Source organism: Modestobacter versicolor, from assembly GCF_041028285.1.
GTDB lineage: Bacteria > Actinomycetota > Actinomycetes > Mycobacteriales > Geodermatophilaceae > Modestobacter > Modestobacter versicolor_A.
Map to the genome: position 1 here is coordinate 56,718 of NZ_JABGDB010000001.1, position 111,291 is coordinate 168,008.

A 111,291-nucleotide genomic window follows, 5' to 3' on the forward strand; every position below is an offset into this window, starting at 1 on the left:
CTACACCGCGCCGACCCTGGTCCTCGTCGCCGGGCTCGGCAGCTTCCTGCTCCCGCACTTCGTCTCGCTGCGCCCGGCCGGCCCGGCCGCGGGGCTCCGGGCCGCCGACCGGGCCGCCGCCGGGCTCGCCCTGGCCGTCGGTGCGGTCGGCGTGCTGGCCCTGCTCGCGCTGCCGTGGCTGGGGCCGGTGCTCACCGGCGGCGGCTACGCCGTGCCGGCCGCCGCGGTCGCCGGCTGGTCGGTCTACGCGGTCGCCAGCGCGGTGCTGCTGCCCTACTCGAGCCTGGCCTCCGTGCACGGCGGCCAGCGCCGGGTGCTGGCGCTGCGCAGCTTCGAGTTCGTCTCGCTCGCCGCGGTCGCCCTGCTGCTCCTCGTCGTCGACGGCGGGGTGCCCTGGACGCCGCTGGCGCTCACGCTCGGCCCGGTGCTCGCCGCCGTCGCCGTCCGCCGGGCCGTGCTGCTGCCGCTGGTGCGGAGCACCGCGGACCGCCCCGCCCTGGAGCCGGCCGCCGCATGACCCACGTGCTCACCGACCCCGCCCCCACCGGACCCGCGGACGCCGGCCTCCGGCGCCGCAGCTCGCCGGTGCTCCAGGTGGCCGCGCTGCTGATGGTGCTCGGCGCGGTCGACTGGCGGCGGGGCGCCTACTTCTCCGGCTCGCTGGACCCGGTGGTGCTCGCCAAGGCGCTGGTCGCCGGGCTGGGGCTGGCGCTGGCCGTCGGGCTGGCGTCCGCCGGCCGGCGGCACCGCCTGGGCACCCTGTCGGTCTGGGGGCTGGGCGTCGTGCTGGGCAGCTCCGTGTGGGGCGCGCTCACCCACGGTCAGCTGCTCGGCGGCGGCGTCATGGCGGTCCGGGTCGCAGTCCTCGGCGGCACCGTGTTCTTCCTGCTCCGCGCCGCACCCGCGCTGGAGGTGCTCCGCCGCACGGCCTGGGCAGCCGGCGCGATCGCGGTGGTCGCCTCGCTGACCGGCCTGCCCGGGATGACCGAGGGCCGGCTGGCCGGCGGGCTGCCGGCCATGGACCCCAACGCGCTGGCCCTGCTCGCCGGCATCCCGCTGCTCGTGCTCGCCTGGCGGGTGGTCATGGGGGAGGCCGGCTGGGGCATCGCCGTCGGCAGCGGGTACTTCCTGGCGGTCCTGTGGTCCACCGGCTCCCGGACGGCGCTGCTCATGCTGCTGCTGGGCGTCGCCGTCATGGCCCTGCACGTCCGGCGGCCGCGGGTGGGCCTGGTCGTCGGCGCCCTCGTGGTCGGGGCCCTGGGCGTGGTGGGCGCGGTCAGCACCGGCTTCCTCGCCGGCTTCGCGGAGCGCGGCGGCGACGGCACCAGCACGCTGGACTCCCGGTTCATCGCCTGGCGGGCCGCGGCCGGCTGGGCCGAGTCCGGGTGGCAGGCGGTCTTCGGCGGCGGGCTGAACATCAAGATCATCCCGGTGACCGGCCAGTACTGGAAGACCCAGCCGCTGGACAGCAGCTGGGCCTCGCTGCTCGTGCAGACCGGCCTGCTGGGCCTGTTCGTGGCGCTGGCCTGGGTGCTGTGGGTGGCCCGCGGCGCGCTGCGCGCCCCGTACCCGCACCGGGTGCTCTTCGTCGGCCTGTGGGTGTTCCTGGTCGGCCGCAGCCTGCTGGAGAGCGGGCTGTTCGACGCCAGCCCGGCGTTCCTGCTGTTCCTCGCCGTCTCGCTGCTGTCGGAGTCGGCGTCCCGGGAGCGGCTGCGCACCGAGGCCGCCGCCGGGCGGCCCCCGGTCACCCCGCCCCGCAGCTGACGCCTCAGGCCCCGCGGTCGCCGTCGCGCAGCGAGCGGACCATCTTCTGCAGGGCGCGGAACGCGTCCGCCTGCTCGGTCTCGCTCAGGCCGGCCAGCATCCGCAGCTCGACGCCCCGGACCGCCGCGGTCGCCTCCGCGAGGCGCTGCCGGCCACGAGGCGTCAGCCGCGTGGGCAGCACCTTCCCCACGGGTGGCTCCGCGGGCCTGGTCACCTGGCCCTCCCGCTCGAGCGCCTGGAGCAGCACGTTCATCGACTGGCGGGTGACGAACGCACCGCGCGCGAGCTCGGAGTTCGACAGACCCGGACGCTGGGCCAGCAGCTCGAGGCCGGGCCGCCGCACGCCGTCGTCTTCGAGACGACGCCCATCGCGTTCGCCCTCCGCGACGTCGTGCCCGGCACCGACCTCGACGCGGTCGCCCAGCCCGGCATCGGCGCCGCGATCTGGCTGAACGCCACCGACGTCCAGGCCGTGCACGACGCCCTGGTCGCCGACGGCCACCGGATCGTCGCCGCGCCGGTCGACGGCCCGTTCGGGCGCACCTTCACCTTCGCCGACCCGGACGGCTACCAGGTCACCCTGCACGACCGCGCCTGAGCCGCCGGCGCCGATGTGCGGAGATCGTCGTCTCCCGATGCGGGACACGACGATCTCTGCACGACGACGGGACCCGGCCGGGGAGCCGGCCGGGTCGACGGGTCAGCGGCGGCCGGCGGGGACGGCGCCCCGGGCGGCGGGGGCCTTCGGCTCGACCGGCCGGGCCGGTGCCGGCACGGCAGCAGCGGCCGGCGTCGTCCGCGGCTCGGTCGTGGCCGGCACGGCCGGGGACCGCCGGCCGGGTCGCCGCTCGGGCACCGGGACGACCACCGCGAGCACCGGCACGCCGGCGGCGTCCAGTATCGAGCGCAGCTCGGCCAGGTCGGCCCGGTCCACCCGGCCGGGCTCCACGACCAGGACGACGCCGGCGTGCTCGGCGGTCGCCCGGCGCCACTCGCGCGGGGAGGACTGCGGGGACCCCAGCCGGAGCTGGACGCCGGGCCGGTCACCGGCCGGTGCGTCGGCGTCGAGCACCGGCACCTCCCAGGCGGTCAGCTCGGCGGCGACCTCGTCGACGACCGCCTGGGCGGCCTCCGTCCGGTCGGGCGCCGGCGACATGACCAGCACCCGGACCGGCGCGTGCTCCGCCATCGGCTCGAGCTGCCGGGCCAGCGACGTCGTCGGCCGGTGGGCCGACCGCGACCGGCGGAGGTGCCCGCCCGGCGCCGCGTGCACGACCAGCTGCTCGGCGCCGGGGCCCCAGGCGGCCCGGACGTCGTCCGGCCCGTGCAGGCGGGTGTCCAGCCGGCTCCGGACGACGGCGGCGGCCGCCCCGAGCGCCAGCCCGACGACCAGGCCGAGGGGCAGCAACAGGGTCGGCACCGGGGAGATGGGGGAGGCCGGCACGGTGGCCGGGTTGGTGACGGTCAGGCTGACCGGCGAGGCGCCGACGCCCGGCTGCTCCAGCTCCTCCACCGCGGTGCCGAAGCGCTCGGCGACCGCGTTGGCGATCTGCGCGGCGCGGCCGGCGTCGCCGTCGGTGACCACGATCTCGATCTGCGAGGTGTCGACGGGGTTGGTCGCGCTGACCCGCTTGCGCAGGTCGGCGAAGGACTCGGTGAGGTCGAGGTCGTCCATCACCGGCGCCAGGACGGTGCGGCTGTCGGCGACCTGCGGGTAGCTGGTCACCCGCTGGTTGACGAACTGCGAGCCGCTCGTGCCGCCGTCGACGCTGGCGACGAACACCTGCGCGGTGGCCTGGTACGTCGGCGGCGTGACCAGCACGACGACCAGGGCGAGCAGCAGGCCGGTGAGGGCGACGCCGAGCCACGTGGTCCAGTACCGGCGCAGGGCCGTCCCGTAGTCGCGCAGTTCCATGTCGCCGTCTCCCTGTCCACGCCCGCCGGGCGCCGGGAGCGCGCTCGGCGCGCGCCCGGTGCTCCTGGTCCTCGTCCGAGGCTACGGCGCTGACCAGGCCGGATGCGGTCGTCGGCGGGGGGTCTCACCCGATGGGGAGGTGCCCCGGCCGGCCCGCGGACCACGGCGTGCAGCGGCGCTGGGGAGGGCGCCCACCGATCAGGTCGTCCCGCCCGCCCCAACGGGTGAATTCAACGTGTACACCTCACGCTGGGTCACCGCATCTCCCTAACGTGACCTCACGAGCTCCAGCAGGGCCGGGGACACCCGGTCCGGCAGTCACGGAGCGTGTCGGAAGTCAGGGAGTGTGCTCGTGTCCAGTTCCACCAGCGGCGGTTCCCCCCGCCCGGTCGTCGGCTACGCCCCGGGCGCCTACGACCTGTTCCACATCGGGCACCTGAACATCCTCAAGCACGCTGCCGAGCACTGCGACCTGCTGGTCGCCGGCGTCGTCTCCGACGAGGTCCTGCTGCAGACCAAGGGCCGGCTGCCGGTGGTCCCGCTGGCCGAGCGGATGGAGATCGTGCGCAACCTGCGCTTCGTGGCCGCGGTGCACGCCGAGGTCGTCCCGGACAAGGTCGACACCTGGCGCGAGGTCGGCTTCGACGTGATCTTCAAGGGCGACGACTGGCGGGGCACCCCCAAGGGCGACAAGCTCGAGCGCGACTTCGCCGCGGTCGGCGTCCAGGTGCACTACTTCCCGTACACGATGCACACCTCCAGCACGATGCTGCGCAAGGCGCTGGCCACCATGACCGGCGACCAGCCCGCGGCCCGGGTGCACGCGCTCAGCTCCTGACCCGGCCTGCCCGTCGGCCAGGCCGCAGGGGCCCGCTGCGAGCCCGCGAGGAGTGGGGGGCAGTGGCGTCCTGCGTCTAACCTGGGCGTGGGCCCCCGCGTGCACCCGGCGCGCTGCGTGCGGCCCCCGGAACCAGGAGTGACCTCCGTGAGCTTGCGCGGCGTGCTCGACGTCGTCCTGACCGACCCCGGCATGGCGCAGGTGGTCGCGCAGGCCGGGACGGCCGAGCTGGCGGTCACCGCACCGCCGCCGGTCCAGCCGCTGGTCGCCGCCGCGCTGGCCGCCCGCGCGCCGGGCGCCGGCGTGCCCGTGCTGGTCGTGACGGCCGGCGAGCGGGACGCCGACGCGCTGGTCTCGCTGCTGCGCTGCTTCGTCCCCGACCAGCGGGTCGAGGTGTTCCCGGCCTGGGAGACGCTGCCGCACGAGCGGCTCAGCCCCCGGGCGGACACCGTCGGCCGCCGGCTGGCCGTGCTCCGCGACCTGGCCCACCCCGGCCCGGGCGCGCAGGTCGACGTGCTGGTCGCGCCGGTGCGCAGCGTGCTGCAGCCGCTGTCGCCGGGGCTCGGTGACCTGGTGCCGGTCGAGCTGGTCCCCGGGCAGTCCGCCGACCTCGACGCGGTGGCGCAGGCGCTGTCCGACGCCGCCTACAGCCGGGTCGAGCTGGTGGAGAAGCGCGGCGAGTTCGCCGTCCGCGGTGGGCTGCTCGACGTCTTCCCGCCCACCGAGCCGCACCCGGTGCGGGTGGAGTTCTGGGGCGACGAGGTCGACGAGCTGCGGTACTTCTCCGCCGCCGACCAGCGCTCGCTGGACGAGCGGCCGGAGCGGCTGTGGGCCCCGCCCTGCCGGGAGCTGCTGCTCACCGGGGAGGTGCGCGCGCGGGCCGCCCAGCTGGCGCTCGACCACCCCGAGCTGGCCGAGGTCGCCGGCAAGCTGGCCGAGGGCATCGCCGTGGAGGGCATGGAGTCGCTGATCCCGGCGCTGATCGGCGGCGCGCAGATGCAGCTGCTCACCGACCTGGTGGCCCCGGGCACGCACGTGCTGGTCTGCGACCCGGAGCGGGTGCGCAGCCGGGCCGCGGACCTGGTGCGCACCGCCGAAGAGTTCCTCGCCGCCTCCTGGCAGACCGCCGCCGAGGCCGGGCAGGCGCCGATCGACCTCGGGGCGTCGTCCTTCCAGGACCTCGCCGACGTCGAGGACGCCGCCCGCCGCCGCGGGCTGCCCTGGTGGACGACCGGGGTCTTCACGCTCAGCCCGGACGACGACGAGGCGCACGTGACGCTGGACGCCACCGGCGTCGAGCGGTTCCACGGCGACCAGGACCGCGCGTTCGACGCCCTGCGCGGCTGGGGCCGGGACGGCTGGCGGGTGGTGCTGACCTTCGCCGGCCCGGGCCCCGCCCAGCGCGCCGCCGACCAGCTCACCGAGGCCGACCTGGGTGCCCGGCTCGTGCCCGGCATCGAGGCCGCCCCGCAGCCGGGCCCGACGCTGATCACCCAGGGCAACCTGGAGTCCGGGTTCGCCTTCCCCTCCGTCGGGCTGGCGCTGGTGACCGAGGGCGACCTGACCGGCCAGCGCGGCACCTCGATGAAGGACGCCACCAAGATGCCGGCCCGGCGGCGCAACGCCGTCGACCTGGTGCAGCTGCAGCCCGGCGACCTGGTCGTGCACGAGCAGCACGGCATCGGCCGCTACGTGGAGATGGTCAGCCGCACCGTGCACGGCGGGCAGCGCGACTACCTGATCGTCGAGTACGCCCCCGGCAAGCGGAACCAGCCGCCGGACCGGCTGTTCGTGCCCACCGACTCCCTCGACCAGCTCACCCGCTACGTCGGCGGCGAGGCCCCGGCGCTGTCCAAGCTGGGCGGCGCGGACTGGCAGAAGACCAAGGCGTCGGCGCGCAAGGCGGTCAAGCAGATCGCCGCGGAGCTCATCCGGCTGTACTCGGCCCGGATGGCGACGAAGGGCCACGCGTTCGGCCCGGACACCGTCTGGCAGCGCGAGCTCGAGGACGCCTTCCCGTTCCAGGAGACGCCCGACCAGCTGGCCGCCATCGACGAGGTCAAGGCGGACATGGCCCAGCCGGTGCCGATGGACCGGATCATCTGCGGCGACGTGGGCTACGGCAAGACCGAGATCGCGGTCCGCGCGGCGTTCAAGGCGGTGCAGGACGGCAAGCAGGTGGCCGTCCTGGTGCCGACGACGCTGCTGGCCAACCAGCACTTCAAGACCTTCTCCGAGCGGTTCGCCCAGTTCCCGGTGACCGTCGCCGTGCTGTCCCGGTTCCAGTCGGCGAGCGAGAGCACCGAGACGCTGCGGAAGCTGGCCGCCGGGGAGATCGACGTCCTGGTCGGCACCCACCGGCTGCTGCAGCCGACCACCCGGTTCAAGGACCTCGGCCTGGTCATCGTGGACGAGGAGCAGCGCTTCGGCGTCGAGCACAAGGAGTACCTGAAGAGCGTCCGGACGGCGGTCGACGTGCTGTCGATGTCGGCGACCCCGATCCCGCGCACCCTGGAGATGAGCCTCACCGGCATCCGCGAGATGTCGACGATCCTCACCCCGCCCGAGGAGCGGCACCCGGTGCTCACCTACGTCGGGGCCTGGGACGACAAGCAGATGGCCGCGGCGATCCGGCGCGAGCTGCTCCGCGACGGCCAGGTGTTCGTCATCCACAACCGGGTGCAGTCCATCGACAAGGCGGCGGCCAAGATCCGGAACCTGGTGCCCGAGGCGCGGGTCGCGGTCGGCCACGGCCAGATGAAGGAGCACCAGCTCGAGGAGATCATGGTCGGCTTCTGGGAGAAGGAGTACGACGTCCTGGTCGCCACCACGATCGTCGAGTCCGGGCTGGACATCCCCAACGCCAACACCCTGATCGTCGACCGGGCCGACACCTTCGGGCTCTCCCAGCTGCACCAGATCCGCGGCCGGGTCGGCCGTGGCCGGGAGCGGGCCTACGCCTACTTCACCTACGACCCGTCCCGCCCGCTGACCGAGACCTCGGTCGACCGGCTGACCACGATCGCGCACAACACCGACCTCGGCGCCGGCATGGCGGTGGCGATGAAGGACCTGGAGATCCGCGGCTCGGGCAACCTGCTGGGCGGCGAGCAGTCCGGGCACATCGCCGGCGTCGGCTTCGACCTCTACGTCCGGCTCGTCGGCGAGGCGGTCAGCGACTACCGGGCGCAGGCGACGGGGGAGTCCCCGGCGGTGGAGCCGGCCGAGGTGCGGGTCGACCTGCCCGTCGACGCGCACCTGCCGCACGACTACGTCCCCGGCGAGCGGCTGCGGATGGAGGCCTACCGCAAGGTGGCCTCGGTGCAGGACGACGACCAGGCCCAGGCCGTGCTCGACGAGCTCACCGACCGGTACGGGGCGGCGCCGGCACCGGTGCTCAACCTGCTGGCGGTCGCCCGGTTCCGCGCCGCGATGCGCGGGCTGGGGGTCACCGAGGTGTCGATGCAGGGCAAGTCGATCCGGGTCAGCCCGGTGGAGCTGCGCGAGTCCCAGGTGATGAAGCTGGCCCGGCTGGCCGACGGCGCCACCTACAAGGAGGCCGTGCGCACCGTGTCGATCAAGGTGCCGGTGGCGCCGGACCGGCGGACGCCGCTGCGGGACGTCGCCCTGCTGGAGAAGCTGCACGCGCTGCTGTCCGCCGTCCTCGAGCAGCAGGTCGCCGTCGCCTCCTGACCCCTGGGCGCGGCGGGGTGCGGCCTGGGTCACAGCCGATGTGGCACGCTCGGCCGCGTGCAGCGCCGCAGACTCCTCGCCGTCCTGCTCGTCGGTGCCGCCGGCCTCGGGGGGCTGGCCGGCTGCCGCACCTCGCCGAACGTCGCCGCCTACGTCGGCGACGAGCAGGTGACGGTCGCCGAACTGGACGACGCGGTGGCCGAGCGGCTCGCCGACCCCGGCATCGCCGCCTACGCCGCGGACGACGAGGTGGGCTTCACCCGCCAGGTGCTCAGCCTGCGGGTGGGTGAGGAGGTGTACGCCGCGGTCGCGCGCCGCTACGACGTCGAGGTGTCCGACGCCGACGTCCGGGCGCGGCTGGCCGAGCTGCTCGGCGACAACGACCCGGCCGAGGTGTACGCCCAGGTCGCCCAGCAGCAGGGCGCCAACGCCGAGGACGTCTTCGAGAACGTGCGCCAGCAGCTGGTCCGTGAGCGGGTGGCCGAGGCCGAGGGGGACGCGGACCTCTCCGACGCCGGCCTGCAGGCGCGGTACGACGAGTCCGCCGGCGAGCTGGACCAGACGGTGCTCGGCATCATCACCGTGCCCGACCAGGCCACCGCCGACGCCGTGCTGGCGCAGCTGACCGCCGACCCGGCCAGCTACCCGGCGGTCGCGGCCCAGCACCCCGGCGACAACACCCTGCCCGAGGTCCAGTCGTTCGCGGCCGCCGACCTGCCCGAGGTGCTGGCCGAGCCGATCGCCGCCACCGCGGCGGGGCAGGGCTTCACCCGGTCGGTGCCCCAGGCCGGTGGCGTGGTGGTCGGCTTCGTGAGCGCGGTCACCGCGCCCACGTTCGACGACGTCCGCGACCAGCTGGCCGAGCAGGCCGCCGGCGAGGCGCAGCAGGCCGGCCTCGCCCGGGTCGCCGCCGTGCGGGACGACCTGGACCTCGACGTCAACCCGCGCTACGGCGTGCTGGAGGACGAGCAGGTCGTGGCCGGCGACGGCGGCGTGGTGCGGCTGCTCGACGAGGCCGGGTCGGCGGGGGCGCCGGACGCCGCTCCGGGGCCTGCCGCAGACTGACCGGGTGCCCGTCACGCTCGTCGTCACCGTCAGCCCCCGCCTCCCCGGGCTCCTCGCGGCCGCCGGCTGGCGCGCCGTGGGCGCCGCCCCGCTGGTGCTCGCGCTGCCCGGCGCCGCCGCGACCGCCGCCGCCCTGCGCGCCGAGGGGTGCCCGGTCACCGACGTCACCGACGTCAGCGGCACCGAGGGCGACACCGTCCTGCTCGCGACCGCCGACGAGGCGGCCGGCTGGCCGGACGTGCCCCGGGTCGACGGCGCGCCCGAGCCCGCCGGCGCCCGGCTGCTGGACGTCGTGACCGTGATGGACCGGCTGCGCTCGCCCGGCGGCTGCCCCTGGGACGCCGAGCAGACCCACGCGTCGCTGCGCGGCTACCTGCTGGAGGAGGCGCACGAGGCCTACGACGCGATCGTGGACGACGACGCGGCGGCGATGCGCGAGGAGCTCGGCGACGTGCTGCTGCAGGTCGTCTTCCACGCCCGGGTGGCCGCCGAGGCGGCCGACGGGCGCCGGTTCGACGTCGACGACGTCGCCGGGGACCTGGTCGACAAGCTGGTCCGTCGGCACCCGCACGTGTTCGCCGACGCCGGCCCCCGGGACGTCGCGCAGGTCGAGGCCGGGTGGGACGAGATCAAGAAGGCCGAGAAGCAGCGCCGCTCGCCGACCGAGGGGGTGTCGCGCTCGCAGCCGGCCGCCGCGTGGGGCGCCGCCCTGGCCCGCCGGGCCGCCCGCGCCGGGCTGCCCACCCCGCCCGCGGGGGAGCTGTCGGTGGACAGCCCCGAGGCGCTCGGCGAGCAGCTGCTCGGCGTGGTCGTCGCGGCCGCCGAGCGCGGCTGGGACGTCGAGGACGCGCTGCGCGAGGCGGTGCGCCGCTACGCCGGCGAGCTGGACGCCGCCGCCCACCAGGCGGGCTAGGCGCGGCCGGGCGCCCGCGGGTCGGACCCGAGCAGCTGCGGCACCCAGAAGAGCACCGCTGCCGACAGGGCGGTGGCGACCAGGAAGCCGCTGACCCCGCTGCTGTCGACGTAGGCCCAGAGCAGGCCCAGCACCGGCGCGACCAGCGGGGGGACGCCGTCGGCCCGCACCTGCCGGGCGAGGCCGACGTCGGGGGCCGTCGGGTCGACACCGGCCTGGCGCAGGTCGCCGCGGGGCTGGCGGTCCCGGACCCGGCCCGACGGCCACACCTCGGCGCCGTCGAGCACCGGCAGCACCAGCCGGTCCTGCGCCGGGTCGCCGCGCACCTCGACCCGGGTGCCCGGCACCAGCCGGTCCAGCTCCGGCCTCCAGTGCACCGGCACCCAGCGCAGCCCGGCGGTGGTGTCCAGCTCCAGCCAGCTGCGCACCAGCAGCCCCTGCCGGACGACGACGTGGGTGGCGGGGACGCGGACGGCGCGGCGGCCGCGCAGCCGGGGCCGGCCCAGCAGCCGGGCCGCCGTCAGCACGCTGCACACGACGAGCACCAGGACGACCGCGAAGAGCCCGAACAGCACGTCGCCGAGCGCGGCCGAGGCGGCGTCCCCGTCGGCGTGCACGGGCGACCCGTCCGGTGTGTCCGGGTCGTACCGCACGGTCAGCTCCGCGCCCACCGGCACGTCCAGCGGGCGGTCCAGCTCCACGGTGCCGGTGCGCTCGGCGCCGTTCCCGCCCGGGAAGGTGACGCCCAGCCCGCGGCCGTCCGGCGCGGTGCCGACCTCGGTGACGGTCGCCGTCGCGGTGGCCGTGGCGGCGTCCAGCGGCGCCCGGACGTCGCCCAGCCGCACGACCAGCACGACCAGCAGCACGACCGCCACCACGAGCACCGGCACCACGCCGAGCCACAGCTGGGCGACGGCGCGCCGGTGCGGCCGTGGCGTGGTGGGCGAGGACAGCGGCGTGGTCATCGCGGGCCATCGTCCCAGCTGGGCCGCGCCGTCCGGCCGCCGTGTGCCGACCCGTCGCCGCCGGGTGTCCCGCGGGGGCCGCCGGGCTGGCTAGGCTGCAGCCCGTGGCCAGCATCGATGCAGTAGGCGCGCGGGAGATCCTCGACTCGCGCGGAAACCCCACCGTCGAGGTCGAGGTGGCACTCGACGACGGGACGATCACCCGGGCCGCGGTGCCCAGCGGCGCCTCGACCGGCGCCTTCGAGGCGGTGGAGCTCCGGGACGGCGGTGAGCGCTACGGCGGCAAGGGCGTCACCCAGGCCGTCGACGGCGTCCTGGACGTCATCGGCCCCGAGCTCGTCGGCTTCGAGGCCTCCGAGCAGCGGCTGCTCGACCAGCGGCTGATCGACCTCGACGGCACCCCCGACAAGTCCCGGCTCGGCGCCAACGCGATCCTCGGCGTGAGCCTCGCCGTCGCCAAGGCCGCCGCGGAGTCCGCCGGCCTGCCGCTGTTCCGCTACGTCGGCGGCCCCTCGGCGCACCTGCTCCCGGTGCCGATGATGAACATCGTCAACGGTGGCGCCCACGCCGACAGCAACGTCGACGTCCAGGAGTTCATGATCGCCCCGATCGGCGCCGGCTCCTTCGCCGAGGCGCTGCAGGTCGGCACCGAGACCTACCACGCGCTCAAGGCCGTGCTGAAGAAGCGCGGGCTGTCCACCGGCCTGGGCGACGAGGGCGGGTTCGCCCCGTCGCTGCCCAGCAACCGCGACGCCCTGGACCTGATCGTGGAGGCCGTGCAGGCCGCCGGCTACACCGTCGGCACGGACATCGCCTTCGCCCTGGACGTCGCGGCCAGCGAGTTCCACGGCGCCGAGGGCTACGCCTTCGAGGGGTCGACGAAGTCGTCCGACGACCTCATCGAGTACTACACCGGCCTGGTCGACGCCTACCCGATCGTCTCCATCGAGGACCCGCTCGACGAGGAGGACTGGGACGGCTGGGTCGCCATGACCTCCGCCCTGGGCAACCGCGTGCAGCTCGTCGGCGACGACCTGTTCGTCACCAACCCCACGCGGCTGGCCGACGGCATCGCCCGCGGCGCGGCCAACGCGCTGCTGGTCAAGGTCAACCAGATCGGCACGCTCACCGAGACCCTCGACGCGGTCAACCTGGCCCACCGCAACGGCTACCGCTCGATGATGAGCCACCGGTCCGGCGAGACCGAGGACACCACGATCGCCGACCTCGCGGTCGCCACCGACTGCGGGCAGATCAAGACCGGCGCCCCGGCCCGCAGCGAGCGCGTGGCCAAGTACAACCAGCTGCTCCGGATCGAGGAGGAGCTCGACGACGCCGCCCGCTACGCCGGCGCCGCCGCGTTCCCGCGCCTCGCCCGCGGCTGACTCGGACCGTGAGCGAGCTCGCGAGCTCACCCATGTGCAGAGCAGCTCGGCGAACGGCTTCGACGAGCGCCAGCGAGGAGATGTCGTGAGCCAGGCCCGCCCGCGCCGCGGCAGGTCCGGTGGCAGCCGCCGCCGGACCCCGTCGCGGCCGGTGCGGGCCGGTGCGCGCGGCTCGGCCGACAGCCGTCCCGGACGGCGCACCACCCGGCGCCCGGCCCGCAGCGCCACCGCCCGGCGCGGGCCGCGCTTCACCGGCCAGGCCGTGCTGCTCGGCGCGCTGGTGCTGCTGCTGGCGCTCACCCTGGCCGGGCCGCTGCGCCAGTACGTGGCCGGCCGCCAGGAGCTCGCCGAGCTGGCCGCCGAGCAGGAGGCGCTCACCCAGCGAGCCGCCGAGCTGCAGTCCCAGCTGGACCGGCAGTCCGACCCGGCCTACATCTCCCAGGAGGCCCGGGAGCGGCTGACGATGGTGCTGCCCGGCGACCGGCTGATCATCGTCGGCGACGCCGGAGACCCGGGGGACACCGCCGACGCCCCGGCGCAGGACGCCCGGCAGTCCGGCGCGGTGCCCTGGTACGAGGCGCTGATCGGCTCGGTGGCCGCCGCCGACGGCGACCCCCCTGGCACCGACGACTAGCCCGCTGGCGGACACTCCTCGGGTGAGCAGTCCCGATCCCGCGCCGGTCCCGCCGCCGGTCACCGACGCCGAGCGGGCCGTCATCGCCCGTCAGCTCGGCCGCCCGCCGCGCGCCCTGGTCGGCGTCGCGCACCGCTGCCCGTGCGGTCAGCCCGACGTCGTCGAGACCTCGCCGCGGCTGGAGGACGGCACCCCGTTCCCCACGCTGTACTACCTGACCTGCCCCCGGGCGACCGCGGCGGCAAGCCGGCTGGAGTCGGCCGGCCGGATGCGCGTGTGGCAGGACGAGCTGGCCACCGACCCCGGGCTCGCGGCGGCCTACCGTGCGGCGCACGAGTCGTTCCTGGTCACCCGCGACGCCCGGGACGTGCTCCCCACCCGGGCCAGCGCCGGGGGCATGCCCGACCGGGTGAAGTGCCTGCACGCGCTGGCCGGCCACGCGCTCGCCGCCGGGCTGGGCGTCAACCCGATCGGGGACCGCGCGGTGGCCGAGATGGGGGAGTGGTGGGCCGCCGGCCCCTGCGCCCGGCCGTCGGCGCAGGACCCGGCGGACGTCCGGTCCGCGGACGACGCGGTGCCGGGCGCCCCGGGCGTGCGCGCGTGACCCGGGTCGCCGCCATCGACTGCGGCACCAACTCGATCCGGCTGCTGGTCGCCGACGTCCCGGCCGAGGGCGCGCACACCGACCTGCTCCGCCGGATGGAGGTCGTCCGGCTCGGCCAGGGCGTCGACGCCACCGGCCGGCTGGCCCCCGAGGCGATCGAGCGCACCCGGGTGGTGCTCGCCGAGTACGCCGCCCAGGCGCGGGAGCTCGGCGCCGAGCGGGTCCGGATGGTGGCCACCAGCGCCAGCCGGGACGCCGCCAACCGGGCCGACTTCGAGGCGATGGTGACCGCGACGCTGGGCCAGCTGCCCGACGTCGTCCCGGGCCTGGAGGAGGCGGAGCTGTCCTACCTGGGCGCGACCGCCTCGCTGGCCGCCGCTGCCGGGGTGCACGGCACCGAGCCGCCCCGGCCGCCGTTCCTGGTCGTCGACATCGGCGGCGGCTCGACCGAGTTCGTGCTCGGCGACGCCACCGGCGTGCGCGCGGCCCGCTCGGTGGACGTCGGCTGCGTGCGGCTCACCGAACGGCACCTGCACGGCGACCCGCCGCCGCCGGACGAGGTGCAGGCCGCCGAGGCCGACGTGCGGGCGGCCCTCGAGCTGGTCGCGGCCGACGTCCCGGTGCGGGAGGCGGCGACCCTGGTCGGGCTGGCCGGCTCGGTCACGACCGTGGCGGCGCTCGCGCTCGGCCTGCCCGCCTACGACCCGGTGGCCATCCACGGCTCGCGCATCCCGGTGGCCGCCGTCCGGTCGGTGACCGCCGGTCTGCTCAGCGCCACCCGGGCAAAGCGGGCCGCCCACCCCGTCATGCACCCGGGCCGGGTCGACGTCATCGGCGCCGGCGCCCTGGTGCTGCGGGTCGTCATGGACGCCTTCGACCTGGAGGATGTCGTGGTCAGCGAGCACGACATCCTCGACGGCATCGCGCTGCGGCTGGCGCGCTCCTAGGCGGCGCTGTCGGTGTTCACGCCGGGCGGCAGCTGCCCGGTGATCTTCTGGTACGCCGCCGCGGCGCCGCGGGCGGCGACCAGCCGGCCCGACGAGTACAGGACGCCGGACGCCGCGGCCCAGGCCAGCGCGTCGGGCCAGCTGACGCCGGGGGCGGCCGGGTTCTTCGGCGGCGGGTACCCGCGCACCTTGAGCCAGGCGGCGTCGGCGGCCTTCTTCACCACGATGCCGGTCGGGACCGCCATCCCCAGGCCGAGCGCCTTGTAGAGCAGGGGGGTCTTGACCTTCGGTGCCTTCGTCGTCTTCGCCACGGTGGCGATCATGCCCGCCTTGGGTGCGCGGGGGACGATCTGGTCTGCTGGGGCACGTGGCACGCGACGCCGACGGCTTCCCCGTCACCCGGACCGCGGGCGGGGTGCGGCGCGCGGCCGCCGGCACCCGCGAGCTGGCGGTGCTGGACGAGCGCATCTCCGGCTGCCGGGCGTGCCCGCGGCTGGTGGCCTGGCGGGAGGAGGTCGCCGAGGTCAAGCGGGCGTCCTTCCGCGCCGAGGAGTACTGGGGCCGGCCGGTGCCGGGGCTCGGGCCGGCCGACGCCCGGATCGCCGTCGTCGGCCTGGCGCCGGCCGCGCACGGCGGGAACCGGACCGGCCGGGTGTTCACCGGCGACCGCAGCGGCGACTGGATCTTCGCCGCGCTCTGGCGGGCCGGGCTGGCCAACCAGCCCACCTCGGTGGCGAAGGACGACGGGCTGGAGCTCACCGCCGTCCGGGTCTGCGCCGCGGTGCGCTGCGCCCCGCCGGCCAACGCGCCCACCCCGGACGAGCGGGACACCTGCTCGCCGTGGCTGGCCCGCGAGCTGGCGCTGCTGCCGCGGCTGCGGGCGGTCGTCGTCCTGGGCGGGTTCGGCTGGACGGCGCTGTGGCCGGTGCTCGGTGCGGCCGGGTACGCGCTGCCCCGGCCGCGGCCGGCGTTCGGCCACGGGGTCGAGGTGACCCTCACCGGTCCGGCCGGCCCGCTGACCCTGCTGGGCAGCTACCACGTGAGCCAGCAGAACACCTTCACCGGCCGGCTGACCGAGCCGATGCTGGACGCCGTGCTGCACCGGGCGACGGAGCTGGCAAGCTCAGGCAGCTGACGCCCCCGTAGCCCAATCGGCAGAGGCAGGCCCCTTAAAAGGGTCCCAGTGTCGGTTCGATCCCGACCGGGGGCACACCCGTCCGGGTGGTCGTGGCCCGGTGGGAACTCGCCGGGCCCACCCGGCGTTGGACCGGACAGCGTGGGGTGCGAGAGGCTGTGCCCCACGGACCGACCAGTCACCTCGAGGAGATGACGATGCCCAGCAGCAACCCGGCCTTCAGTCGGGGCTTCCCCGCGGCCGGCAGCCAGTCCGGCAGCTGGGGCGCAGGCCCGCAGCAGACGTACGGCGGCGCACCCGCCCAGTACGACCCGTACTCGGCGCCGACCCCGTACGCGGCCACCGACCGCGCCTACATGACGATGGACGACGTCGTCACCAAGACCGGCATCAGCTTCCTGGTGACGGTCGTGTCCGCCGCCGTGACCTGGGCCGTGCTGCCCGAGTCGCTGGCGTGGGGCCTGGCCCTCCCGGCCGTCCTGGTCGCCTTCGTCCTCGGCCTGGTGATCTCGTTCAAGCAGATCGCCAACCCGGTGGCGACGCTGGCCTACGGGGTCCTCTACGGCATCGCGCTCGGCGCGATCAGCGAGGCCTTCAACGACATCTACCCGGGCATCGTCATGCAGGCCCTGATCGGCACGTTCGGCGTCTTCGCCGGCATGCTGGTGGTCTACAAGACCGGCGCCATCCGGGTCACGCCGAAGCTCACCCGCTGGGTCGTTGGTGCCGCCGTCGGCGCGCTCGTGCTGCTGCTGGTCAACTTCCTGGTCGGCATGTTCACCACCGGCGACCCGCTGAACCTGCGGGACGGCGGCCCGGTCGCGATCGGCTTCAGCCTGCTGATGATCGGCATCGCGGCGTTCATGCTGCTGCTGGACTTCGACGCTGCCGACGAGGCCATCCGCCGCGGCGTCGCGCCGAAGTTCGCCTGGTACATCGCCTTCGGCCTGCTCGTCACGGTCATCTGGCTGTACATCGAGATCCTGCGGCTGCTGAGCTACTTCCGCGAGTAACCGCACCCCTGCACCACATGACCGTGGCCCGGTCCCCGCGAGGGGGTCGGGCCACGGTCATGTGCGGGGTCGGACGGCCGTTGATCATCGGCATCCGGCGGTGCCCGGCGGCGTGCCGGCAGCCGGATGCCGATGATCAACGGCAGCGGGGGCGGAACCGCTAGCTCAGGCGCTCGAGGACCATCGCCATGCCCTGGCCGCCGCCGACGCACATCGTCTCCAGGCCGAACTGGCCGTCGCGGGCGCGCAGGCCGTTGAGCAGGGTGCCGGTGATCCGGGCGCCGGTCATGCCGAAGGGGTGGCCGACGGCGATCGCGCCGCCGTGCACGTTCAGCTTGTCGATGTCGATGCCCAGGTCGCGGTAGCTGGGGATGACCTGCGCCGCGAAGGCCTCGTTGATCTCCACCAGGTCCATGTCGCCGATGGACATGCCGGCGCGGGCGAGCGCCTGGTTCGTGGCCTCGACCGGGCCGTAGCCCATGATCTCCGGCGACAGGCCGGTGACGCCGGTGGACACGATCCGGGCCAGCGGGGTGATCCCGAGCTCGCGGGCCTTGGTGTCGCTCATGACCACCAGGGCGGCAGCGCCGTCGTTGAGCGGGCAGGCGTTGCCCGCGGTGACCCGGCCGTCGGGGCGGAAGACCGGCTTGAGGCCGGCGATGCCCTCGAGGGTGGTGCCGGCGCGCGGGCCGTCGTCGGTGCTGACCACGGTGCCGTCGGGGGTGGTGACCGGGGTGATCTCGTCAGCCCAGAAGCCGCTGGCGATGGCCTGCTCGGCCAGGTTCTGGCTGCGCACGGCGAACTCGTCCATCTCGGCGCGGGAGACGTCCTTGACCAGCGCCAGGTTCTCCGCGGTCTGCCCCATGGAGATGTAGGCGTCGGGCAGCTCGCCGTCCTCGCGCGGGTCGCGCCAGGAGTCAGCGCCGCTCTCCGCGGCCTTGGCCACCTTGGCGGCGGCGGCCTCGAAGCGCGGGTTCTGGGTGTCCGGGATGGCGTCGGAGTTGCCCTTGACGAAGCGGGACACCATCTCCACGCCGGCGGAGATGAACACGTCGCCCTCGCCGGCCTTGATCGCGTGCAGCGCCATCCGGGTGGTCTGCAGCGAGGAGGAGCAGTAGCGGGTGACCGTCGTCCCGGGCAGGTGGTCCATGCCCATCAGGACGGCGACGATCCGACCCATGTTGTAGCCCTGCTCGCCGCCGGGCAGGCCGCAGCCGAGCATCAGGTCGTCGATGTCGGTGGGGTCGAGCTGCGGCACCTGGTCCAGGGCGGCGCGGGTGATGGTGGCGGCCAGGTCGTCGGGCCGCAGGTCCTTCAGCGACCCCTTGAACGCGCGGCCGATGGGGGAGCGGGCGGCGGCGACGATGACGGCTTCGGGCATGGTGTCCTCCACGATGAGGCGCGCCACCCGCGGGCGGCGACGGACGTCGGGTCGTCCTCAAGCTACCCCCGGGTAGGTCGGACCCTCGCGGGCGCGGCGCACCGGCTCAGGAGGAGACGGGAGTGCGCGCGGCCTCCTCGGCCTGCTCGACCGGGGGGATCTCGACCGGGCGCCGCCGGCGCAGCCGTGCCCACGGTCCGCGGGGCCCGCTCTCCGCCCCGCGCACCTCGGTCGGCTGCACCTCGGTGCCGGTGCGCCCGGCCGCCTTGGCCGCGGCCCGGGCGACCGGGCGGACGGTGTCCCGGCGCAGCCGCAGGCCGCGGTCGGCCGCCGCGGGCCAGACCCCCAGCGAGTCGGCGATCGAGGGGAGCAGCGACGCGGCGGCAGCGGCGTAGCCGGCGGCCGAGGGGTGGAACTCGTCGGTGCTGAACAGCTCGCGGTCGGTGGCGAAGGAGGGGCCGAGCACCGAGCCCAGGGACACGGTGCGGCCGCCCTCGGCGACGACGGCGATGGTCTGGGCGGCGGCCAGCTGGCGGCTCCACCGGCGGGCCAGGACCCGCAGCGGCTGGGCGATCGGCCGGACGGTGCCCAGGTCCGGGCAGGTGCCGACGACGACCTGGCAGTCCGCGGCGATCAGCGCGCGCACCGCCTCGGCGAGCGCCCGGACGGACTCCGCGGGGCGGGCCCGGCTGGTGACGTCGTTGGCGCCGATCATGATCAGGGCGACCTGCGGGTGCTCGGGCAGCGCCTGCTCGACCTGGCCGGCGAGGTCCCGGGACACCGCGCCGGACCGGGCGAACTTGACCAGCCGGACGGGGCGCTCGGCCAGCTCGGCCAGCGCCGAGGCGATGAGCACGCCGGGGGTGCCGCCGGCGTGGTCCACGCCCAGCCCGACGGCGCTGGAGTCGCCCAGCACCGCGAAGACGATCGGCTTGCCGCGGCCGCGCCCGTAGACGCCGTTGCCGGTGGGCGGGTCGGCCTGCGCACGGTTCGCGATCACCCGGCGGCGGGCGGCCCGGGCCTCCTCGCGCAGGAGGGTCACCAGGGCGGCCCCGGCCAGGCCCACGCCGCCACCGCCGTAGGCGGCGGCGGTCGCCAGCCGCCGCGCCCTGCTCGCTCGCGTCACCCGGCCCGTCCTCTCCTCCGGCTCGCCGGCCGCGTCCGGCGGGCGGGAGCTGATCTTCAGGCTAGCCACCCCCTACCGTGGGCTCGTGGCCGACCGGACTCCCCTCACCCCTGCTGGCGAGAACCCCGACGGCGTGCAGCGCCAGCAGCAGATCGTCGACGTGCTCGTCGACGCGTTCTCGGCGCTGATGTCGGCCGACGCCGACGCCTTCCGCACCAAGTTCCGCAAGATGGCGGCCGACCCGTTCGCCTTCTACCGGGGGTCCGCCTGCCTGTTCTACGCGGACATGGCGACCACGGAGGACCCGTGGAGTGACGAGCGGACGTCGCGGGTGTGGATCCAGGGTGACCTGCACGCCGAGAACTTCGGCACCTACATGGACGGCGCCGGGCGGATCGTCTTCGACGTGAACGACTTCGACGAGGCCTACCTGGGCCACGTCAGCTGGGACCTGCGCCGGTTCGCGGCCAGCTTCGCCCTGCTCGCCTGGCGCAAGGCGTTCGCCGACGACGTCATCGCCGAGATGCTCGGCACCTACCTGGGCGCGTACCTGGACCAGATCGAGGCGTTCACCCGTGACGACGACGACCGGTCGTTCGCGCTGGTCCGGGAGAACACCGAGGGGGCGGTGCACGACGTCGTCCTGGCGACCACCGCGCGCACCCGGCTGGACCTGCTCGGCCGGCTCACCGTGGTGGAGGGGTACGAGCGGCGGTTCGCCGACGGGCCGCGGAACCGGAAGCTGGACGACGCGGAGCGGGCCGAGGTGCTGCGCGCCGTCGACCGGTACCGGGAGACCGTGCACCCGCCGCGCCGGCGGCGGGACGTCGCCTACGACGTGAAGGACGTCGTCGGCACGGGCGGGTTCGGGATCGGCAGCGCCGGGCTGCCGGCCTACAACGTGCTGCTCGAGGGGTACGACCAGGCGCTGGAGAACGACGTCGTGCTGTCGGTCAAGCAGGGCAACGTGCCCGCGCCCAGCCGCATCGTCGACGACCCGGACATCCGGGCCTACTTCGAGCACGAGGGCCACCGCACCGCCGTCAGCCAGCGGGCGCTGCAGGCCAACGCCTCGCAGTTCCTCGGGCACACCGAGATCGGCGGGGTGGGCTTCGTGGTGGCCGAGCTGTCGCCCTACGAGGTCGACCTGGACTGGGACGACCTCACCGAGCCGGACGAGATCGGCCCGGTGCTCACCCAGCTCGGTCGGGCGACGGCCAAGCTGCACTGCGTCGGGGACGCCGACAGCGACCACACCCTGGTGCCGTTCCAGACCGAGGAGGCGATCACCACGATGATCGGGGACCGGCGCGAGGAGTTCGTCGCCGACCTCGTCGACTTCGCCCACCAGTACGCCCGGCGCACCCGCGAGGACCACCGGCTCTTCGTCGACGCGTTCCGGGCCGGTCAGATCCCCGGCATCAGCTCGAGCGGAGCCCAGCCCCTCACCTGATGGGCAGCTCGATCAGCATCCCGACGTGCGGGCCGACCGGGCGCAGGTCGTACTCCGCGGTGACGATCGTGAAGCCGATCCGCTGGTAGAAGCCGACCGCGGCCTTGCGGGCGTCGCACCACACCAGGTCGCCGCCGCGGGCCTGCACCCGGGTGAGGCCGGCGGCGACCAGCGCCCGGCCGACGCCCAGCCCGCGGACCCGCGGGTCGGTGGCCATGCCGCGCAGCTGCCAGGAGCCCTCGCCCTCCCGCCAGGGGCAGTCCCGCGGGTGGAAGCGGACGACGCCGACCACCTCGTCGCCGTCCAGCCGGGCGGCCAGGTGCAGCGCGTACGGGGCGTCGTCCCCGTCGATCTCCACCGGGCGGCCCTGCCGGAGCTCCTGGGCGCGGAGGGCGTACGTCGCCGGGGCGTCGACCTGCTCGATGGTGATCGTCCCCGCGCCCGGCTCGCTGCTCACGGCGTCCATCTTCCTCGCGCCGCCCCCGCGCTTGGATCAGGTCCCCTGATCAGAGGCCGTCCTCCCGCACCTGCGTTGCTGCGGGAGGACGCCCGTTGATCAGGGGACCTGATCGAAGACCCGCCGTCAGCGGCCGCGGCCACCCCGGCGGACCCGGAGGTAGTCGGCCACGACGTACTCGCCCAGCCGGTCGCTGTCGGGCTGGAACACCCGCCCGCCGGCGCGGGCGGTGATGTCGTGCACGAACTCGACCAGTGCCGGCTCCGGGTCCAGCGCGAACACGTTGAGCGTGGCGCCCGACCGGGCCACCCGCTCCACCTCGGCCACCGTCCGGGCGATCGTCTCCGGCATGGGCGGCCAGCAGAAGTACGGCGTCCCGTCGTCCTCCAGGTGCGCGGTGGGCTCGCCGTCGGTGACCACCAGGACCACCGGCTCGGCGTCCCGGTGCCGGCCGAGGAAGCGGCGGGCCAGCATCAGGCCGTGCTGCAGGTTGGTGCCTTGCAGGGTGTCGACGCTCAGCTCGGCCAGCGTCTCCGGCCGCAGCACCTGCGCGGTCGAGGAGAAGCCGATGATCTCGATCGCGTCCTGCGGGAACCGGGTGGTCACCAGCGAGTGCAGCGCCATCGCGGTCGACTTCGCCGCACCCCACGTGCCGCGCAGCGCCATCGAGTAGGAGAGGTCGACCAGCAGCGCCACGGCCGCGCCGGTGCGCCGCTCGGTCTCCACGACCTCGAAGTCCTCCACCGCGATGCGCACCTGCCGCTGCCCGTCGGCCCGCGGGGTGCCCGCCGTCCGGAGCACTGCGTTGCGCACCGTCCGGACGACGTCCAGCGGCTGCTCGTCGCCGAACCGCCACTCCCGTGAGGCGCCGGTGAGCTCGCCCGCCGACCCGGCGTCCGCGACGTCGTGCTCCCCGCGGCCGGTGGCGTCGAGCTGGGCGAACACCCGGCGCAGCGCCGTGGCGCCCAGCCGCCGCACCGCCTTGGGCGACAGCTGCAGGGCGCCGTCGGAGCGCTGCAGGTAGCCCTGCCGCTCGAGCTCGCGCTCCAGCCGGCGCAGCGCGGCGAGGTCGTCGACGGCGGAGCGGCCCAGCGCCTGCTCCAGCAGCTCCTCGTCGACGTCGGCCAGCGACGCCCCCGCGTAGCCCTGGGACAGCTGCTGGGACAGCGACTCCAGGTCGGCCAGCTCGGCCACCGCCGTCGTCGCGTCACCCAGGCCGAGCGGCTGCTCGCCGTCGGGCACCGGACCCCGCTGCCCCCAGGGCAGGTCCGGGCGGGCCTGCCGGAGCGCGTCGGACAGGTGCGCCATCTCGCTCTGCAGGCCCAGGTCGCCCATCGCCTGGCCCATCAGGTCCTGCAGCTCGGCGCGCTGCTCGGCGGACAACCCGGCCATCATCCGTTCCTGCGCCGCCGCCCGGCGGGCGAGGGAGTCGATCAGCTCCTCCACCGTCTGGGGGTCGTCGGGGAAGAACTGCCCGTGCTTGCGCATGAAGTCGGCGAACTGCTGGTCGGTGTCCTCGCCGCGGTTGTGCGCGTCGACCAGCGCGGACAGGTCGGCGACCATGTCCTTGACCGCCTGCATCGCGGCTCCGTCGCCGTCCTGCATCTGCTGCAGCGCCTGCTTCATCCCCTGGAAGTTGCTGTCGAGCACCTCCTGGCGCAGCAGGTCCTGGATCTGCTGGTAGGCCTGCGCCGCCTCCGGGGACCGCCACTGGTGGTCCTTGAGCGCGCGGACGGCCCCGGCGGTGTCCTGCGGCAGGCCGTCGAGCTCGGCCTCGGCCAGCCGGGCGGCGTCGTCCGGGTCGGGGAAGAGCGCGCCGCGCTCGGCCTCCACCGCCTGGTCCAGCAGCTCTCGCACCTGCTCCAGCGTGCCGTCCATCCGGCCGGCCTGCCGCGCCTCGCGCAGCCGGTCGCGGACCGACCGGCGCAGGGCGTCCAGCCCGCGCCGGCCGTCGATGCCGCGGCGCAGCAGGTCGCGCATCGCCTCGCGCACCCCGCTGCCGGCCAGGACCTGGTCGCCGATCTCGTCGACGGCGGCCGCGACGTCGTAGGGCGGGGCCAGCGGGTCGGGCCCGCCGCGCCACTGGCCGTACCGGTAGCCCCTCGGGCGGCGTCCGGTCACGTCAGGCCCCGTACACCGTGCGGGAGCCGTCGGTGTCCTTGGCCAGCCGGCGGGTGAGGTACAGCCCCTCCAGCGCGAACTCGACCGCGGCGGCGGCCTGCTCGGCGGACTGCTCGCCCTCCGGCACGCCGAGCCGGCCGAGCAGCTGGGCCAGGTGCGGGATGGTGCCGAGCTGGCCGAGCAGCGCCGCGGCCGGGACCAGGTCGCCGGACTCGACGGTGTCGCCGCCGGAGAAGTGCTCCTGCAGGCCGGTCAGGTCCAGCCCGCCGCAGCGGGCCCGGAAGGTCTGCGCGGTGGCCTGCCGGAGCAGGTGCTCCAGCACCTCGAGGTCGCGGTCGTCGTCGTTGTCGCTGCCGGCGTCGGCGAACTCCACCTTGCCGCGGCTGGCCGGTACGATGCTCGGCAGGTCGACGACCCGGGCCACCGGCCGCGGCTCCCCGGCCACCGCGGCCCGGCGGACGGCGGAGGCGGCCAGCGTCTCCAGCCCGGCGATGGCGAACCGCGCGCTGACGCCGGACCGCTGGTCGACGTGGCTGGACTCGCGGACCAGCCGGGTGAACCGGGCGACGATCTCGACCAGGTGCTCGGGCACCAGCGGGGCGTCGAAGCCGGCGCCGGTGGGCCAGCTGGTCTGCGCCTCCTGGTGCAGCAGCCGGACCTCGTCGGCGAGCTCGATCGGGTAGTGGGTGCGCACCTCGGCGCCGAACCGGTCCTTGAGCGGGGTGATGATCCGCCCGCGGTTGGTGTAGTCCTCGGGGTTGGCGCTGGCCACCAGCAGCAGGTCCAGCGGCAGCCGCACCCGGTAGCCGCGGATCTGGATGTCGCGCTCCTCGAGCACGTTGAGCAACGCCACCTGGATGCGCTCGGCGAGGTCGGGCAGCTCGTTGACGCTGAAGATCCCGCGGTTGGTGCGCGGCACCAGGCCGTAGTGCACCGTCTCCGGGTCGCCCAGGGTGCGGCCCTCGGCGACCTTGATCGGGTCGACGTCGCCGATCAGGTCACCGACGCTGGTGTCCGGGGTGGCCAGCTTCTCCCCGAACCGGTCGCTGCGGTGCAGCCAGCCGACGGGGGTCGCGTCGCCGTGCTCGGCGACCTGGCGGTGGCCCCAGACGCTGATCGGCTGCAGCGGGTGCTCGTTGAGCTCGCTGCCGACCAGCACCGGCGTCCACTCGTCGAGCAGGCCGACGAGGGTGCGGATCAGCCGGGTCTTGCCCTGGCCGCGCTCGCCGAGCAGGACCAGGTCGTGCCCGGCGATGAGCGCGCGCTCGACCTCCGGGACGACGGTGTCCTCGAAGCCGACGATGCCCGGCAGGGTCGGCTCCCCGGCGGCGAGCCGGGCGAGCAGGTTGGCGCGGATCTCGGCCTTGACGGGCTTGGGGGCGGCCCCGCTGTCGCGGAGCTCACCGAGGGTCGTGGGAGCGGGAGGGGTGGGGGACTGCGAGGTCCCCAGCGGTGCGGCGTCCGTCACCTCGACCACGGTACGACGGGAGTGTGACGGGTGGGTCGTCCGTCGTCGCTGTCCGGCGCCGGACTGCGAGGATCGGTGCCGTGTCCGTCCCCGGTGCAGTCCCCCTGGTCAGCGGTGCCGACGTCGAGGCGGCCGCCGCGCTGCTCGACGGCGTCGTCCGGCGCACCCCGCTCGAGCACTCCCGCGCCCTCGCCGAGCAGGTCGGCGGCCCGGTCTGGCTCAAGTGCGAGAACCTGCAGCGCGGCGGGTCGTTCAAGATCCGCGGCGCCTACACCCGGATCGCGCGGCTGACGCCGGAGGAGCGGGCCCGCGGCGTGGTCGCGGCCAGCGCCGGCAACCACGCGCAGGGGGTCGCGCTCGCCGCCCGCGAGCTGGGGGCGTCGGCCACCGTGTTCATGCCGGAGAGCGCGCCGCTGCCCAAGGTCGCCGCCACCCGCGGCTACGGCGCCGACGCCCGGCTCGGCGGGGCGACGCTCACCGAGGCGCTGCTGTCCGCGGTGGAGCACGCCACCGCCACCGGCTCGGTGTTCATCCACCCCTTCGACCACCCCGACGTCATCGCCGGCCAGGGCACGGTGGGGCTGGAGCTGCTCGAGCAGTGCCCGGACGTGGCGACCGTCGTCGTGTGCACCGGCGGGGGCGGGCTGGTCTCGGGGATCGCCGCCGCGGTCAAGGCGCGCCGTCCCGACGTCCGGGTGGTCGCCGTGCAGGCCGCCGCCGCAGCCGCCTTCCCCGCCTCGCTGGCCGCCGGCCGGCCGGTGCCGCTCGGCGCCATGGCGACCATGGCCGACGGCATCGCCGTCGCCGCGCCCGGTGACCTCACGCTGTCGCACGTGGCGGGCCTGGTCGACGAGGTCCGCACGGTCACCGAGGGCGACCTGTCCCGGGCCCTGCTGTTCTGCCTGGAGCGGGCCAAGCTGGTGGTCGAGCCGGCCGGCGTGGCCGCGGTCGCCGCGGTGATGGCCGACCCGGCCGCGTTCGCGCCGCCGGTGGTGGCGGTGGTCTCCGGCGGCAACATCGACCCGGTGCTGATGATGAAGGTCGTCCAGCACGGCATGGCCGCGGCCGGGCGCTACCTGTCGCTGCGGGTGCAGGTGCCCGACCGGCCGGGGTCGCTGGCGGCCCTGCTCCGCGAGCTGGCCGGCCTGTCGGCCAACGTGCTGTCGGTCGAGCACGAGCGGACGACGGCGCGGCTGGACCTCGGCGAGGTCGAGGTCGGCGTGCACCTGGAGACCCGCGGGCCCGACCACGCCCGGGACGTGCTGGCCGCCCTCGCGGCCGCCGGCTACGCCCCGCGGGTCGACTGACGCGACGGTGCCCGCGCCCCCGGGGAGGGCGCGGGCACCGGTGCGGTGCGCGGTCAGCGGACGGCGGCCGCCGGCTCCGCCGGGGCGGGCCCGTCCGCCGGCGCCCCGTGGCCGTCGTCGAGCATCGTGGTCTCGTCGAACGGGCGCTCGCCGGCGAGCACGGCCGTCATCTGCTCCCGGTCCAGCTCCTTGGTCCAGGTCGCCACCAGCATGCAGGCGATGGCGTTGCCGGAGAAGTTGGTGACCGCGCGGGCCTCGGACATGAACCGGTCGATGCCGACGATCAGGCCGACGCCGTCGAGCAGCTCGGGCCGGTGCGAGGACAGCCCGCCGGCCAGGGTGGCCAGGCCGGCGCCGGAGACCCCGGCCGCGCCCTTCGAGGCGATGATCATGAAGACCAGCAGGCTGACCTGCTCGCCGATGCTCAGCGGGTCACCGAGGGCCTCGGCGATGAACAGCGAGGCCATCGTCAGGTAGATCGCGGTGCCGTCGAGGTTGAACGAGTACCCGGTCGGCACCACGATGCCGGCGACGGGCTTGCTCACGCCGGCGTGCTCCATCTTGGCGATCAACCGGGGCAGCGCGGTCTCCGACGACGACGAGGAGACGATCAGCAGGTACTCGCGGCCCAGGTACTTGAGGAACGTGAAGACGTTGATCCCGACGACCACCTTGAGGATCGCGCCGAGGAAGACGAACACGAACACGGCGCAGGTGGCGTAGAAGCCGAGCATCAGGATGCCGAGGCTCTTGAGCGCGTCGGTCCCGGTGGCACCGACGACCGCGGCGATCGCCCCGAAGGCGCCGATCGGGGCGACCCACATGATCATCGCGAGGATGCGGAAGACCAGCCGCTGCAGGTGGCCGACGCCGGTCAGGATCGGGGTGCCGGCGTTGCCCATGGCCTGCAGGGCGAAGCCGACCAGCAGCGCGATGAGCAGCGCCTGGAGCACCGAGCCCGAGGTGAGCGAGGACAGCAGCGTGGTGGGGATGAGCGACAGGATGAACCCGGTGGTCCCCTCGGGGGCCGTCTCCTCCGCCTCGGCCAGCAGCTCCTCCCCGGCGCCGCGGACCTCGTCGGTCAGCTGCAGGCCCTCACCCGGGTGCAGCACGTTGCCGACGACCAGGCCGATCGCCAGCGCCACCGTCGACATGGTGATGAAGTAGCCGAGCGCCAGGCCGCCGATCCGGCCGACCTGCGCCGCCCGCCGGATCGCCCCGATGCCCAGCACGATCGTGCAGAAGATGACCGGCGCGATGATCATGCGGATCAGCCCGACGAACGCCGTGCCCAGCCACTTGAGCGAGACGGCGAAGTCGGGGAAGGCCAGGCCGACGGCGATGCCGAGGACCACCGCGACGATCACCGCGATGTAGAGCCAGTGGGTGCGGTCGCGTCTGCCGGACGGGGCCGGGCGCGCTGAGGATGCCGTGGTCGCGGCCATGACTGCTCCTGTGGAGTCGGTGGCTGGCGGCGGGGGACCGCCGTGACGTCGCCGACGTCGGCGACAGGAGCACTCTGGGCCCGCAGGTGATGCCGGTCACTGATTCGTTCATTGCGTTCGGTGACAGCGCCGGTACCCGACCGGGTGGGGAGCGGCACCGCCGGCCCGTGCGGCGGGGCACACTCGGCCGGTGCGCACCCCCTCGGCGCTGGTCCGCGACCGCGGCAGCCTGGCCCGCCAGCTGCTCCTGCTGCAGGGGCTGGTCGTGCTGGTCGTCGTCCTCGTGCTCGGGCTGGTCGGCTGGCGGCAGGCCGGCGACGCGGTCGAGAGCCGGGCGACCACCGAGGCGCGCAGCACGGCCGAGGCGATCGCCGACTCCCCGCTGGTCCGGGAGGCCGTCGTCGGGGCCGACCCGACCGCGGTCCTGCAGCCCTACGTCGAGCAGGTCCGGGCCGACACGGGCATCTCCTTCATCACCGTGCTCGCCCCGGACCGCACCCGCTTCACCCACCCCGACCCGGCCGAGATCGGCCGGCCCTTCCTCGGCACCGTCGGCCCGGCGCTGTCCGGCCGCACGTTCACCGAGACCTACAGCGGCACGCTGGGCCCGTCGGTCCGGGCCGTGGCGCCGGTCTTCGCGACCGGCAGCGACACCGAGGTGGTGGCGCTGGTCAGCGTGGGCATCACCGTGGCGGCGATCGGCGACGACGTGACCGCCGCGCTGCCCGGCCTGCTCGCCGCGGTGCTGGCCGTGCTCGCCGTCGGGGTGCTCGGCAGCTGGGCGATCAGCCGGCGACTGCACCGGCAGACCCGCGGGCTGGGGGCGGCGACGCTGGTGCGGATGCTGGAGTACTACGACGCGGTGCTGCACGCGGTCCGGGAGGGGCTGCTGCTGCTGGACGCCGACCGCCGGGTGCAGCTGGTCAACGACGAGGCCCGCCGGCTGCTCGACCTCGACGGCGACGTCACCGGGCGGCACGTCGGCGAGCTGGGGCTCTCGGCCGAGCTGACCGCGGCGCTGACCGACCAGCGCCCGGCGGCCGACGAGGTGCACGTGAGCGGCTCCCGCGTGCTGGTGGTCAACCAGGCCCCGGCGACCCAGCACGGCCGGTCGGTCGGCACCGTGGTCACCCTGCGCGACCACACGGACCTGCAGGCGCTCACCGGCGAGCTGGACAGCGTGCGCTCTTTCGCCGAGTCGCTGCGGGCCCAGGCGCACGAGGCCGCGAACCGGCTGCACACGACCGTGTCGCTGGTCGAGCTGGGCCGCGGTGCGGAGGCCGTCGCGTTCGCCACGGCCGAGCTGGCCCAGGCCCAGCAGCTCACCGACCGGGTGGTGGCGGCGGTCGGCGAGCCGGTGCTGGCCGCGCTGCTGCTGGGCAAGGCGGCCACCGCGCACGAGCGGGGCGTCGTCCTGGAGATCGACCCAGAGACCCACGTGGGCGCCACCGGCATCCCCGGCGGCGACCTGGTGACCATCGTCGGCAACCTGCTGGACAACGCGATCGACGCGGCCCTGCTCGGCGACCCGCCGCGGGAGGTGCAGCTCTCGCTGTGGGTGGCCGACGAGCGGCTGGAGGTCCGGGTCGAGGACACCGGGCCGGGCGTGAGCGACCCGGAGCGGGTCTTCGAGCGCGGCTGGACGACGAAGGAGTCGACGGCGCCGCGTGGTCTCGGCCGCGGCCTGGGGCTGGCGCTGGTGGCCCAGGCGGTCCGGCGCAACGGCGGCACGGTCACCGTCCGGCCGGGCCCCGGCGGGCTGTTCGAGGTGTCGCTCCCGGTCCGGGCGCCGGCGCAGGTGCCCCGGTGAGCGACCTGCAGGTGCTGGTGGTCGAGGACGAGCCGGTCGCCGCGGACGCCCACCGGGCCTACGTCGACCGGACGCCCGGCTTCTCGGTGGTCGCGGTGGCCGGCACCGGCGCCGCGGCCTGGGAGGCGCTCTCCCGGCACCACGTCGACCTGGTGCTGCTGGACATGAACCTGCCCGACACCCACGGCATCGAGCTGTGCCGCCGGTTGCGGGCCTCGGGCCGGGACGTCGACGTGCTGGCGGTCACCTCCGCCCGCGAGCTGGTGACCGTGCGCGCGGCCGCCGCCCACGGCGTCGTGGGCTACCTGCTCAAGCCGTTCAGCCAGGCCGCGCTGCGCGACCGGCTGACCGCCTACCTCGACTACCGGGCGCAGGTCCGGGCCGAGGGGGACGTGGCCGGTCAGGACGCCGTCGACCGGGTGCTGGAGGCCGCCCGCCCGGCCCGGCCGGCGCCGCTGCCCAAGGGCCTGGCGCGGGAGACGCTGGACGCGGTCGTGACGGCGGTGCGCGCCGCCACGCGGGAGGGGGAGGGGCTGTCGGCGGCCGGGACCGCCGAGCTGATCGGCGCCTCGCGGATCACCGCCCGGCGCTACCTGGAGCACCTGGCCGACACCGGCGTGGTGGTCCGCGCACCGCGTTACGGCGGCACCGGGCGGCCCGAGCTCGAGTACCGGTGGCGGTGAGCGGCCGGCCGATGAGTTCCTGCGGCGGCGCGGGTCTGGAGGGGTGGGCCGCCGAGCCGGCCGCCCGCACCACGTGCCGCTGGAGGAGTGCAGATGGACCGGACCGCCGGGGTCACCGGAAAACAGGGCGAGAACTGTCGTAGGTCGGCCCTAGCGTGCGGGGCATGACCAACGCCGTCGTCGTCGAGGGGCTCGTCAAGCGCTTCGGGGAGAACACCGCGCTCGCCGGGGTCGACCTCACCGTCTCCGAGGGCACGGTCCTCGGGTTGCTGGGGCCCAACGGCGCCGGCAAGACCACCGTCGTCCGGATCCTGAGCACGCTGCTGCGCCCCGACGCCGGGCGCGCCGAGGTCGCCGGGCTCGACGTCGCCACCCAGGCCGACCAGGTCCGCGCCGCGATCGGGCTCACCGGGCAGTACGCCGCGGTCGACGAGTACCTGACCGGGGCCGAGAACCTGGAGATGGTCGGGCGGCTGTACCGGCTGGGCAAGCGCGAGTCCAAGCTGCGCGCCGGTCAGCTGCTGGAGCGCTTCGACCTCACCGACGCGGCCGACCGCCCGGCGAAGACCTACTCCGGGGGCATGCGCCGCCGGCTGGACATCGCCGCCTCGCTGATCGCCCGGCCCAAGGTGCTCTTCCTCGACGAGCCCACCACCGGGCTCGACCCGCGCAGCCGGCTCGGCATGTGGGAGTTCATCGCCGACCTCGTCCACGACGGGACGACGATCCTGCTCACCACCCAGTACCTGGAGGAGGCCGACCGGCTGGCCGACCGGATGGTGGTCATCGACAAGGGCCGGGTCATCGCCCGCGGCACCGCCGACGAGCTGAAGGCCCAGGTCGGTGGCGAACGGCTGGAGCTCACCGTCCGCAGCGTCGAGCAGCTCGCCGCCGTCACCGAGGCGCTGCGGCCGTTGTCCCACGGCGAGGTGCAGGCCGACCAGCAGACCCGGCGGCTGTCCGTGCCGGTCACCGGCGGCACCGACACGCTGGCCGAGGCGCTGCGCCGGCTCGTCGGCGTCGACGCCGACGTGCTGGACATCGGGCTGCGCCGGCCCGACCTGGACGACGTCTTCCTCACCCTCACCGGGCACGCCGCGGAGGACGCCGAGCCCTCGGGCGACGCGGCCCCCACCACGACCACCGTCAGCGCAGGAGCCTCCCGATGAGCACCCTGGCCGAGACCGTCTCCGACAGCGTCGTCATCACCCGCCGCAACCTGATCAAGGTCAAGCGCGTGCCCGACCTGATCGTGGCCGCGACGCTGTCGCCGATCATGTTCGTGGTGCTGTTCCGGTACGTCTTCGGTGGCGCGATCGAGCTGCCCGACGGGATCACCTACGCCGAGTTCCTGCTGCCGGGCATCTTCGCCCAGACGGTGGTCTTCGGGTCCACCATCACCGGCGCGAGCATCGCCGACGACATGCAGAAGGGGCTCATCGACCGGTTCCGGTCGCTGCCGATGTCCCGCTCGGCGGTGCTCATCGGCCGCACGGTGGCCGACCTAGGGCTCAACGCCATCTCCATCGCGGTCATGGCGGTGACCGGGCTGCTCGTCGGCTGGCGGATCAACTCCTCCGTCGCCGAGGCGGTCGGGGGCTTCCTGATCCTGCTGGTCTTCGCCTACGCCATCTCCTGGCTGATGGCGATGGTCGGGCTGCTGGTCCGCACGCCCGAGGTGGTGAACAACGCCAGCTTCATCGTGATCTTCCCGATCACGTTCGTGGCGAACACCTTCGTGCCGCTGGAGAGCTTCCCGGCGGTGCTGCGCGGGTTCGCCGAGTGGAACCCGGTCTCCACGGTCACCCAGGCGGCCCGCGAGCTCTTCGGCAACATCCCCGCGGGGACGCCCGAGCCGGAGGCGTGGTCGCTGCAGAACCCGGTGCTCTACACCCTGCTGTGGGCCGTGGCGATCCTGGCGGTCTTCGTGCCGCTGTCGGTGCGGGCCTACCTGCGCACGGCCAGCCGCTGAAGAAGGACCCCGTCGTCCGGATCGCGGTGGGGTCGCCGGGTGCGGGGCGGGGCGGCGGGCGAGGATGGCAGCGATGACTTCCTCACCCGCCCCTGCGCCCCTGCCCGCGTCGAACCCGCTCGCGGCGCCGTCGCAGCTGCCCTACCAGCTCCCGCCGTTCGCCGACATCACCGCGGAGCACGTCCGCGAGGCGCTGTTCGCCGGCATGGCCGAGCACCGTGCCGAGGTCGCCGCGGTGGTCGCCGACCCGGCGGAGCCGACCTTCGACAACACGGTGGTCGCCCTGGAGCGGTCCGGGCAGCTGCTCTCCCGGGCCGAGCGGGTGTACTACAACATGACCTCGGCGGTCTCCGACACGCGCATCCGGGAGATCGAGCGCGAGTTCGCCCCGCTGGCCGCCGCCCACGCGGACGCCCTCCGGCTCGACCCGGCGCTGTTCGCCCGGGTCGACGCGGTGCACGCCGGCCGCCACGACGCCGGGCTCGACGAGGAGCAGGTGCGGCTGGTCGAGCGCTACCACCTCGACTTCGTGCTGGCCGGCGCCGCCCTGGACGACGCCGGGCGCGCCCGGCTGCGGGAGCTCAACCAGCGGCTGGCCGAGCTGAGCACCGCCTTCGACCAGAACCTGCAGGCGGCGACCACCGCCGCCGCCGTCGTGGTCGACGACCCGGCCGAGCTCGACGGGCTGTCCGAGGCCGAGGTCGCCGCCGCAGCCGGCGCGGCGGCCGAGCGGGGCCACGCGGGCGCCCACCTGCTCACCCTGGTGCTGCCCAGCGGGCAGCCGGCGCTGGCCAAGCTGCGGGACCGGGAGCTGCGCCGCCGGCTGTACGAGGCGTCGGTGACCCGGGCGTCGTCCGGCGAGCACGACAACGGCCCGGTCGCGGCCGAGATGGCCCACCTGCGTGCGGTGCGAGCCCGGCTGCTCGGGTTCGACACCCACGCCGACCTGATCGCCGCGGACCAGACCGCGAAGACCTCTGCGGCGGTCGACGCCCTGCTCGGCGAGCTGGTCGGCCCGTCGGTCGCCAACGCCGGGGCCGAGGCCGCGGTGCTGGCCGAGCTGGCCGCCGCCGACGGGGTCGAGCTGGCCGCCTGGGACTGGGCGTTCTACTCCGAGCGGGTGCGGGCCGAGCGGTACGCCGTCGACAGCACGGCGCTGCGGCCCTGGTTCGAGCTCGACCGGGTGCTCGTCGACGGCGTCTTCCGCGCCGCCGAGCTGCTCTACGGCTGCACGTTCTCCCCGCGTCCCGAGCTCGTCGGCTACCACCCCGACACCCGCGTCTGGGAGGTCACCGGCCCCGACGGGCAGCCGGTCGGGCTCTACCTCGGCGACTTCCACGCCCGCGAGGGCAAGCGCGGCGGGGCCTGGATGAGCAGCTTCGTCCCGCAGACGTCGCTGCTGGGCACCCGGCCGGTGGTCTTCAACAACCTCAACGTCACCCGCCCGGCCCCGGGGCAGCCCACGCTGCTGACCCTGTCGGAGGTCACCACGCTGTTCCACGAGTTCGGCCACGCGCTGCACGGGCTGTTCTCCGACGTCACCTACCCGCGGTTCTCCGGCACCGCCGTCCCGCGGGACTTCGTCGAGTTCCCCAGCCAGGTCAACGAGATGTGGGCGCTCTGGCCGGAGGTGGTCGGCCACTACGCCACGCACGTCGAGACGGGGGAGCCGCTGCCGGCCGCGACGGTGCAGGCCATCGAGGCGGCCTCGCTGTGGGGTGAGGGGTTCGCGACGCTGGAGTACCTGGCCGCCACGCTGCTGGACCAGGCGTGGCACCGGCTCGACCCGGAGACCGTCGTCGAGGACCCGCAGGCCTTCGAGGCGCAGGCGCTGGCGGCGGCCGGGGTGGCCTCGGACCTCGTCCCGCCGCGCTACCGCACCACGTACTTCCAGCACGTCTTCGCCGGTGGCTACTCGGCCGGCTACTACTCCTACATCTGGTCGGAGGTGCTGGACGCCGACACCGTGGAGTGGTTCAAGGAGAACGGCGGGCTGACCCGGGCCAACGGCGACGTCTTCCGCGACCGGCTGCTGTCCCGCGGCGGGTCCGTCGACGCCCTCGGGGCCTTCCGCGCGGTCCGGGGCCGGGACGCCGACACCGGCCCCCTGCTCCGCCGCCGTGGCCTGACCGCCCAACCCGCCTGACGGCGGGTCGACGAGGGCGGCCGCCTGCCCGGCGGCCGCCCTCGTTGCACGTGTTGTGGCCGCACTGCACGCGCCGCAGCCCGAGCAGTGCGCACAGACCGCGTGCAATGCGGTCAGCAGGGTGCGCCGCGCTCAGCCGGCCGCCGCCCGCCGCCCGCCGACTTCGATCAGGTGCCCTGATCAAAGGCCGTCCTCCCGCAGCAACGTCGGTGCGGGGGGACGGTCTTCGATCAGGGCACCTGATCAACGCGCGGGCTACAGCCAGGGGAGTTCGAGGACCAGGTCGAGGTCGTCGGGGGCGGCGCCGTCGCGGACCAGCCGGTTGGGCTGGCGGTGGCCGCACCGCGTGCAGCGGTGCACCACCTGCCAGCCCTTGCCGGACTTCTCCACCAGGCCGATGGGCTCCATCAGCGCCCGGCACTCGCTGGCCCGGTCGCCGGGCAGTTCGTCGACGTGCAGGGACCACAGGCACCACGGGCAGTGGTTGCGGTAGTGGCCGTCGGTGTTCGCCGGCACCAGGGTCGAGCAGTGGCCGCAGACGAAGTCGGTGTTCTCCGCCCGCCGGCCCCGCGCCTGCCCGCCCGTCATCGTGCTGGTCGTGCGGTCGGTCAGGGTGCGAACGGCTCGACGGCCAGCACCTTGACCGAGATCTGCTTGCCGTTGGGTGCCGTGTAGGTGACCGTGTCGCCCGGTGCGGCGCCCACGATCGCCGAGCCCAGCGCCGACTCGGGGGAGTAGACGGTGAGCTCGGTGGTGCCGGCGATCTCGCGGGAGCCGAGGAGGAACTTCTCCGTGTCGTCCTCGTCGCCGTCGAAGGCGATCGTGATGACCGTGCCGAGCGCGGCGTTGGTCGCCTCGGTCGGGGCGGCGCCCACCCGCGCCTTGCGCAGCAGGTCGGTGAGCTGCCGGATGCGGCCCTCGGCCTTGCCCTGCTCCTCGCGGGCCGCGTGGTAGCCGCCGTTCTCCTTGAGGTCACCCTCCTCGCGGCGGTCGTTGATCTCCTTGGCCATCGCCGGACGGCTCGCGATCAGCTGGTCGAGCTCGGCGCGCAGCCGGTCGTGGGCCTCCTGCGTCAGCCAGACGCCCTGGTCCTGCTGGTCAGTCGGGGTGGACACGGATCACTCCTGGTGCTCGGAAGCGCGACCCTCCGTCAGGAGGGCCACCGGGTGGTCAATCCGGGCAACCTAACACCGCGAGGTGTCCCGACGCAGCCGCCATCGGAACGGCACCGGGCAGAAGTCCGCGGCCGGGACCCGGGGCGGCAGCGTGGCGACCGGCACAGTGCCGATGTCCCGGCCCGCGCACCAGGGTCCGCGTCGGAGGGTCACAATGAGGAGGTGACCGAACCGGACCAGCTGCGTCTGCTCGCGGTGCACGCCCACCCCGACGACGAGTCGAGCAAGGGCGCCGCCACCATGGCCAAGTACGTCGCCGAGGGCGTGCGCGTGATGGTGGCCACCTGTACCGGTGGCGAGCGCGGCTCGGTGCTCAACCCCGCCATGGACCGCCCCGAGGTCTGGGAGCGGATGGCGGAGATCCGCACCGAGGAGATGGCGAAGGCCCGCGAGATCCTCGGCGTCGAGCAGGAGTTCCTCGGCTTCGTCGACTCCGGCCTGCCCGAGGGCGACCCGCTGCCGCCGCTGCCCGAGGGCTGCTTCGCGCTGGTGCCGCTCGAGGAGGCCGCCGCCCCGCTGGTCGAGCTGATCCGCCGGTTCAAGCCGCAGGTGATGACGACGTACGACGAGCGCGGCGGCTACCCGCACCCCGACCACATCAAGACCCACGAGATCTCCGTGCACGCCTTCGAGGCGGCCGGCGACCCGGAGCGCTACCCGGAGCTCGGTGAGCCCTGGCAGATCAGCAAGCTCTACTACCACATGAGCTTCACGCTGCCCCGGACGAAGGCGCTGCACGAGGCCATCCTGGCCAGCGGCGCGGAGTCCCCGTACACCGAGTGGCTGGCCGACTGGGACCCGGAGAAGGACATCTCCCACCGGGTCACCACCCAGGTGCCGTGCGCGGAGTACTTCCCGGTCCGGGACGCCGCGCTCATCGCGCACGCCACCCAGATCGACCCGACCGGCCGCTGGTTCTCCGTGCCGCTGGACGTGCAGAGCAACGCCTGGCCGACGGAGGACTACGAGCTGGCCCGGTCGGTCGTCGACTCACCGACGCCCGAGGACGACCTGTTCGCGGGCATCCGTTGCTCGGCGGAGATCTCGTGAACACCGCGCTTGTCCTGCTCGCCGCCGCCGAGCAGCCGCAGCTCCCCGAGGACGTCGGCAAGGCCGGCCCGCTCGGCCTGCTGCTGATCGTCCTGCTGCTCATCGCGGTGATCGTGCTGGGCCGGTCGATGGGGCGGCACCTGAAGAAGGTGCCGATGAGCTTCGACCCGGCCGACCAGGTGCCCGACACCCCGGCCGAGCTGGTCACCACCCCGGCGCGGGACCCCGGCGAGGAGCTGCTGGACACGCTGCGCCGGGCGCCGCTGGCGATCGAGCCGCCCCGGGACGACGACGGCCGGCCGGGCCCGCGGGCCTGACCGGCCGCCGTCTCCTGCCGGGGTCACCAGCGGTGCGCGACGTCCACGACGACCCGGCTGCCTGAGCCGGGGCCGGTGAGCACGGCGACCCGGAACGGCAGCCGCGCCCGGGTGCCGATGCCCACGGTCGTGCTGCCCTCGAAGGACCCAGCCCAGGCCACCTGCCGGAAGGTGGCCCAGCCGGTCGTGCGGACCAGCTCGCGCGGGTCGGCCGGCCGGTAGGTCGCGGAGCCGTTCGCGTCGTACGCCGGCGCGTGCACCACGACCTGCAGCACGGCGCCGCCGCGGACCGGGACCGGCCGGCCGGAGCCGTCGGCCACCAGCTGCGGGACGTACCGGACGTCGTAGCCGACCCGGGTCGCGCCCGAGACGTCGACGACCAGCCGGTCGAAGCACGCGTGCTGCCCGGCCCGGACGTCGTGCACGACGGCTCCGGCGCTGCCCGGGCCGGACGGGTCGCCCTCGGGTTGAGACCCCCAGGTGAGGCTGCACCAGGGCGCGGCGTGGGCGGGCCCGACCAGGCCGAGCATCGTCACAGCGACCGCGGCCAGGACGAGCAGGAGACGGGACAGAGGACGGGGACGGGGACTGTCCATGGCGTGCCTCCAGTGGTGTGCGCCGGCGGCAGCGTCCCGCGACACGCCGCCCAATACCAGATGTGCAGAGGCTCCACAACCACCGAATCGTGGGCGTGTCGGCTGTCAGGTCCCGTGGTCGTTGTGCACCGCCACGGACGCCCGGCTGACCCTCCGGGGGGACGGTGCGGGGCGTCCGTGCCCGCACGCTGGACCGCTGCCCCATGATCACCGGATGACCACCCAGCGCAGCACGCGCGACTCGGAGCAGCGCGACCCCGAGAAGCGTGGCCATCCGCCGGGTCTGGGCCGGGTGGGCACCCGGGCGCTGGAGATCGCCGAGAACGTCGTCTACACCGGCATCGCGATCTTCCTGGTGGCCACCGCGCTGCTGCTGCTCGGCGTCGCGGCGAAGACCAGCTGGGGCCTGGTCGGCGACTTCTCGACCACCCCGGTCCTCGAGGTCCTCGACGTCCTGCTGCTGGTCTTCATCGTCGTCGAGCTGCTCTTCGCCGTCCGGACCACCGTCGAGCGGCGCGAGCTCGTGGCCGAGCCCTTCCTGCTGGTCGGGATCATCGCCTCGATCAAGGAGATCGTCGTGCTCTCCGTCGAGGCGGCCGGCGTGATCGGCAAGGGCGCGGAGTTCGACGACCGGATCACCGAGATCGCGGTGCTCGGCGTCCTGGTCCTGCTGCTCGGCAGCACCGCCTGGGCGCTGCGGGTCAAGGAACGGGAGCCGGACGAGGGCAGCTGACTGTGTCCGCTCTGGGCTGACCGACAGTCGCACCGACGGCTGATTACACGCTTACAGTGGTGCACACAGTTCGTCGTCCCGAGGAGGACACCGTGCACGCACACCACCGCTTCCCACCCGAGGGCTTCCCCGGCCGGGGCCGCGCCCGCGGTCGCGCCGCCGACGCCCCGCCGCCCGTCGAGCGGGCCGAGGTCGCCGGCTGGTTCGCCGGCCGGCTGCCCGACGAGTGGTTCGCCGGTCCGGTCGAGCTGGTGATCGACCGGGACGAGATCACCGTCGTCGGCGCCGTCCCCGAGCCCGACGCCGGTGACGGCGACCCGGCGGCCGCCCGGGCCGGCCGGATCGCCCGCTTCCGTGAGCAGACCCGCACCCAGCGGATGGCGATCGCCGACGCGGCGCAGGAGCGCTACGGCCGGTCGGTCGCCTGGGGTGCCAGCTGCGGCGGCGAGCGCGAGCTGTTCACCACCCTGTCGGTGCCGGTGATGACCCGGCTGCGGCAGCCTGAGCGGCTGGTCCTGGACACCCTGGTCGACGCCGGGGTCGCCCGGTCGCGCTCGGAGGCGCTGGCCTGGGCCGTGCGCCTGGTCGGCCAGCACACCGACGACTGGCTCACCCAGCTGCGCGAGGCCATGGCCGGTGTGGAGCAGGTGCGCGCGCAGGGGCCCCGCGTCGACTGAGGCCGCGCGTCCGAGCTCACCTCCCGTGCTCCTGGCTCACCTCCTGCCGTGAGCCAGGAGCACCCGGGATCAGGTCACCTGATCCCGGGTGGCGGGCAGCGGGGACACTGGGTCGGGTGACCACTGCCGTCGAGCCCACGGAGACCGACGTCCTGGTGGTCGGAGCCGGTCCGGCCGGCTCGGCGGCAGCCGCCTGGGCGGCCCGCAGCGGCGCGGACGTCGTGCTCGCCGACGCCGCGGTCTTCCCGCGGGACAAGACCTGCGGCGACGGGCTGACCCCGCGGGCGATGGGCGAGCTCGACCGGCTCGGGCTGGGGGACTGGGTCCGGTCCAAGGGTCGCAACCGGGGGCTGCGCGCCGCCGGCTTCGGCCAGGAGCTGCTGCTGCCCTGGCCCGGCGGGTCGCTGCCCGACCACGGCGGTGCCGTCCCGCGGACCGAGCTGGACGCCCGCATCCGGGACGTCGCCCTGGCCGCCGGGGCCGCACCGCTCGAGGGGTCCCGCGCGGTCGACGTGCAGCGGGACGGCGACCGGGTGACCGGCGTGGTCTTCCGCGGCCCGGACGACGCGGTCAGCACCGTGCGCTGCCGCCGGCTGGTCGTCGCCGACGGCGCCCGCTCGCCGCTGGGCCGGGTGCTCGGCCGCGAGTGGCACAAGGACACCGCCTACGGCGTCGCGGCCCGCGGGTACGTCACCTCCGGCCGCAGCGACGACGAGTGGATCTCCTCGCACCTGGAGCTGCGCGGCGCCGACGGTGAGCTGCTCTCCGGCTACGGCTGGGTCTTCCCGCTGGGCGACGGTCAGGTCAACGTCGGGGTCGGCACGCTGGCCACCGAGCGGCGCCCGGCCGACGTCCGGCTGCGCAGCCTGCTGGAGCTCTACACCGACCAGCGGCGCGAGGAGTGGCAGATCGACGGCGCCGTCCGCGCCCCGGCCAGCGCCCTGCTGCCGATGGGCGGGGCGGTGTCGAACGTCGCCGGCCGCAACTGGGCGCTGATCGGCGACGCGGCCGGCTGCGTCAACCCGCTCAACGGCGAGGGCATCGACTACGGCCTGGAGACCGGCCGCACCGTCGTCGAGCTGTTCGACGAGGACGACTGGTCCCGGGCGTGGCCGGCCGGCCTGCGCCGGCACTACGGCGAGGCGTTCTCGATCGCCCGGCGGCTGGCCGGGCTGCTCACCGTGCCCCGGCTGCTGCCGGCGGCCGGACCGGTCGGGATGCGCTCGCGGGCCCTGATGACCGTCGCGCTGCGGGTGATGGGCAACCTGGTCACCGAGGCAGACCGGGACGTCGTCGCACGCGCCTGGCGGCTGGCCGGCCGGCTGTCGGTCCGGCTGGACCACCGCCCACCCTTCGCCTGAGCGCACCGCCCGCAGGCCGGTGTGGGGCGGACACGCCGCCCGCCTGTCGCGGCTAGTGCGCGATGCGCAGTAGCGTGCGGTGCACATCAACGGCCGGGGAGGCGCGATGGACACCACGCAGCTGCTCAAGGGGGTGCTGGACCTCGCCGTCCTCGCGGTCCTGGACGGCGAGGACGGCTACGGCTACGACGTCGTCCGGCGGCTGCGCGCGGCCGGGCTGCAGGACGTCGGGGACGCGTCGGTCTACGGCACCCTGCGCCGGCTGTACTCCGCCGGGCACCTGACCTCCTACGTGGTCCCCTCCGCGGAGGGGCCGCACCGGAAGTACTACGGGCTCAACGTCTCCGGACGCTCCCAGCTCGAGATCTCGACCAAGACCTGGCACGGCTTCGCCGACACCATGACGGCGCTGCTGCAGCAGAACGCGGAGGTGGCGTCATGACCAGTGCGACGGGGACCGCCCGGACGGCGGAGATCGCCGGGTACGCGGCGGCGGTGCGGGCGGCGCTGGCCGACGTCCCGGCCGACCGGAGCGAGGAGCTGCTCGACGACCTCGAGGAGCACCTCGCCGAGGTGGCCGCCGACGACGAGGCGCCGCTGGAGTTCCGGCTCGGGTCGCCGGCCGCCTACGCCGACGAGCTGCGGAGCGCGGCCGGGCTGCCGGCCGGTCCCGCCGAGCGCCGGGCCGGGGCGCTCGCCGGCGGTGCTGAACTGGTCGCCCGGCTGCGCGCCTGGGGTCCGGTGCGCCAGGTCGAGGAGTTCCTGCCCGAGCTCCGGCCCGCGTGGTGGGTGCTGCGCGCCTGGGCCGCGGTGACCGCCGTCGACGTGGTCTTCGTGGGCGGCACGTCCTTCCCGGTGCCCACGCTGGGGCTCGGCCCGGTGGGCTTCGTGGTCACCGCCGCGGCGGTCGCCTGGTCGGTGCGCCTGGGGCTGCGGGCCAGGGCCGAGGGGCGCGCCCCGGGCCGCGCCGCCATCGTGCTCAACGCCGGGCTGGGGCTGCTCGCGCTGATCGCCCTGGTGGGGCTGGCCGACCGCACCGGCGTGGCCTCCGCCGAGCCGGTCTACTACGACGACGGCGCCCCGGACACCCTCGTCCACGAGGACGGCACGCCGATCACCAACGTGCTGCCGTACTCCTCGACCGGAGAGCCGCTGACCGGCGTCCTGCTGTACGACCAGGACGGGCGGCCGATCGACGACCTCGCCGACTGGACCGTCGACGGGGAGCTGGTGGAGACCGTCCCCGGCTCCCCGGTGCAGCCCGGCAACGCCTTCCCGCAGCAGCGGCAGGTGCACACGTACGACGACCAGGGGCGGCCGGTCGTCGTCCCCGTGCCGGAGGCGCCCGCCACCCCCACGCCCTGACGGCCCTCCTGCAGGGCGGGGGGCAGGAGGGTCCTTCCTCAGACGAACGGGCTGTTGTAGATCGCGAAGTAGACGGCGATGTAGTGGCAGGTCGCGGCCACGATGGTCATCGCGTGGAAGACCTCGTGGTAGCCGAACGTGCCCGGCCAGGGGTTGGGCCGCTTCGACGCGTACGCGATCGCGCCGACGCTGTAGAGCAGGCCGCCGGCGGCCATGAGGACCAGCACGGTGACGCCGACCAGGTCGAGGATGTCGACCAGCACGAACACCGCGGCCCAGCCCAGGGCCAGGTAGATCGGGACGCCGAGCCAGCGGGGCGCGTGCGGCCAGGCCATCTTCAGCCCGATGCCGAGCAGCGCGCCGGTCCACACGGTGACCAGCAGCCACCACCCGGTGGGTTCGGGCACCGCGAGGAAGGCGAACGGGGTGTACGTGCCGGCGATGAACAGGAAGATCATCGAGTGGTCCGCGCGCTTCATCAGCGCCCAGCCGCGCGGTGACCAGCGGCGGCGGTGGTACAGCGCGCTGACCCCGAACAGGCCCAGGATGGTCACGCAGTAGACCGTCACCGGGAAGCCGGCCCGAGCGCCCTCGACGAACGCCAGCGGGATGAGCACCGCGGCGGCCAGGATCGAGCCGAAGAAGGCGAACAGGTGCAGCCAGCCGCGCATCCGGGGCCGGGAGTCGGGGTGGTCGTAGTCCCGGTCGCCGTACTCGCTGAGGGCCCACTCGCCCTGCATCGCGACGCCGTCGACCTGCTCGCCCTCGGCGTGGACGGTGCACACCGCCTCGGCCAGCGGGGCCTCCAGCTCGGCGCCGCCGGCGCTGACCCGGACCTGGTCCTCGCGGTCAGGGGAGAGGGTCATGCACCGAGGTTACGGAGCAGTAGGTGGCGCGTCATCCCGAGCCGGCTGTGAGGTTGCCGGGCACCGGCGCGCCCTCGGGTCGGCCGGGGCGGCCCCCTGGTCCTAGGGTGGCGGCGTGGGGGTCCGCAGGAAGGTCCGGGACGGGCTCACCGTCCTCTACGAGCGCCGTCTCGCCCGGGCACTGCTGGGGGCGGACATCCCGCGGCACGTGGGCGTCATCATGGACGGCAACCGGCGCTGGGCCCGGGCCATCGGCCTCGAGGACGTCGCCCACGGCCACCGGCGTGGCGCCGAGAAGATCGTCGACCTGCTGGGCTGGTGCGACGACGCCGGCGTCCAGGTGGTCACGCTGTTCATGCTCTCCACGGACAACCTGGGGCGTCCCGAGCCAGAGCTGAGCGCGCTGCTGTCGATCATCGAGGACGTCGCCACCGACCTGTCCCGCCCCGGCCGGCGCTGGCAGCTGCGGCCGATGGGTGCGCTGGAGCTGCTGCCGGCGGAGACCGCCGCGGTGCTGAAGAAGGCCGAGGGCGACACCCAGGGCCGGCCCGGGGCGACGGTCAACCTCGCCGTCGGCTACGGCGGGCGCCAGGAGATCGCCGACGCCGTCCGGTCGCTGCTGACCGAGCACGCCGAACGGGGGACGACGCTGCCCGAGCTGGTCGAGGCGCTCGAGGTCGACCACATCGCCGAGCACCTCTACACCCGCGGGCAGCCCGACCCGGACCTGGTGATCCGGACCAGCGGCGAGCAGCGGCTCTCCGGCTTCCTGCTGTGGCAGACGGCGAACTCCGAGTTCCACTTCACCGACGTCTACTGGCCCGACTTCCGCCGGGTCGACTTCCTCCGGGCGCTGCGGGACTACGCCGCGCGGCACCGCCGCTTCGGCGGCTGACGCTCCGGCGAGCATCGCAGGGAGCGCCGGCGACCGAGGAGCGGAACCGGGGCGGAGGCCGCCTGTGTCCGGGCGGCTGAGAAGATCGCGGGCATGGCAGCCGGCGCGGTCGACGTCCCCCTGGAGTACGTGCGGCTGGGGCTGCGCTTCGACCGGCTGGAGTCCGGCTTCGTCGATGCCTACACCGGCGACCCGCGGCTGCGCTCGGCCGTCGCCGACGAGCCCGCGCCCACCCCGCACCAGCTGCGGGACCAGGCGCGTGCGCTGCTCGGCGAGCTGGACTCGGCGTCCCTGCCGGCAGACCGGACCGCCTACCTGCGCGGCCAGCTGACCGGGCTGGAGTGCACCGCCCGCAAGATGGGCGGGGAGCCGGTCGGCTTCATCGCCGAGGTGGAGGCCTACTTCCAGGTGCAGGTGTCGCTGGGGGACACCGCGGAGTACGCCGCCGCGCACACCGAGCTGGAGCAGCTGCTGCCCGGCAGCGGCACCCTGGCCGAGCGGTACGCCCGGCACCGCCGCCGCGAGGAGTGCCCGCCGGCGAAGCTCGAGTCCGCCGTCCATGCGCTCTCCTCGGCGCTGCGCGACCGGGTCCGCGGGCAGTACGGCCTGCCGGAGTCGGAGACCGTGCGGTACGAGGTCGTCACCGACAAGCCGTGGTCGGGCTTCAACTACTACGAGGGCGGCTACCGGTCCCGGGTGGCCATCAACGCCGACCTGCCGCACCGGCTCGCCCAGCTGCCGCACCTGGTGGCGCACGAGTCCTACCCCGGCCACCACACCGAGCACTGCCGCAAGGAGCAGGGCCTGGTGGAGCGCGAGCACCACCTGGAGCACACGGTGTTCGTGGTCAACACCCCCGAGTGCCTGATGGCCGAGGGGCTGGCGGACCTGGGCGTGGAGGCGGCGATCGGCGAGGGCTGGGGCCCGTGGGCGGCCGAGGTGCTGGCCGACCTCGGGCTGCGGTTCGACGGTCACCTGGCCGAGCGGATCGCCACGGCGGCCGCCCCGCTGAACCGGGTCCGCCAGGACGCCGCGATCCTGCTGCACGACCGGGGCGCCGACCCCGACGAGGTCGCTGCCCACCTGCAGCGCTGGGCGCTGGTCAGCCACGACCGCGCGGTGCAGCAGCTGCGCTTCCTCACCGACCCGCTGTGGCGGGCCTACATCTCCACCTACGTCGAGGGTTTCGACCTGCTCTCCACCTGGCTGGCGGCCCGCCCGGCGGAGCAGCCGGTCGCCGACCGCTTCCTGCGGCTGCTCGACGAGCCGCTGACCCCCGCCGTGATCACGGCCGAGCTCGCCGGCGCCTGATCGCCGTGGTGCGCGCGACGCCGGGGGAACGCCGGGTCCTCGGGCTCTGGACGGCGGGCTGGCTGGCCGTGCTGCTGGTCGGCGGCCTGCTCTGGCTCGGCGACCTGTCGCTGCAGTGGCCGGTGCTGCTGGTGCCGCTGGTCTGGGCGCTGGTCGCCGTCCGGCCCCGCCGGGAGCCCTGAGCGGCTCCTCGCGGCAGCTGAACGGGAGGTTTCCGGCAGTTCACGAATGCCTCACGAGTCACCCGTTGGCGTGTCCTGCCGCTGCTTTTGTCGGTCCCGGGGCCTAGCGTCCGTGGTGGCGGACGGGTTCCACCCCGTCCACCACGGGAGGCCCGGTTGGTGCGACTTCGTACGTCGACCAGAGGGGCCGTGTCCCGGCCCCTGCGCCGGGACCCGGCCACCTTCGAGCCGGGGCGCGCTGTGCGCCCCACGGGAGTCGACTCGTGAGCACTCGCCGTACGTTCGTCCTCGACACCTCCGTCCTGCTGTCCGACCCGGGTGCGCTGCTGCGCTTCGACGGGCACGACGTGGTGCTGCCGCTGGTCGTCATCAGCGAGCTGGAGGCCAAGCGGGACCACCCGGAACTGGGCTGGTTCGCCCGGCAGACGCTGCGGGCCCTCGACGACCTGCGGGTCGCCCACGGCCGGCTGGACGCGCCGGTGCCCATCGGTGACGGCGGCAGCACGCTGCACGTCGAGCTGAACCACAGCGACCCCTCGGCGCTGCCGGCCGGCTTCCGCAACGACAGCAACGACAGCCGGATCATGGTGGTCGCGCTGAACCTGCGAGCCGAGGGCCGGGACGTCTGCCTGGTCACCAAGGACGTGCCGCTGCGGGTCAAGGCCGCCGCGCTCGGGCTGGAGACCGACGAGTACCGCGCGCTGGGAGCGGTCGACGCGGGCTGGACCGGGATGGCCGAGCTGTCCGTCGACGAGCCGGAGATCCAGGCCCTCTACGAGCGCGGGTCGGTGTACCTGCCGGCCGCCGCGGAACTGCCCACCCACACCGGGCTGGTGCTGCTGTCCGCCCGCGGCTCGGCGCTGGGCCGGGTGCTGCCGGACAAGCAGGTGCGGCTGGTCCGCGGCGACCGGGACGCCTTCGGGCTGCACGGCCGGTCCGCCGAGCAGCGCATCGCGCTGGACCTGCTCCTGGACCCGGAGATCGGCATCGTGTCGATGGGCGGCCGCGCCGGCACCGGCAAGTCGGCGCTGGCGCTGTGCGCGGGCCTGGAGTCGGTCATGGAGCGGCGGGCGCACAAGAAGGTCGTCATCTTCCGGCCGCTGTACGCCGTCGGCGGCCAGGAGCTCGGCTACCTGCCCGGCAGCGAGGGCGAGAAGATGGCGCCCTGGGCGCAGGCGGTCTTCGACACCCTCGGCGCGCTGGTCAGCGGCGACGTGCTGGACGAGATCGTGGCGCGCGGGCTGATCGAGGTGCTCCCGCTGACCCACATCCGCGGTCGGTCGCTGCACGACTCGTTCGTGATCGTCGACGAGGCGCAGTCGCTGGAGCGCGGCGTGCTGCTGACCGTGCTGTCCCGGCTGGGCACCAACTCCCGGGTCGTGCTCACCCACGACGTCGCGCAGCGGGACAACCTGCGGGTCGGCCGGCACGACGGCGTCACCGCGGTGATCGAGGCGCTCAAGGGCCACCCGCTGTTCGCCCACGTCACCCTCACCCGGTCGGAGCGCTCCCCGATCGCCGCCCTGGTCACCGAGATGCTGGAGGACCTCCCCCTCTGACCCTCTTGCGGTCCTCCTCCCGCTCTTGCGGTGCTGCAGCACCGCAAGAGCGGGAGGAACACCGCGAGAGTCGGGCTCACGGGCGCCGGCCACGGCGGAACGCCCGCTGCAGCCGGTCGACCACCACGGCCGGACGGTCGAGGTCCGACCAGGTCCAGCGGGTGACCTGCCAGCCGACGTCCCGGAGCTCGTCCTCGCGGACCTTCTCCTCGTGGACCGCGTCGCCGGCCGACTGCCCGGGCCGCAGCAGCCGGCCGTACTTCACCCGGCCGTCGAACTCGCCGAGCGTGCGGTGCTGCTCCCAGCCGAAGTCGCACCGCCCGATCAGGCCGCCGCCCGGTCGACGCACCTCGAGCTGCGGCGTCGGCGGCGGCAGCCCGAGCCGGTGGAACAGCACCCGGCTGCGGGTCTCCCCGACGCTCTCGCTCCGCCCGTCGGCGAAGGCGAGCACCCGCGCCGCCTGGCGGGAGCCCGGGACCGGCCCCATCCCAGTGAGGCAGGAACGCAGCTCCTCTGGTGTGCAGCGCCGCCGCGCCAGCGCCGCGTCGGCGATCACGACCGCAGCCTCGAACGGGACGGACCGCGCCACGTCGACCACGGTGCGCGCGAGGTCGGTCACCGCGACGCCGTCGACGACCGTGACCTGGTCGTCGGGGAGGAGTGCCACGTGCAGGTGGACCCGGCTGCTCCCGCTGCCGGCCGCCGGCGGCTGTCGGAGGACGTGGACCCGCCGCAGCGGGGTGCGCCAGAGGGGGAGCCCGTGCAGGACGGCCGCCGACGTGTGGCTCACGGTCGCCGGCCGCCGCAAACCGGCCACCGTCGCGGTCACGACGGCCCGGTGCCGGTCCTCCTCGGTGGCCGCGGCACGTCGACGTAGGCGCCGCGCTGCAGCAGGTGGAGTTCCTGGCGGCGTACTGCGCGCGCCAGCTCCCCGTCGCTGAACCCCTGATCGAGCGCCGCCGAACGTAGGAGGACCCGTGGATCGGTCACCCCGAGCAGCGTGCCCGCCGGAGGGTCGGCAGGACGGCCGTCGTCCGGATCTGTGGACAGCCGCAGGCTCTTGCGGTGGTCCAGCGCCTCTTGCGCTGGTGCACCACCGCAAGAGCGGGCACGACACCGCAAGAGCCGGCGAGCAGGTCAGGCGGGGGCGGGCTCGCTGTCCGGGTCGGCGCCGGACGCCGGGTCCGCCGCGGTGGGCGCCGTCCGCGGGGCCGGCGGGGTGCTCGCCAGCCGGACGACGGTCACCGCGAGCCAGCCGGCGCCGAGGCACCACAGCAGCCGGGTGACCACGTCGTCGACGGAGAAGTCACCGCGCATCCCCAGCAGCAGCACCGGGATGGCCAGCACGAAGCCGGCCAGCACGACGTCGCCGCGGAACGGGCTGATCATGCGTCCATCTCCTCCAGCCGCTCACACAGCAGCGACGCCCAGCGGTGGGCGGTGGCCCGGGCGCCGTCCACCATCGCGACCGGCACCGGGACGTGGGTGAGCACGGCGGCGGGGTCGGCGGTGGAGTCGGTGTCCTGGACGACGACCGCGTCGAGCCGGGGCAGCGCGTCCAGCCACGGCACGAGGTCCTCGGGCTTGCGGGTGGCATCGAGCACCGCCCACACGGCCGTCGGCGACCAGACCGCGAGCATGTGCTCCAGCCAGGGTCCGCCGGCGGTGCGCAGGGGGGCGTCCACGGCGACGACCGTGACGGCGCCGGTGGCGGTGCTGACCCGCTGGCGCTCGACCGCGGTCTCCAGCGTGGTGATCCGGCTGGCCTCGGGGGCCAGCCCGGCGAGCGCACCGGAGGCTGCCCACTGCACGTCCTCGGGGGCCAGCCGCAGCGAGACCGCGAGCGAGCGCGCCGCGGCGAAGGTCTCCGCGCCGGGGCCGACGACCATCAGGACGTCGCCGGGCGCGGTGGGGAGCCGCGGTGCCTCCGGCAGGCGCTCGGCGAGGGTGCGGGTCAGCGCGGCGTAGACCCCGCGCGCGGCGACGTCGGCGGTGAAGTCGGCGCCCAGCAGGAAGTCGGGCAGCCCCAGGGCCAGCAGCCGGACGACGAGCTCCTCGGAACCGCTCATCGTGAACGGCACCAGCGCGGTCGACGACGTGGCCGGGACCAGCCGGGTCACCGTCGCCAGCCGCGAGCGGGGCTCGTCGTCGGACGAGGCCGGCAGCGCACCGGCGGCCGACCGGGAGGTGATGGGCACCGCGGCGGTGCTCGCCGGGGGACGTCCGGTCAGCGCCGGCCGGCCCGCGGGCACCGGCGGGCGGCCACGGCGGGCCGGGGGGACGGCGGGGCGGCCGGGCAGCGCCGGCGGGAGCCCGCCCCCGAACCGCTGCGGCGGCATCAGCGACAGCGGCGGCAGGATCATGGTGGCGTCCAGGGCGAGGGGAGCCGGGTCGCTCGCGGTCCGGGCCATCGCCGGGGCGAGGGAGACCGGCACCGCGAAGAAGTCGTCCTCGACCGGCCGCGTCTCAAGCGGGCGGACGTCGGGGGTCTCGTCGACGACGACGGCGTCCACGACCAGGCTCTGCGCGGCGGCGACCTGGGCGGCCCGCTGGGCCACCCGGGCCTCGCTCGCCCAGGCCTGCGCCAGCGAGGCATCGGTCCGGTAGGAGCCGGTGTCGTAGGCGCTGGGCTCCGCGCCGCGGGTCTCGTAGGCCCACGGCTCGGGGACGTCGAGAACCCGCTCCTCGGCGACCGGGGCAGCGGCGGGCAGCAGGGACTCCGCCGCGGCCTCGACCACCGCGGTGGCCTCGGCGACGGCGGCCGCGGCGGCCAGGGACTCGGGGAGGCGGTGCCGGCCGCGACCGGAGCCGTTGGCGGCGAGCACCTCCTCCAGCAGCGCGGCGAGCTCCTCGTCGGCGCTGCGGACGGACTCGACCATCGACAGCGGCGCCGCGTCACGGGCGGCGGCCTCGGCCCGGAGGCGAGCGACCTCCGCAGCCGCGGCCTCCTCGATCCGGACGGCTTCCATCCGGGCCGCCTCGATCCGCGCGGCTTCGTTGCGGGCGGCCTCGACGGCTGCGGCCTCGGCTGCGACACGCTCGGCGGCGACACGCTCGGCGGCGACACGCTCGGCGGCGACACGCTCGGCCTCGATGCGCTGGGCTTCGATGCGCTGGGCTTCGATGCGCTGGGCTTCGATGCGCTCGGCCGCGATCCGCTCCGACTCGATGCGCGCAGCCTCGTCACGGGCCGCCTCGATGCGGGCGGCCTCGATCCGTGCGACCTCGGCCGCAGCGGCCTCGGCCGCAACGCGCTCGGCCTCGAGCCGCGCAGCCTCGACGCGCTCGGCCTCGATCCGGGCCGCCTCGACCCGGGCAGCCTCCAGGCGCTGGGCCTCGACCCGGGCAGCCTCGACGCGCTCGGCCTCGACCCGGGCAGCCTCGACGCGCTCGGCCTCGATGCGGGCGGCTTCGATGCGGGCGGCCTCGACCCGGGCAACCTCGATGCGGGCGGCTTCGATGCGGGCGGCTTCGATGCGGGCGGCTTCGATGCGGGCGGCCTCGATCCGGGCGGCCTCGATCCGGGCAGCCTCCAGGCGCTGCGCCTCGACCCGGGCAGCCTCGACCCGGGCAGCCTCGACCCGCGCCGCCTCGGCAGCGGCGGCCTCGGTCTCGGCGCGGGCGGCCTCGGCGGCAGCGGCCTCCGCTTCGACCCGGGCGGCCTCGGCGGCGGCAGCAGCAGCCTTCAACCGGGCCGCCTCGGCGGCGGCGGCCTCGGCGCGGAGCCGTGCGGCCTCGGCCGCGGCAGCGTCGATCCGGGCAGCGGCGGTCCGGGCGGCCTCGGCGGCAGCGGCCTCGACGGCGGCGGCCTGGGCTGCGGCGGCGTCCGCGGCGGCGGTCTCGGTGGCGGCGGCTTCGGCGGCAGCGGCGTCCGCCGCGGCCTCGGCGGCCGCCTGGACCGGGCTGGAGGCGACCATCCGGGTGAGGGCGGCGGCGAACGGCGAGGGGCGGGCCGGCTGCTCGGCGACCGGCTCGGCGGGCTCCGGTGCCAGCGGGCCGAGCTCGTCGGGCGACAGCATCAGGGTGTGCCGGGCCGGGGTGAACGGCTTGGCGGCGCTCCGCTGCGGGGCGGCCGACGACCGGCCGCCCGGGGCGCCGGCGCCGACGCGGGCCGGCGACGGGACCGAGGCAGGTGCGCCGAAGCGGTCGGCCACCGCCGCACCGAACCGGCCTGACGGCGCAGCGGACCCCGAACGCGCCGCGGCGGCGGGACGGTCCGCGGCCGGACGGCGGGCCGGCCGGTCGTCGTCGACGAGGGCGGCGAGGTGGCCGGCCGTGGCGGCGCGGGCGGGCGCCGGCTCCGGCGCGGCACCCGTGCGGCCGTAGAGACCGACCGGCTGCTGCTCCTGGGCGGCACCGAGCAGGTCGGCGAGCTCGCGCATCCGGTCGTCCATGGACGCCGCCGGGCGCTCCTCGCGGGGCCCCACCTTGAGCAGCGACCCGGAGTCCGGACCACCGACCGGTGCCGGCTTGGTCACCTCCACCTCGGCGATGTAGCGCTCGTTGGTGAAGAAGCCGAACATCCCGCCGGAGCGGATGCGGCGGACACCGACGACCCGGGCGGTGGGCCCGAACTTCTCACGCGCGGCGGCGATCGCCTCGTCACGCGTGGCGGCCTCAACGGATTGCGACGGCACCGCTCACCACTCCCAGGGACTCGATCTGTGCCGTGCGGGACACCTCGCTGTACGAGATGACCGTCAGGCGGGGCAGGACCTGGCGGACCAGGCGGGACAGGGCGGCTCGCACCTGCGGCGAGCACACGAGCACGGGGGACAGGTTCATCCGCTCCGCCTCGTCGAGCAGTTCGGTGCACCCGCGGACCAGGACGTCGACGGTGTGCCCGTCGAGGGCCAGCACCTGGCCGCCCTCGGTCTGCCGGACGGACTCCAGCAGCCGCTGCTCGAACGACGGCTCCAGGGTGATGACGTGCAGGCGCTCGTCCTCGGTGACGTACGGGTGGCTGATCGCCGCGCCGAGGGCGGCGCGCACCGCCTCGACCAGGCCGTCGAGGTCGGTGGAGACCTTGGCCCGCAGCGACAGCGCCTCGAAGATCCGGACCAGGTCGCGGATGGAGACGCCCTCGTCCAGCAGCGACTGCAGCACCCGCTGCACCTCGCCGAGGCTGAGCAGGCTCGGGGTGAGCTCCTCGACGACGGCGGGGTGCGAGCGGCGGACCATCTCCACCAGCACCTTCACGTCCTCCCGGCCCAGCAGCGCGGCGGCGTTCTGCCGGACCACCTCGGCCAGGTGGGTGGTGATGACCGAGGAGCGGTCGACGACGGTCGCGCCGGCCATCTCGGCCTGGCGCTGCAGTTCGGCGGGCACCCACTTGGCCGCCAGCCCGAAGACCGGCTCGCGGGTGGCCTTGCCGGGCAGCCCGTCCAGGTGGTCGCCGATGGCCAGCACCGTGCCGGCGGGCGAGATGCCCTTGGCCGCGGGGACGCCGTTGAGCCAGATGACGTACTGGGACGCCGGCAGGTCGAGGTTGTCCCGGGTGCGCACCAGCGGGATGACCAGGCCGGTCTCCATCGCGACCTTGCGGCGCAGCGCCTTGACCCGGTCCAGCAGGTCGCCGCCGCGGGCGGTGTCCACCAGCTCGACCAGGTCGAAGGCGACCTCGAGCTCCAGCGGGTCGACGCGCATCCGGTCGACGATCGCCTCGGGGGAGTCCGGCATGGCCTCGGCAGGGGCGCTCTCGCCCGGCTCGGCGGCGTCGTCGTCGTCGTCCACGGCGTCGGTCAGCCGGGTGGCGAGGAAGAGCAGCACCGCGCCGACCAGGAGGAAGGGCAGCTTGGGGAGCCCGGGGATGAGGCACAGCGCGATGGCCGCGATGCCCGCGATCCGCACCGGCTGCTTGTTGCGGCTCAGCTGCCGGACCAGGTCGCTGCCCATGTCGCCCTGGGACGCCGAGCGGGTGACGATGAGGCCGGTCGCGGTGGAGATCAGCAGGGCCGGGATCTGGGAGACCAGCCCGTCGCCGACGGTGAGCAGCGAGTAGGTGGAGACGGCCTCGCCGGGGGCCATGCCGCGCTGCATGATGCCGATCGCGAAGCCGCCGATCAGGTTGATCAGCGTCACGATGATCGCGGCGATGGCGTCGCCCTTGACGAACTTGCTGGCGCCGTCCATCGAGCCGTAGAAGTCGGCCTCGGCGGTGACCTCGGAGCGGCGCTTGCGGGCCTGCTTCTCGTTGATCAGGCCGGCGTTGAGGTCGGCGTCGATGGCCATCTGCTTGCCGGGCATCGCGTCGAGGGTGAAGCGGGCCCCGACCTCGGCGACGCGGCCGGCACCGTTGGTGATGACGACGAACTGGATGATCGTGAGGATCACGAAGATCACCAGGCCGACGATGAGCGAGCCGCCGATGACGAAGTGCCCGAAGGCCTCGATCACCTTGCCGGCGTAGCCGTCGGTGAGCACCAGCCGGGTCGAGGAGACGTTGAGCGCGAGCCGCATCAGCGTGGCGATGAGCACCAGCGACGGGAAGATCGCGAAGTCCAGGGGGCGCTTGATCTGCATCGACACCAGCAGGATCAGCAGCGACCCGACGATGTTCAGCGCGATCAGCAGGTCCAGCACGGCGGCCGGCAGCGGGACGACGAGCATCAGGACGATGGAGACGACCCCGATGGGGACGGCGGCCTTCGTCAGCTTTCCCACGGGCCCTCGTTCCTGTGCGGTGACGCTCCGGTGTTGAGGCGGTGCGCCCCTCAGAGCCGTTCTCGGCAGTGCCGGGGAGGCTCGGTACCGCGACCGGGGGGACGGTCATGCCGCACAGCCCCGTCCGTCACAGCAGCTCCGGCGGCCTCAGGACGGGGCGGCGGGAGGGGACGGCGGGGCTCTCGGGGCGGGTGCGTCAGCGGCGGCGGCCTGCCTTGGGCAGCCCCTCGAGGGCCGGTGCCTCGAAGCCGGGCCGGTGCATCCCGCCGCGCACGCCGCGGGCCGACAGGTGCATGACGAAGGCCAGCACCCGGGCCACGGCGGTGAACAGCTGCGCGGGCACCTCCTGGCCGAGCTCGCAGGAGGAGTGCAGGGCGCGGGCCAGCGGGACGTCCTGCACCATCGGCACCCGGCACTCCTCGGCCCGGGCGCGCAGCCGGGCGGCCACCTCGCCGGCGCCCTTGGCCACCACCCGCGGCGCGCCCTTGAGCGGGTCGTACTTCAGCGCCACGGCCACGTGCGTGGGGTTGACCAGCAGGACGTCGGCGTCCGCCATCTCCGACATCATCCGGTTGCGCGACATCGCCATCTGGGTGGCGCGGCGCTGCGCCTTCATGTGCGGGTCGCCCTCGGACTGCTTGTGCTCCTGCTTGATCTCGTACTGGCTCATCTTGAGCTGCTTCATCATCTTGTGGCGGACGACGACGTAGTCGGCGAGCGCGATCGCCAGCCCGGTGAAGCCGACGACGCGGAACATCGACACCGCCGACTCGGTGAAGACCCGGGCGATCTCGGACAACGGCAGCGCCCCGGACGCCGAGACCAACGTCTGGGCCTTGTCCGACGTGGTGATGATGACGACGGCCAGCGCGACCGTCTTGATCAGCGCCTTGACCGCCTCCCACAGGCCCTGGGTGCCGAACATGCGCTTGATGCCCGGGAACGGGTTGATCTTCTTGAGGGTCGGCTTCATCCCCTTGGTGGCGAGGGTGACCCCGCCCTGGGCGGCCGAGGCGAGGGTGCCGATCAGCATCATGGCCAGCGCCATCGGGAGCATGGTGGTCAGGAAGACCACCAGCGCCTCGCCGAGCAGCCTGGACAGCGCCGCGGGCTGGGGGTCGTTGGCGATCACCCCGACCTGCACGAACAGCTGCCGGACGGCGTCGAAGGCGTTGCCCGCGAGCATCGGCAGCAGCACGCTGGCCGCCGCCGCACCGAGCCAGGTGCCCAGCTCCTGGGTGCGCGGGATCTGCCCTTCCTTGCGGGCCTTCTTGAGCTTCTGCGGTGTCGGCTTCTCTGTCTTCTCACCGCCGGGCCCGTCCTTGGCCATCAGTCACCTCCCCGACCGGTCACGTCAGCCGCTCTTCAGGGCGGTGATGCCCTCGACGGCGGTGTCCATCAGCGCGTCGAGCGCGGAGGGGAGCAGCGGGAAGGTCAGGCCGAGCAGGGTGAGGGTCACCATGATCTTGACCGGGAAGCCGATGGCGAAGATGTTCAGCGCCGGCGCCGCCTTGGACAGCAGGGCCAGCGCGACGTCGGCCAGCAGCAGCACGGCGACCATCGGCCCGGCGATCTGCAGCGCGGCCAGGAACATCATCGTGAAGGCGGTGAGCATCGCCTCGCCGAGCTGCGCCGTCGGGATCGAGCCGCCGACCGGCAGCCCCTCGTACGAGGTGACGAAACCGCGCACCAGCATCAGGTGCCCGCCGCTGGTGAACAGCAGGGTGATCGCCAGCAGGTAGTGCAGCCGGCCGATGACGCCGTGCGTCGACAGCGACATCGGGTCGTAGGCCGGCTGCAGCGAGAAGCCGCCGGTGACGTCGATGATGTCGCCGGCCAGCTGGACGGCGGTGAACAGCACCTGGACGAGGAAGCCCAGGGCCGCGCCGATGACCGCCTCGGTGATCGCCGCGACCACCAGGAAGCCGGCGGTGATGGCCGGCAGCGTCCCGGAGATGTGCGGGAAGACCACCAGCGACAGCGCCAGGCCGAGCGCGCCCTTGACCGCGGCCGGGATGCCGTTGGAGTTGAACGGCGGGGCGAGGGCGATGAAGCCGGTGGCCCGTGCGCTGGCCAGCAGCAGCGCGGCCAGGGTCGCGGAGGGGACCTCGAGGTCCACCGCGACCTCAGCCCTTGCCGAGCAACCGCGGCAGCGACTCGAACAGCTGGTTGGTGAAGGAGACCAGCTCCGCCAGCACCCAGTTGCCGGTCACCAGCAGCGCGATGGCCACCGCGATCATCTTCGGCACGAACGACAGCGTCGGTTCCTGGATCTGGGTCGCCGCCTGGAACAGCGAGATCATGAAGCCGACCAGCAGGGCGGTGAGCAGGATCGGGGCGGCCACCTTCGCGCCCACCAGCATCGTCTGGGTGGCGATCTCCGTGACGTCGGCGTCGCTCATGTGTAGGACCCGACCAACGCGGTGGCGATCAGGCCCCAGCCGTCGACGACCACGAACAGCAGCAGCTTGAACGGCAGCGAGACGACCGACGGCGGCACCATCATCATGCCCATCGCCATCAGCGCGGCGCTGACGATCATGTCCAGCACCAGGAACGGGATGAAGATGACCAGCCCGATGATGAAGGCGCTCTTGAGCTCCGACAGCACGAAGGCCGGCACCAGGGTGAGCATGCTGACCGACCCCGCGTCCGCGGGCGCCTCCTCGCCGGACAGGCCGATCATCAGCTTCAGCTCGTCGTCCCGCGTGTTGTCCAGCAGGAAGGTGCGCAACGGCGCCTCACCGGCGTCGTAGGCCTGCGAGGCGGTGATCGCCCCGTCCAGGTAGGGCTGGACGGCGAGGTCGTTGATGTCGCCGAACACCGGGCCCATCACGAAGATCGTCAGGAACAGCGCGATGCCGGTGAGCACCTGGTTCGGCGGCGACGTCGGCAGCCCCAGCGCGTTCCGGGTCAGCGACAGGACCACCAGGATCTTGGTGAACGAGGTGACCAGCAGCAGCGCGGACGGCGCGATGGACAGCACCGTGATCGCCAGGATCAGCGTCACCGCGGTGCTCGGGCTGTTGCCGCCGACGTTGATGCTCACCCCGCTGTCGACCACCGGGGAGACCGGGTCGACCGGCGCCACCGGGGCGGTCGGGGCCGTCGGGGCGGCGGAGGCGGGGTCGGCCAGCAGCACCATCGCCGACACCGCGGCGAGCACCAGCAGCGGCAGCAGCCACAGGAAGCGGCGGGCCCGGGGCACGGCTGAGGCGCCTGCGGCGGACGCGGTGGCCGGCAGCAGGCGGGGGAGGGGGGTCATGAGCGGCGCACCGTCCGCTCGCGCAGCTCCTGCACCACCGTCGTCCACGTGCCGCGGTCGAGCACCGAGCCGGCCAGCACCCCGGAGCCGGGGGCGGACGGCAGCGCCGCCCGCGGGGACGGCACCTGGGCGGGCTCGCCGTCGGCAGTGGGACGGGCGGCGCCGGCCATCGCCGTGGCCAGCTCCTCGTCCTCGACCTCGGCGAGCAGGGTGACCTGCTCCTCGGTGGAGCCGACGACCAGCACCCGCCCGGCGACCCGGAGGACCGACACGCTGCTGGCGCGGCCCATGCGCTGCCGGGCGACGACCTCGATCACGCCGGTGGTGCCGCCGAGCCCGCGCTTCTGGGCGACCCGGCTGGCGAAGAGCAGCACGCCCCCCACGAAGGCCAGGCACAGCACCAGCCGGATGACCATCCAGGTCATCGCTCGCCTCCGGGCTCGTTCCGCTCCTCGGTCGAGAGAACGGCTCGCTCCCGCGGCCGCTCCGCTCCTCGCTCGCTGGCGCTCGCTGCGATGCTCACGGCCGCTCCGCTCGGCGCATCTCCCTGCGATGCTCGCTCGCTGGTCGGCTTCGACGTCATGCGCCCGGCGCTCCGTACTCGGTGGCGTCCGTGACGATCTCGCTGATCCGCAGCCCGAAGTCCTCGTCGACCACGACGATCTCGCCGCGGGCGATGAGCGTGCCGTTGACCAGCAGGTCGGCCGGGGCGCCGGCGGCGCGGTCCAGCTCGATGACCTCACCGGGGTGCAGCGAGAGCAGCTCGGACACCGTCATCCGGGTGCGACCGATCTCGACGGTGACCTCCATGGCCACGTTGCGCAGCAGGTCCAGGCTGCCGCGGCGCTCGCGGGGCCGGGGCAGGGTCACCTGCAGGGCCAGCGTCGCGGCCACCTCGCCGCCGCTCACCAGCGGCACGGCCAGGAAGACGCCCTTGTCGCGGAGCCCGTCGAGCGCCGGGACGACGTCCTCGACCCGCTCGGCGGCGACCCGCACCCGGCCCAGCGCGGACGCGGCGGCCTCCAGCGCGGGGCGCAGCGCGGTGGCGACGTCCATCGGCCCGACCGGGGAGTTGGTCAGCGCGCTGACGATCTCCTCCGACAGCACCAGGACGATGTCGCCGCTGACCTCGCCGCCCAGCGCCGCGGTGACGGCGGCGCCCGGGGCGGGCGGGAGCGGGACCGACTCGGGGTCGGCCACCGTCTCACCGGCGCGCAGGTCCAGCTCGGCCGGCATCGCGGCCGCGGCCGCCTGGGCCGCGGCCGCGACGGCCGTGGCGATGGTCTGGGAGTCGGACGAGGTACCGAAGGCGGTGGTCATGCGGGGTCCTTTCCGCCGGTCGCGGTGACGGGGACGATCTCGGCGGCCAGTCGGCGCCGGTGGTTGCTCGGGAGCGCGTGCGCGAAGGTGACGTCGTTCGTGGTGACCTGCAGCGGGCTGTCCTGCGCGTGCCGCAGCAGCAGCACGTCGCCGACGGCCAGGCTCAGCAGGTCACCCGAGGGCACCTCGATGGGGTGGAAGCGCACGCTGACGTCGACGGGGACGTCGTTGAGCCGCTCGGTGAGCGCGGCCAGCGCCCGCTGCCGCTTGTGCTTCGCGGACTCCGACAGCTGCGGGGAGGCGGCGTTGTTCAGCGGGGCGGCGAAGGAGGAGAACGGCAGCACCAGGGTGACCTGCGGCTCCCGGCTCCCGATCCGCATGCTGTAGGTCGCCACCATGACCGTCTCCGAGCCGGCGGCGGCCTGGGCCAGCTGCGGGTTGTACTCGACGCTGTCGAGCACCGGCGTCAGCGCCGTCACCGGGGCGAAGGCCTGCCCGAGCTCGTCGAGCAGCCGGTCCAGCAGGTGGCTGGTGATGGCGCTCTCCATGCCGGTCATCGGCCGGTTCGGCTGGTCACCGGCGCCGGAGCCGCCCAGCATGTGGTCGACCATGGCCATCGCGGTGTCCAGCGGCCAGGCGAGCGCGCCCTTGCCGGCGAGCGGCTCCAGGGTGAACGTCGCCACGAAGTAGGACGCCGGCAGCGTGGCGATGTAGTCGTCGTAGGAGAACTGCTCGATCCCGGTCAGCTCGACGCGGACGCCGGTGCGCAGCAGCGACGTCATGGTCGTCGTCGCCTGGCGGGCGAAGGACTCCTGGGTGATCTGCAGGATCCGGACGTGCTCGCGGGAGAGCTTCGTCGGGCGGCGGAAGTCGTAGGTGCGCGGCTCGCGCCGCCGCGCGGAGCGGCCCTGCCCCTCGGGGCTCCGGGGGGCAGGCACGCTCGGCGCGTCGGCCACGGTGTCGGACAGGCTCACGCATGTCCTCATCGGCGGGGGGTGGGCCGACCCTGACCGCCGGGCCCGGCCGGTGCCGGGACTCCGGCAGCGGCTGGGACGGGTGCGTCCCCGTGGGGACGGTGGGGGAGGAGGAGCGCCGGCCGGGCCGGCGCCCCTCCGGTCACTGGGTGACGTACTCCGTGTAGTACACCTCGTACACGTCGCCGTGGTAGGCCTCGATGACCGCCGCCTCGAAGGCCGCCTTCATCGCCTCCCGGTTCACCTGGACGTCGGACAGGCTGGCGCCGGAGAACTGCGCGATCGCGATGTCCAGCGCCTTCGAGCCGTCCGGGGTCCCGCCACCGCCGTGCCCGCCGCCGGCGTGCTCGTCGTAGGTCAGCGAGAACTGCATGGCGAACCCGAACTTCAGGTAGCTGCCGCCGGCCAGGTTGATCGCGACCGGCTCGACGGTCAGCACGACGCTGCCCGCCTCGGGTGCGGGCTCGGCCTCCGCCGAGCCGCCGCTGAAGAGGAAGAAGTACGCCGCGGCGCCGAGCGCCAGGACCGCGACCAGTGCGATGACCAGCAGCTTCTTCTTGCCGCCGCCCTCTTCGGCCTCGCCGTCCGCCGGCGCTGCCTTCGTGGTGTCCTTGTCCTTGCTCATCCGTGTCCTCCTCCGGAGGTGCTGGTGTGGGTGGTGGGTCCGGGGCCCGCCGGGGCGGCGGCGGCCGCCGCCTCCAGCCCGGGCAGGAGGGCGTTGGCCTCGGCCGAGGCGTCGGACAGGACGACGATGTCGACCCGCCGGTTGACCGTCACGTAGCTCGGGTCGGAGTCGGGCACCAGCGGCCGGGTGCTGCCGTAGCCCGCGGCCGACATCCGCTCACCGGCCACGCCGTCGGCCTCGGCGAGGTGCCGCAGCACGGTCGTCGCGCGGATGGCCGACAGCTCCCAGTTCGAGGGCCAGGGGCCGCCACGGGTGACCGGCAGCGAGTTGGCGTGGCCCTCGACCCGCAGCTGGTTGGGCAGGCCGGCCAGCGTCGGGGCGAGCGCGTCCAGGACGGTCGTGCCCTGCGGCTGCAGCACGGCGGACTCGGGGGCGAAGAGGACCGGGTCGGACACCACGTGCACGACCAGCCCCCGCTCGTCGATGACGAACTCGGCCGCACCGCTCTGCCCGGCGGCGGCCAGCCCGGCGGCCAGCGCCTCCCGGGCAGCAGCCAGCTGGTCGTAGGCGGCGGCGGCCTCGGCCGCGGTCTGCTGGGCCTCCAGCGCGGCCGCGGCCTCCGCGGCGGCGGCCTCGGCGGCGGTCTGCTGCGTGCCGTCGATGGCGGCCTCCTGGGCCACCTGCACCGGCTTGAGCGGGCTGTCGTTCTCCACCGGCGCGTCGATCGCGGCACCGTCGTTGAGGATGGTGATCGGGGCACCGGCGCCCTCCCGGGCGCCCTGGGCGAAGGCGGTGAACTTGGCCGCGTCGATCGAGCTCATCGCGTAGAGGACGACGAAGAGCACGAACAGCAGCGTCATCATGTCGAAGCCGGAGACGAGCCACCGTTCGTGGTTCTCGTGCTCCTCCTCCTCGTGCTTCTTGGCCCGGCGGTGGCCGTGCCCGCCGTGGCCGCTCTTGGCGGCGTTCTTGCTCATGCCGCGTCGCGCTGTTGCTCACTCGGCGGCACCAGCGAGGTGAGCTTGGCCCGCACGGTGCGCGGGCTGGTGCCGGCCTGGATCTCGGCGATCCCCTCGACCAGCAGCTCCATCTGGGCGGCCTGCAGCTCGCTGACCCGGGTGATCTTGGCGCCCATCGGCAGGAACCAGAAGTTGGCCGCCATGACGCCCCACAGCGTGGCGATGAAGGCCGCGGAGACCATCGGGCCCAGCGCCTCGGGGTTGCTGAGGCTCCCCATCACGTTCATCAGGCCGACGATGCAGCCGAGGATGCCGATGGTCGGGGCGTAGCCGCCCATCGCGGTGAAGAACTTGGCGGCGACCTTGTCCTCGGCCTTCTTGGCCGCGATCTCACCCTCCAGGATGGTGCGCAGGTCCTCGGGGTCGGTGCCGTCGATGCTCATCTGCAGACCGCGCTTGAGGAACGGCGACTCGATCTTCTTGACCTCGGCCTCGAGGGCCAGCAGGCCCTCCTTGCGCGCCTTCTCGGCCAGGGTGACCAGGGTCTGGATCTGCTCGGTGGCCGCGGGCACCTTGGCCGGCAGGACCGCCATCTTGAACCAGGTCGGGATCTTCTTCATGTCGGCCGTGGTCTGGCTGGCCAGCGCAGCGCCGAAGGTGGCGACGATGACGAGGATGATCGCCGGCAGGAAGATCAGCGATCCCGGGCTGGCGCCCTCGAGCACCATGAAGACGAGGAACGCGACCAGCGAGATGACGAAGCCGATGAGGGTGACGGGGTCCATGGCTCAGCGCTCTTCTCGGGTGGGGAACGGCACGACCGAGGAGTCCTCGGTGCCCTTCGGGTGGTGCGCGGCCGGCATGCGGTGCTCCCCGCGGTCCATCTGGAAGGCGATCGCCTGGATGCTCGCCCGGTAGTCGCGGACCTCGCGGACCACCTCGTCGACGGTCTCGGTGACGACGTACTTGGTGTCGTCGCGGAGCGTCACGACGGTGTCCGGGTGGCCCTCCACGCGCTGGATGAGCTCAGCGTTGAGCACGAAGTGCTCGCCGTTGAGGCGCGTCAGACGGATCACGGAGCTGCTCCAGGAGGTCGGTTCGGCGGGGGCGCCGGTGCGGGCCTCGACGCGCCGCACCGGGGTCATCGGCGCGTCGAGGGGGGTGCTTGAGCCGGGCGGCCCGGCCGCCCCGTCGGGGCGGCCGGGCGCCCGGCCGCGTCATCAGCGCTTGAGCTGGACCAGGTCCTGCAGGATCTCGTCGGAGGTGGTGATCACGCGGCTGTTGGCCTGGAAGCCGCGCTGGGCGACGATCAGCCCGGTGAACTCCTCGGCCAGGTCGACGTTGGACATCTCCAGCGCGCCGGCCGACAGCGTGCCGCGGCCGCCGGTGCTGGCCTGGCCCACCAGCGGGTTGCCGGAGTTGTCGCCGGCCCGGTAGGAGCTGTTGCCGGCCTTCTCCAGGCCGCCGGGGTTGGTGAAGGTGGCCAGCGCGAGCTGCCCGATCGACTGCCGCAGGCCGTTGGAGTAGAGCCCGACGATCGTGCCGTCGTTGGCCAGCGAGTAGCCCTCCAGGACGCCCATGGCCGAGCCGCTCAGCGCGGTGGTCTTCGCCGCGGCGTCGCTCTTGCCGCCGAACTGGGTCAGGCCGGTCAGGTCGATGGTCACGGCCTTGGTCCAGGCCGGGGTCGCGGCGGTGGGGGCGGCGATCGTGTAGGTGGCCGGCGAGGCCAGGGCCCCGGCGGCGGTGAAGGAGACGGTCGTCGTCCCGAGGGGGGTGGGCGGGGTCTTGCTGCCGTCGGCGAAGCTCAGCGACCAGTCGTTCGAGGTGGTGGCCGGGGCGACCGGGTCGATCTTCGTCAGGGTGACGCTGACCGGGTGCGCGTTGCCCAGGTCGTCGTACATGTTGACCTGCGAGGTCACCGCACCGGAGGCGGCCGTGGCCGAGGCCGAGAGGTTGCCGGCCAGCCCGGCGCCGGTGGTGGCCACCGGGGCGAGCACCTGCCCGGTCGGGATCCGCAGGTCGACCAGGGGGCCGTTGGCGTCGATGACGCCGGCGCCGTTGGCCATCCAGCCCTGCAGCTTCGCGCCGTCCGGGGTGATCAGGCTGCCCACGCCGTCGGTGTCGAACGAGCCGGCCCGGGTGTAGAGGCTCTCGTTGCCGACCTTGGTGACGAAGAAGCCGTCGCCGCTGATCATGAAGTCGCTCGCCCGGCCGGTGTTCTGGGTCGACCCCTGGCCGAAGTTCGTCGTGATGCCGGCGACCTTGACCCCGAGGCCGACCTGCGCCGGGTTGGTGCCGGCGGTGGTGCCGTTGGGCGAGGAGCCGTTGCGCAGCACCTGGCTGAGCGTGTCCTCGAAGACGGTCTGGCTGCCCTTGAAGCCGACGGTGTTGACGTTGGCGATGTTGTTGCCGGCGACGTCGAGCTTGGTCTGGTGGGCGCGCAGGCCGGAGATGGCCGAGAACATGGAACGCAGCATGGCGAGGAGCTCCTCGTGTGGGGTGGGGAGTGCGGGGGGCGGGTCGGGTGCGCGGGGTCAGCCGGCGGGGGTGGCCGGGGTGCCGGTGGCCGGCGCGACGACCTCGGGCAGGGTGATCTCGGTGATGCGGCCCAGCGGGACCGCCTTGTCCCCGATGACGGCCCGCGGCTCGCTGCCGCTGGTGACCACCACGGAGGAGACCGCGCCGGTGACGGTGGTGCCGTCGTCGGCGGTGTAGGCCACGTGCTTGCCGACCAGCGCGCCGGCGCTGAGCGACCGCTGCAGGGTCAGCAGCTCGGCGTTCTGGGAGGCGAGCTGCTCGAGCTTCTCCACCTGGGTGAATGTGGCCGTCTGCGCCATGAACTCGCTGCTGCTCGTCGGGTTGCTGGGGTCCTGGTAGCGCATCTGGGCGACCAGCAGCTTGAGGAAGGTGTCCTTGCCCATCTGGTCGTTGCGGTTCGCCGAGGTGGTGGCGTTCGTGGTCGGCGTGCCGACGGTGCCGATCGGGGTGGTCATCGAGCGGTCTCCTGGTCAGACACGGACGTCCACGCCGGCTGACGCGGACTGGTCGGCGGCACGGGCGGCGCTGCCCGGACCGTGGGGGGCGGGGGAGTCCTCGCCGCGGGGGCGCGGAGCCTGCTGGCCGCCGGGTCCCTGCTGGCCGGCGCGGGCGTCGAGCAGCTGCTGCTGGGCGCTCCGCTGGCCCGGACCGCCGTCGCGGGGGGCGGTGTCGACCTCGAGCCGGTCGAAGGACAGGCCGGCGGCCTCGAGGTCGCGGCGGAGCTCGGGGAGCGCCTCGCGGAGGGCGTGCCGTCCGGTGTCGGACGCACCGTGCAGCACCAGGTCCAGCTTCCCGTCGGTGACGGTCACCGCGACGGTGACCTCGCCGAGGGACTCCGGCCGCAGCACGACGGTCATGGTCTGGCTGCCGTCGGGTGCCGAGCGGAGCACCGCGAGCTGCGGGGTGAGCTGGTCGGCGACCGGGGGCTGCGGAACGACCGGCGCAGCCGCTCCGGCAGCCGCCGCCACCGGCGTGGCCGCAGCGGTCGGCGCGGGGCCGGCCAGGGAGAAGACGGCGTCGGCGTCGGTGGCCGGCGCCGTCGGCTGGGCGAGCGGCTCGGTCGGCGCGGCGGTGGTCCCGCCGTCGGCGGTGTCCGGGGTGTCGCCGCCACCGGTCGCCGGCGGCGGCACCGCGAGGCCGGGCACCGCGTCCCCGGCCGGGGCGGCCGTCGGCGCGGACGCCGGGTCGAGCACCACGGTGAGGCCGGCGGCCTCCGCGAGCAGCGCCGTCGCGGCCGCGACCGGACCGGCGGCGACCGTCGGGGCACCGGGCGCGGGGGCCGACGGAGGCGGGGCCGGCAGCGGGGCGGCGGGGACCGGGCCGGCGTCGACGACCGGCAGCTGCGGCGCGGTCAGCACGGCGGTGGGCACGGCCGGGGCGGCGGGCGACATCGCTGCCGCGGTGGCCGGGCCGGTGCCGGTGACGGCGCCGATCAACCCGGCCGCGGCGGTGGCGGCGTCGGTGCCCGCGTCGGTGGTGAGCGGTGCGGCGGCGGCCAGCAGCGCCCACAGCCCGGGCGGGACGACGGTGGGCGCGGTCGGCTCGGGGACGGCGTCCTCGGCCGTCCCGTCGGTGCGGGCGCCGTCCTCGGCCGGGCCGGTCGCCGGCGCGGGGTCGCTGGGACGGCGCAGCGCCGACCGGTCCGCGGCGCGGTCGGCGGCGCGGTCGGCAGCCCGGTCCGCGGCACGGCCGGCCGCCCGGTCCGGTCCGCGGTCGGGGGTCCGCGGGGTGCGGCCGCCGCCGAGGGCGTCGTCCAGGGCGCTGGCGAACGCCGGGCCCCGGTCGCCGGCTGCGGGCCGGGCGGAGCCGCCGGCGCGGGCCGCCGGCGGCGCCACCGGGAAGGTGGTCGGGCTCGTCATGAGTAGGCCTCCGCGGCGCTCTTGACCTTCTGGACATAGGAGGTGGTCTCGGCGTACGGGGGGACGCCGCCGTACCGCTGGACCGTGCCGGGGCCGGCGTTGTAGGCAGCCAGCGCCAGGTCGGTCGAGCCGAACTGCTTGGTGAGGCCGGCCAGGTAGCGGGCGGCGCCGTCGATCGCCGACGCCGGGTCGGTGGCGTCGACCCCGAGCCCCTTCGCGGTGGCCGGCATGAACTGCATGAGCCCGGTGGCGCCCGCGGGGGAGACCGCCGAGCTGTTGAAGCCGGACTCGGTCTTCGCCACGGCGGCGAGGAGGGCCGGGGCGACCCCGTGCCGGGCGCCGGCCTGGTTGAACAGGTCGGCGTAGGGCACCCCGGCCACGCTGCCGCCGGCGGCCGGGGCCGGGGTGGTCGCGGCGCTCGCGCGGTCGGGGAGGACGCGGCGGATGAGGGTCGGGTTGCCGACGTCCTGCACCTTGACGACCTCGCCCTCCTGGGGCGCGGCGATCATCTTGCCGCCGCCGATGTACAGGCCCACGTGGTCGATGCCGGCCCGCGAGGAGGTGTTGTCGAAGAACACCAGGTCGCCGGGCTGGGCCTCGGCGAGCGAGGCGACCGGGCGGCCGGCGGTGGCCTGCTGCGACGACGTCCGGGGGATGCTGATGCCCAGGTCGGCGTAGACGCGCTGGGTGAACCCCGAGCAGTCCAGGCCGGTCGCCGGGTCGGTGCCGCCCCACTTGTAGGGCACCCCGAGGTACTTGCTGGCGGCGCCGACGACCTCCGCACCGGAGCCGGTGGCGGCCGCGGCCGTCGGGGTGGTCGCCGCGTCCGTGCCGGTGAGGCCGGCGGCGGAGGCGGCGCGCGCCCAGGTGGCGTGGGTGGTGAGGGGGGCGGCGAAGCGCGCCTGGATCTGGCCGATCCGGCTGTGCACCGCGGTCAGTCCGTCCACGTCCCCTCCTCCTCTCGTCGTCGTGCGGCGCCGTGCTGGCGGGTGACCAGGTCGTCGACGACCCGGGTCTCGGCCACGTCGGCGGCCCGTCGCAGGTCGGCCAGGTGCCGCTCGCGCAGGCGCTCGAGGCCCTTGGTGCGCTGCGCGGCCTCGGTCCACCGCTCGCGGACCAGGTCGGCCTGCTCCGTGCGGGCGACGGCCAGTGCCCGTGCAGCAGACACATCGGCAGCCGCGGCGGCCGATGCGACCATCGCGGCGACGAAACCGGCCCCGGTGGCCGAGGTCGGCGGGCGGCGGACGGCGAGCGCCTCGGCGTCGCGCTCGGCGCGTGCGTGCGCCTCGGCGGCGTCGCGGGCCGCGGCGGCGGCCGCGAGGGCGGCCGCGCGCTCCTCGTTGCGGCGCACCCGCAGCACCGGTTCCAGCCGGAAGGCCGGCTGCCTCACGCGGTCGTGGCGATCGCGTGCAGGCGGGCGAAGGCCTCGGCGGGCGACGTCAGGTCGTCGGTCGACTGGCGCAGGAAGGCGTCGATCTGCGGCACCAGCCGGCGGCCGCGGTCGACCAGCGGGTCGCTGCCGGGCTGGTAGGCGCCGATCTCGATCAGCTCCCGCACGTCGCGCAGCGCGGCCATCATCCGGCGGACCTCACGGGCGTCGGTCATCTGCGGCGGCGGCACGACCGCGGTGGCCACCCGGGAGATCGACTCGAGCACGTCGATGGCGGGGAAGTGGCCGGCGGTGGCCAGCTTCCGGGTGAGCACCACGTGCCCGTCCAGGATGGACCGGGCGGTGTCGGCGATCGGCTCGTTGTGGTCGTCGCCGTCCACCAGCACGGTGTACAGGCCGGTGATCGACCCGGTGGTGGACGTGCCGGCCTTCTCCAGCAGCTTGGGCATCATCGCGAAGACGCTCGGCGGGTAGCCGCGGGTCGCCGGTGGCTCCCCGGCGGACAGCCCGACCTCGCGCTGGGCCATCGCCGTGCGGGTGATCGAGTCCATCATCAGCAGCACGTCGCGGCCCTGGTCGCGGAAGCCCTCGGCGATCCGGGTGGCCACGAAGGCGGCCTTGAGCCGCACCAGCGGGGGCTCGTCGGAGGTGGCGACGACGACGACGGTGTTGGCCATCCCCGCAGGACCCAGGTCCTCCTCGAGGAACTCGCGGACCTCGCGGCCACGCTCGCCGATCAGGCCGATCACCCGGATGTCGGCGTCGGTGCCCCGGGTGATCTGGCTCAGCAGCGTCGACTTGCCCACGCCGGAGCCGGCGAAGATGCCCAGCCGCTGCCCCCGGCCGACCGGCACGAGGGTGTCCAGGGCGCGGACGCCGGTGGCCAGCTGGCGCTGCACCCGGGCGCGGGTGAGCGCGTTGGGCGTCTCGCTGGTGAGGTCGACGTACCGGACCCCGGAACCGAGCGGCCCGCGGCCGTCCATCGGCCGGCCCAGGCCGTCGAGCACCCGACCCAGCAGCGCCTCGCCGACGGGCACCTGCAGCGGCATGCCGGTGGCCCGCACCCGGGCGCCGGCGCGCACGCCGGAGAGGTCGCCCAGCGGCATGCAGGTGAGCCGCTCGCGCTGCACGGCCACCACCTCGGCCAGCAGCTGCCGGGTGCCGGTGGTGACGTCGACGAGGTCGCCGACCGCGGCGGAGACGCCCTCGGCGGTGAGGGTGAGCCCCATCGCGCCGGTGACCATGCCGGTCAGCTGCGGGCGGGCGGCGGCCCGGGCACGGTCGATCAGGTCGGAGGCGTCCAGGGCCGTCACGAGCGGAGCACCTCGCGGACCCGCTCGAGGGCGGCGCCGAGCTGGGCGTCGACGCGCTGGGTGCCGGCCTCGGCCAGCGCCCCGGCGCGTTCCACGGACTCGTCGCCGAGCACGGTGACCGAGCCGGGCAGCGCGGCGAGGGCCTCCGGCGGCACCTCGCGGAGGTCGTCGGGGTGCAGCCGGACGACGACCGGCACGTCGGTGGGGCACAGGGTCAGCGCCCGCTGCAGGGCGTCGAGGCCGGGCGCGGCGGACATGGCCAGCTCCCGGCCGAGCAGGTCGCCGACCAGCAGCAGCAGGGCGTCGAGGATGCTGTCGCGCATCTCGTCGACCACCGGTGCGGCGGTGCCGTCCAGCCGCTCGACGGCGGCGCCCATGGCGGCGGTCGCCGAGGCGAGCCGTCGTTCCCAGCGCGCCTGCACCGCTGCGAGCCGCTCCTCGGCGGCCTGCTCGGAGGCGGCCACCACCTGCTCGGCGGCGACGAGGCCCTCGGCGTGCCCGGCGGCCCAGCCCTCGCGGCGGGCCTCCTCGCGGAGCCGGCCGAGCTGCTCGGCGTAGACCTCGCCCAGCCGCATGCCGGCCCGGCCGGCGGCGGCCTCGGCGCGGCTGCCGCCGGTCGCCCCGGCCGCGGCCGGGGGCAGGTGCGGGGTGCTGTGCGGCGCGGACCGGGCCGGGCGCGGCATCGGGGCCGGCGGGGGTGGCGCTGCCGGCATCGGGGTCACCGCGTCGGCGGCCGGGCGGTCGGACCGCCGTCCCCAGACCGGTGCCTCGGCCCGGCGCTGGTAGGGCACGGCGTCGGCGGCCGAGGCCCCGCGCAGCAGCAACGTCTCGCGGGGGGTCCACGGGGCCGGCGCTGCGTCGGTGGCGTCAGGCGACGAACTCATCCTCACCACCCCGCGAGATGGTCAGCGCGCCCTGCTCCTCGAGCGTGCGGATGACCGCGACGACCTTGGCCTGGGCCTCCTCGACGGTCCGGGTGCGGACCGGGCCGAGCAGCTCGATCTCCTCGAGCAGGTTCTCCCCGGCGCGCTCGGAGAGGTTGCGGACCACCTTGTCCCGGACGTCCTGGCGGACGCCCTTGAGCGCGGTGGCCAGGTCGTTGGCCTCGACGTCGCGCAGCACCAGCTGCAGCGACCGGTCGTCGATCGTGACGATGTCTTCAAATACGAACATCTGCGAGCGGATCCGCTCGGCGAGCTCGGGGTCGCTGTTCTCCAGCCACTCCAGGATCGACCGTTCGGTGGGCCGGGAGGAGCGGTTGATGATCTCGACCAGCGTCTCGACGCCGCCGACGGTGGCCATGTCCTGGTAGGCGAGCAGCGAGCCCATCCGGCGGCCGAGCTCCTCCTCGACCATCCGGACCATCTCCGGGGCCGTGCGGTCCATCATCGCGATCCGGTAGGCGACGTCGGCCTGCTGGTCCGGCGGGAAGCCCGACAGCACCTCGGCCGACTGCGGCGCGGGGAGGTGGGCCAGGACGAGCGCGACGACCTGCGGGTGCTCGTCCTTGAGGAAGGTGACCAGCTGCCGGACGTCGCTGTTGCGCAGCGAGGCGAAGGGCAGCTCGGTGTAGACGACGTTGAGCCGGGACAGGATGCCGTCGGCCCGCTCCTCGCCCAGGCCGGCGGCGAGCACCTCGCGGGCGAACTCGACACCGCCGGTGCCGACGAAGCGGCGGGCGTTCATCAGCGTGTGGAACTCGGTGAGCACGTCGTCGACGTCGCCGCCGTCGACGTTCTCCAGCCGCATGAGCTCGCCGGTCAGCTTCTCCACCTCGGAGGGGCGCAGCTGCGCCAGGACGGCGCCGGCCTCCTCCCGGGACAGCTGGGCCAGCAGCACCGCGGCCTTGCGCAGCCCGGGGAGCTCCTTGCGCGGCACGGCGACCTGCGCGGACCGCTGGGCCGGCACCCCGGCGAGCTGCTCGACGCTGGCGATGCTCACTGCTCGGCTCCGAACTCGTCCTGCGGCCCGGTCACGGGCGCTCCCTGCGATGCTCGCTCGCTCGTCGTCCTCGAGGCGCTCACTGTCGGTTCTCCTCGTCCACGGACGCCACCGGCGTCCACCTCCTCCATCGGCAGTCCGGGGCCGCACCCGGCAGGGTGCGGCCCCGGGGGTGCCGGACGTCCGTGCTGTGCGGGCGCAGGCGCCCCGGGGTCACTTCGACTCGGCGAACCAGCCGCGCAGCATGGTGGCGACCTCGTCCGGGCGGTCGCTGACCATCTCCGAGATCTCGCCGCGCACCCGCTCGCGCTTGGCCGACTCGAGCTTTGCCTGGCGGTCGTCGAGCTCGGGGTCGCGGATGCTCTCGACCTGGATGCGCTCGTACTCCAGCGGCTCCTCGTCGAGCTCCTCGTACTCCTCCCGGCCGCGCCGGGAGCGCAGCCAGACGACGAGGACCAGCAGCGCGATGCCGAGCGCGATGCCGCCGGTCTTGACCATCGACCACATCTGCGCGGTCTTCTCCGCCTCCTCCGCCGCCTTGAGCTCGGCGGCGGCCCGCTCGGCGGCGGTGGTGTCGAACGCCATCGCGGCGACGGTGATCGCGTCGCCGCGGGTCACGTCCAGGCCGACCGCGTTGCCCACCAGCGCCTGGATCTGCTGCTGGTTGAGCGCGCCGGCGTTGGCGTCGTCCATGACCACCGAGACGGTCAGCCGGGTGATCGCCCCGGGCGCGCCCTGGACGACCTCGACGGTCTTGCCGACCGCGTTGTTCGCGGTGGTGGAGTTCTTGTCGTATGCGGAGTCGCCGCTGCCGGCGGTGCCGGTGTCCTCCGCGCCGAGCACGCCGCCGACGGCCGACCCGGTGCCGGTGTAGGTCTCGGTCGTCGTCGTCTCCGACAGCGCCGGGGTGCCCTCGACGTAGGTGTAGCTCTCGCTGGTGGTGTCCCGCTGGGAGAAGTCCAGGTCCGCCCGGACCGACACCTTGGCGTTGCCGGGACCGGCGACGGTGTCCAGGATCGACTGGGCGTTGGCCGCCAGCCGGGCCTCGTACTCCTGCTCCTGCTGGCTCTGGGCGTCGGAGGCCGCGCCGGTGGCGCCCTCGCCGGCGGCGGACAGGACCGCGCCGGTGGAGTCGGCCACGGTGACGTCGGCCGGGTCCATCTTCTCGATGCTGGAGGAGACCAGGTGGGTCACCGCCTGCACCTGCTCGCCGCCCAGCTTCGTGCCCGGCGCGAGGTCCAGTAGCACCGAGGCGGTCGGCTTGCCCTCGTCGGTCGCGAAGACCTCGTCCTTGGGCAGCGCGATGTGGACGACGGCACCGTTGACGCCGTCCAGCGCCTTGAGGGTGTTGGCCAGCTCGCCCTCGAGGGCGCGCTGGTAGGACACTTGCTGCTGGAACTCGCTGGTGGTGATGCCCTGCTCGTCGAGGAGGGCGTAGCCGGTCTCGTTCCCGGCCGGCAGGCCCTTCCCGCTCATCGCCAGGCGCAGGTCGTAGACCCGCTCGTTGGCGACCATGATCGTCTGCCCGCCGTCGGCCAGCGTGTAGCCGACGCCCTCGGCGTTGAGCTCCTCCACGATCGCCGAGGCGTCGCTGGAGGCCAGGTTGCTGAACAGCGGCGTCATGGTCGGCGCGGTGATCCAGCGGGTGAACATGAAGCCCCCGAGGACCAGCCCGGCGAGGAGCAGGCCGATGACGATCTTCTGGCCGAGGCTGATCGTCGACAGGAGGGCCTTGACCCGGTTCAGCGGGCCGGCGAGGGCTGCGGGCATCAGATCGGCATCCTCATGATCTCGGTGAAGGCCTGGACCGCCGAGTTCTTGAGGGTGACCACGGTGTCGGTGGCCAGCCGGGCCTCAGTGCTGGCGATCATGTAGTCGTGGGCGTCCTGCAGGTCGCCGGTGGCCGCCTGCAGCGCCAGGGAGTCCGCGGTGCCCTGGACGGCGTTGAGGCTGTCGATCTGGCCGGTGAGCACGGCGGCGAAGCCGCCGTCGCCGGACGCCGAGCGGACCGAGGAGGCGTTCGCGGCCCCGGCGACGCCGGTGACGTCGGTGACCCCGGGGATGCCGACGGAGGGCATCCCGAAGGAGATGCCGCTGAGGGGGGAGGTCATGGTCAGCCCTTCCCGAGCTGGAGGGCCATCTGGTAGGCCTCGGTGGCGGCTCGGATGGTCGAGAGGTTGGCCTGGTAGCCGCGCTGCGCCATGAGCAGTTGGGTCATCTGGTCGCCCAGGTCGATGTCGGGGTACCGCACGTAGCCCTCGTCGTCGGCGAGCGGGTTGTCCGGCTCGTAGGTCATCCGGCCCTCGGCGCTGCCGAGCTCGTTGCGCGCGACCCGCACCCCGCCCTGGCCGGAGCCGTACTGGACGGCCTCGGCGACGATCATGCGTTCCTGGAAGGCGCCCTCGCCGGGGGCGGCGACGGTGTTGATGTTGGCGATGTTGTCCGAGACGGCGTCCATCCACTTGCGGTGGACGAACAGCGAGGACCCGCCGATGCGCAGGGTGTCGAACGTGCTCACGTCACTGCGTCCGCAGGGCGGTGCGCAGCAGCGCGTACTTGCCGTCCAGGGCGCTGATCGCCAGCTGGTACCGCAGGCCGGTCTCGGTCTGGATGATCGTCTCGGTGTCCAGGTTGACGTTGTTGCCGTCGGTCCGGGTCGGGTCCATCGAGCGGGTGACGGCGCGACGGCCGACCTGCGGCACGTCGCCGTTGGCGATCTCGGACTGCAGCGTGGACTCGAAGTCGACCCGGCCGGCGAGGAAGCCCGGCGTCTGGACGTTGGCGATGTTGTCGGCGGTGACCCGCTGACGCTGCTGGAGTCCGGTGAGGGACGCGTGCAGCGCCGTCATGGTCGAGTCGGTGATCACCGGGCGCTCGGCAGGGAGCGACGGGGCACGTGGTACCTCCGGGTACGGCGGGACGCGCGCACAGGGGAACCTGTGCGCGTGGGGGGCCGCCGATCCGTGGCGAGATGGTGCGTTCCGTGCAGCTCTGTCATCGGCAGTGCCGGGCCCGACCATGACCAGCTGCACCCGTACGTGGGCGCACGGTCACACAACGCAACCGTCCCCGGGTCGAAGCGGGGGCTTCGACCCGGGGACGGGGGAGTGCAGGAGCGGGGTCAGAGCGCCCGGTCGATGAACGAGGCGACCGGGCGGGTGGGCGCGTAGGACATCCGGGCGGCGACGTCGCGCTGCTTCTGGCTCTGGGTGATCCGCTCGACCAGCGCCTCGGCGACGGCCAGCTGGTGCTGCAGCAGCCGGGCCGCGCGCTCGCGCAGGTCGTCGGGGAGCGGGCCGAGGTTGCTGGGCGGGATCCAGTCGGTGTGCCGGCGTCCCCAGGCCGCGATCTCCTCGGCCCGGCCGCGGGCGAGGGTCTCCTCGGCCTCGTACACGTCGCCCTCGAGGGCGCTGAGCACCGCCGGCCAGTTCCGCGCTTCGCCGACCAGGGTGGGGAAGTCCCCGACCCGGTTGCGCGCGGAGTCGCCCGCGGTGCCGCGGGCGGTCATGCCGGGCTCGAGGCGAGGGAGGCGGCGGCCTCCCGCCAGGCGTCGCGCAGCGGCTCGACGATCGACCGGCAGTCGGCGACCCGGCGCAGGTCGCCCTTCAGGATGGCCTTGCCGAGCTCGGAGATCAGCCAGTTGTAGAGCGCCGCCAGCCGGGGAGCGCCCTCCCAGGCGTCCACCTGCAGGCTCTCCAGCAGCCCGAAGACGACGTCCTGCGCGTGCTGCAGCTGTTCGGTGGCCGCGTCGCGGTCGCCGGCGGTGAGGGCGGCGTGCGCACGCTCGAGGTCCAGCGCGAGCCGGTCGTACAGCATGACCAGCAGCCGCTGCGGCGAGGCGGTGGTGACCGTGTCGCCCAGGTAGCGGGCGCGGAGGGAAGCGGTGCTCATCGGTACGGGGCTCCAGGGGGAAGACGCGGCAGCGGGGCAGGACTACTTGGAGGACTGGGACCAGGACGGCAGGCTGGCGATCTGCGAGCTGAGCCAGGACGCCTTGTTCTGCATCGAGCTCAGCGCCGTCTCCATGGCGGTGAACTGCCGGGTGATGGTGATCCGACGCATCTCGAGCCGGGTGTCCCAGGCGTCGATCCGGGCCTGGAGGTCCTTGGCCAGGGCGTCCTGGCTGGTGGCGAGCAGCACCAGGGAGCCCGTGGTCGTGTCGCTGGCGCCCTTGGCCAGCACCTCGAGCCGGGCAGCCAGGCCCACCGGCGAGGTGACGTCGTCGGCGTTGCCGCTGATCCCGTCGATGCCGGCGCTCATGACGCTCTTCTCCGCGAACGTCTTCCGGACCAGCGCGGGGTCGCTGGCCAGTTTGGCGGTGAACACGTCCTTGTCGAACTTCAGGTTGCCCTCGCGGGTCAGCTGGATGCCCACGGCGGACGCTGACGTCCCGCCCACCGTGCCGGAGACGACGCTGAGGATCTGGTTCGAGAGGTCGCGCAGCGTGCTGTCGCCCTTGAGGACGGCGGTCGCGCTGTCCGCGTCGGTGTACGATGAGACCGCAGCGAGCAGGCCGTTGGCAGCGTCGACGAGAGACTGCACCTTGGCGGCGACCGCGCTCGGGTCCTTGGCCACTGTGACGGTCGCCGTCTCGTCGGCCTTGCTCACCGTGATCGACGTGTCGGCCAACAGTCCGGTGAAGGTGTTGGTGTCGCTGAAAACCTCGAGGCTGCTCTCGCCGAGCAGGAGCTTGGCGTCCTTGCCCGTCGTCGCGGTCGTCCAGCCGGTGCCGTCGCCGACGACGAAGCCGGCCTTGGCCCCCGTCGTGGTGGCGGTCACCTGCAGCCGGTACTCGCCGTCCTTGATCTTGACGGCGGACGCGGTCACGCCCTTGTCGGCGGAGTTGATCGCAGCCACCGTGTCGGCCAGCGTGGCGCCAGCGGCGTTCGCGGTGGTGATCGGGATGGACGTGGTCGTCCCGTTCGAGGTGAAGGTGAAGGTGCCGGCGCCGTAGAGCTGGTCGGTGCCGGTGAACGTCGCATTGCTGATCGTGGAGTGCGTGGTGGCGAGCTGCTTGACGGTGAAGGTCACCGAGCCGCCGACGGCGGTGGCGCCGGCCGAGGCGGCGACGGTGGTGCTGGAACTGCCTGCCTTCACGGCGCTCCAGGTCGAGTCCGCGGTGAGCGCAGCTGCGGCGGTGCGCAGGGCGTCGAACCGGGTGTTGACCGCGCGGTAGGCGGTGGCGTCGGCGTTCGTCGCCGACAGCTGCTTCTTGAGCAGGGTCTGCGGGTTCGCCTCGACCTGCATGAGCTGGCCGATCATCGAGTCGTAGTCGATGCCCGAGACCAGCCCCGTGCTCACGCTCATGCCAGCCATGCGGTACCTCCGGTGCTCGGGACGGGGAGTGCAGTGAGGGGGGAGGCCCGAGGGCCTCCCCCCTCACCGGGTGTTCAGGTGGTGCGGGTGGATCAGCCCAGCAGCTTCAGGATGCCCTGCGGGGCCTGGTTGGCCTGGGCCAGCATCGCGGTGCCGGCCTGGCTCAGGATCTGCGTACGGGTGAAGTTCGTCATCTCCTGGGCCATGTCGGTGTCGCGGATCCGGCTCTCGGACGCCGACAGGTTCTCGACGGCGACGTTGAGGTTGTTGATGGTGTGCTCGAACCGGTTCTGCAGCGCACCCAGGTTGGCCCGGGTGGTGGAGACGGTCTTGATGGCGTTGTCCAGCGCGTCGATCGCCGCGGAACCACCGGAGCCGGCGTTGGAGAACGTGGCCGTCCCGGTGACGCCGGCGCCGGCGATGGCCAGCTGGCCCGTGGTGGAGCCGGTGGGGCCGTTGGCGGTGAGCTGGCCGTAGTTGCCGACGGTGACCTTGAAGCCGCTGCTGCCGGTGAGGGCGTCGAACGACTTCTGCAGCAGGGCCTGGTTCTTCCCCGCAGCGACCGCCGTGCCGGCGGTGTCCCACCCGGCGACGGACACGGTCTGGGCACCGGCGCTCTTGAGGTCGAGCGTGATGACCGGGCCCGTGGTGGCGGCGAAGTTGACGGCGTTGGGACCGAAGGACCACTGCGGACCGCCGGCCGTCACGTCGACGGTGTTGACGCCCAGGCCCAGCGCGGACATGGCCGTGTTGAGGGTGACGTCGATGCTGTCGGTGGCGGTGGTGTTGGCGCCCACCTGGAACTTGCCGGCGTAGTTGCCGTCGAGCAGCGCCTTGCCGTTGAACTTGGTGGTGGACGCGATCCGGTCCAGCTCGGACTTGAGCTGGGTGACCTCGGCCTGGATGTTGGACTTGGCGTCGCCGTTCAGACCACCGTCGTTGCTGGCCTGGACCGACAGGTCACGCATGCGCTGCAGGATCGAGTGCGTCTCGGTGAGCGCACCTTCAGCGGTCTGCACGACCGAGATGCCGTCCTGGGTGTTGCGGACGGCGACCTTGACGCCACCGATCTGCGAGCGGAGGCCCTCGGAGATGGCCAGGCCCGCTGCGTCATCGGCGGCACGGTTGATGCGGAAACCGGAGGACAGCTTCTCCAGCGACTTCCCCATCTGGCTGTCGGTGACCGACAGGTTGCGGTACGAGTTCATCGCCGCGATGTTGTTGTTGACGCTCAGACCCATGGTGTTCCTCCGTGGACGTGGGTTTCGGGTTGTCCGCTGCATCCGTGCTGCGGGGTGTTGCCTCACTGGGATCGGCGGGCGGCCACGGGTTCTTGACCCGAAACGGCGACTCTCTTCGAGAGCTGCGAGGGGAGCGTCCCTGCGCCGGCGCGGCGGTGCCGGCACAGCAGTGAGGGGGAGGCCCGGGGGCCTCCCCCTCACTGGGTGGTGCTGGTGGTGTGGGCGGGTCAGCCGAGCAGGCGGAGGATGCCCTGCGGGGCCTGGTTGGCCTGGGCCAGCATCGCGGTGCCGGCCTGGGTCAGGATCTGGGACCGGGTGAAGTTCGTCATCTCCGACGCCATGTCGGTGTCGCGGATCCGGCTCTCGGACGCCGTCAGGTTCTCGACGGTGACGTTGAGGTTGTTGATGGTGTGCTCGAACCGGTTCTGCAGCGCACCCAGGTTGGCCCGGGTGGTGGAGACGGTCTTGATGGCGTTGTCCAGCGCGTCGATCGCCGCGGAACCACCGGAGCCGGCGTTGGAGAACGTGGCCGTCCCGGTGACGCCGGCGCCGGCGATGGCCAGCTGGCCCGTGGTGGAGCCGGTGGGGCCGTTGGCGGTGAGCTGGCCGTAGTTGCCGACGGTGACCTTGAAGCCGCTGCTGCCGGTGAGGGCGTCGAACGACTTCTGCAGCAGGGCCTGGTTCTTCCCCGCAGCGACCGCCGTGCCGGCGGTGTCCCACCCGGCGACGGACACGGTCTGGGCACCGGCGCTCTTGAGGTCGAGCGTGATGACCGGGCCCGTGGTGGCGGCGAAGTTGACGGCGTTGGGACCGAAGGACCACTGCGGACCGCCGGCCGTCACGTCGACGGTGTTGACGCCCAGGCCCAGCGCGGACATGGCCGTGTTGAGGGTGACGTCGATGCTGTCGGTGGCGGTGGTGTTGGCGCCCACCTGGAACTTGCCGGCGTAGTTGCCGTCGAGCAGCGCCTTGCCGTTGAACTTGGTGGTGGACGCGATCCGGTCCAGCTCGGACTTGAGCTGGGTGACCTCGGCCTGGATGTTGGACTTGGCGTCGCCGTTCAGACCACCGTCGTTGCTGGCCTGGACCGACAGGTCACGCATGCGCTGCAGGATCGAGTGCGTCTCGGTGAGCGCACCTTCAGCGGTCTGCACGACCGAGATGCCGTCCTGGGTGTTGCGGACGGCGACCTTGACGCCACCGATCTGCGAGCGGAGGCCCTCGGAGATGGCCAGGCCCGCTGCGTCATCGGCGGCACGGTTGATGCGGAAACCGGAGGACAGCTTCTCCAGCGACTTGCTCATCTGGCTGTCGGTGATGGCCAGGTTGCGGTACGAGTTCATCGCCGCGATGTTGTTGTTGACGGACAGACCCATGGTGTTCCTCCTTGGACAGGGCGACCGCGGCATCCGTGCCGCAGTCGTTGCTCCCCTGTCAACGGACGGGACCGGGAGGTCCTTGAGGACTTCGCGGCAGATTCCGCGGAGGTCCCCCCATGGGGTGGGCCGGCCGCCGTCAGGCCAGCAGGGCCAGCACGCCCCTCGCCGTCTGGTTGGCCTGGGACAGCATGGCGGTGCCGGCCTGGGTGAGGATCTGCGTGCGGCTGAACGCTGTCATCTCCGACGCCATGTCGGTGTCCCGGATCCGGCTCTCCGCCGCGGCGGTGTTGTCCAGTGCCGCGCTCACCTTGGCGACGTTGTGCTCGAACCGGTTCTGCACCGCGCCGAGCTCGGCCCGCACGGTGGACACCTGCCCGATCGCGGCCTCGACCGCGGCCAGGGCCGTGTCGGCGTCGGTGCCGACGTCCAGGCCGCCGACCCCGAGACCGGCGGCGTCCAGGGCGGCGATGCCGACGTCGATGGTGTGGCCGACGTCGGCGCCGACCTGGAAGGTGGTGCGGTAGCTGCCGTCCAGCAGCTGCCGGCCGCTGAATCGGGTGGCGTCGGCGACCCGGTCGAGCTCGGCGGTCAGCTGGGCGAACTCGGTCTGCACGTCGGCCCGCGCGGCCGGGTCCAGCCCCCCGGTGCTGGCGGCCTGCACGGCGAGGTCGCGCATCCGGTGCAGCAGGCTGTGGGTCTCGGTGAGCCCGCCCTCGGCCGTGCGCAGCACCGAGATGCCGTCCTGGGTGTTGCGCAGCGCGACCGCCAGCCCGCCGACCTGGGTCCGCAACCCCTCGGACACCGCGAGCCCGGAGGCGTCGTCGGCGGCGCGGCTGATCCGGCGGCCCGAGGACAGCCGCTCCACCGAGGTGGTCTGCTGGCGGTCGGCGGTGGCGAGGCTGCGCACGGAGCTGAGCCCTGACATGTTGGTACCGACAGTCACGCTCATGCGGGCCCTCCGTGGACAGGGGACGAGACGGGGACCGCCGCGTCCGTGCGGCGGGAACGGTCTCTTCTACGGTCGGCCGGAGCTGGTCTTGACCCGAACGGCCGGGGCCGTCGGTGCGCGTGGTGCAGGGGGTGCCGGTCAGGCCGGCTGCGCCGCCGGGTCGCGTTCGGGCAGCACCCAGCCGCGCGAGCGGGGGCGCGGCTGGGGGACCGCGGGAGCGAGCTGCTGGGGGAGGGCGGCGGCCGGCGCGGAACCGGTCCGGCGGCCGGCGAGCTGGCGGGCCGCGACCCGGTCCACGTATGCCCGCTGCTGGTTGCGGGCCCGCACCCCGCCGTCGGCCGGGACCGCCGTGCCGTCCCACACCTCGCTCATCGCGGCGTGCAGCAGGGTCAGCGCGCGGGCGCGCATCTGCGACACCCGCGAGAGCGTGACGCCGAGGGAGTCGGCGATGTCGGTGAGCGACTCGTCGCCGAAGAAGTTGCGCTCGACGACCTCGTCGAGCCGATCGGGGAGCGCCTGGACGGCCTCGTGCAGGTGCCGGGCACGCTCGGTGCGCAGCAGCGCGCGCTCGGGGGAGTCGCCGGTGTCGGGCAGGTCCAGCGAGCCGCCGTCGTGGGTGGTCTCGGCGTCGATGCTGACCATCACGGCGCGGTGGACGTCGATCTGCAGCGAGTCCAGGTCCGAGCGCGCGACGCCGAGGCTCGTGGCCAGCTCGGCCTTCGTCGGCGGGCGCCCGAGGCTGATGGTCAGCGCGTCGGTGGCGGCGTCGGTGCGCCGGGCCGCGGCGCGGACCGAACGGCTGGCCCAGTCGCCGGAGCGCAGCTCGTCGAGGACCGCGCCCTGCAGGCGGGGGAGGGCGTAGGTGGCGAACGTGGCGCCAGCCGCGGGGTCGAAGCGGCGGGCCACCTCGACCAGCGCGATGCTCGCGCAGGAGAGCAGGTCGTCCCGGCTGACGTGGCTGGGGAGCGAGATGCGCGATGCCACCGCGTTCACCGCGAACTGGGCCAGCGGGAGGTGGGTGGTCACCAGCGCGTCGACGTCGGCAGGTCGGCGCTGACTCACGGTGGGGCTCGCTGCGGTCACGCCTCCTGTCTCGGCGGGTCCCGGCCCGCGCGGGACCGTCGGCGCGGAGATTTTCACCGAGCCCGCCCCGCCTCTCGGCTTGACCGGGCCCGGCGCCGTGCCGAAGGGAGATCGACAGTTCCCGCCGGACCCGGTGGGACGAGGCCTGCACCACGGGCTGCACACGACGACGGAAAGGCGGCCGGCATGGACCACCAGCACCTGTCGACGTTGCTCTGGCGAGAGCAGGAACTGCTCGACCTGCTGCTCTTCAAGGCCGAGGAGAAGCAGTACCTGATCCTCACCGGCAAGAGTCGATGGCTCGCCCGGATCGCCCACGAGATCGAGGTGGTCCTGGAGCAGCTGCGCACCCTCGAGGTCGAGCGCGCCGCGGCCACCGAGCAGATCGCCGGCCGGCTCGGCCTGGACGCCAACCCCTCGCTGCGCCAGCTCGCGGACTCCGCGCCGGCGCCGTGGAACGACCTCTACGCCAAGCACCACGAGGCGCTCCTGGTGCTGGTGAGCGAGCTGCGCGGCCTGTCCGACGCCAACCGGGAGCTCATCGAGAGCGGCCTGGCCGTCATCAACGACGCGCTGACCTCCTCCCAGCCGGCCGCCACCGCCGGCACGTACACGCAGAACGGCCGGGCGTCCGGCAACGCCTACCGCTCGGTCACCCTGGACGGCGCACTGTGAGCACGTTCTCCGGTCTGAACACCGCGACCACCGCGCTGTGGGCGCAGCAGCGCGGACTGGACGTCACCGGTCAGAACATCGCCAACGTCAACACCGCCGGCTACTCCCGGCAGCGCGCAGAGCTGCAGTCGGTGGGCGGCAACGCCGTCCCGGCGATCTACGCGAAGAGCAACCAGGTCGGCCAGGGCGTGGACGCCGACAAGGTGATCCGCATCCGCGACACCTTCCTCGAGGGCCGCGCGCAGCTCGAGAGCGCTGAGACCGCCAGGATGACCGCCAAGGAGAACGTCCTCGCCCAGATCGAGCAGGCGTTCCGGGAGCCGGGGGAGACCGGGATCTCGGCGAAGCTCACCGCGGTCTTCACCGCCTGGGGCGACGTGGCCAACAAGCCCACAGAGGACGGCGGCCGAACGGCGGTGCTGCAGAAGACGGCCACCCTGGTGGCCGAACTGCACACGACCAGCTCCAACCTGGACAAGCAATGGGACCAGACCCGGGACAGCCTGGACGTGCTGGCCACCGGGGTGAACGCCAAGGCGCAGTCGATCGCCGACCTGAACACCGCCATCAAACGGGCCACCCAGTCCGGGCTGCCCGCCAACGAGCTCGCCGACAAGCGCGACGTGCTGGTGATGGACCTCGCCGTGTCGATCGGGGCCACGGTCACCCCCGGCAACGACGGTCAGGTCAACGTCGTCGTCGCTGGCGCGCAGATCGTCTCCGGGGGCTCCACGGTCAGGATCAAGGTCGAGGGCACGCGGGTCCCTGGGGAAGCCGCGGTCGGGAACCCCGCGTTCGTGACCGACCCTGGCGGGACCCGGCTGGCCGTCGGTGGCACTGCCGGCGGCGCGCTCACCGCGCTGACCGACACCATCCCGGGATACCAGGCGCAGCTGGACGCCGTCGCTGTCGGACTGGCCACCGAGGTCAACGCGGCGCACACGGCGGGCTACGACAAGAACGGTGCCGCCGGTGAGCCGGTGTTCCGCGACGGGACGGGTCCCGGCCCGGTCGACCTCACCAAGGTCACCGCGGCCAACATCACCCTGCGGATCACCGACCCTGCCAAGCTGGCCGCCGCATCGACCCCCCCGATCCCGCCGGTCGCGGGACCGCCGGCTGTCGCAGCGAAGCCGTCGGCGGACGGTGGCAACGCAGCAGTCTTCGCCGCGATGGCCAAGTCCGGCAACGGGGTGGCCACCGTCTACCGCCAGCTGATCGTCAACCTCGGGGTCGAGGCGTCGGTGGCCACCAGCAACCTGCAGACCCAGACGGTCGTCGCCGCCCAGGTGGACGCCTCCCGGGAGTCGGTGTCCGGGGTCAGCATCGACGAGGAGATGACCAACATGCTGCAGTTCCAACACGCCTACTCCGCAGCAGCGCGGATGATCACCGCCATCGACGAGACGCTCGACGTGCTGATCAACCGCACCGGCCGAGTGGGGCTGTGACCTGATGCGGATCACCCAGCGCTCCCTCGCCGTCACCAGCCTGCAGGGGCTGAACCGCAACATGGACGCGATCGCCAAGCTGCAGGCCCAGCTGACGTCGGGCAAGACGATCAACAAGCCCTCGGACGACCCGACCGGCACGAACGCCGCGATGCAGACCCGTCAAGAACTGGCCGGCGCACTGCAGTACAGCCGCAACATCACCGACGGCATCGGCTTGCTCGACGCCGCGGACTCGGCGCTGCAGAACATGGTCAAGCAGGTGCAGAACGTGCGTGCGCTGACCGTGAAGGGGCTCAACGACGGCGCGTTGTCCCTGGCCTCCCGGGAGGCCATCGCCACCGAGATCAGCGGCATCCGCGGCAGCCTGCTGGGGCTGGCGAACACCGCGGTGCAGGGACGGCCCATCTTCGGCGGCGTGACCAGTGGCCCGACGGCCTATGACGCGACGACCGGCGCTTACACCGGCTTCGGTGGGGGTGGCGGGGCGCCCGTGGTCCCGATCACCCGCCAGGTCTCCGACGCGGACGCGATCCGGGTGGACATCACCGGCCCGGAGGCATTCGGAGACCCGACTGCCGGCGATCTCTTCGCACTCGTCGGAGTCATCGCCACCGACGTCGTCGCCGACCCGGCGGCATTGGTCGGACACCTCGAGCGACTAGACATCGCGCTGAACCGCATGCTGACCGCCGCCGCGGACATCGGCACCCGGACCAACCGGATCGAGACCGCGCAGCAGGTGAACAAGGACTTGCAGCTGTCGTTGACCAGCCGCTCGGCGAGCATCGAGAACGTCGACCTGGCCAAGACGATCATGAACCTGCAGATGCAGCAGACCGGTTACGAGGCGGCGCTGGGGGTCACTGCGAAGGCCCTTCAGCCCACTCTGCTGGACTTCCTGCGCTGACCGCGCGGCAGGCACGCCCGTTTCCGGGCGCCACCTGCCGAGAAGGACAGCAGGAGCGGCCCACCCGGGTGGGCCGCTCCAGTCCCGCCACCGGGCGGGGCGATGCCACGGACGGCCACCACTGACCCATGGAGGGGTACCCATGCTCACTCTCACCCGCAGCGTCGGCGAGAGCATCCGGATCGGCGAGGACATCGAGGTCTACGTCGTCGAGGTGCGCGGCGGGACCGTGCGGCTCGGCTTCAAGGCCCCCCGCGAGGTGGTGATCCACCGCGAGGAGGTCTACCGCCAGATCGCCGAGGCGAAGAGCCTGGCCGCTGAGGTCGCCGCCGACGCGCTGGGCGCCCTGGCAGCATTCGCACCAGCGTCGGAGCCCGCTCCTCGTCAGGATGTGCCAACACAATGATCGAACCAGACCAATAACCGCTCGTCCCGTACGCCTCACTGGTCACACGGCGGCGAGTCTCGCCGTCGAGGTGTTCGTTCTTGCGCAAGTCTTCCCCCACAGCGCCACGGTTACAGGGGGAGACGAACATGGAACTCAGCGCACACGCACTCGAGTCGGCCACCGGTGTCGACCTCCGGGTCGACACGTCCGGCAGCGACGACCGCGACGCCTTCGGCACGGTCGACGCGCTGGAGCCGGTCTGCCCCTCGGCGATGTACCCCGAGACCGTGGTCGTGCACGTGCAGCTCCGGCCGCGCCGGTCCTCGACCCGCCGCTGCCTCGCCGCCCTGTCCGCGCTGGCCACCCGGCACGACGCCGTCCCGTTCGCCCTCACCGGGCTCGGCGGCGACGACCGGGTGGTCCGCGTGACGGTCGGTGTCGAGCTCGGCCCGCGCGAGCTGATCGCCAAGTTCTCCGACGAGGCGCAGGCCGCCTACGCCTTCGTCGACGGTCTGTTCACCGACCTCTACGACTACATGCCGGTCTACGTGGGCGAGCCCAGCGAGGCCGAGCGCGCCGCCGCCGCCGGGGTCCTCGAGGCCGCCGAGACCCCCCGCCCGCGCGTCGCCGCCCCGCGGATCCCCTCCCCGCGCCGGCCGTCGGACCTCGCCGCCGGTACCCGGGTCGCCGTCTCCGTCTGACCTCCCGGGCAGCTCCGGGGCCTCACCCGGAGCGACCCGCACGCCGGTCCGCCGGCACCCCGCACGTCCACTCCGCCCACCTGCACTTCCCCTCAGGAGGACCGGTGTCCGAGAACGAACTCGCCGCCCAGCACGTCGCCACGACCCCGACCGACGCCGGTCCGCGCTCCACCGCGCAGGCCGCCGAGGAGCGCCGCATCCGCGAGCCGCTCGTCTTCGGTGGCCTCCCCGAGGCCGAGGGGTGGGCGCTCGCGCCCATCACCCCCCGCGACCGGGTGCACTTCCGCACCGACCGGGAGCTGCCGCTGGGCACCTTCCGGCAGGCGCTGCCGGCCGGCGTCACGGTCACCTACGACGAGGGCGACGGCCTGTACCGCGTCGACGGCGAGCCCGGCTCCGCCGACGCGCTGGCCGCGCTGATCCGCGCCTGGTGCGCCACCGAGGGCTACACCACCGTCGGGCTGCGCCCGGAGACCGGCGTCCGCCGCCGGGCCCCCCGCGACCTGCCGCCGGCCTTCCTGGCCGACCTGTGCCGGCACTACTGCCGGGTCAGCCTCAAGCGCCTGCAGCGCAACATGTCGACGATCCGGCTGCACCTGCCCGACAACGACGACATCGACCAGCAGGTGGCCGAGTGGGTGCTCAAGGCCGTGTCCACCTACGACGAGACCAAGTCGGTGCCCTTCGGCGCCTACCTCGCCACCCAGCTGTCGAAGTGGGTGCACGACCTCGGGCGCAACGCCTACGGCCGGACCGCCGCCGACACCGAGAACAAGCAGCAGAAGGCGGTCGCGGCCTTCACCGCCGAGCACCAGCGCCGCCCCAGCGAGAAGGAGCTCGCCGCCTACATGGGGCAGAGCGTGGCCACCCTGCGCCGCAACTCGCAGACCGTCGCCACCCTCAACGGGCTGCGCAACCTGCAGTCCCTGGACGGCGGCGCGGACGCCGTCGAGTTCGTCCTCCCGGACAGCTCCGAGGTGCCCGACGAGATCATGGGCGAGGCCGAGCAGACGCTGCTGTCGCACGCGCTGACCGCGGCCTGCGCCCCCGACCCGACCGCGCGCCGCGACCAGCGGGCGGCCCAGCCGAACGTGCTGGGCTGGGCGACCTGGTACCTGACCACCTGGGGCGGGCAGACCAAGACGCAGCTCTCGGCCGACCTGGGCACCTCGGTGCGCAACATGAACGTGCACGCCGACCGCGCCGAGCGGGCGCTCAAGGAGCGGCTGGCCGAGCTCGCCGGATAGCGGTGCAGCAGGCCGACCCGGCCCGTCCTCCCCGTCGGGGAGGGCGGGCCGTCGTCGTCCCCGGGATGGTTGCAGACCGGGAAAACTGACCCCCGCCACGGGTCCACCGGGCCTCCAACCTGCCGATATCCCTCGTGTGACCGCACCGGGGACCCTCCGCCGCACCGCGGCGACCGGCCGGCCGGGCGCCCCGCTCGACGTCGTCGGCCGGACGGCGCGGGCATGAGCCTGCCGCCGGTCCACGACCCGGCCCTGGACGTCCTCGTGCCGCACTGGCTCAGCTCCGCCGACCGCCAGGAGGTCGAGCGCGCCATCCGGTCCGCCCTCGACGGCGCGCCGGTGCACCCGGTCGCCGCCGTCCACCTCGCCGAGGTGCTCACCGAGCTGCACGTCGCCGCGGCCCGCGAGGTCGTCTGGCCGGCGCCGGCCGCCCGGGTCCGCCGGGCCACCGGCTGGGGCGCGGACGTCGTCCCGGTCCGGCTGTCGGCCGTGGAGCTGGCCAGCGTGCTGTCCCTGCCGGGACTGGGACCGCTCGCCCGCGAGGCGCTGGCCGGCGGGCGCAGCGCATGAGCGAGGCGTTGTTCGGGTCCCCGACCGGGCTGCTGCAGCGGCTGAACCGGGCCGAGGTCCGGGTGCCCGACGTGCGGGCGGCCGTCGACCGGCTCGCCGCCCTCGACCTCGGGCCCGAGGTCGGCCTGACCGTGCTGGACGGCGTGCGCGGCCCGATGCTGGTGCTCGACGACGCCGGCCGGCGCACCCGGGTGCTGCTCGGCGAGCTGGCCGTGGAGATGACCCGGTCCCGGGTCGCCGCCACCGCCGACGGGGTGGGGGCGGCGCTGACGGCGTGGCTGGCCCGCCGGCCGGTGCCCGACCGGGTCGCCGCCGCCGAGGGCGTCGCCGTCCTGGACTGGACCGACGACCGGCAGACCGCGCTGGGCTGGCGGGTCGTCGTCGTCCGCGACGGGCTCGTCGTCCCGTGGCGGCCCTCGCGCACCGCGACCCTGCCCTCGGTGCACCAGACCCGCTCCAGCGCGCTGGGCCGTGCGGCGGTCGTCGCAGGGCAGCTGCGGGTGCAGGGCCCGATCGGGCTCTGGACCGCGACGGACGCCCCCGGCATCGACAGCGCCGTGCTGGTCCGGCCGGAGTCGCTGCTCGCCGAGCTGGCCCGGCACGGTCTGCGGCTGCGCGACGCCCACCTGGTGGTCACCCCGCGCCGTCCGGTCGCCTGCGCCGAGGCCCCGGTGGCCCGCCGGCTGGTGGCCGAGGCGACCGATGCCAGCGCCACCCTGCCCTGGCGGACGGTCGCCGACCTCGGCTGGGCCTGACCCGGACCGGTCGGCTCAGGTGAGGCTGCCGTACTCCCAGTGCCACGGCTCGGGGTTCTGCCCGCCAGCCGCCGCCCAGTCGGGGTGCACCCAGCCGTACTGACCCGCGTTGCCCTGCATCCACGCCGTCTGCGCGGTGCCGAACACGTTGACCCCGCCGCAGAGGTCGACCGCCAGCGCCCAGCCGTGGTTCGACGTCCCGGGCACCGCGGTGATCTTCGGCTTCCGGTGGTGCGCGTCGACCTGGGCGCTCAGCGATCGGTAGGAGTCGGTGATGCACAGCGGCGAGCCGAAGGCGGCCGCGTACGCCGCCGACATCGCGTTGTAGGCGGCGGCGGCGTCGCAGCGCAGCCGGTGCCCGTCGCCGATGGTGCACAGCTCGTCGCGGGGGATCTGACCGTTCGACCAGCCACCCCACGCACCGCTCACCGGGCCGGACGCTGCGCCGGGCGGGGGGAGCGGGGCGCTGCAGGTGGCGGGCGTGCCGGTCGCGGCGACCGGCGGCGGGGTCGGTGCCGACGGCGGCACGGTCACCCGGACGGCGGTGCGCAGGTCGGCCACGTCGCGGACGGCGACCTGCCAGCGGTCGGCCGACGCGGACAGCACGCTGGTACCGCCGAGGTAGAGGCCGACGTCGTCCAGGCCGGAGCGTGGGTCGGTGCTGAAGACCAGGTCGCCGACCTGCAGCTGGCCGACCGGCACCGGGGTGCCCCGGGACCACTGGGCGGCGAGGTCGGCGGGCAGGCCGACGCCGGCCTGCGTCCAGGCGGTCGAGACGAGGCCGGCGCAGCTGAACCCGTCGAACCCGGTGGCGTCGACCAGGTAGGGCCGGCCCAGCTGGGCGAAGGCGGCGCTGACCGCGGCGACGGTCTCGGCGGGGAGCACCGTGACCACCCGCCCGGCGGTGAACGTGGTGGCCACACCGGCGATCGGGGTGCCTGCGGCGTCACGGAGCGGGGCGAGCCCGTCGGGCAGCGCGCCGGTGTCGGCCAGCTCGGCCGCGGGCGGCGGGGTGATGCCGGCGGCGGAGAGCAGGCCGAGGTAGCCCTGCCAGTCGGCCAGCGCCGCGGTGTTGCGGGCCTGCTGCGCGGTGGAGGTCGGGTCGGTGGCCAGCGCGGCCCACTGGGCGGCGACGGTCGGGTCGAGGCCGGCGACCAGCTCGCGGGCCCCGGCCAGCACGGTGGCGGCCTCGGCCCGGGCGGCGGCCGCAGCGGACTCGGCGGCCCGGGCGGCGTCGGTGTGCTCGGCGGCCCGCACGGCCGCCGCGGCGGCGTGGGCGACGCGGACGTCCTGCGCGCGGCTCAGCTGCTCGGCGAGCCCCTGGGCGTGCAGCACGTCGGCAGTGCCGGCGGGGGTGTGCAGCGACAGCTGGGCGAGCGGCCAGCGCTCGTCGGCGCTGCGCCGGTAGAGGGTGTCGGCGTAGTCGCCGACGGTCGCGCGGTCACCCGTCACGAGCGCGCTCGCGGCGGCGCCGGCCGCGTGCGCCTGCCGCGCCCGGGCCTCGGCATCGGTCGCCTCGGCCAGCGCTGCCCGGTAGCGGGTGGTGGCGTCGGCCAGGGTGGTCGCGGTCGTCCCGGCCGCACTGGTGGCCGCGGCCGGCTGGGGCAGCTGACCTGCCTCGGTCGGCGGCTGGGGGAACGCGGCGAGCAGGGTGAGGGCCAGCGTCGTGCCGACCAGGACGGCGAGCCGCCGTCCCCAGTGCCGGAGCGCGCCCGGGGTGCGCCGGCGGGGGACCGGACGCCGCGGCGGCGCCGGACGGCGGCCGGACGGCGGCCGGCCGCGCCCGGAGGAGGGACGGCGGGACGGGGGCCGTGACCGCTGGGGTGACCCCTGCGGCCGGGGACGGGGACGACGCGCGGCGTCCTGCGCGCGTGGTGCCGGCACCGTCGCCCCCCTGGCTCGTCCGTGAGATCGGTCCGGGCGCCTGGGGGCGCCCGGTGTCTCGATCCCATCGACGTGCCCGGGGGGTCGGTGTAGGTCCCTCACCGGTTCGGAGGACGTGGCTCACCCCATCGGGGGGAGCCCGCGCACACGACGAGGCCCCGCCGTCCACGGGGGACGGCGGGGCCTGGTGTCGTGCGGGTGCAGCCGCTAGCGGTTGCCGATCTCCACGAACGCGCGCTCGGTCTCGCCGGTGTAGACCTGCCGCGGGCGGCCGATCTTGGTGGCCGGGTCCTCGATCATCTCGCGCCACTGGGCGATCCAGCCGGGCAGCCGGCCGAGCGCGAACAGCACGGTGAACATCTTGGTCGGGAAGCCCATGGCCCGGTAGATGAGGCCGGTGTAGAAGTCGACGTTCGGGTAGAGCTTGCGCTGGATGAAGTAGTCGTCGGAGAGGGCGATCTCCTCCAGGCGACGGGCCAGGTCCAGCAGCTCGTTGTTGCCGCCGAGCTTGTTGAGCACCGTGTCGGCGGTGTCCTTCACCAGGGCCGCGCGCGGGTCGTAGTTCTTGTAGACCCGGTGGCCGAAGCCCATCAGCTTGACGCCGGGCTCCTTGTCCTTCACCCGGGCGACGAAGCGGTCGATGTCGCCGCCGTCGCGCTTGATCGACTCCAGCATCTCCAGCACCGACTGGTTCGCCCCGCCGTGCAGCGGGCCGAACAGCGCGTTGATGCCGGCGGAGACCGACGCGAAGAGGTTGGCGTGCGAGGAGCCGACCAGCCGCACCGTGGAGGTGGAGCAGTTCTGCTCGTGGTCGGCGTGCAGGACGAAGAGCATGTCCAGCGCCTTGACCAGCTCCGGGTCGGCCTCGTACGGCTCGGCGGGGAACCCGAAGGTCATCCGCAGGAAGTTCTCCACCAGGCCCAGCGAGTTGTCCGGGTAGAGGAACGGCTGGCCCACGGACTTCTTGTAGGCGTAGGCGGCGATCGTCGGCAGCTTCGCCAGCAGCCGCAGCGTGGAGATCTCCACCTGGCGCTGGTCGAAGGGGTCCAGCGAGTCCTGGTAGAAGGTCGACAGGGCGCTGACCGCCGAGCTGAGCACCGGCATCGGGTGCGCGTCGCTCGGGAAGCCCTTGAAGAACTGCTTGAGGTCCTCGTGCAGCAGCGTGTGCCGCCGGATCCCCTGGTCGAAGGTGGCCAGCTGGTCGGCGGTGGGCAGCTCGCCGTGGATCAGCAGGTAGGAGACCTCGAGGAAGCTGGCCTTGCCGGCCAGCTGGTCGATCGGGTACCCGCGGTAGCGCAGGATCCCCTGGTCGCCGTCGATGTAGGTGATCGCCGACGTGCAGGCCGCGGTGTTGACGAACCCGATGTCCAAGGCGACCTGGCCGGTGGTGGCCAGCAGTTTGCTGGTGTCGATGCCCTCGGACCCCTCGGTCGAGGGGATGACCGGCAGGGGCAGTTCGCCGCCCGGCCAGCGCAGGGCCACGTCTGGGGTGCTCGCTGTCTCGCTCATCAGGGCAGCACGCTACTCAGTCCTCGCCGTTGTGCGACACGACCCCGCCGCGGGCCCCTCTGCCGGGGCCCGCCGCGAGCCTGTGAGGGGTGGGGGCAGAGGGGTCCTTCCTCAGGGGTGGGTCATGGACAGCACGTCGAGGGCGGCGTCCAGCTGCTCCTCGGTGAGCTTCCCCTGCTGCACGTAGCCGCGCTCCACGACGACCTGGCGGATCGTCTTCTGCTCGGCCAGCGACTGCTTGGCGACCTTGGCCGCCTCCTCGTAGCCGATGTACTTGTTCAGCGGCGTGACGATGGACGGCGAGGACTCGGCGTAGGTGCGGCACTGCTCGACGTTGGCGGTGACCCCGTCGACGCAGCGGTCGGCCAGCAGCCGGGAGACGTTGGCCAGCAGCCGGATCGACTCCAGCACGTTGCGGGCCATCAGCGGCAGCGTGACGTTGAGCTCGAAGACCCCGGTGGTGCCGGCGTAGGTGACCGCCGCGTCGTTGCCGATGACCTGGGCGCCCACCTGGATCACGGCCTCGGGGATGACCGGGTTGACCTTGCCCGGCATGATCGAGCTGCCCGGCTGCAGGTCGGGCAGGGCGATCTCGCCCAGGCCGGTGCGCGGTCCGGAGCCCATCCAGCGCAGGTCGTTGGCGATCTTGATCAGCCCGACGGCGATGGTCTTGAGCTGGCCGGAGCCCTCCACCAGGGCGTCGCGCGAGCTCTGCGCCTCGAAGTGGTTGCGCGCCTCCGACAGCGGGAGCTCCAGCTCGGCGGCCAGCCGCTCGATGATGGCGGCGGCGAACCCGGGCGGGGTGTTGATGCCGGTGCCGACGGCGGTGCCGCCCAGCGGCAGCTCGCCGATGCGGGGCAGGGAGGCCTGCAGCCGCTCGACGCCGTAACGGACGGCCGCGGCGTAACCGCCGAACTCCTGGCCGAGGGTGACCGGGGTGGCGTCCATCAGGTGCGTGCGGCCGCTCTTGACCACCTCGGCGAACTCGTCGGCCTTGCGCTCCAGCGACAGCTCCAGGTGCTGGAGCGCCGGGACGAGGTCCCGGACGATCGCCTGGGTCGCCGCGACGTGGATCGCGGAGGGGAACACGTCGTTGGACGACTGCGAGGCGTTGACGTGGTCGTTGGGGTGCACCGGGCTGCCGAGCGCCTCGGTGGCGAGGGTGGCGATGACCTCGTTGGTGTTCATGTTGCTCGACGTCCCGGAGCCGGTCTGGAAGACGTCGATCGGGAAGTGGGCGTCCCAGTCGCCCCGCGCGACGGTCGCGGCCGCCGTGGTGATGGCGTCGGCGACCTCCTGCGGCAGCACCCCGAGGGAGGCGTTGACCCCGGCGGCGGCGCCCTTGATGGCGGCCAGCGCGCCGATCAGCTCCCGCTCGATCGGGGTGCCCGAGACCGGGAAGTTCTCCACGGCCCGCTGGGTCTGGGCGCGCCACTTGGCCCAGGACGGGACACGGACCTCGCCCATGGAGTCGTGTTCGATGCGGTGATCCGCGCCGTCGGTGTCGGTGGCCACGCTGCGCTCCCGGGGGTGGTGGGGATGGGACTGGTGCTGCAGCAGCGACCCTAGACACCGGCGGGGGTGCGGTCCGGAGGGCCTCCGCCGCGGCTGCCGCGGACGGCGCCCGGCGCGTCCTACGCTCCGCCGGACCACGAGCCCTGGAGGGACCCGCACCGAGCTCGACCGACCGCTCGACTGACCGGAGGAGCACTGATGACGCCGCCCCCGCCGCAGCTGCCGCCGTGGGAGCGCCCGCAGTGGCGGGACGGCACCGACCCCGGCGCCGCCGACGGGCTCCCGCCGGGGCCGTCGCCCCTCGGCCAGCAGTACTGGACGCCGCAGTACGGGCCGCCACACCCCGGCCAGCCGCCGTACGGCCAGCAGGCGTACGGACCGCAGTACTGGACGCCGCCCTCCACCGCGCCGCCGCCCGGGCGCAGCGACCGCACCGTGCTGCTGTGGTTCCTCGGCGTCGCGGTGGCGCTCGTCGCGGTGGTGGTCGGCGTGCTGCTGGTGGCCGAGGACGCGTCGCCGGACGCCGTCGTGCCCGCCCCCGTCGCCGTCCGGGAGCCCGCCGGCCTGGGCGAGGACCCCGGGCTGGACCGGCTCGCGCAGGAGTGCCACGACGGCCGGATGCGCGCCTGCGACGACCTGTACACCGACTCGCCGGTCGGCTCGGACTACGAGGACTACGGCGACACCTGCGCCGGACGGCGGGGCGGCGGCGCCTGGTCGTTCTGTGCCGACGTCTTCTCCGACACCGGGGACTGAGCGCAGCCCGCTGGCTAGGGTCGGGCGCATGACCTCCGAGCAGCCGCCCGGGCCGCAGCCGGGCCGCACCGACGTCCCCGTCGTCCGGGCCGGCGACACCGACCGCGAGGCGACGGTCACCCGCCTGCAGACGGCGGTCGGCGAGGGCCGGATCTCCCTCGACGAGTTCGGCCAGCGCGCCGGGGCCGCCTACGCGGCGACGACGACCGCGGAGCTGGACGCCCTGCTGGCCGACCTGCCGGCCCCGGCGTCGGCGTCGCCCGCGGTGGGCGAGCCGGTCGGCGAGCAGACGCCCGAGGCGATCTCGAGCGTCTTCGGCGACGTCAAGGTCACCGCGACCACGTCGGTGCCGGCACGGGCGAACACGGTGTTCGGCGACATCCGGATCGACCTGCGCGGGCTGCGCACCTCGGCCGGGACGGTGCGGCTGGAGCTGGGCACGGTCTTCGGCGACGTCGACGTGATCGTCAGCGAGGGGGTCGCGGCGGTCATCGAGGGCTGGACGGTGTTCGGCGACCGGAAGACCGAGCTCGCACCCGTGCCCCGGCTGGCCGGCACGCCGCAGGTCGTCGTCCGGGCCCGGACGGTCTTCGGTGACCTGCGGCTGCGCAGCCTGGCGCCGGGGGAGTCGGCCAGCCGGTGGCGGGCCGTGCTCGACCGGCTGGCCGACCGTCGGCCGCCCGCGCCGCCGCTGCCGCCGGCCGGCTGACCCTCAGGCCTCGTCGTCGCCGAACGGCACGGCGGAGTAGGCGTTCAGCTTCTCCAGCGAGTGCAGGCTCTCGATCGACCGGATGGTGCCCGACCGCGAGCGCATGACCAGCGACTGCGTGGTGCAGCCGCCGGCCCGGTACTGCACGCCGCGCAGCAGCTCGCCGTCGGTGATCCCGGTGGCCACGAAGAACACGTCGCCGCTGACCAGGTCGTCGATGTCGAGCACGCGGTCCAGGTCGTGCCCGGCGGCCAGCGCCCGCTGCCGCTCGGCGTCGTCCCGCGGCCAGAGCCGGCCCTGCAGCGCACCGCCCATGCACTTGAGCGCGCAGGCGGTGATGATCCCCTCGGGGGTGCCGCCGATGCCCATCAGCAGGTCGACGCCGGTGCCCTCGCGGGCTGCGGCGATGGCGCCGGCGACGTCGCCGTCGCTGATGAACTTGATCCGGGCGCCGGCCTCGCGGACCTCCTGCACCAGGTCCTCGTGCCGCGGCCGGTCCAGGATGCAGACGGTCACGTCGCCGACGGACACCCGCTTGGCCTTCGCGACCCGGCGGATGTTCTCGGCGGCCGGCGCGGTGATGTCGATGACGTCGGCCGCGATCGGGCCGGTGGCGATCTTGTCCATGTAGAACACCGCCGAGGGGTCGTACATCGCGCCCCGGTCGGCCACCGCCATGACCGCGACGGCGTTCGGCATGCCCTTGGCCATCAGCGTCGTGCCGTCGATCGGGTCGACCGCGACGTCGTACTCGTTGCCGGTGCCGTCGCCGACCTCCTCGCCGTTGAACAGCATCGGGGCCTCGTCCTTCTCGCCCTCCCCGATGACGACGACGCCGCGCATGCTCACCGTGCCGATCAGGGCGCGCATCGCGTCGACCGCGGCCCCGTCCCCGCCGTTCTTGTCGCCCCGGCCGACCCAGCGACCGGCGGCCATCGCCGCCGCCTCGGTGACCCGCACCAGCTCGAGGGCCAGGTTCCGGTCCGGCGGCGGGCGGTCCCCGCGGGGGGCGCGGGCGGGGCTGGCGGGCAGCGGTCCGTCGGGCAGGGGCAGGGACACGGGACCTCCTGACGGCCGCCGGCGACGCTGTCGGCGGGTGGGGGGAGCAGTGCTGCGATCCTAGGGGCATGCCCGAAACCGGCCAGCAGGGTCAACAGCCCGGTCCCGTCGCGGCCGGGGCCTCCGCCCCCGTCGAGGCGCCCGCCCCGCCCGCGGTGGACCGGATGCAGCGGTTCACCGCGGCGAACATGCTCCGGTCGCTGCTGCCGCTGGTCCTCGGCTGCCTGCTGGTCGTCGGGGTGACCACGTGGAAGCAGAACCCCGACGACCCGGTGCGCGAGGTGGACACCTCCGGCGCCGAGCGCACGGCCGCCGAGCGGGCCTCCTACGAGCTGCTGGTCCCGCGCGGGCTGTCCGAGGACTGGCGGCCCACCAGCGTGCGGACCGACGCCGGGCAGGCGACGGCCGGCGACCCGATCACCCTGCAGATCGGCTGGCTGACCCCCGACGAGGAGTTCGCCCAGTACGTGGTCAGCGACGACGCGGACGCCGCCGCGCTCACCGACGTCCTCGACGACGCCACCGACGACGGCACCGAGCAGGTGGGCGGGGAGAGCTGGCAGCGGGTCACCACCGAACGCGGCGAGACGGCGCTGACCCTCGCGCAGGGGACGGCGACGCTGCTGGTCACCGGCTCGGCGTCCGACGAGGAGCTGCAGACCCTCGCCGGCTCCCTCCAGCCCTACCGCCCCTGACCGACCCACCTCGGGGGGCGGACATGGCCATGTCCGCCCGGGGTGGGCCGCTACTCGGTGGGGGCGGCCGCCGCGAGGCGTTCGCGGGCGCGGTCCAGCCAGTGCTGGCAGAGCTCGGCCAGCTGCTCGCCGCGCTCCCAGAGCGCCAGCGACTCCTCCAGCGTCAGCCCGCCGGCCTCCAGCTTCCGGACGACGTCGGCCAGCTCCTCGCGGGCCTGCTCGTAGGTCTGGGTCGGCTCGGGGGCCTGGGGCTCGCTCACGGGGGACCATCCTGCCTGTCGACGCGCACCGGCAGCCGGCCACCGGCGACCCGCACCTGCAGCCGCTCGTCGTCGCCCACCTCCGCCGGGTCGCGCACCAGCGCCCCGTCGGCGCGCTGCACCACCGCGTAGCCCCGGTCGAGGGTCGCGGCCGGTGACAGCGCGGCCACCCGGGCCCGGGCGTGCTCGAGGTCCCGGTCGGCCAGCTCCACCCGCGAGGTGAGCGTGCGGGTCGACCGCCGGCGCAGCGCGGCGACGTCGTCGGCACGGCCGGCCAGCAGCCGCTGCGGGTCGGCGAGCACCGGCCGGCTGCGCACCTGCTCCAGCCACCGCTCCTGCTGCTCCAGCCGGCTGCCCAGCAGCTGCCGGGCCCGGGCGCGGAGCCCCTCGACCAGCCGCCGCTGCTCGCCGATCTCCGGCACGATCCGGTGTGCGGCGTCGGTGGGGGTGGCCGCCCGGACGTCGGCGACGTGGTCGACCAGCGTGGTGTCGGTCTCGTGCCCGACGGCGGTGACCACCGGGGTGCGGGTGCCGGCGATCGCGCGCACCAGACCCTCGTCGGAGAAGGGCAGCAGGTCCTCGACCGAGCCGCCGCCGCGGGCGATGACGATCACCTCGACGGTGGGGTCGGCGTCCAGCCGGCGCAGCCCGGCCATCACCGACTCGGCCGCCGTCGGCCCCTGGGTGGCGCAGTTGTGCACCACGAACCGCACGGCCGGCCAGCGCCGGCGGGCGGTGACCAGCACGTCGCGCTCGGCGGCGCTGTCCCGGCCGGTGATGACGCCGACGACCGCCGGGGCGAACGGCAGCGGCCGCTTCCGCGCCGCGTCGAACAGTCCCTCGGCGGCGAGCAGCCGGCGGATGCGCTCGATCCGGGCCAGCAGCTCACCGAGGCCGACGGCGCGGATCTCGGTGGCGCGCAGCGAGAAGGAGCCGCGGGCGACGTAGTAGTCCGGGCGGGCCCGGACGACCACCCGGGACCCCTCGGCCAGCTCCAGGCCGGGCCGGTCGGCGACGTCGCGCGGGCACGTGACCGGGATGGACAGGTCGGCGGCCGGGTCGCGCAGGGTGAGGAAGACGGTCGCGGCGTTCCCGCGCCGGGACAGCTGGGCGACCTGCCCCTCCACCCACACCTCGCCGAGCCGGCCGATCCACTCGGCGACCTTGCGGGCCACGGTGCGCACCGGCCACGGCTGCTCGGGGGAGGAGGGGCTGGTCACGGGGAGGAGCCTGCCACTGCCGTCGCCGGGGCCCGCCGCTAGCCGGGGTAGCCGGGCGCGGCCGGCAGCCCGAAGAACTCCTCGAGCGTCCGGACGCCGGTGCGCTGCAGCTCGGTGGCCAGCGGGACGCCCACGTAGCGCACGTGCCAGGGCTCGTACTTGAAGCCGGTGACGTCCTGGGCGCCGTCGGGGTACCGGATCACCCACCCGAACCGCGCGCCGTTGGCCGCCACCCACTGGCCTTCCGCCGTGGTGCCGAAGCAGCTCTCGATGTCGCAGCCGCCGCCCCCGACGTCGGCGGCGAGCCCGGTCTGGTGCTCGCTGTGGCCCGGCCGGGCGACCTGCACCTCGGCCCGGGTCTCGCCGAACCGGGCGACCTGGGCGCTGAACAGGCCCACCTGGTAGTCGTAGGAGCGGTAGGCGCTCTGCACCGAGATGCCGAGCCCCTCGGCGGCGGCAGCCGCGAGCATGTCGGACATCGCCTGCGCCGCCTCCGCGCGGAGCTGGAGGCCGCTGATCGGCACCAGGTCGGTCGGCGCGGAGTCGATCGGCGACAGCGGTCGGGCCTTGTTGACCACGACCCAGAGGCTGGCGGGGTCGTCGATCGACTGCTGGGTGCGGTCGAAGGTCGGCGGGGCGGGGGTGCTCGGTGGGGGCGCAGGCGTCGTCGGAGCGGGAGTCGTCTCCGGCGGCGCCGAGGTCGGCGGGGTCGTCGTCGCCGGCGCGGAGGCCGCAGCGGACGCGGGGTCGGCGCCCGGGTCGCGGACCTCCCGCACCGCGACGACCACCGCGAGCACGCCGGCCAGCAGCACGAGGGCCAGCACCAGCCGGAGCCCCCGTGACCGCCGCCGGTGCCTGCCCGGACTGCTGGTCACCGGCTCATCCGCGGTCGATGCTCAGCTTCTCCAGCCGGTTCTGCAGCAGCGTGACGTACGGCGCCCGCGCCCGGGTGGCCCGCTCGTAATCGAGCAGGTCGGCCACCGTCTCGGCCGGGTAGCCGCGCAGCCGGCCGCGCAGCGCCGGGATGCTGAAGGTGTCGTACCCGTCGACCGGGCTGGTGGGGCCGGCCCCGGCTGCCCCGTCGGGGGCGACCAGGGGGTCGCTGGCCCGGCTGTCGGTGACGTCGCTGCCGGGGGTGACGCTCTCCGCGGCCTCCGGACCGCCGAGGTCCACCAGCTCCTCGGCCGCGTCGTCGAGGGCGGCGACGTCCGGGGTGGCGTCGTCGACCAGCTCGGTCTGGCCGGGCGCCTCGCCGGGGCTGACGTCGTCCAGCGTGGGGACGGCGGGGGCCGCGGGCGGCGGGGTGCCGCCGACGACGGCGTCGGCGATGAGCTCCTCGGCGACCGCCTCGTCCACGGCCACCTCCTCCTCGGCGACCTCGGCCACCGCGTCGGCGATGACGTCCTCGACCAGCTCGTCCGGCGCACCGGCGGGCAGGTCGGCGGCCACCTCGTCGGAGACCTCGTCGGCCAGCTCGTCGACGGCGGCCGTGACCGCGTCCGCGATCGGGTCGTCGGGGAGGGCGGCGACCTGGGCCGGGGTGGGCTCGTCGTCCGAGGTCAGGGTCAGCACGGCGGCGGCCTCGGCGGCCAGCTCGGCGTCGGACAGCTCGGCGTCGGACAGCTCGTCGTCGGACAGCTCGTCGGCGTCGGCCAGCGGGTCGGCGGCGGCCAGCGGGTCGGCGGCGGCCAGCGGCAGGCCGGCCACGGCCAGGTCGTCGGCGAGCTCGTCGGACAGCTCCTCGTCGACGGCGTCCTCGGGCAGGTCCGCGACCCGGTCGAAGGCGGAGCTGCGCGGCCCAGGGGTGGTCCCGGCGGCGCGGGTGGGTGCGGGGACGTCGTCGTCGAAGGTGGCCATCCCCGGCTCGTGCTCACCGCGGAGCCCGGTGAACACCTCGTCGCCGCGGGCCACCAGACCCGAGTACTGCTGCTGCAGCCGCAGCGACGTCTGCAGCGCCTGACCGACCAGCCGCACCGGCAGGCCGGGCAGCGTCTCGGGGAGCTTGCGCGCCTCGTCCAGCACGGTGGCGGCCAGTCCGGCTACCGCGCGGACCACCTCGGGGATCTCTCGAGCCATGCCCCCAGCGTGCCGCACGGACCGGCCAGCGGCAGCCCGACCGGGCGGGACGTCGCCCGTGCGGGTGCGGCAGCGTGTCCAGCGCCACCCGCCCGGGCCGTCGGCAGCCGGTCCGGCGCCGCTGGGCCGCCTAGCATGGGTGCCATGGCTGAACCGCGTGGACGCGTCCTGCTGGCCGACCCCCGGGGCTACTGCGCCGGCGTCGACCGGGCGGTGATCGCCGTCGAGCGGGCCCTGGAGATCCACGGTGCCCCCGTCTACGTCCGCAAGCAGATCGTCCACAACAAGCACGTGGTGGCCACCCTCGAGCGCCGCGGTGCGGTGTTCGTCGACGAGACCGACGAGGTGCCCGAGGGCTCGGTCGTCGTCTTCAGCGCCCACGGGGTGTCCCCGGCGGTCAAGGCCGAGGCCGAGGCCCGGTCGCTGCACACCATCGACGCGACCTGCCCGCTGGTGAGCAAGGTGCACATGGAGGCCAAGCGCTTCGCCAAGGACGACTACGACATCCTGCTGATCGGCCACCGCGGGCACGAGGAGGTCGAGGGCACGATGGGCGAGGCCCCGGCCCACACCCAGCTGGTCGACGGCGCCGAGGACATCGCCAACGTGCAGGTCCGCGACCCGGAGAAGGTGGTCTGGCTGTCGCAGACCACCCTGTCGGTCGACGAGACCCTGGCCACCGTCGACTCGCTGAAGTCCCGGTTCCCCGGTCTGCAGAGCCCGCCCAGCGACGACATCTGCTACGCCACCCAGAACCGCCAGCAGGCCGTCAAGCAGATGGCCGGCGAGTGCGACCTGGTGCTGGTGGTCGGCTCGACGAACTCCTCCAACTCGGTGCGGCTGGTCGAGGTGGCGCTGGAGGCCGGTGCCCGCGACTCGCACCTGGTCGACTTCGCCTCCGAGATCGACGAGGCCTGGCTCGAGGGCGTCGGCACGGTCGGCGTCACCAGCGGCGCCTCGGTGCCGGAGATCCTGGTCAGCGACGTCCTCGACTGGCTGGCCGAGCGCGGCTACCTCGACGTCGAGACGGTCAAGGCCGCCGAGGAGCGCCTGGTGTTCGCCCTGCCGCACGAGCTCAAGCAGCGCCGCACGGCCCTCGCCGTCGACGCGGACTGACGCACCGGCCCCCTGCGGGCTCCGGACGCAGCACGGCCCGGCACCCCGTGGGGGTGCCGGGCCGTCGCACGTCCGGGGCGGTTCAGCGCTTGGCGACCAGCCGGCCGAGCGCGATGACGACGGCCGCGGCGGTGGCCACGCCCATCGCCGGGAAGCCGCGGACCAGCAGGGTCGCCAGCGTCGCCGCGTTGAGGGTGGCCGACGGGGCGAGGCCGATGTTGACCACGGCGACGGCGACGAAGACCAGCGGCGGGGCGACGACCACGCTGAGCAGGTCCCGGCGGCGGACCAGCAGGGCGGCGGCCACGGTGCCGACGGTCAGCGCGACCAGGGTGATCATCCCGAGGCCGAGGCCGATGTAGGAGTCGGCGGCCGCCGCGGCCAGGGTGAGCAGGAAGACGCCGAGGACGGCGAGCGCACCGCTCAGCCGGGAGCCGGAGGTCGGCGCGGTGCGGGTGCGGCCGGCCACGGAGGAGCCGGTGCGCCGCTCGTCGGCAGCGGGCACCGGGCGGCGGAACTCACCCGAGTGGCGGCCGCCGGCGCGGGGCGGGCGGAGGTCGGGGGACCGGCGCTCGGGCGGGCGGCCCACCCGGGCCGAACGGTCGGCCGCGGACCGGTCGCGCTCGGGGGCGCGTCCTCGCGGCGGGGTGCCGCCCACGCGGGGCGAGGGGTAGCCGCGGCCGGCGGCGCGGCCGGCGTCGCTCCGTTCTGCACGCACGGCGTCCTCCCGCCTGTCCTGGGATCGAGCATCGACAGTGACCGGAGCGATGGTGCACCTCCTCGTCGGCGGCGGACGCGCACGCGCGCCCACCGTTGGGGCCACGGTATCGGCCCTTCCTGAGTAGACGCTGGACCCTCGGAGCAGCGGCGGGTCAGAACTCGCCGGTGTCCGCACCGGCAGCTGGCGGAAAGTGCAGAGCGGGGCCCCAGCCGTCCCAGCACGCACACCCGTCGCGGTCCGCGCGTGTCGCGGGCCGGGTCGACCGGGCGTCCGCGCCCGACGCGGCGCGCGGCGTCAGCCGGTGGTGCCGTCCCGCTCGCCGGCGTGCCGACCGTCGTCGTGCCGACCCTCGTCCTGCCGACCGTCGTCCTGCCGGGGGACGTCGTGCCGGGGGACGTCGTGCCGGGGGACGTCGTGCCGGGCGGCCGGCGCCGCGCCGGGGCCGTCGAGCCCGGGCAGCGGCAGCTCCGCCAGCGGGCCGGTGTCCCCGTCGGGCACCGAGCGCAGCACCCGCACGGCGCCCTCGACCGGCGCGGGCCGGGGCACCGGCGCCGCGGCCACGCCCAGGTCGTCGAACCGACGGGTGGCGACCAGCACCGAGTTCTCGTAGGAGCCGACCGTCTCGTTGTAGCGGGTGAGCGCCGACCCGAGCGCGGACCCGAGCCGGGTGAGGTGGCCCGACAGCGTGCTCAGCCGGGCGTGCACCGTGCGGCCGACCTCGAGGACCGCGCCGGCGTCCTGGGCCAGCCGCTCCTGCCGCCACGAGTAGGCGACCGTGCGCAGCAGCGCCAGCAGCGTGCTCGGCGTCGCGACGATGACGTCGCGGGCGAAGCCGTGCTCGAGCAGCGCCGGCTCGGCCTCCAGCGCCGTGGTGAGGAAGCCGTCGGAGGGCACGAACAGCACGGTGAACGGGGCGGCCGCGCCGAAGGCGGTGGGGTACTGCCGGGCGGCGAGGGTGTCGACGTGGGTGCGCAGCTGCCGGGCGTGGTCGGCCACCCGCTGGGCGCGGACCGCCGGGTCGGTGGCCTGCACCGCCTCGATGTAGCCGGTGAACGGCACCTTGGCGTCGACGATCACCTGCCGGCCGTCGGCCAGGGTGACCACCAGGTCGGGGCGCACCCGGGCGCCGTCGTCGGTGGTGCCGCCTGGCTGCTCGACGAAGTCGCAGTGCTCCAGCAGGCCGGCGACCTCGACCACCCGGCGCAGCTGGAGCTCGCCCCACCGCCCCCGCACGTGCGGGGTGCGCAGCGCCGTGACCAGCGCGGCGGTCTCCTGCCGCAGCAGCGCCGAGGTCTGCCCGATGGTGCCGACCTGCTCGCGCAGCTCGCCGTGGGCGGTGGCCCGGTCGCGCTCGATGCCGGCCAGCAGCCGGTGCAGGTGGTCCAGCGACTCGTGCACCGGCTCCAGCCCGTCGGGCGCGGGGGTGCCCCGGCCGCGCAGCGCGACGACGCCGACGGTGACGGCGGTGGCGAGCAGCGCGCCGAGGAGGAGCCCGAGCAGCAGGGAAGCGGCGTCCATGCCCGGCAGGTTGCCTGACGGGTCCGACACTTCGGCCGGCGACGCGCTCAGGCTGCGACGGGGGCGTGCGCCGCCTCGTGGTCGAGCAGCCAGCGCTTGACCGGCGTCCCCCAGCGGAAGCCGCCCATCCCGCCGCCGGTGGCCAGCACCCGGTGGCAGGGCACGAACAGCGCCGCGGCGTTGCGGGCGCAGGCGCCCGCGGCGGCGCGGACGGCCGCGGGCCGGCCGCAGCGGACCGCGAAGGCCGCGTAGGTGTCCGGCCGGCCGGCCGGGACGGTGCGCAGCACCTCCCACGCGTCGGTGAGGAACGGGCCGGAGCGCTGCCGGACCGGCACCGCGTCGATCGCCGCGACGTCCCCGTCGTGGAAGGCGGCGACCACGGCCAGCACCGGGAGGTCGTCGGCGCGCTCGACCCGGTCGGGGCGCAGGTCCCGGTGGACGACCGGCAGCAGCTCGCCGACGTCGGCGGTCCAGCCGCTGGCGAGCACGACGTCCTCGCCGTCGGCGTCGGTGGTGACCAGCACGGTGAACGGGCCGGGCGGGGTGGTGACGGTGGCGAACCGGGCGGGGGCGGTGCTCATGACGGGCTCCGATCAGGAAGGGGACCGCGGGTGAAGAGGGCCGGGACGGCGAGCGCCCACAGGTGCAGGACGGCGTAGGACCGCCACGGCCGCCAGCGGGACGCGGCGTCGGTGTCGGAGCTGCCGAGCGCGGCGAGGCTCCGGCGCAGCGCCAGGTCGCCGGGCAGCCAGACGTCGGGGTCGGCCAGTCCGCGCAGCCCGACCAGCGCCGCCGTCCACGGGCCGATGCCGGGGAGGGCGAGCAGCTGGCGGCGGGCGTCGTCCCGGTCCGCACCGGGCCCGAGGACCACCGAGCCGTCGGCGAGGGCGGCGGCCAGCGTGTGCACGGTCCGCCGGCGGGCGCCGGTCAGCCCGACCGCGGTCAGGTCGGCGTCGGCGAGCGCGTCGGGTCGGGGGAAGGCGTGGGTGAGCGTGCCGACCGGCTCGGCGAGCGGCCGGCCGGCGGCGGTGACCACCCGGGCGGTGAGGGTGCGGGCGCCGGCGACCGACACCTGCTGGCCGAGCACCGCGCGCACCGCGAGCTCGTCGGCGTCCGGCGAGGTGGGCACCCGGCGGCCGGGGGCGCCGGCGACCAGCGGCGCCAGGGCGGGGTCGGCGCCGAGCACCGCGTCGACGGCGGCCGGGTCGGCGTCGAGGTCCAGCAGCCGCCGGCAGCGGGTGACGGCCACCCCGAGGTCCCGCAGCTCGCCGAGCCGCAGCCGTGCGGTCACCGCGGCACCGCCGTCGGGGGCGGGGGAGAGCCGGACGACCGCGGGACCGTGCGGCAGGTCGAGCACCCGGGAGAACGTCGTCCCGTCCCACTCCTCGAGGCCGGGGGTGGCGTGCGCGCCGAGGAAGAGCAGCACCTCGTCGGCGGCGAACGGGGCGCGCGCGGCCAGCCGCAGGGTGAGCCAGCCGGGGGCGCCCCCGTCGGTGCGCGGGGTGGCCGGCCGCAGCGCCGAGGGCGTCGTCGCGAAGACCGACTGCACGGTCTCGTTGAACTGCCGGATGCTGGCGAAGCCGGCCGCGAACGCGACGTCGGCCATCGGCAGCGTCGTGGTCTCGATCAGCAGCCGGGCGGTCTGCGCCCGCTGGGCCCGGGCCAGGGCAAGCGGGCCGACGCCGAGCTCGGCGGTGAGCAGCCGGTGCAGCTGGCGCTCGGAGTAGCCCAGCCGGGCCGCCAGCCCGCCCACCCCGCCGCGCTCGACCTCGCCGTCGGCGATCAGCCGCATCGCCCGGGCGACGACGTCGGCCCGCACGTCCCACTCGGGCGACCCGGGGACGGCGTCGGGGCGGCAGCGGCGGCAGGCGCGGAAGCCGGCGGCCTGCGCGGAGGCCGCGGTGGTGTGGAAGGAGACGTTGCGCTGCAGCGGGGTGCGCGCCGGGCAGGACGGACGGCAGTAGATGCCGGTGCTGTGCACCGCGGTGACGAACCAGCCGTCGAAGCGGGGGTCCCGGCTGGTCACGGCCCGGTAGCAGTGCTCCTCGTCCAGCCGGCCGCGGTCCAGCGTCTGCGTCATGGCCCGAGCATGGCACCCGGGCCGGACGACGACTGGCGGTTTTCGGACGCAGCGGTGGGGGTGGCGGAGGCGCTCGGTCGGGCGCGTTAGTCTGAGAATCAAACCGACGTCACCAGGAGACCCCGTGGACCTCAGCACGACCACCGCCCTCGTCACCGGCGCCAACCGCGGCTTCGGCCGGGCCCTCGCCGCCGAGCTCGTCGCCCGCGGCGCGACGGTCCACGCCGCCGCCCGTCGTCCCGGGTCGGTGGACCTGCCCGGGGTCACGCCGATCGCCCTGGACCTCACCGACCCCGCCTCGATCGCGGCTGCTGCGGCCGCCACCGGCGACGTCGCCCTGCTGGTCAACAACGCGGGCATCGACACCCGCACCAACCTGCTCACCGGCGACCTGGCCGACGTTCAGGCGGAGCTGGACACCAACTACCTCGGCACCCTGTCGGTGGTCCGGGCGTTCCTCCCGCAGGTCGAGGCGGCCGGCGGCACGATCGTCAACGTGCTGTCCGCGCTCTCCTGGATCAGCTTCCCGGGCACCGGCGCCTACAGCGCCGCCAAGTCCGCCGCCTGGTCGATGACGAACGCGCTGCGCGCGGAACTGGCGCCCCGCGGCGTCGCGGTCGCCGGGCTGCACGTGGGCTACATGGACACCGACATGACCGAGGGCATCACGGCGCCGAAGTCCGACCCGGCGCAGATCGCCCGGATCGCCGTGGACGCGATCGAGGCCGGTGCGCACGAGATCGTGGCCGACGAGGTCAGCCGGCAGGTGCAGTCGGGTCTGGCCGGCGGCGTGGCGGCGCTCTACCCGCAGCTCGCCCGCTGAGACCGGTCCGCCGTCCACCGACCGGTGGACGGCGGACCCACTCGCCGGTGGTCCCGGAGCCGGCGCGCCGCCGACAGGCTGACTGCATGACGACGACCCAGCCGGCGCCCCCGGCGACCACGACCGGCGGGCGGTCCCCGGCCGTGACGGTCCGCGGGCTGCGCAAGAGCTACGGAGGCCGCGCCGTCCTCGACGGCCTCGACCTCGAGGTGCGACGCGGCGAGTGCTTCGCGCTGCTCGGCCCCAACGGGGCGGGCAAGACGACGACGATCGAGGTGCTCGAGGGGGTCCGCACCCGGGACGCCGGCGAGGTGCTGGTGCTCGACGAGGACCCGGCCACGGCCGGACGGCGCTGGCGCGGCCGGATCGGCGTGGTCAGCCAGGGCGAGGGGGCCGGCCAGGCGCTCAGCGTCCGCGAGACCCTCGACCACTTCGCGGTCTACACCGCCACGCCGCGGTCCACCGACGAGCTGTTGGCCGCGGTCGGCCTCGTCGAGCAGGCCGGCACCCGGGTCGCCCGGCTGTCCGGGGGGCAGCGCCGCCGGCTGGCCGTGGCGCTGGGGGTGCAGGGCAGCCCGGAGCTGGTCTTCCTCGACGAGCCGACGACCGGCATGGACCCGGTCGCCCGCCGCCGGTTCTGGCAGCTGGTGCGGGACCTGCGCGCCGGCGGGACGACGGTGCTGCTCACCACCCACTACCTCGACGAGGCCGCCGAGCTCGCCGACCGGGTGGGCGTCATCGCCGCTGGCCGGCTGGTGGAGGTGGCCCCGCCCGCCGAGCTCGGCGCCGCCCTGCGCCGGGAGGCCACCGTCCGCTGGCGCGAGGACGGCGGGTGGCGCGAGGTGCGCACCGGGGCGCCGGCCGCCGTCCTGCGCGACCTGCTCGCCGCGAGCCCCAACGCCGAGGTCCCCGGCCTCACCGTCACCCGCCCCGGCCTGGAGGACGTCTACCTCCAGCTCGTGGGCGCCACCCCTGGAGGAGAGCTGCGATGACCGCCGTCCGGACCGACCGACCCGCCCCGCCGTCGACCGCCCGCATCGCGCTGGCCCGGGTGCGGCTGGAGCTCCGGCTGTTCGCCCGCGAGCGCCAGCAGGTGGTGTTCTCGTTCGCCTACCCGCTCGTGATGATGGTGATCTTCGCTTCGGTGCTGGGCGGCGACGAGCGCCCCGGCGACATCCCGTTCGCGCAGTACTTCCTGGCCGGGATCGCGGCCACCGGCATCATGCTGAGCAGCTTCCAGGCGGTCGGGACCGCGATCGCCGCCGAGCGGGAGGCCGGTCAGCTGGAGCGGCTGCAGCTGCTGGGCACCCCGCCGGTCGCCTACTTCGCCGGCAAGGCCGGCCAGGTGCTGGTGACCACGGCGGTGCAGCTGGCGCTGCTGCTCCCGCTGGCGCGCTACGCCTACGACGTCCCGATGCCGGCCGACCTCGGGCACTGGCTCACCTTCCTGTGGGTGGCCGCGCTGGGCGCGCTGGCCGGCACGGTGCTCGGCATCGCGGTGTCGGCGCTGCCCGGCAGCGCGTCGTCGGTCACCACGACCGTCTCCGGCTTCGCGATCGTCCTGCAGTTCTTCTCCGGGGTGTTCTTCGGCTTCACCGAGCTGCCCGGGTGGATGCAGCAGGTCGCCGCGGTCTTCCCGCTCAAGTGGCTCACCCAGGGGATGCGCTCGGCGTTCCTGCCCGAGGAGGCCGGCGCGTTCGAGGTCGCCGGCGGGTGGGAGCACGGCAGGACCGCCCTGGTGCTGGTCGCATGGGTGATCATCGGCGTCATGGTCTGCGTCCGCACGTTCCGCTGGCGCCGGGCGGACGGGTGAACCTGCGCCCCCGGCCCCGGGTCGCCGCCGTCCCCGCGTGGGGGGACGGCGGCGCCCCGCTGTCCGAGCAGGGCTGGCGGACGGCGGTCGTCGTCTGGCACCTGGTCGTCGCGGCGATGCTCGGGACGGCGCTGGTGCGTGCGGTGGGCGTCGTCGACGCCGACGGCGGCCCGCGGGCGCTGCTGGTGGGTGCCCTCGGGGTATTGGCGGTGGGCTGGGTCGGGCTGGGCGCGCCGGCGCTGACCGGCCGCGACCCGCGCCGGGCGACGGCCTACCTGGCGCTGCTGGTGGCGGTGATCGGCGTCGTCGCGTGGATCGAGCCGTCGCTGCTGTTCCTGATGTTCCTGGCCTACCCGCAGGTCTGGTTCATCGTGCCGACCGTGCCGGCGGGCGTCGTCTGGACGGTGGTGCTCGCCGTCGCCAGCACCACCGGCCCGTTCGTCGCCTGGGCGCGCGGCGACGAGCCGCTCTGGGGCCCGGGGGAGACCCTGGTCGGGATGGTCTTCAGCCTGGCGATGGGGCTGTGGGTGCACGGCCTGCTGGCCAAGAGCGAGGAGCGGGCCGAGCTGATCCAGCAGCTGGAGGCGACCCGCGCCGAGCTGGCCGAGGCCCACCACCAGCAGGGCGTGCTCGCCGAGCGCGAGCGGTGGGCCCGGGAGGTGCACGACACCCTGGCCCAGGGCTATACGAGCATCGTCGTGCTGGCCCAGACCGCCGCGGCGCAGCTGCCCGGCGACCCGGGTGCGGCCGCGGAGCGGGTCGCCCTGATCGAGGAGGTCGCCCGGGAGAACCTGGCCGAGGCCCGCGCGATGGTCGCCGCGTTCGCGCCGGTGGCGCTGGACTCCGCGACGCTGCGCGAGGCGCTGGAGCGGCTCGCCGAGCGGTTCGGCCGGGAGACCGGCCTGCCCACCCGGCTGGACACCGCGGCGCTGGCGGAGGACGCGGGGCTGACGAGGAGCGAGGAGATCGTGCTGCTGCGCGGGGCCCAGGAGGCGCTGGCCAACGTGCGCCGGCACGCGTCGGCGACCGCGGTGGTGCTGCGGCTGAGCCACGTCGGCGACGTCGTGTCGGTGCACGTCGAGGACGACGGGGTCGGCTTCGACCCGGCGGACGCCGCCGGGGTGGGGCTCGCGGGGCTGCGGGACCGGGCCGAGGAGGTCGGCGGCGCGGTCGACGTCGCCTCGGCGCCGGGGCGGGGGACGCGCGTGACCGTGCGCGTGCCGACCCGATGACCCGGGTGCTGGTGGTCGACGACCACCCGGTGGTGCGGGGTGGGCTGGTCGGCTGGCTGGCCGCCCAGCCCGACCTGGACGTCGTCGCGGAGGCGGCCGACGGGCTGGAGGCGCTCGCGGCGGTGGCCGAGCACCGGCCGGACGTCGTCCTGATGGACCTGCGGATGCCCCGGATGGACGGCGTGACGGCGACCGGCCGGATCACCGCCGACCACCCCGGCGTCCGGGTGCTGGTGCTCACCACCTACGACACGGACGCCGACATCGTGCGGGCCGTCGAGGCGGGGGCGACCGGCTACCTGCTCAAGGACACGCCGCTGCCGCAGCTGGCCGACGCGGTGCGGGCGGCGGCGCGCGGGGAGACGGTGCTGGCGCCGCCGGTGGCGGCCCGGCTGGTGTCCCGGATGCGGGCGCCCGCCGCCGAGGCGCCGACCGCCCGGGAGCTGCAGGTGCTCGCCGCCGTCGCCCGCGGGATGACCAACGCCGAGATCGGCCGGGAGCTGTACATCGGCGAGGCGACGGTGAAGACCCACCTGCTGCGGGTGTTCGCCAAGCTCGGCGTCGACGACCGGACCCGCGCCGTCCTGGTGGCCGTCGAGCGCGGCCTGCTGCCCGGCCCCGGCTCGGCCTGACACGGCTGATCGCGACCCTGTCAAGGCATCGGCCGGATCTGTGGACAGGCGTTTGACCTGCGGATATGTGTGGTGGGGTGCTGCTCGACGCGTTAGTATACGTACAGGTGTTCGAAGCGGTGGGGAGGTGTCGTGGGCGAGTTGCAGTCGGCCGTGGACGCCCTCGCCGCGGAGGACCTGACCCATCTGTTCGGGCCGGCGTTGTTGGAGCGGCTGGGTCCGTTGCTGGTGTTGCAGAACGGGATCGCGGCTGAGGTCGCTCGCACGGTCCGGCAGTGCGAGTTGGCCGGGGCGGCGGAGCACGACGGGTTGAAGTCGATGGCCTCGTGGTTGCGTGGGCACGCTCACCTGTCGACGCCTGAGGCCGGGCGGGTGGTGCGGACCGGGCGGGCGTTGGAGCACCTGCCGGCCACTGCGGCCGCGTTCGCCGACGGCACCGTCACCCCCGGGCAGATGGCCACGATCGCCCCGATCGCCGGGGAGGAGCAGCGAGCGGCGGCCGAGGCGCAGGGAGTGGATCTGGGTGCCGTCGACCGGGCGCTGGCCGAGGTGGCGCAGTCCCCGGCGCACGAGCGGCTTGCGCAGGCGGTGCACCACTACCTCGAAGCGCTCGACCCCGACGGCGTCGAACCGGACCCGACCGAGGGGCGCCGCTTGTCGATCGCCAAGCACGCCGACGGTTCGGTCACCGGCCGGTTCGACCTCGACGCCGTCGGTGGGGAGAAGGTGCAGGCCGCGATCGAGTCGATCGTGCAGGCCAACCGCCCGCTGGGCGACGACCGCACCCGGGCACAGCAGAACGCCGACGCCCTGGTCCAGCTGTGTGACAACCAGCTCGCCGCCGGCACCCTGCCCACTCTGCGGACGGTGAAGCCGCACCTGGTGGTCACCGTCGACGTCGACGACCTCACCGACACGGGCACGACGGGGCCGGGGGCGGCGCGGACCGGGTTCGGTGCCCGTGTCTCCGCCGCCCGGGCTCGCTGGCTGGCCTGCGACGCCAGCATCTCTCGGCTCGTGATGGGCCCGGATGGGTTGCCGTTGGACGTGGGCCGGGAGAAGCGGGTCGTTCCACCGCACCTGCGGCGGGCGGTGGAGCAGCGGGACGGGCACTGCGTGTTCACCGGCTGCGCGGCACCCACGCACTGGTGCGACGTCCACCACCTACGGGAGTGGGTCGCCGATGAGGGCGAGACCAGCCTCGACAATTCGGCGCTGCTGTGCGAACGCCACCACACCAAGGTCCACCACGGGTTCCGGGTCGAACGACAACCTGGTGGCCGGTGGCGCACCTGGCGACCCGACGGCAGCGAGATCTTGATCCCGGTGTCGCCCTAGCCGGGCGTCCGTAAGCTGGTTCCTCGTGAGTCTCACCATCGGGATCGTCGGCCTGCCCAACGTCGGCAAGTCGACGCTCTTCAACGCCCTGACCAAGAACGACGTGCTCGCCGCGAACTACCCGTTCGCCACGATCGAGCCCAACGTCGGCGTGGTCGGCGTCCCCGACCCCCGGCTGGCGCGGCTCGCCGAGGTCTTCGGCTCGCAGAAGATCATCCCGGCGACGGTCTCCTTCGTCGACATCGCCGGCATCGTGCGCGGCGCCTCCGAGGGGCAGGGGCTGGGCAACAAGTTCCTCGCCAACATCCGCGAGAGCGACGCCATCTGCCAGGTCATCCGGGTCTTCACCGATCCCGACGTGGTGCACGTCGAAGGCAAGGTCGACCCGAATGACGACATCGAGACGATCAACACCGAGCTCGTCCTGGCCGACATGCAGACGCTGGAGAAGGCGATCCCGCGGCTGGAGAAGGAGTCGCGCAAGGACAAGGACCGCAAGGTCCTGCACGACGCCGCCGTGGCCGCCCAGGAGGTGCTCAACTCCGGGACGACGCTGTTCGCCGCGGGCGTCGACCCCGAGCCGCTGCGCGAGCTGACGCTGCTGACGACGAAGCCGTTCCTGTACGTGTTCAACGTGGACGCCGACGAGCTGGCCGACACCGCGCAGCTCGACGAGCTGCGGGCGCTGGTCGCGCCGGCGGAGGCGATCTTCCTCGACGCGCAGACGGAGTCCGAGCTGATCGAGCTCCCCGCCGACGAGGCCGCCGAGCTCCTCGCGTCGATCGGGCAGGACGAGCCCGGCCTGGACCAGCTGGCCCGGGTCGGCTTCCGCACCCTGGGGCTGCAGACCTACCTCACCGCCGGCCCCAAGGAGTCGCGGGCCTGGACGATCCCGGTCGGCGCCACCGCTCCCGAGGCTGCGGGGGTCATCCACACCGACTTCCAGCGCGGCTTCATCAAGGCCGAGATCGTCGGCTTCGACCAGCTCATGGAGGCCGGGTCGATGGCCGAGGCCAAGTCCCGCGGCTGGGTGCGCATCGAGGGCAAGGACTACGTCATGGCCGACGGCGACGTCGTGGAGTTCCGCTTCAACGTCTGATCCGGCCCGGAGCGGCCACCGTCCACGCTGCTCCGGCTGATCGATCGGCGCAGGCGCGGTTCCACGCCGCCCGGCTCAGTGCGCTGAGCGGGTCGGCGCTCCTCCGCGCAGCGGCAGCCGCCGACAGGTCAGCGGGGGAGCGGGGAGACGAACTGCCCGTCGAGGTAGAGCGACGAGCCGTGGGCGAAGCCGCTGTACTTCATCCGGATCTTCACCGTCGCGGTGGACGGGCCGATCGGGAAGTCGTGGGTGCTGCCGGTGTCCCACCACTTGCGGCTCTCGTGCACGGTCGTGCCGTCCAGCAGCACCCGGCGTCGGCCGGACCAGCTGTCGTGCTCCAACTCGACCTGGTGGGACGTCCCGTCGACGTCGACCCGCCACACGTTGTCGGCTTCGCTCATGTGCCGACGGTACCGACCCGCGCCGTGGCGTCCACCTGGAACCCGGGTGTGGCGGCCGGGTGGCCCGGGGTAGGGCCTGCCCCCTGACCGCCCGGGACCCGGGCGGCACCCGCGACGGGGAGGTCGGCATGGCCGGGAAGAGCGGCAAGGGCAGCGACACCGCGAAGAAGGCGAACGCCAAGGCTGAGAAGGAGGGCAAGAAGAACCCCCGCACCAGCTCCGCCGCGCAGAGCGAGCTGGGCAAGAAGGGCGGCAAGAAGGGCGGGGAGAAGAAGGGCGGCGGGAAGAAGAAGGGCGCGAAGAAGTGACGACCGAGCGCGTCCGGCGGGAGGGCTGACGGTCCTCGGGACGACGCCGGCGCGACGGCCGTGGCACCGTGGGCACGGCTGGCGCGTTCACCGTGGAGCTGCCACCTCAAGGACGGGCGGCCCGCTGCCGATGTGGCGGGTGGCCCGCCATCGCCCGGGCACGACACGGAGGAGACGTCATGGAGTACCTGCGCCAGTTGCGGTCCGAACGGCCGCTGCTCTTCTGGCTCGGGGTGGCCGTGCTCTTCTGGCTCGCCTTCCAGCTGGCCCTCTTCCTGGTGGCGCTGGTCATCGGGCCGTTCGGCCTGCCCTCCTGGGCGCCCCTGGTCGTGCTCGTCGGCGGCCTCGTGCTGGTCGCCCGCCGCCAGCAGCGCTAGCGCGCACCCGGAGCGGTGCCGGGATGCGACAGGATGGGCGCTCCGCAGCGTCGACCAGTACGGGAGCACCGCCGTGACCGACCCCTCCGCCTTCCCGCCGCCGGCCCCGATGGTGGTGCCCCGGTTCTTCGTCAAGCAGCGGATCACGGTGATGGTGAACCGCTACGAGGTGCTCGCCGCCAACCCCGACGGCAGCGAGGGCCAGCTGCTGGCCTTCGCCGAGCAGAAGCGGATGAAGCTCAAGGAGGAGGTGGTCTTCTTCACCGACGAGACGAAGACCCGGCGGGTGTTCTCCTTCAAGGCCCGCCAGA

The 111,291-nt window shown here is 74.5% G+C and carries 115 protein-coding genes and 1 tRNA gene (2 of these 116 running past the window's edge); 53 read left to right on the top strand and 63 right to left on the bottom strand.

The annotated features are described in order from the left end of the window. On the top strand, positions 1-517 hold the final stretch of the coding sequence (locus tag HL054_RS00280) for a hypothetical protein (RefSeq protein ID WP_369136680.1). The gene continues 743 nt to the left of window position 1, outside the view; only the last 517 of its 1,260 coding nucleotides appear in the window; the start codon falls outside the window, past its left edge; its stop codon occupies positions 515-517. After that, positions 514-1,764: an O-antigen ligase family protein gene (locus tag HL054_RS00285; RefSeq protein WP_369136681.1), complete on the top strand. Its 1,251-nt coding sequence runs from the start codon at positions 514-516 to the stop codon at positions 1,762-1,764. The genes HL054_RS00280 and HL054_RS00285 overlap by 4 nt, the downstream gene beginning before the upstream one ends. A 4-nt stretch (positions 1,765-1,768) precedes the next feature. Here HL054_RS00285 and HL054_RS00290 read toward each other — a convergent pair whose 3' ends face one another. Continuing rightward, a complete protein-coding gene (locus HL054_RS00290; RefSeq protein ID WP_369136682.1) occupies positions 1,769-2,107 on the bottom strand; it encodes a MarR family winged helix-turn-helix transcriptional regulator in 339 nt (112 codons plus the stop codon). 48 nt (positions 2,108-2,155) lie between these two features. Between HL054_RS00290 and HL054_RS00295 the strand changes: the two genes are divergently transcribed. Beyond that, positions 2,156-2,362, top strand: a complete 207-nt coding sequence (locus HL054_RS00295) for a VOC family protein (RefSeq protein WP_440347907.1) — start codon at positions 2,156-2,158, stop codon at positions 2,360-2,362. A 102-nt stretch (positions 2,363-2,464) separates the two neighbouring features. Here the strand turns inward: HL054_RS00295 and HL054_RS00300 are convergent, their stop codons facing one another. Further along, positions 2,465-3,679, bottom strand: coding sequence for a YveK family protein (locus tag HL054_RS00300; protein ID WP_369136683.1), 1,215 nt, complete (start codon positions 3,677-3,679; stop codon positions 2,465-2,467). A 352-nt stretch (positions 3,680-4,031) separates the two neighbouring features. On the opposite strand from HL054_RS00300, the gene HL054_RS00305 reads away from it, so the two are divergent. The 4 genes from HL054_RS00305 (at position 4,032) to HL054_RS00320 (ending at position 10,188) form a co-directional block, all read left to right on the top strand. Next, a complete protein-coding gene (locus tag HL054_RS00305) occupies positions 4,032-4,517 on the top strand; it encodes an adenylyltransferase/cytidyltransferase family protein (RefSeq protein WP_369136684.1) in 486 nt (161 codons plus the stop codon). A 147-nt stretch (positions 4,518-4,664) separates the two neighbouring features. Further along, positions 4,665-8,210, top strand: a complete 3,546-nt coding sequence (gene mfd, locus HL054_RS00310) for a transcription-repair coupling factor (RefSeq protein WP_369136685.1) — start codon at positions 4,665-4,667, stop codon at positions 8,208-8,210. A gap of 57 nt (positions 8,211-8,267) precedes the next feature. Beyond that, positions 8,268-9,275 (top strand): peptidylprolyl isomerase, encoded by a 1,008-nt coding sequence (locus tag HL054_RS00315; RefSeq protein ID WP_369136686.1) that lies wholly within the window; start codon positions 8,268-8,270, stop codon positions 9,273-9,275. Positions 9,276-9,279: 4 nt separating this feature from the next. Further along, positions 9,280-10,188, top strand: a complete 909-nt coding sequence (locus HL054_RS00320; RefSeq protein ID WP_369136687.1) for a MazG family protein — start codon at positions 9,280-9,282, stop codon at positions 10,186-10,188. Here HL054_RS00320 and HL054_RS00325 read toward each other — a convergent pair. Further along, positions 10,185-11,153, bottom strand: a complete 969-nt coding sequence (locus tag HL054_RS00325; protein ID WP_369136688.1) for a DUF3592 domain-containing protein — start codon at positions 11,151-11,153, stop codon at positions 10,185-10,187. The two genes, HL054_RS00320 and HL054_RS00325, sit on opposite strands and share 4 nt — an antisense overlap. Before the next feature lie 104 nt (positions 11,154-11,257). Between HL054_RS00325 and eno the strand changes: the two genes are divergently transcribed. The 4 genes from eno (at position 11,258) to HL054_RS00345 (ending at position 14,723) form a co-directional block, all read left to right on the top strand. Then, positions 11,258-12,538, top strand: coding sequence for a phosphopyruvate hydratase (gene eno / locus HL054_RS00330; protein ID WP_369136689.1), 1,281 nt, complete (start codon positions 11,258-11,260; stop codon positions 12,536-12,538). A gap of 85 nt (positions 12,539-12,623) precedes the next feature. Beyond that, positions 12,624-13,172, top strand: coding sequence for an FtsB family cell division protein (locus HL054_RS00335; RefSeq protein ID WP_369136690.1), 549 nt, complete (start codon positions 12,624-12,626; stop codon positions 13,170-13,172). A 22-nt stretch (positions 13,173-13,194) separates the two neighbouring features. Beyond that, complete coding sequence (locus HL054_RS00340) at positions 13,195-13,776, top strand: DUF501 domain-containing protein (RefSeq protein ID WP_369136691.1); 582 nt, start codon at positions 13,195-13,197, stop codon at positions 13,774-13,776. Beyond that, positions 13,773-14,723, top strand: a complete 951-nt coding sequence (locus HL054_RS00345; protein ID WP_369136692.1) for a Ppx/GppA phosphatase family protein — start codon at positions 13,773-13,775, stop codon at positions 14,721-14,723. Before HL054_RS00340 ends, HL054_RS00345 begins: the two co-directional genes overlap by 4 nt. On the opposite strand, the gene HL054_RS00350 is transcribed toward HL054_RS00345, so the two are convergent. Continuing rightward, entirely contained in the window at positions 14,720-15,046 is a 327-nt protein-coding gene (locus HL054_RS00350; RefSeq protein WP_369136693.1) for a DUF4235 domain-containing protein, read from the bottom strand. The genes HL054_RS00345 and HL054_RS00350 overlap by 4 nt on opposite strands. A 44-nt stretch (positions 15,047-15,090) precedes the next feature. Here HL054_RS00350 and HL054_RS00355 point away from each other — a divergent pair, with 44 nt between their 5' ends. From HL054_RS00355 to HL054_RS00365, 3 genes are all read left to right on the top strand, one after another. Beyond that, positions 15,091-15,858: a uracil-DNA glycosylase gene (locus HL054_RS00355; protein ID WP_369136694.1), complete on the top strand. Its 768-nt coding sequence runs from the start codon at positions 15,091-15,093 to the stop codon at positions 15,856-15,858. Position 15,859: 1 nt separating this feature from the next. Further along, positions 15,860-15,933, top strand: a tRNA-Leu gene (locus HL054_RS00360). Between the two features lie 122 nt (positions 15,934-16,055). Next, complete coding sequence (locus HL054_RS00365; protein WP_369136695.1) at positions 16,056-16,871, top strand: Bax inhibitor-1/YccA family protein; 816 nt, start codon at positions 16,056-16,058, stop codon at positions 16,869-16,871. Between the two features lie 160 nt (positions 16,872-17,031). Here the strand turns inward: HL054_RS00365 and HL054_RS00370 are convergent, their stop codons facing one another. Further along, positions 17,032-18,252, bottom strand: coding sequence for an acetyl-CoA C-acetyltransferase (locus HL054_RS00370; RefSeq protein WP_369136696.1), 1,221 nt, complete (start codon positions 18,250-18,252; stop codon positions 17,032-17,034). Positions 18,253-18,358: 106 nt separating this feature from the next. Beyond that, positions 18,359-19,378 carry an SGNH/GDSL hydrolase family protein gene (locus tag HL054_RS00375; protein ID WP_369136697.1) on the bottom strand — a complete coding sequence of 340 codons (1,020 nt, stop codon included), beginning with the start codon at positions 19,376-19,378 and terminating at the stop codon, positions 18,359-18,361. Positions 19,379-19,463: 85 nt separating this feature from the next. Here HL054_RS00375 and HL054_RS00380 point away from each other — a divergent pair, with 85 nt between their 5' ends. Beyond that, entirely contained in the window at positions 19,464-20,831 is a 1,368-nt protein-coding gene (locus tag HL054_RS00380; protein ID WP_369136698.1) for a DUF2252 domain-containing protein, read from the top strand. On the opposite strand, the gene HL054_RS00385 is transcribed toward HL054_RS00380, so the two are convergent. The 3 genes from HL054_RS00385 to HL054_RS00395 all read right to left on the bottom strand — a co-directional run bounded on the left by HL054_RS00385 (position 20,824) and on the right by HL054_RS00395 (position 24,877). Next, on the bottom strand, positions 20,824-21,288 hold the full coding sequence (locus HL054_RS00385; RefSeq protein WP_369136699.1) for a GNAT family N-acetyltransferase: 465 nt from the start codon (positions 21,286-21,288) through the stop codon (positions 20,824-20,826). The two genes, HL054_RS00380 and HL054_RS00385, sit on opposite strands and share 8 nt — an antisense overlap. Positions 21,289-21,414: 126 nt before the next feature. Further along, complete coding sequence (locus HL054_RS00390; protein WP_369136700.1) at positions 21,415-23,409, bottom strand: VWA domain-containing protein; 1,995 nt, start codon at positions 23,407-23,409, stop codon at positions 21,415-21,417. 1 nt (position 23,410) lies between these two features. After that, positions 23,411-24,877 (bottom strand): sigma 54-interacting transcriptional regulator, encoded by a 1,467-nt coding sequence (locus HL054_RS00395; protein ID WP_369136701.1) that lies wholly within the window; start codon positions 24,875-24,877, stop codon positions 23,411-23,413. Between the two features lie 80 nt (positions 24,878-24,957). Here HL054_RS00395 and ilvA point away from each other — a divergent pair, with 80 nt between their 5' ends. After that, complete coding sequence (ilvA, locus tag HL054_RS00400) at positions 24,958-26,184, top strand: threonine ammonia-lyase (RefSeq protein ID WP_369136702.1); 1,227 nt, start codon at positions 24,958-24,960, stop codon at positions 26,182-26,184. Between the two features lie 53 nt (positions 26,185-26,237). On the opposite strand, the gene HL054_RS00405 is transcribed toward ilvA, so the two are convergent. Continuing rightward, positions 26,238-27,629, bottom strand: coding sequence for a cation:dicarboxylate symporter family transporter (locus tag HL054_RS00405; protein ID WP_369136703.1), 1,392 nt, complete (start codon positions 27,627-27,629; stop codon positions 26,238-26,240). A gap of 190 nt (positions 27,630-27,819) precedes the next feature. Here HL054_RS00405 and HL054_RS00410 point away from each other — a divergent pair, with 190 nt between their 5' ends. The 5 genes from HL054_RS00410 (at position 27,820) to HL054_RS00430 (ending at position 34,240) form a co-directional block, all read left to right on the top strand. Further along, the gene (locus HL054_RS00410; protein ID WP_369136704.1) at positions 27,820-29,439 is read left to right on the top strand and encodes a sensor histidine kinase; all 1,620 of its coding nucleotides are present in this window, start codon (positions 27,820-27,822) and stop codon (positions 29,437-29,439) included. Then, positions 29,436-30,122, top strand: coding sequence for a response regulator (locus HL054_RS00415; protein ID WP_369136705.1), 687 nt, complete (start codon positions 29,436-29,438; stop codon positions 30,120-30,122). The genes HL054_RS00410 and HL054_RS00415 overlap by 4 nt, the downstream gene beginning before the upstream one ends. Positions 30,123-30,286: 164 nt before the next feature. Then, on the top strand, positions 30,287-31,291 hold the full coding sequence (locus HL054_RS00420) for an ATP-binding cassette domain-containing protein (protein ID WP_369136706.1): 1,005 nt from the start codon (positions 30,287-30,289) through the stop codon (positions 31,289-31,291). Then, complete coding sequence (locus HL054_RS00425) at positions 31,288-32,094, top strand: ABC transporter permease (protein ID WP_369136707.1); 807 nt, start codon at positions 31,288-31,290, stop codon at positions 32,092-32,094. Before HL054_RS00420 ends, HL054_RS00425 begins: the two co-directional genes overlap by 4 nt. A 73-nt stretch (positions 32,095-32,167) precedes the next feature. After that, a complete protein-coding gene (locus HL054_RS00430; protein ID WP_369136708.1) occupies positions 32,168-34,240 on the top strand; it encodes a M3 family metallopeptidase in 2,073 nt (690 codons plus the stop codon). A 255-nt stretch (positions 34,241-34,495) separates the two neighbouring features. Here the strand turns inward: HL054_RS00430 and HL054_RS00435 are convergent, their stop codons facing one another. Continuing rightward, positions 34,496-34,828, bottom strand: a complete 333-nt coding sequence (locus tag HL054_RS00435) for an RNHCP domain-containing protein (protein WP_369136709.1) — start codon at positions 34,826-34,828, stop codon at positions 34,496-34,498. Between the two features lie 20 nt (positions 34,829-34,848). Beyond that, a complete protein-coding gene (gene greA / locus HL054_RS00440) occupies positions 34,849-35,355 on the bottom strand; it encodes a transcription elongation factor GreA (RefSeq protein WP_369136710.1) in 507 nt (168 codons plus the stop codon). Positions 35,356-35,577: 222 nt separating this feature from the next. Between greA and mca the strand changes: the two genes are divergently transcribed. Both mca and HL054_RS00450 read left to right on the top strand, forming a co-directional pair. Beyond that, a complete protein-coding gene (gene mca / locus HL054_RS00445) occupies positions 35,578-36,465 on the top strand; it encodes a mycothiol conjugate amidase Mca (RefSeq protein WP_369136711.1) in 888 nt (295 codons plus the stop codon). Next, entirely contained in the window at positions 36,462-36,782 is a 321-nt protein-coding gene (locus HL054_RS00450; protein WP_369136712.1) for a hypothetical protein, read from the top strand. The genes mca and HL054_RS00450 overlap by 4 nt, the downstream gene beginning before the upstream one ends. Positions 36,783-36,805: 23 nt before the next feature. Here the strand turns inward: HL054_RS00450 and HL054_RS00455 are convergent, their stop codons facing one another. Beyond that, positions 36,806-37,378, bottom strand: a complete 573-nt coding sequence (locus HL054_RS00455; protein WP_369136713.1) for an AMIN-like domain-containing (lipo)protein — start codon at positions 37,376-37,378, stop codon at positions 36,806-36,808. A 214-nt stretch (positions 37,379-37,592) separates the two neighbouring features. Here HL054_RS00455 and HL054_RS00460 point away from each other — a divergent pair, with 214 nt between their 5' ends. The 5 genes from HL054_RS00460 to HL054_RS00480 all read left to right on the top strand — a co-directional run bounded on the left by HL054_RS00460 (position 37,593) and on the right by HL054_RS00480 (position 41,514). After that, positions 37,593-38,111, top strand: coding sequence for a phosphate-starvation-inducible PsiE family protein (locus HL054_RS00460; protein ID WP_369136714.1), 519 nt, complete (start codon positions 37,593-37,595; stop codon positions 38,109-38,111). 92 nt (positions 38,112-38,203) lie between these two features. Continuing rightward, entirely contained in the window at positions 38,204-38,788 is a 585-nt protein-coding gene (locus tag HL054_RS00465; RefSeq protein ID WP_369136715.1) for a hypothetical protein, read from the top strand. A 116-nt stretch (positions 38,789-38,904) separates the two neighbouring features. After that, positions 38,905-40,149 carry a geranylgeranyl reductase family protein gene (locus HL054_RS00470; RefSeq protein ID WP_369136716.1) on the top strand — a complete coding sequence of 415 codons (1,245 nt, stop codon included), beginning with the start codon at positions 38,905-38,907 and terminating at the stop codon, positions 40,147-40,149. 106 nt (positions 40,150-40,255) lie between these two features. Beyond that, entirely contained in the window at positions 40,256-40,591 is a 336-nt protein-coding gene (locus HL054_RS00475; RefSeq protein WP_369136717.1) for a PadR family transcriptional regulator, read from the top strand. Continuing rightward, positions 40,588-41,514 carry an HAAS signaling domain-containing protein gene (locus HL054_RS00480; RefSeq protein WP_369136718.1) on the top strand — a complete coding sequence of 309 codons (927 nt, stop codon included), beginning with the start codon at positions 40,588-40,590 and terminating at the stop codon, positions 41,512-41,514. The genes HL054_RS00475 and HL054_RS00480 overlap by 4 nt, the downstream gene beginning before the upstream one ends. A 38-nt stretch (positions 41,515-41,552) precedes the next feature. Here HL054_RS00480 and trhA read toward each other — a convergent pair whose 3' ends face one another. Then, a complete protein-coding gene (gene trhA / locus HL054_RS00485) occupies positions 41,553-42,380 on the bottom strand; it encodes a PAQR family membrane homeostasis protein TrhA (RefSeq protein ID WP_369136719.1) in 828 nt (275 codons plus the stop codon). A 115-nt stretch (positions 42,381-42,495) separates the two neighbouring features. On the opposite strand from trhA, the gene HL054_RS00490 reads away from it, so the two are divergent. From HL054_RS00490 to HL054_RS00505, 4 genes are all read left to right on the top strand, one after another. Beyond that, entirely contained in the window at positions 42,496-43,275 is a 780-nt protein-coding gene (locus tag HL054_RS00490; protein ID WP_369136720.1) for an isoprenyl transferase, read from the top strand. Between the two features lie 93 nt (positions 43,276-43,368). Continuing rightward, positions 43,369-44,586: a DUF885 domain-containing protein gene (locus HL054_RS00495; protein ID WP_369136721.1), complete on the top strand. Its 1,218-nt coding sequence runs from the start codon at positions 43,369-43,371 to the stop codon at positions 44,584-44,586. Positions 44,587-44,594: 8 nt separating this feature from the next. Beyond that, entirely contained in the window at positions 44,595-44,768 is a 174-nt protein-coding gene (locus HL054_RS00500) for a hypothetical protein (RefSeq protein ID WP_369136722.1), read from the top strand. Positions 44,769-45,031: 263 nt separating this feature from the next. After that, a complete protein-coding gene (locus HL054_RS00505; protein WP_369136723.1) occupies positions 45,032-46,327 on the top strand; it encodes a PhoH family protein in 1,296 nt (431 codons plus the stop codon). A 76-nt stretch (positions 46,328-46,403) separates the two neighbouring features. Here HL054_RS00505 and HL054_RS00510 read toward each other — a convergent pair whose 3' ends face one another. The 35 genes from HL054_RS00510 to HL054_RS00680 all read right to left on the bottom strand — a co-directional run bounded on the left by HL054_RS00510 (position 46,404) and on the right by HL054_RS00680 (position 79,142). Beyond that, positions 46,404-46,994: a hypothetical protein gene (locus tag HL054_RS00510; protein WP_369136724.1), complete on the bottom strand. Its 591-nt coding sequence runs from the start codon at positions 46,992-46,994 to the stop codon at positions 46,404-46,406. Positions 46,995-47,152: 158 nt separating this feature from the next. Continuing rightward, complete coding sequence (locus HL054_RS00515) at positions 47,153-47,317, bottom strand: hypothetical protein (RefSeq protein ID WP_369136725.1); 165 nt, start codon at positions 47,315-47,317, stop codon at positions 47,153-47,155. A gap of 147 nt (positions 47,318-47,464) precedes the next feature. Continuing rightward, a complete protein-coding gene (locus tag HL054_RS00520) occupies positions 47,465-47,716 on the bottom strand; it encodes a hypothetical protein (RefSeq protein ID WP_369136726.1) in 252 nt (83 codons plus the stop codon). Further along, entirely contained in the window at positions 47,713-50,964 is a 3,252-nt protein-coding gene (locus HL054_RS00525) for a hypothetical protein (protein ID WP_369136727.1), read from the bottom strand. Before HL054_RS00525 ends, HL054_RS00520 begins: the two co-directional genes overlap by 4 nt. Then, a complete protein-coding gene (gene flhA, locus HL054_RS00530) occupies positions 50,945-52,990 on the bottom strand; it encodes a flagellar biosynthesis protein FlhA (RefSeq protein WP_369136728.1) in 2,046 nt (681 codons plus the stop codon). Before flhA ends, HL054_RS00525 begins: the two co-directional genes overlap by 20 nt. 196 nt (positions 52,991-53,186) lie before the next feature. Beyond that, the gene (locus HL054_RS00535) at positions 53,187-54,320 is read right to left on the bottom strand and encodes an EscU/YscU/HrcU family type III secretion system export apparatus switch protein (protein WP_369136729.1); all 1,134 of its coding nucleotides are present in this window, start codon (positions 54,318-54,320) and stop codon (positions 53,187-53,189) included. A 24-nt stretch (positions 54,321-54,344) separates the two neighbouring features. Further along, positions 54,345-55,109 (bottom strand): flagellar biosynthetic protein FliR, encoded by a 765-nt coding sequence (gene fliR / locus HL054_RS00540; protein WP_369136730.1) that lies wholly within the window; start codon positions 55,107-55,109, stop codon positions 54,345-54,347. 7 nt (positions 55,110-55,116) lie between these two features. After that, complete coding sequence (gene fliQ / locus HL054_RS00545; RefSeq protein ID WP_369136731.1) at positions 55,117-55,392, bottom strand: flagellar biosynthesis protein FliQ; 276 nt, start codon at positions 55,390-55,392, stop codon at positions 55,117-55,119. Continuing rightward, a complete protein-coding gene (gene fliP / locus HL054_RS00550) occupies positions 55,389-56,255 on the bottom strand; it encodes a flagellar type III secretion system pore protein FliP (protein ID WP_369136732.1) in 867 nt (288 codons plus the stop codon). Before fliP ends, fliQ begins: the two co-directional genes overlap by 4 nt. Beyond that, entirely contained in the window at positions 56,252-56,680 is a 429-nt protein-coding gene (locus HL054_RS00555; RefSeq protein WP_369136733.1) for a FliO/MopB family protein, read from the bottom strand. Before HL054_RS00555 ends, fliP begins: the two co-directional genes overlap by 4 nt. Positions 56,681-56,834: 154 nt before the next feature. Next, positions 56,835-57,575: a flagellar motor switch protein FliN gene (gene fliN / locus HL054_RS00560; protein WP_369136734.1), complete on the bottom strand. Its 741-nt coding sequence runs from the start codon at positions 57,573-57,575 to the stop codon at positions 56,835-56,837. After that, the gene (locus tag HL054_RS00565; protein ID WP_369136735.1) at positions 57,572-58,549 is read right to left on the bottom strand and encodes a flagellar motor switch protein FliM; all 978 of its coding nucleotides are present in this window, start codon (positions 58,547-58,549) and stop codon (positions 57,572-57,574) included. The genes fliN and HL054_RS00565 overlap by 4 nt, the downstream gene beginning before the upstream one ends. 142 nt (positions 58,550-58,691) lie before the next feature. Then, positions 58,692-59,174, bottom strand: coding sequence for a flagellar basal body-associated FliL family protein (locus tag HL054_RS00570; RefSeq protein WP_369136736.1), 483 nt, complete (start codon positions 59,172-59,174; stop codon positions 58,692-58,694). Continuing rightward, positions 59,171-60,151: a flagellar motor protein MotB gene (locus HL054_RS00575; RefSeq protein ID WP_369136737.1), complete on the bottom strand. Its 981-nt coding sequence runs from the start codon at positions 60,149-60,151 to the stop codon at positions 59,171-59,173. The genes HL054_RS00570 and HL054_RS00575 overlap by 4 nt, the downstream gene beginning before the upstream one ends. Then, positions 60,148-60,918 carry a motility protein A gene (locus HL054_RS00580; protein WP_369136738.1) on the bottom strand — a complete coding sequence of 257 codons (771 nt, stop codon included), beginning with the start codon at positions 60,916-60,918 and terminating at the stop codon, positions 60,148-60,150. Before HL054_RS00580 ends, HL054_RS00575 begins: the two co-directional genes overlap by 4 nt. Positions 60,919-60,921: 3 nt before the next feature. Then, on the bottom strand, positions 60,922-61,209 hold the full coding sequence (locus HL054_RS00585) for a flagellar FlbD family protein (RefSeq protein ID WP_369136739.1): 288 nt from the start codon (positions 61,207-61,209) through the stop codon (positions 60,922-60,924). A gap of 144 nt (positions 61,210-61,353) precedes the next feature. Further along, entirely contained in the window at positions 61,354-62,610 is a 1,257-nt protein-coding gene (locus tag HL054_RS00590) for a flagellar hook protein FlgE (protein WP_369136740.1), read from the bottom strand. A gap of 57 nt (positions 62,611-62,667) precedes the next feature. Further along, positions 62,668-63,126 carry a flagellar hook assembly protein FlgD gene (locus HL054_RS00595; protein ID WP_369136741.1) on the bottom strand — a complete coding sequence of 153 codons (459 nt, stop codon included), beginning with the start codon at positions 63,124-63,126 and terminating at the stop codon, positions 62,668-62,670. A gap of 15 nt (positions 63,127-63,141) precedes the next feature. Then, positions 63,142-64,530: a flagellar hook-length control protein FliK gene (locus HL054_RS00600; protein WP_369136742.1), complete on the bottom strand. Its 1,389-nt coding sequence runs from the start codon at positions 64,528-64,530 to the stop codon at positions 63,142-63,144. Further along, on the bottom strand, positions 64,527-65,477 hold the full coding sequence (locus HL054_RS00605) for a transglycosylase SLT domain-containing protein (protein ID WP_369136743.1): 951 nt from the start codon (positions 65,475-65,477) through the stop codon (positions 64,527-64,529). Before HL054_RS00605 ends, HL054_RS00600 begins: the two co-directional genes overlap by 4 nt. Continuing rightward, entirely contained in the window at positions 65,465-65,920 is a 456-nt protein-coding gene (locus HL054_RS00610) for a flagellar FliJ family protein (RefSeq protein ID WP_369136744.1), read from the bottom strand. The genes HL054_RS00605 and HL054_RS00610 overlap by 13 nt, the downstream gene beginning before the upstream one ends. After that, positions 65,917-67,233 (bottom strand): FliI/YscN family ATPase, encoded by a 1,317-nt coding sequence (locus HL054_RS00615; RefSeq protein ID WP_369136745.1) that lies wholly within the window; start codon positions 67,231-67,233, stop codon positions 65,917-65,919. The genes HL054_RS00610 and HL054_RS00615 overlap by 4 nt, the downstream gene beginning before the upstream one ends. Next, a complete protein-coding gene (locus HL054_RS00620) occupies positions 67,230-68,117 on the bottom strand; it encodes a FliH/SctL family protein (RefSeq protein WP_369136746.1) in 888 nt (295 codons plus the stop codon). The genes HL054_RS00615 and HL054_RS00620 overlap by 4 nt, the downstream gene beginning before the upstream one ends. Then, complete coding sequence (fliG, locus tag HL054_RS00625; RefSeq protein WP_369136747.1) at positions 68,101-69,174, bottom strand: flagellar motor switch protein FliG; 1,074 nt, start codon at positions 69,172-69,174, stop codon at positions 68,101-68,103. Before fliG ends, HL054_RS00620 begins: the two co-directional genes overlap by 17 nt. A 213-nt stretch (positions 69,175-69,387) precedes the next feature. Then, complete coding sequence (gene fliF / locus HL054_RS00630; protein ID WP_369136748.1) at positions 69,388-70,944, bottom strand: flagellar basal-body MS-ring/collar protein FliF; 1,557 nt, start codon at positions 70,942-70,944, stop codon at positions 69,388-69,390. Then, on the bottom strand, positions 70,944-71,285 hold the full coding sequence (locus HL054_RS00635) for a flagellar hook-basal body complex protein FliE (RefSeq protein ID WP_369136749.1): 342 nt from the start codon (positions 71,283-71,285) through the stop codon (positions 70,944-70,946). The genes fliF and HL054_RS00635 overlap by 1 nt, the downstream gene beginning before the upstream one ends. Positions 71,286-71,287: 2 nt before the next feature. Further along, entirely contained in the window at positions 71,288-71,692 is a 405-nt protein-coding gene (locus HL054_RS00640) for a flagellar basal body rod protein FlgC (protein WP_369136750.1), read from the bottom strand. Position 71,693: 1 nt separating this feature from the next. Beyond that, positions 71,694-72,041: a flagellar basal body rod protein FlgB gene (gene flgB / locus HL054_RS00645; RefSeq protein ID WP_369136751.1), complete on the bottom strand. Its 348-nt coding sequence runs from the start codon at positions 72,039-72,041 to the stop codon at positions 71,694-71,696. A gap of 254 nt (positions 72,042-72,295) precedes the next feature. Next, positions 72,296-72,682 (bottom strand): hypothetical protein, encoded by a 387-nt coding sequence (locus HL054_RS00650; protein ID WP_369136752.1) that lies wholly within the window; start codon positions 72,680-72,682, stop codon positions 72,296-72,298. Continuing rightward, positions 72,679-73,065, bottom strand: coding sequence for a flagellar export chaperone FliS (fliS, locus tag HL054_RS00655; RefSeq protein WP_369136753.1), 387 nt, complete (start codon positions 73,063-73,065; stop codon positions 72,679-72,681). The genes HL054_RS00650 and fliS overlap by 4 nt, the downstream gene beginning before the upstream one ends. Positions 73,066-73,107: 42 nt before the next feature. Further along, a complete protein-coding gene (gene fliD, locus HL054_RS00660; RefSeq protein WP_369136754.1) occupies positions 73,108-74,481 on the bottom strand; it encodes a flagellar filament capping protein FliD in 1,374 nt (457 codons plus the stop codon). Between the two features lie 101 nt (positions 74,482-74,582). After that, positions 74,583-75,731 carry a flagellin N-terminal helical domain-containing protein gene (locus HL054_RS00665; RefSeq protein WP_369136755.1) on the bottom strand — a complete coding sequence of 383 codons (1,149 nt, stop codon included), beginning with the start codon at positions 75,729-75,731 and terminating at the stop codon, positions 74,583-74,585. 227 nt (positions 75,732-75,958) lie between these two features. Further along, the gene (locus HL054_RS00670; protein WP_369136756.1) at positions 75,959-77,107 is read right to left on the bottom strand and encodes a flagellin N-terminal helical domain-containing protein; all 1,149 of its coding nucleotides are present in this window, start codon (positions 77,105-77,107) and stop codon (positions 75,959-75,961) included. A 139-nt stretch (positions 77,108-77,246) separates the two neighbouring features. After that, positions 77,247-78,059, bottom strand: coding sequence for a flagellin N-terminal helical domain-containing protein (locus HL054_RS00675; protein ID WP_369136757.1), 813 nt, complete (start codon positions 78,057-78,059; stop codon positions 77,247-77,249). A 138-nt stretch (positions 78,060-78,197) separates the two neighbouring features. Then, a complete protein-coding gene (locus HL054_RS00680; RefSeq protein ID WP_369136758.1) occupies positions 78,198-79,142 on the bottom strand; it encodes a sigma-70 family RNA polymerase sigma factor in 945 nt (314 codons plus the stop codon). Between the two features lie 186 nt (positions 79,143-79,328). Between HL054_RS00680 and HL054_RS00685 the strand changes: the two genes are divergently transcribed. The 8 genes from HL054_RS00685 (at position 79,329) to HL054_RS00720 (ending at position 85,839) form a co-directional block, all read left to right on the top strand. Beyond that, complete coding sequence (locus HL054_RS00685) at positions 79,329-79,817, top strand: flagellar protein FlgN (RefSeq protein ID WP_369136759.1); 489 nt, start codon at positions 79,329-79,331, stop codon at positions 79,815-79,817. After that, positions 79,814-81,268, top strand: coding sequence for a flagellar hook-associated protein FlgK (gene flgK / locus HL054_RS00690; protein ID WP_369136760.1), 1,455 nt, complete (start codon positions 79,814-79,816; stop codon positions 81,266-81,268). Before HL054_RS00685 ends, flgK begins: the two co-directional genes overlap by 4 nt. A 4-nt stretch (positions 81,269-81,272) precedes the next feature. Beyond that, the gene (gene flgL, locus HL054_RS00695; RefSeq protein WP_369136761.1) at positions 81,273-82,178 is read left to right on the top strand and encodes a flagellar hook-associated protein FlgL; all 906 of its coding nucleotides are present in this window, start codon (positions 81,273-81,275) and stop codon (positions 82,176-82,178) included. 142 nt (positions 82,179-82,320) lie between these two features. After that, positions 82,321-82,584, top strand: coding sequence for a carbon storage regulator CsrA (gene csrA / locus HL054_RS00700; RefSeq protein WP_440347908.1), 264 nt, complete (start codon positions 82,321-82,323; stop codon positions 82,582-82,584). Between the two features lie 128 nt (positions 82,585-82,712). Beyond that, positions 82,713-83,267, top strand: coding sequence for a hypothetical protein (locus tag HL054_RS00705; RefSeq protein WP_369136762.1), 555 nt, complete (start codon positions 82,713-82,715; stop codon positions 83,265-83,267). Positions 83,268-83,371: 104 nt separating this feature from the next. Continuing rightward, positions 83,372-84,514 (top strand): flagellar biosynthesis protein FliA, encoded by a 1,143-nt coding sequence (locus tag HL054_RS00710; RefSeq protein ID WP_369136763.1) that lies wholly within the window; start codon positions 83,372-83,374, stop codon positions 84,512-84,514. Positions 84,515-84,736: 222 nt separating this feature from the next. Beyond that, positions 84,737-85,084, top strand: coding sequence for a hypothetical protein (locus HL054_RS00715; protein ID WP_369136764.1), 348 nt, complete (start codon positions 84,737-84,739; stop codon positions 85,082-85,084). Next, entirely contained in the window at positions 85,081-85,839 is a 759-nt protein-coding gene (locus tag HL054_RS00720) for a hypothetical protein (RefSeq protein ID WP_369136765.1), read from the top strand. The genes HL054_RS00715 and HL054_RS00720 overlap by 4 nt, the downstream gene beginning before the upstream one ends. A gap of 15 nt (positions 85,840-85,854) precedes the next feature. On the opposite strand, the gene HL054_RS00725 is transcribed toward HL054_RS00720, so the two are convergent. From HL054_RS00725 to HL054_RS00735, 3 genes are all read right to left on the bottom strand, one after another. Next, positions 85,855-87,723: an NlpC/P60 family protein gene (locus HL054_RS00725; protein WP_369136766.1), complete on the bottom strand. Its 1,869-nt coding sequence runs from the start codon at positions 87,721-87,723 to the stop codon at positions 85,855-85,857. 207 nt (positions 87,724-87,930) lie between these two features. After that, positions 87,931-89,232 carry a citrate synthase gene (locus HL054_RS00730; protein WP_369136767.1) on the bottom strand — a complete coding sequence of 434 codons (1,302 nt, stop codon included), beginning with the start codon at positions 89,230-89,232 and terminating at the stop codon, positions 87,931-87,933. Between the two features lie 111 nt (positions 89,233-89,343). Beyond that, positions 89,344-90,747 (bottom strand): class II fumarate hydratase, encoded by a 1,404-nt coding sequence (locus tag HL054_RS00735; RefSeq protein WP_369136768.1) that lies wholly within the window; start codon positions 90,745-90,747, stop codon positions 89,344-89,346. 198 nt (positions 90,748-90,945) lie between these two features. Here HL054_RS00735 and HL054_RS00740 point away from each other — a divergent pair, with 198 nt between their 5' ends. Beyond that, complete coding sequence (locus HL054_RS00740; protein ID WP_369136769.1) at positions 90,946-91,503, top strand: hypothetical protein; 558 nt, start codon at positions 90,946-90,948, stop codon at positions 91,501-91,503. A 28-nt stretch (positions 91,504-91,531) separates the two neighbouring features. Continuing rightward, positions 91,532-92,212 (top strand): DUF1707 domain-containing protein, encoded by a 681-nt coding sequence (locus tag HL054_RS00745; RefSeq protein ID WP_369136770.1) that lies wholly within the window; start codon positions 91,532-91,534, stop codon positions 92,210-92,212. A gap of 3 nt (positions 92,213-92,215) precedes the next feature. On the opposite strand, the gene glpX is transcribed toward HL054_RS00745, so the two are convergent. After that, positions 92,216-93,271, bottom strand: a complete 1,056-nt coding sequence (glpX, locus tag HL054_RS00750; protein ID WP_369136771.1) for a class II fructose-bisphosphatase — start codon at positions 93,269-93,271, stop codon at positions 92,216-92,218. Between the two features lie 68 nt (positions 93,272-93,339). On the opposite strand from glpX, the gene HL054_RS00755 reads away from it, so the two are divergent. Next, positions 93,340-93,966 carry a DUF4245 domain-containing protein gene (locus tag HL054_RS00755; RefSeq protein ID WP_369136772.1) on the top strand — a complete coding sequence of 209 codons (627 nt, stop codon included), beginning with the start codon at positions 93,340-93,342 and terminating at the stop codon, positions 93,964-93,966. Between the two features lie 50 nt (positions 93,967-94,016). Here HL054_RS00755 and HL054_RS00760 read toward each other — a convergent pair whose 3' ends face one another. From HL054_RS00760 to HL054_RS00775, 4 genes are read right to left on the bottom strand one after another with little or no spacing between them, the layout of a single operon-like run. Further along, positions 94,017-94,226, bottom strand: a complete 210-nt coding sequence (locus HL054_RS00760; protein WP_369136773.1) for an exodeoxyribonuclease VII small subunit — start codon at positions 94,224-94,226, stop codon at positions 94,017-94,019. After that, the gene (gene xseA, locus HL054_RS00765) at positions 94,223-95,446 is read right to left on the bottom strand and encodes an exodeoxyribonuclease VII large subunit (RefSeq protein WP_369136774.1); all 1,224 of its coding nucleotides are present in this window, start codon (positions 95,444-95,446) and stop codon (positions 94,223-94,225) included. Before xseA ends, HL054_RS00760 begins: the two co-directional genes overlap by 4 nt. A 38-nt stretch (positions 95,447-95,484) precedes the next feature. Continuing rightward, positions 95,485-96,321 (bottom strand): M15 family metallopeptidase, encoded by an 837-nt coding sequence (locus tag HL054_RS00770; RefSeq protein WP_369136775.1) that lies wholly within the window; start codon positions 96,319-96,321, stop codon positions 95,485-95,487. A 4-nt stretch (positions 96,322-96,325) separates the two neighbouring features. Then, positions 96,326-97,522, bottom strand: coding sequence for a hypothetical protein (locus HL054_RS00775; protein ID WP_369136776.1), 1,197 nt, complete (start codon positions 97,520-97,522; stop codon positions 96,326-96,328). Between the two features lie 144 nt (positions 97,523-97,666). On the opposite strand from HL054_RS00775, the gene HL054_RS00780 reads away from it, so the two are divergent. Then, entirely contained in the window at positions 97,667-98,638 is a 972-nt protein-coding gene (locus HL054_RS00780) for a 4-hydroxy-3-methylbut-2-enyl diphosphate reductase (RefSeq protein ID WP_369136777.1), read from the top strand. A gap of 82 nt (positions 98,639-98,720) precedes the next feature. Here HL054_RS00780 and HL054_RS00785 read toward each other — a convergent pair whose 3' ends face one another. The 4 genes from HL054_RS00785 to HL054_RS00800 form a co-directional block, all read right to left on the bottom strand. Next, complete coding sequence (locus HL054_RS00785; RefSeq protein WP_369136778.1) at positions 98,721-99,356, bottom strand: DUF6542 domain-containing protein; 636 nt, start codon at positions 99,354-99,356, stop codon at positions 98,721-98,723. A 297-nt stretch (positions 99,357-99,653) separates the two neighbouring features. Continuing rightward, entirely contained in the window at positions 99,654-100,877 is a 1,224-nt protein-coding gene (locus HL054_RS00790; protein WP_369136779.1) for a DNA recombination protein RmuC, read from the bottom strand. A 47-nt stretch (positions 100,878-100,924) separates the two neighbouring features. Then, on the bottom strand, positions 100,925-101,458 hold the full coding sequence (locus HL054_RS00795) for a methylated-DNA--[protein]-cysteine S-methyltransferase (protein ID WP_369136780.1): 534 nt from the start codon (positions 101,456-101,458) through the stop codon (positions 100,925-100,927). Further along, positions 101,455-102,957: an AlkA N-terminal domain-containing protein gene (locus tag HL054_RS00800; protein WP_369136781.1), complete on the bottom strand. Its 1,503-nt coding sequence runs from the start codon at positions 102,955-102,957 to the stop codon at positions 101,455-101,457. Before HL054_RS00800 ends, HL054_RS00795 begins: the two co-directional genes overlap by 4 nt. A 124-nt stretch (positions 102,958-103,081) precedes the next feature. Between HL054_RS00800 and HL054_RS00805 the strand changes: the two genes are divergently transcribed. The 7 genes from HL054_RS00805 (at position 103,082) to ychF (ending at position 109,894) form a co-directional block, all read left to right on the top strand. Continuing rightward, positions 103,082-103,780, top strand: a complete 699-nt coding sequence (locus tag HL054_RS00805) for an SDR family oxidoreductase (RefSeq protein WP_369136782.1) — start codon at positions 103,082-103,084, stop codon at positions 103,778-103,780. A gap of 86 nt (positions 103,781-103,866) precedes the next feature. Next, positions 103,867-104,772, top strand: coding sequence for an ABC transporter ATP-binding protein (locus HL054_RS00810; RefSeq protein ID WP_369136783.1), 906 nt, complete (start codon positions 103,867-103,869; stop codon positions 104,770-104,772). Further along, complete coding sequence (locus tag HL054_RS00815) at positions 104,769-105,593, top strand: ABC transporter permease (RefSeq protein WP_369136784.1); 825 nt, start codon at positions 104,769-104,771, stop codon at positions 105,591-105,593. Before HL054_RS00810 ends, HL054_RS00815 begins: the two co-directional genes overlap by 4 nt. Beyond that, positions 105,590-106,825 carry a sensor histidine kinase gene (locus HL054_RS00820; protein ID WP_369136785.1) on the top strand — a complete coding sequence of 412 codons (1,236 nt, stop codon included), beginning with the start codon at positions 105,590-105,592 and terminating at the stop codon, positions 106,823-106,825. Before HL054_RS00815 ends, HL054_RS00820 begins: the two co-directional genes overlap by 4 nt. After that, complete coding sequence (locus tag HL054_RS00825) at positions 106,822-107,457, top strand: response regulator (RefSeq protein ID WP_369136786.1); 636 nt, start codon at positions 106,822-106,824, stop codon at positions 107,455-107,457. The genes HL054_RS00820 and HL054_RS00825 overlap by 4 nt, the downstream gene beginning before the upstream one ends. Positions 107,458-107,589: 132 nt before the next feature. After that, positions 107,590-108,795 carry an HNH endonuclease signature motif containing protein gene (locus tag HL054_RS00830; RefSeq protein WP_369136787.1) on the top strand — a complete coding sequence of 402 codons (1,206 nt, stop codon included), beginning with the start codon at positions 107,590-107,592 and terminating at the stop codon, positions 108,793-108,795. Positions 108,796-108,820: 25 nt separating this feature from the next. Further along, positions 108,821-109,894 (top strand): redox-regulated ATPase YchF, encoded by a 1,074-nt coding sequence (gene ychF / locus HL054_RS00835; RefSeq protein ID WP_369136788.1) that lies wholly within the window; start codon positions 108,821-108,823, stop codon positions 109,892-109,894. 128 nt (positions 109,895-110,022) lie between these two features. On the opposite strand, the gene HL054_RS00840 is transcribed toward ychF, so the two are convergent. Next, entirely contained in the window at positions 110,023-110,295 is a 273-nt protein-coding gene (locus HL054_RS00840) for a hypothetical protein (RefSeq protein WP_369136789.1), read from the bottom strand. A gap of 128 nt (positions 110,296-110,423) precedes the next feature. On the opposite strand from HL054_RS00840, the gene HL054_RS00845 reads away from it, so the two are divergent. Together HL054_RS00845 and HL054_RS00850 are read left to right on the top strand one after the other, a co-directional pair. Next, complete coding sequence (locus tag HL054_RS00845; protein WP_369136790.1) at positions 110,424-110,603, top strand: hypothetical protein; 180 nt, start codon at positions 110,424-110,426, stop codon at positions 110,601-110,603. Between the two features lie 179 nt (positions 110,604-110,782). Continuing rightward, entirely contained in the window at positions 110,783-110,980 is a 198-nt protein-coding gene (locus HL054_RS00850) for a hypothetical protein (protein WP_369136791.1), read from the top strand. Between the two features lie 162 nt (positions 110,981-111,142). On the opposite strand, the gene HL054_RS00855 is transcribed toward HL054_RS00850, so the two are convergent. After that, positions 111,143-111,291 carry the final stretch of a hypothetical protein gene (locus tag HL054_RS00855; protein ID WP_369136792.1) on the bottom strand. The gene runs 154 nt beyond the window's last position, so the window shows 149 of its 303 coding nt (coding positions 155-303); the start codon falls outside the window, past its right edge — the gene reads right to left on this strand; its stop codon occupies positions 111,143-111,145.

Bases quoted from the DNA above. Each gene is read 5' to 3' on its own strand.
- HL054_RS00570 (WP_369136736.1), bottom strand. From the start codon at position 59,174: ATGAGCAAGGACAAGGACACCACGAAGGCAGCGCCGGCGGACGGCGAG.
- HL054_RS00815 (WP_369136784.1), top strand. From the start codon at position 104,769: ATGACCGCCGTCCGGACCGACCGACCCGCCCCGCCGTCGACCGCCCGC.
- HL054_RS00555 (WP_369136733.1), bottom strand. From the start codon at position 56,680: ATGACCTGGATGGTCATCCGGCTGGTGCTGTGCCTGGCCTTCGTGGGG.
- HL054_RS00575 (WP_369136737.1), bottom strand. From the start codon at position 60,151: ATGAGCAAGAACGCCGCCAAGAGCGGCCACGGCGGGCACGGCCACCGC.
- HL054_RS00580 (WP_369136738.1), bottom strand. From the start codon at position 60,918: ATGGACCCCGTCACCCTCATCGGCTTCGTCATCTCGCTGGTCGCGTTC.
- HL054_RS00475 (WP_369136717.1), top strand. From the start codon at position 40,256: ATGGACACCACGCAGCTGCTCAAGGGGGTGCTGGACCTCGCCGTCCTC.
- HL054_RS00590 (WP_369136740.1), bottom strand. From the start codon at position 62,610: ATGCTGCGTTCCATGTTCTCGGCCATCTCCGGCCTGCGCGCCCACCAG.
- HL054_RS00825 (WP_369136786.1), top strand. From the start codon at position 106,822: ATGACCCGGGTGCTGGTGGTCGACGACCACCCGGTGGTGCGGGGTGGG.
- HL054_RS00480 (WP_369136718.1), top strand. From the start codon at position 40,588: ATGACCAGTGCGACGGGGACCGCCCGGACGGCGGAGATCGCCGGGTAC.
- HL054_RS00685 (WP_369136759.1), top strand. From the start codon at position 79,329: ATGGACCACCAGCACCTGTCGACGTTGCTCTGGCGAGAGCAGGAACTG.
- fliP (WP_369136732.1), bottom strand. From the start codon at position 56,255: ATGACCCCCCTCCCCCGCCTGCTGCCGGCCACCGCGTCCGCCGCAGGC.
- csrA (WP_440347908.1), top strand. From the start codon at position 82,321: ATGCTCACTCTCACCCGCAGCGTCGGCGAGAGCATCCGGATCGGCGAG.
- HL054_RS00795 (WP_369136780.1), bottom strand. From the start codon at position 101,458: ATGAGCACCGCCCCCGCCCGGTTCGCCACCGTCACCACCCCGCCCGGC.
- HL054_RS00705 (WP_369136762.1), top strand. From the start codon at position 82,713: ATGGAACTCAGCGCACACGCACTCGAGTCGGCCACCGGTGTCGACCTC.
- HL054_RS00300 (WP_369136683.1), bottom strand. From the start codon at position 3,679: ATGGAACTGCGCGACTACGGGACGGCCCTGCGCCGGTACTGGACCACG.
- HL054_RS00845 (WP_369136790.1), top strand. From the start codon at position 110,424: ATGGCCGGGAAGAGCGGCAAGGGCAGCGACACCGCGAAGAAGGCGAAC.
- HL054_RS00455 (WP_369136713.1), bottom strand. From the start codon at position 37,378: ATGGACAGTCCCCGTCCCCGTCCTCTGTCCCGTCTCCTGCTCGTCCTG.
- HL054_RS00850 (WP_369136791.1), top strand. From the start codon at position 110,783: ATGGAGTACCTGCGCCAGTTGCGGTCCGAACGGCCGCTGCTCTTCTGG.
- HL054_RS00670 (WP_369136756.1), bottom strand. From the start codon at position 77,107: ATGGGTCTGTCCGTCAACAACAACATCGCGGCGATGAACTCGTACCGC.
- HL054_RS00520 (WP_369136726.1), bottom strand. From the start codon at position 47,716: ATGATCAGCCCGTTCCGCGGCGACGTCGTGCTGGCCGGCTTCGTGCTG.
- HL054_RS00350 (WP_369136693.1), bottom strand. From the start codon at position 15,046: ATGATCGCCACCGTGGCGAAGACGACGAAGGCACCGAAGGTCAAGACC.
- HL054_RS00600 (WP_369136742.1), bottom strand. From the start codon at position 64,530: ATGACGAGCCCGACCACCTTCCCGGTGGCGCCGCCGGCGGCCCGCGCC.
- fliD (WP_369136754.1), bottom strand. From the start codon at position 74,481: ATGAGCGTGAGCACGGGGCTGGTCTCGGGCATCGACTACGACTCGATG.
- HL054_RS00780 (WP_369136777.1), top strand. From the start codon at position 97,667: ATGGCTGAACCGCGTGGACGCGTCCTGCTGGCCGACCCCCGGGGCTAC.
- HL054_RS00740 (WP_369136769.1), top strand. From the start codon at position 90,946: ATGACGCCGCCCCCGCCGCAGCTGCCGCCGTGGGAGCGCCCGCAGTGG.
- HL054_RS00810 (WP_369136783.1), top strand. From the start codon at position 103,867: ATGACGACGACCCAGCCGGCGCCCCCGGCGACCACGACCGGCGGGCGG.
- HL054_RS00460 (WP_369136714.1), top strand. From the start codon at position 37,593: ATGACCACCCAGCGCAGCACGCGCGACTCGGAGCAGCGCGACCCCGAG.
- HL054_RS00800 (WP_369136781.1), bottom strand. From the start codon at position 102,957: ATGACGCAGACGCTGGACCGCGGCCGGCTGGACGAGGAGCACTGCTAC.
- HL054_RS00435 (WP_369136709.1), bottom strand. From the start codon at position 34,828: ATGACGGGCGGGCAGGCGCGGGGCCGGCGGGCGGAGAACACCGACTTC.
- fliF (WP_369136748.1), bottom strand. From the start codon at position 70,944: ATGCCCGCAGCCCTCGCCGGCCCGCTGAACCGGGTCAAGGCCCTCCTG.
- HL054_RS00430 (WP_369136708.1), top strand. From the start codon at position 32,168: ATGACTTCCTCACCCGCCCCTGCGCCCCTGCCCGCGTCGAACCCGCTC.
- HL054_RS00775 (WP_369136776.1), bottom strand. From the start codon at position 97,522: ATGGCTCGAGAGATCCCCGAGGTGGTCCGCGCGGTAGCCGGACTGGCC.
- HL054_RS00635 (WP_369136749.1), bottom strand. From the start codon at position 71,285: ATGACCTCCCCCCTCAGCGGCATCTCCTTCGGGATGCCCTCCGTCGGC.
- HL054_RS00620 (WP_369136746.1), bottom strand. From the start codon at position 68,117: ATGAGTTCGTCGCCTGACGCCACCGACGCAGCGCCGGCCCCGTGGACC.
- HL054_RS00495 (WP_369136721.1), top strand. From the start codon at position 43,369: ATGGCAGCCGGCGCGGTCGACGTCCCCCTGGAGTACGTGCGGCTGGGG.
- HL054_RS00370 (WP_369136696.1), bottom strand. From the start codon at position 18,252: ATGCCCGAAGCCGTCATCGTCGCCGCCGCCCGCTCCCCCATCGGCCGC.
- HL054_RS00675 (WP_369136757.1), bottom strand. From the start codon at position 78,059: ATGAGCGTGACTGTCGGTACCAACATGTCAGGGCTCAGCTCCGTGCGC.
- HL054_RS00790 (WP_369136779.1), bottom strand. From the start codon at position 100,877: ATGGACGCCGCTTCCCTGCTGCTCGGGCTCCTCCTCGGCGCGCTGCTC.
- HL054_RS00595 (WP_369136741.1), bottom strand. From the start codon at position 63,126: ATGACCACCCCGATCGGCACCGTCGGCACGCCGACCACGAACGCCACC.
- HL054_RS00715 (WP_369136764.1), top strand. From the start codon at position 84,737: ATGAGCCTGCCGCCGGTCCACGACCCGGCCCTGGACGTCCTCGTGCCG.
- HL054_RS00665 (WP_369136755.1), bottom strand. From the start codon at position 75,731: ATGGGTCTGAGCGTCAACAACAACATCGCGGCGATGAACTCGTACCGC.
- HL054_RS00425 (WP_369136707.1), top strand. From the start codon at position 31,288: ATGAGCACCCTGGCCGAGACCGTCTCCGACAGCGTCGTCATCACCCGC.
- HL054_RS00720 (WP_369136765.1), top strand. From the start codon at position 85,081: ATGAGCGAGGCGTTGTTCGGGTCCCCGACCGGGCTGCTGCAGCGGCTG.
- fliN (WP_369136734.1), bottom strand. From the start codon at position 57,575: ATGACCACCGCCTTCGGTACCTCGTCCGACTCCCAGACCATCGCCACG.
- fliQ (WP_369136731.1), bottom strand. From the start codon at position 55,392: ATGAGCGACGCCGACGTCACGGAGATCGCCACCCAGACGATGCTGGTG.
- HL054_RS00745 (WP_369136770.1), top strand. From the start codon at position 91,532: ATGACCTCCGAGCAGCCGCCCGGGCCGCAGCCGGGCCGCACCGACGTC.
- HL054_RS00285 (WP_369136681.1), top strand. From the start codon at position 514: ATGACCCACGTGCTCACCGACCCCGCCCCCACCGGACCCGCGGACGCC.
- HL054_RS00365 (WP_369136695.1), top strand. From the start codon at position 16,056: ATGCCCAGCAGCAACCCGGCCTTCAGTCGGGGCTTCCCCGCGGCCGGC.
- HL054_RS00730 (WP_369136767.1), bottom strand. From the start codon at position 89,232: ATGAGCGAGACAGCGAGCACCCCAGACGTGGCCCTGCGCTGGCCGGGC.
- flgL (WP_369136761.1), top strand. From the start codon at position 81,273: ATGCGGATCACCCAGCGCTCCCTCGCCGTCACCAGCCTGCAGGGGCTG.
- HL054_RS00535 (WP_369136729.1), bottom strand. From the start codon at position 54,320: ATGGCCAAGGACGGGCCCGGCGGTGAGAAGACAGAGAAGCCGACACCG.
- HL054_RS00325 (WP_369136688.1), bottom strand. From the start codon at position 11,153: ATGACCACGCCGCTGTCCTCGCCCACCACGCCACGGCCGCACCGGCGC.
- HL054_RS00840 (WP_369136789.1), bottom strand. From the start codon at position 110,295: ATGAGCGAAGCCGACAACGTGTGGCGGGTCGACGTCGACGGGACGTCC.
- HL054_RS00650 (WP_369136752.1), bottom strand. From the start codon at position 72,682: ATGACCGCCCGCGGCACCGCGGGCGACTCCGCGCGCAACCGGGTCGGG.
- HL054_RS00405 (WP_369136703.1), bottom strand. From the start codon at position 27,629: ATGGCCGCGACCACGGCATCCTCAGCGCGCCCGGCCCCGTCCGGCAGA.
- HL054_RS00755 (WP_369136772.1), top strand. From the start codon at position 93,340: ATGCCCGAAACCGGCCAGCAGGGTCAACAGCCCGGTCCCGTCGCGGCC.
- fliS (WP_369136753.1), bottom strand. From the start codon at position 73,065: ATGAGCACCGCTTCCCTCCGCGCCCGCTACCTGGGCGACACGGTCACC.
- trhA (WP_369136719.1), bottom strand. From the start codon at position 42,380: ATGACCCTCTCCCCTGACCGCGAGGACCAGGTCCGGGTCAGCGCCGGC.
- HL054_RS00420 (WP_369136706.1), top strand. From the start codon at position 30,287: ATGACCAACGCCGTCGTCGTCGAGGGGCTCGTCAAGCGCTTCGGGGAG.